We start from the raw sequence: 114,854 nt of genomic DNA, 5'->3' as shown, positions 1-114,854 counted from the left end.
TACTTTTCAGGCGTCGTGTCGCCATCGACCATTTCGTACCACATCGCATTGAGCACGGCGAAGGTCGCTGCCAGCGGCAAGCCCAGTATCCAGGCGAAATACCACATAAGTATTTCCTTTCTTTAATATTTATTTGAAAACAATTAGTAGGCGTGGCCCTTGCCCTCTTCGATCGCCTTGCCATCGACCTTGCCCCACAGCACTTTATACACCCAGCTCGTGTACGCCACGATCAGCGGGATAAAGATGGCCGTGACCACTACCATGATGAACAAGGTCATGTGGCTCGATGAGGAATCCCACACCGTCAGGCTGGCGCGCGGATCGATCGACGATGGCAAAATGAACGGGAACATGGCCGCACCCACGCTGAGGATGATGCCGGCGATGCTGGCCGCGCTGGCCAGCAGGGCTGGCACTTCACGGCGTGCACGCAAAAAGGCAAACGCCAGCAGCGGCGCCACCAGGCCCAGCGCAGGGGCGATCCAGGTCCACGGATGGGCCGCGAAGTTGACGAACCAGGCGCCGGCATGCAGCTCGGCCGTTTTCAGCATGGGGTTCGACGGACCATCGACCACCACCGTGCTGGTGAAACGGTAGCCATCGATCCACAGCCACAGGGCCACGCCAGCCAGCGCATACAGCACCACGGTGGCAAGCGCCGCCACGCTGCCGTAGCGGCGCGCACGCTCGGCCACCACGCCATCGGCCTTCAGTTGCAGCCAGGTGGCGCCATGCATCACCAGCATGGCCACCGAGACCAGGCCGCACAGCAGGGCAAACGGATTGAGCAGGGCAAAGAAGCTGCCGTCATAGAAGATGTGCATGTCGGGCGAGAAGCGGAACGGCACGCCTTGCAGCACATTGCCGATCGCCACGCCGCAAATCAGGCTGGGCACGAAGCCGCCGACGAACAGGGCCGCGTCCCAGCGGGCGCGCCAGCGTGGATCTTCGCGCTTGCTGCGAAATTTGAAGGCCACCGGACGCAGGATCAGCGCCACCAGGATCACGAACATGGCCAGGTAAAAGCCCGAGAACGAGACGGCGTACAGCTGCGGCCAGGCGGCGAAGATGGCGCCGCCACCGAGGATCAGCCAGACCTGGTTGCCTTCCCACACGGGGCCGATACTGTTGATGATGACGCGGCGTTCCAGGTCCGTCTTGCCGGCGAACGGCAGCAGGATGCCGGTGCCCAGGTCGAAGCCGTCCGTGACGGCGAATCCGACCAGCAGCACGCCGATCAGCAGCCACCAGATCAGGCGCAGGGTTTCGTAAGAAATTAATTCATGCAGGATCATGATGGTGCTCCTTTAAGCGAGTTGAGTGCGGGTGACGGAAGGCGCGACGGCAGGCGCCGTTTCGGCCGGCCCCTTGCGGATGGCCTTCAGCATCAGCTTCATCTCGATAATCAGCAGCACGGTATAGATCGCGGCAAAGCCGGCAATCGTGATCAGCAGGGTCGTGATGCCCAGGTTCGATACCGCCACGGCCGTCGGCAAGACGCCCTCGATCACCCACGGCTGGCGGCCCACTTCGGCCACGATCCAGCCCGCTTCGGCGGCGATCCACGGCAGCGGGATGGCGAACACGGCCACTTTCAGCAGCCAGCGGTGCGCGTCCAGGGTGCGGCGCACGGACAAAATAAAGAAGGTGGCGGTCAGTGCGATGAAGAACATGCCCAGGCCCACCATTACGCGGAAGGACCAGAACAGCGGCGCCACGGCGGGCACGGTGTCTTGCGCGGCCTTGCTGATCTGCTCGGGCGTGGCCAGGCGCGGATCGTCGACATAGCGCTTCAGCAACAGCGCATAACCGAGTGAATTGCCTTTCGATTCAAAGATATCCTTGGCTTCTTGCGGTATGGCGCCGCCCGGCGGCACGCTGCGGATGGTTTGCAGCGCATCGTAGGCTTTCACGCCATCCTTGATCAGATACTCGCCACGCTCGACCAGTTCATTGATGCCAGGAATCTCGGTCGACAGTGAACGCGTGCCGATCAGGCCCATCACCATCGGCACGTGGATCGCGTAATGCGTTTCGCGCGCTTTCTGGTCAGGGAAACCGAAGGCCGTGAAGGCGGCAGGCGCCGGCTCCGTGTGCCACATGGCTTCGATCGCGGCCAGCTTCATCTTTTGATGTTCCGACGACAGATAGCCGCTTTCGTCCCCCAGCACCACCACCGACAGCGAAGCGGCCAGGCCGAACGAGGCAGCCACCGTCATCGAGCGCTTGGCCAGCTGCACGTGGCGCCCCTTGAGCAGATACCAGGCCGAAACGCCCAGCACGAAGATGGCGGCCACCGTGTAGCCGGCCGACACCGTGTGCACGAACTTGGCCTGCGCTACCGGGTTGGTCAGCACGGCGCCGAAGTCGGTCACTTCCATGCGCATGGTTTGCGGATTGAAGGCGGCGCCGACGGGATTTTGCATCCAGCCATTGGCAATCAGGATCCACAGGGCCGAGAAGTTCGAACCGATGGCCACCAGCCAGGTCGTGGCCAGATGGCCGCGCGCCGACAATTTATCCCAGCCAAAGAAGAAGATGCCGACAAAGGTCGCTTCCAGGAAGAAGGCCATCAAGCCCTCGATCGCCAGCGGCGCGCCGAAAATATCGCCCACATAGTGGCTGTAATAACTCCAGTTCATGCCGAACTGGAATTCCATGACGATGCCGGTGGCAACGCCCATGGCAAAGTTAATCCCGAACAAGACGCCCCAGAACTTGGTCATGTCGCGCCAGATGGTGCGCCCCGTCATCACGTAGACCGTTTCCATGATGGCAAGCATCACGGACAGGCCGATGGTCAGCGGAACGAATATGAAGTGGTACAGGGCGGTCAGCCCAAATTGCAGTCTTGATAATGCAACAATATCGAGGTCCATTTGCTTTCCTTGGTGTTTCTATTTCTTAAGTGTAAACTTTTTATTAAGACAAGGCCGTACGTTTATTTCTTCAGTGCACCATCTTTATTGCACCATTTCACTCAGTCGGCCCGCAAAGTCTGCAAGGCCGCTTCAAACTCCACCGTACCGCGCCGCACATCGCCATTGACGCGGCCATGGCGGATGCTGATCAGGCGGTCCGCCAGCGCTGCTTCGCGCCGCAAGTGGGTTGCGATCAGCAAGGTACGCCCCTCGCAACGGCTGGCGAGCCGGGCCAGCACGTCATGCGCCGTAGCCGCATTGAGCGCCTCGGTGGCTTCATCCAGCAGCCACAGCGGCGACTCGTGCAGGAACAGCCGCGCCAGCGCCAGGCGGCGCGACTGCCCGCCCGACAAGCCCAGCCCACCCTCGCCCAGGCGCGTATCCAGGCCGCCCGTCATGGCCTGCACTTCCGCCTCCAGTCCCGCCGCCCGCAGCGCGTCCCACAGCCGGCCGTCGCCGGCCTGCGGGTCTGCCAGGCGCAGGTTGTCACGCACGCTGTCCTGGAACAGCTCGGTACGCTGCGTGAACAAACAGGCGCGCGGCCCGCTGTAGCTGCCGGACAGCACAGCGATTTCACGCGCCGCCACTGCCAGCAAGGTCGATTTGCCGGCGCCGCTGGGGCCGATCAAGGCCACCCGTTCACCGGCCGCCACCGTCAGCGATACGCCATGCACGATGGCAATATCACTGCCGGCGTGGGCGGCGCACACTTGCTCGAAACGCACATCGGACGCCACGCCAGCGCCAGCCGCATCCGGGCTAGCTGGCGCCACGCGCGGCCCCAACCTGCGGATCGCCAGCAACATGCGTCCCGCTTCCAGCGCGCCACGTCGCAAGCCGGCAAACGGCTCGACGGCAGTGAGCGCAATCAACACGCCCAGTGCCGCCACCGGCACCGTGATGGCGGCGCTGTCCACCAGCACAGCCACGGCCAGCAGCACGCCGGCCAGCGTGATCGCACCGGCCACGCCGTAGGCGGCGCCAAAGCCCGTTTCCAGGCGGTTCAGCGCCAGGTCGGCCCGGGCCAGCGCAGCATCAATGCCGGCCAGTACATCGCATTGCGCAGTAATGCGGCCCGCCATCACCAGGTCAGTCTGGCCGGCCACCAGGTCGATGGTGGCGGAACGCAATTGCTCGGTAGAACGTGAACGCACGATGGCGTGGCGCTGGGCGCGGCGCATCAGCAGCACGCTGATACCGCCGCCGCTGACCAGCAGCCAGGCGGCAAAGATAATGCCCATGCCGGAATGCATGAAACCAAGCGCGACGCCGGCCAGCAAGGCCGCGCACAGGGCCGTGAAAGCAGGCACGATCAGGCGCAAATACAGCGATTCGAGCGCATCGATATCGGCCGTCAGGCGAAACAGCAGTTTGGCCGGCTGGCGCAGCAAGCGCTTGCCCGCTTCCGGCAGCGACCAGCCACGGAACAGGTCCACGCGAATGTTCGCCAGCGCGGCAAAAGTGGCGTCGTGCGTGACCAGACGCTCGGCGTAGCGCGAACCGGTGCGGCCGATCGCCAGCAAACGGATGCCGGCCGACGGACCGAACACGTCGAACATCAGCGCCGTCGATGCGTGCAAGCCGGCAATCGAAGTGGCCGTGATAAACCAGCCGGACAAGCCCAGCAAGGCCATGCCGGCGACTACCGTCAGGGCCGCCAGCACGGCGCCGGCGACCAGCTTGCCTGGCTGCGCCAGCAGCAACTGGCGCAGCACGGGATTCATGGGGAAGAACAAGGATTTCATGCGCGCCGTGCCTCCATCATTTCCAGCTCTGGGCCGATGGCGATGCTGCGATGCAAGCGGCTGGCCAGCACGGGATCATGCGTGGCAACGAGCATGGTCTTGCCCTTGGCCAGGGCCAGCAAGGCGTCGGTGACGCGGCTGGCCGTTTCACTGTCGAGGTGAGCGGTCGGTTCATCGACCAGCAGCAAGTCGGCATGCGCTGTCTGCACGGCAACAGTAACGCGGGCCAAGGCCAGGCGCACCGCTTCGCCGCCGGACAAGCCGTGGCCGCCATCGCTGAGCATCACACTTGGCCGCGCCTGGGCCACGGCAGACAAGTCGGCCAGGTGCAGCGCGGCAGTAACATTCGCCACGTCAGCATCGGCGCGGCCCAGGGTCACGTTCTGGCTGACGGAGGCGGCAAACACGTGCGGCCGCTGGCCCATCCAGGCCATGCGCTGGCGCAAGGCGGCCACGCTGGTATCGCTCATCAGCACTCCGCCGATGCGGATTTCGCCGCCATCGGCTGGCAGCAAGCCTGCCAGCAAGGACAGCAAGGTCGTCTTGCCGGCGCCGCTGGCGCCCAGCAGGGCCACGTGTTCGCCGCCACGCACCTGCAGGTCAAACTGGCTAAACAGCGGCGCTTCGCCCAACTGGGCAAACTGCAGCTGGCGGATCTCGATGGAAGGTGGCGCTGAGGGAGCAGCCAGCGCAACAGCCACAGCGGTAGCGCCAGGCAAGGCCAGACCTTCGGCAGCCAGGTCATGCAAGCCGGCCAGGGCCGCCTCGCCTGCCGCCTTGTCATGCCAGACGGCGGCCAGTTCGCGCAGCGGCTCGAAGAAAGCCGGCGCCAGCAAGAGGATGAACATGCCCTGCCCCAGGGTCAACACATGGCCCCAGCTGCCGAAGTGGAATGTGCCCAGCAGTGAAAAACCGATATAGGCCGCCACCATGGCCACGCCCAGCGCAGAAAACAGTTCCAGCACGGCGGAGGACAGAAAGGCGATGCGCAGCACCACCATCGTGCGCCGGCGCAAGGATTGCGCCGTTTCATCCAGACGGCTGGCCGTGGCGTCGACGGCGTCGAGCGCGCGCAAGGTGGCCAGGCCGCGCAGGCGGTCGAGCAGAAAGGCATTCATGCTGCCCATTTCCACCATCTGCGCGCGGCTGGCCGCTTGCGCGCCCAGGCCGACCAGGGCCATGAAAAGCGGGATCAGCGGCGCGGCGATCAGCAGGATCAGCGCGGCCACCCAGGAAAATGGCAGCACTACCGCCAGTATCACCAGCGGCACCAGCATCACTTTCCAGCGCGTGGGTTTGTAGCGCACCAGATACGGCACGATGGCTTCGGCCTGTTCGGCCATCACGCTGGCCGCCTGGCCCGACTGCGCCCGCTGGCGGTCCATCGGCGAACGCTGCGCCAGGGACAGCGCCACTTGCGCGCGCAAAGCCGATAAATGACCACGGGCCGCCGCATACATCACGCGCGCGCCCCACGCTTCCGCCCCCGCACGCAGCAGGCCCAGCAGCAATACGCCCGCGGCCGGCGCCAGCGCGGCTTGCCCGGCAGCGCCCCTCACCATGCTGTCGATGGCCCAGGCCAGCAGGGCCGCCTGCGGCAACCACAGCAAGGCGGCTGCGCCCTGCACCAGGCTGGCAAAACGGGGAAGGTCAAACTGCGGCAAGGAAAGTGGCGTGTTAGACATTAGATACTTCTTGAGTTTTCAGAAATCTCTGTAAATTCGATATTTTGTATAATACTGCGAAACGTGCCATATATCAATTGACCCAGCCTCCACTGCGTGCAAAAATTTCAGTTAATTATGAAAACTCACCATATCAACATGACTCCGCTGATCCTGACCTTCGTCAGCCACTTCGGCGAGATGGGCAGCCGCTGGGGTTTCAACCGGACGGTTGGGCAAGTGTACGCGTTATTGTTTGTTTCTGAGCAACCTTTGCATGCAGACGAAATCGCCGAACACCTGAGTTTTTCGCGCTCCAACGTGAGCATCGGCCTGAAGGAGTTGCAGGGCTGGGGCTTGATACGCCTGACGCGCATTCCTGGCGACCGGCGCGAGTATTTTTCCTCGCTGGGAGATGTGTGGCAAATCTTCCGCGTGGTGGCTGCCGAACGCCGCCGCCGCGAAGTGGCGCCCACCCTCACGGTGCTGCGCGAATCGCTGATGACGCCGGCCACGGAACCCGTGGACCAGTATGCGCAGGAGCGCATGCGTGAAATGTATGAACTGGTCGACCTGGCCAACACCTGGTTCGACGACTTGCAGCGCTTGTCGCCCGAATCGATGGCGCAGCTGATGAAGATGGGCGCCAAGGTGCAAAAGCTGCTGAGCGCCAAGGATCGCCTGTTTGGCAAAAATACCGAAGAAAGTTAGACCCTCACTTCACCCACCCTTCCCGGCCCCCATCGCGCGGGGCGTTTTTATTGGCTCTGTCCTCATTAAATAGGGGAACGCCCGGGAAACGGGCATCAGCCATCAAGCCGCCAACTTGCATGCCGGCATCCGCGTGCACGGCGCGGTCCACGCATAGAACGTCAACGCATATCACAGCCGCCTGCGCGGATGGCTGAGCATTTTTCATGGCGTGGCGACACGTTATCTGCCCAACTACCTGGGCTGGCGCTGGATACTCGATGCCAGGCGCATCCTGTCCGCTGAAACATTATTGAAGGCAACCTTGGGAGAGTTCCCACACCTGACGGTGACATAGCCTTTTTATTCCCATCCGCATGCCGCAGCACCCATGTTGACGCCCTATGCATAGGTGCAGGCAATATTATCAACAAAACCAATAGCATTATTTAAATTGCATTAATTTATATCAAGCCTAAGCTTGCATATACGCACTCCTTATGCGCATGTCGTATGTGCATTCTTTAGCGCAAGGAAGCCGGCGGCAGGTGCATTCCAGCCCAGGCGGGGGCGCACCCTGGAAGAGCGAAGCAACGGTACGATAAAAAAGGGGACTTTCATGAAAAACATACACAGCATTATCCTACGGGCATCCATGCTAGCCGCCGCAAGCCTGCTGGCAGGTGCGGCACAGGCCGCCGTCTGGGTCGACGTGGGACCTGCCAGCGGCTTCAGCATCGACGGCAGCGTCGTTACTTATTCGCCATCGCCAGCGCTGACGGTGAAATACTATAGCGACAACCTGGTGCCGCAGTCGCCGGATGCCATCCAGGGCTATCTCAGCGCCGCCTTCGGCACCATGCTGAGCAGCCCGGCGTCCTTTTGCGACAATCCCACCTCCAGCTGCACTGCCGGCACTTCGGCAGGCTTGAGCGGTGGGGTCAATTCCTTCACCAGCGCGGCAGCCTACGATTATCTGGCCATTCATTTCGGCAAGGGCGAACTGGCATTTCACTGGGCCACGCCGGTCGCTGCCGGTACCACGTTTACGATCGCCGGCTTGCCCAAGGACTTGAGCAACTACCGCGCCTTCGTTTCCGCCGTGCCTGAACCGGAAACCTATGCCATGCTGCTGGCCGGCCTGGGTATGCTGGGCTGGGTGGCGCGCCGGCGCCAGAACAAATAGGCCACGGCCAAACGGGCTGGCGGCGAACGGTCCCGTTGACGGGATGGTCGCACGCACGCCTGCGGCAACAATGCCGGAAACAAGGATCGTGGGGAGAATCGGCAGCAGCCGACGCGGCAAAACCGCAAAGTGTATGCTGGAACTGGTCCGCCCAGAGGGAATCGAACCCCCATTCACGGTTTAGAAGACCGTTGTCCTATCCGTTGAACGATAGGCGGAAAGATGTCTCGTCCATGCAGGCCATCAGCCAAACAGGGACAGAATGAAAAACGGGCTGTCATTTCTGACAGCCCGCTTATATTTTGGTCGGAGTACAAGGATTCGAACCTTGGACCCCCTGGTCCCAAACCAGGTGCGCTACCGGGCTGCGCCACACTCCGAAGACAAGATAATAGCGCTTCCCCACAATTTCGTCAATTGCCATAGACGAATTAGGTGGAAATAACGATAGCGTTCCTGCCTCATCCAACAACGGACTTAACAACGCCGGACAGAAGCGTCGCGAGCGGAAGGTAGAGGTGGCTAAGAAGCGCAACCGTACTGAAGTACGGTGAGCATCGCAGGCTACCTATACCGACGTGCAGCAGCTTATGTCAGGTGTCCTCAAACAGGCACGTGCGCGGCGATCCGTTTCGCCATGCTTTCCGCCTTGTCCTTGTCCTTCGCTTCCACCATCACGCGGACCAGCGGTTCGGTGCCGGAGGCGCGGATCAGCACGCGGCCCGTATCGCCCAGCTCTTGTTCCACCCGGGCTTTTTCCGCCACCATCGCGGCATTTTGTTGCCAGTCAAAACCGGGCGCCACGCGCAGGTTGATCAGGGTTTGCGGGAACAGCACCAGGTCGGCCAGGCATTCCTGCAGGCTCAGGCCGCTGCGCTTGAGCGCCGACAGCACTTGCAGCGACGAGACGATGCCGTCGCCGGTCGTATGCTTGTCCAGGCACAGCAAGTGGCCCGAGCCTTCGCCGCCCAGCAGCCAGCCGCGCTCCTGCATGATTTCCAGCACGTAGCGGTCGCCCACCTTGGCGCGCGCGAAGCCGATGCCTTTTTCCTTGAGCAGCACTTCCAGCGCCATATTCGTCATCAGGGTGCCGACGGCGCCCTCCACCGGACCGCTCGCCAGGCGATCCTTGACCATCAGGTACAGCAACTCGTCGCCGTTATACAAACGGCCGGTGGCGTCGCACATGATCAGGCGGTCCGCATCGCCATCGAGCGCAATGCCCAGGTCGGCGCCATGCTCGACCACGGCGGCCGCCATGGCCTTGGGCGCCGTGGCGCCCACGCCGGCATTGATGTTCAAGCCATCGGGCTTGTTGCCGATGGCGATCACTTCCGCGCCCAGTTCGTGGAACACGTGCGGCGCAATATGGTAAGCGGCGCCATGCGCGCAATCGACGACGATCTTCAAGCCATGCAAGTCCAGCTCGTTCGGGAAAGTACTCTTGCAAAATTCGATGTAACGGCCTTGCGCATCATCGAGGCGCTTGGCGCGGCCCAGCTTGTCGGATGCCACGCAAGCCATGACTTCGTCGAGCGCCAGTTCGATCTCGGTCTCCACGCTGTCGGGCAGCTTGGTGCCCTGGCCCGAGAAAAACTTGATGCCATTGTCGTGAAAAGGATTATGCGACGCGGAAATCACCACGCCCGCCGTCAGGCGCAGCGCGCGCGTCAGGTAGGCGATGGCCGGCGTCGGCATTGGGCCGGCCAGCATCACATCGACGCCGGCGGCCGAAAAGCCTGCCTCCAGCGCCGCTTCCAGCATATAGCCGGAAATGCGCGTGTCCTTGCCGATCAACACAGTCGGACGCACCTTGCCGCCATGCGACTTGGCCAGCACCTTGCCGGCTGCATAGCCGAGACGCATGACAAAATCGGGGGTGATCGGTGCTGTGCCTACCAGGCCACGGATGCCATCGGTACCAAAATATTTACGGCTCATAGATACTCTCTTCTTTTTATAAGTAACAGGACTTCAACATTTAAACTGGCCCGTGCGCCATGCGCCAGACCTTCAGTGCATCGACCGTCTCCGCAACATCATGCACACGTACAATTTCTGCGCCTTGCGCTACAGCAAAAAGCGCGCCGGCCAGGCTGCCCGCCAGGCGCTGCTCCACCGGGCGGTCCGTCACGGCGCCGATCATGGACTTGCGCGACAAGCCCGCCAGCACAGGCAGGCCCAGTTCGCTGCGCAAGTGGTCCGTCGCGCGCAGCAAGGCGTAATTCTGTTCCACCGTCTTGCCGAAACCGAAGCCGGGATCGACGCACAGGCGCTCATGGGCGATGCCTGCCGCCGTCATGGTCTCGACGCGTTCGCGCAGGAAATCGGTGACTTCACGCACCACGTCGTCATAGGCGGGCTGGTCCTGCATGGTGGCGGGCACGCTTTGCATATGCATGATACACAGCGCGCAGTCGCTGTCGCGCACGGCAGCTATGGCGCCGGGCGCGCGGAAACCATTGATATCATTGATCATGTCGGCGCCGGCCAGGATGGCTTCGCGCATGACTTGCGGTTTATACGTGTCGACGGAGAGGGGCTTGCCGCAATCGCGCAAGGCATACAGCACCGGCATCACCCTTTGCAGCTCATCGTGCAGCGGCAATGGCGGCGCGCCGGGCCGGCTCGATTCGCCGCCGATGTCGATGATGTCGACACCGTCGGCGATCATCTGTTCGGCGCGCGACAGGGCAAACTCCAGGCCATGGAACTGCCCGCCGTCGGAAAACGAGTCGGGCGTAATATTCAGGATGCCCATCACCAGCGCCTGCGCGCCCTTCCCGTGCAGCTGGAAGCCGAAGCGGCCAGCTTGAAAATAATGTCGCATATCTAATAGTTCAATAAAAATGTGTCCGGTCATCCGTACGCCAGGGTGCAGATTGTAGCGGTAAAGAAAAAGGGTAAGGATCACTCCTTACCCTTTGTTACTTTAGCTACAGACTACCAGGCTGGAATCAGGCTGGCGCCGTGGCGTTCGGCGAAATGCCGCCGGTGCCGCTGTCGCCCGCATTGCGGCGTGGCGGAATGACTTTGGGCGGGCGTGGCTCCTGGCCAGCCATGATATCGTTGATCTGGTCTGCATCGATGGTTTCCCATTCCAGCAAGGCGCGAGTCATCACTTCCACCTTGTCGCGGTTTTCTTCCAGCAGCTTGCGCGACAGCGCATATTGCGTGTCGAGAATGCTGCGGATTTCAGCGTCGACCTTTTGCTGGGTCGCTTCCGAAATCGTCTTGGTCGCGCCGCCGAAGAAGCCTTCGTTTTCGCTGTCTTCGTAGACCATCACGCCCATGCTGTCGGACATGCCGAAACGCGTGACCATCGAGCGGGCCAGCTTGGTGGCGCGCGAGAAGTCATTCGAAGCGCCGGTCGACATCTGGCCGACGAAAATTTCTTCAGCGATACGGCCACCGAACAGGATGGAAATTTCTTCCAGCATCTTGTCTTTATATGCAGACAAGTTGTCGTGTTCCGGCAACTGCCAGGTCAGGCCCAGGGCCCAGCCGCGCGGCATGATCGTCACTTTATGCACGGGATCGGCTTTCGGCAACAACTTCGCCACCACCGCGTGACCGGACTCATGGTAAGCCGTATTGCGACGTTCTTCCTCGCGGATGATCATCGATTTACGCTCAGGACCCATGTAGATCTTGTCTTTCGCATCTTCGAAGTCCGACATTTCCACCAGGCGCTTGCTGCGGCGCGCGGCGAACAGGGCCGCTTCGTTGACCAGGTTGGCCAGGTCGGCGCCCGAGAAACCAGGCGTGCCGCGGGCCAGGATATCGGCCTTGACATCGGTGCCGATAGGCACTTTGCGCATATGCACGTTCAAGATCTGTTCACGGCCGCGGATATCGGGCAAGCCGACGGAAACCTGGCGGTCGAAACGGCCCGGACGCAGCAGCGCTTTATCGAGCACGTCAGCGCGGTTGGTGGCGGCCACGACGATCACGCCGGAGTTCGCTTCAAAACCGTCCATCTCGACCAGCAACTGGTTCAGGGTTTGTTCGCGCTCATCATTACCACCGCCCGTACCGGCGCCGCGATGACGGCCGACCGCGTCGATCTCATCGATGAAGATGATGCAAGGCGAGTGTTTCTTGGCGTTTTCAAACATGTCGCGCACGCGGGAGGCGCCCACGCCGACGAACATTTCAACGAAGTCCGAACCGGAAATCGAGAAGAATGGCACTTTGGCTTCGCCGGCGATGGCGCGCGCCAGCAGGGTTTTACCCGTGCCTGGAGGACCAACCATCAGCACGCCGCGGGGAATGCGGCCGCCCAGTTTCTGGAATTTGCTCGGATCCTTGAGGAAGTCGACCACTTCGTTGACTTCTTCTTTCGCCTCGTCGCAACCGGCGACGTCGGCAAAGGTCACCGTATTGCTGGCTTCATCCATCATGCGGGCCTTCGACTTGCCGAACGAGAATGCCCCGCCCTTGCCGCCGCCCTGCATCTGACGCATGAAGAAAATCCAGACGCCGATCAACAGCAGCATCGGGAACCAGTTCATGAAAATTTGTTGCAGGAACGATACTTCCTCAGGCGGACGCACATCGAAGTGCACGCCATTGTCGCGCAGGTCGCCGATCAAACCCTTGTCGAGCATGGTCGCGGTGGTGCGGACCTTGGTATCGTCCATCATTTTGGCGGTAATCGCCGAACCCTCGATCACCACATCCTTGACACGCTTGGCTTTGACTTCATCCAGCAAATCGGAATAAGCGATGGACTTGCTGCCGCCCGAGCTGCCGTGGCTGTCGAACTGTTTGAACAGCATGAACAACAGCAGCAAGACGACTACCCAGATGGCAGATTTGGAAAACATGTTATTCACGAAGACTCCTTGGATGCAGTGCGCATCTTTTACTTATAGCAGAAATACGATTTTACTCGCAATAAGCGGGCCGTGCCAAAGCCCGCCGATCCGTGCGCGCAAAACGAAAAACAACGAAACACGCTCACGTCAACAAATGCAGTATAAACAATTTAGGTGCTTGCACCATCATTCACTACGGCACTTCTCGTTCCCATGTGCGGATTCTGCCTTAAATATCAAGAGTGGAATCATCTTCTTCAATGGTATTTTTTACAGGATTCTTGATCCCGCGCCCCATCAGGAAGATTTCCGACGATTTATCACGACTGGCCTTGGGCTTTTTCTGCACCACGACCTTGAATTCTGCGCGGAATTTTTCCACGATCTGACTGAAACCCATGTCTTTAAAGCATTTCACCAGCAACACGCCCGATGGTTTCAGATGCAGTTGCGAAAACTCAATGGCCAGGTCGATCAGGTGTTCCATGCGCGCGGCGTCCGCCGTGGCGATGCCCGACAAATTCGGCGCCATGTCCGACAGCACCAGGTCCACTTTACGTCCTTGCAACACCACTTCCAGCTGGCGCAGCACGCGCGCTTCGCGGAAATCGCCCTGGATGAAGTGGAAATCGGCAATCGGCTCCATTTCCAGCATGTCCAGGCCGATCAGGGTACCATTGACGCCGCCGCCGTCCTTGCCGGCCAGCTTGCGCCGCGTGTACTGGGCCCAGCTGCCAGGCGTGCAGCCGAGGTCGACAATCACCTGCCCTGGCTTGATCAGTTTCTCGTCTTCGTCGATTTCTTTGAGCTTGTAAGCGGCCCGGGCGCGGTAGCCCTCTTTCTGTGCCAACTTCACATAAGGATCATTTATGTGGTCGTGCAACCAGTTTTTGTTTAATTTCTTCTTTGCCATTCGCGTAGAATACTGCTTTTAAGGGAATTACTAAAAATTATTATGCTAAAACTTACACCCGTAGAGCGCAGCGCACTGCGCGCTGAAGCACACGCGCTGAAGCCTATCGTCATCATTGGCGAAGCGGGCTTGACACCTGCTGTCCTCAAAGAGATCGATCTGGGCCTCGATTCACACGGTCTGATTAAAGTCCGCGTGTTCGGCGATGACCGCGAAGCCCGCGTTGGAATGTACGATACGATTTGCGGCAATCTCGGCGCCGCCCCGGTACAACATATTGGCAAGCTGCTGGTACTTTACCGTCCGAAAAAAGAAGTGGTTAAGGAAAAGATCAGCTCCGGCAAAGGCATGCGCGAAGTCACGATCGTCAAAGCCAGCGCCAGCGGCACCAAGCGCCCCAGCGTGACCAAGGTCATGATCAAAGGCAATGAACGGGTCACCGAAGGCGGCTCCATCAAACGCGCAAAAACGCGTCAGAAGAGCGCCAAGAAAAGCGCACTGGGCAGCAAATAAGCTTGCACAGCGACAGCCGCCAGGCTGTTGAAACAAGAAGCGGAGCAAGGATTTATTCCTGCTCCGCTTTTTTTTGGGGTCAGACCCGCCGGGTCTGACCCCAGCATTTAATACTTTACCCCTGCTTCCAGATCAGCACACCAGCCAACAAGCTCTGCACGGCGAAAATCAGGGTCGAGATGCCATGCAGCATGCCAAACCGGCTGCGCATGGCCTCATCCATGACGCCGCCCGGCGCTTGCGCGCGCAGCTCGGCCATCAGGGGCGTGATGCCAACATAGCTGACCAGGGTACACACCAGCATCGACAGCACCAGCGCACCCAGCAGGCGGCGGCGCTCGGGCTCCAGGGCGCCGCCGCCCCATTGCAGCAGCGCCAGCAATATCAGCGCGCACGCGATCGACAGCCACGCTTCGACTCTGAACATGCTGCCAGCGATCGTGCCGGCCAGCATGCGGTCACTGAGGGTGGCAAACAGGGTCGGCGCGACAACAAAGCCGACCGTCCACAGACTGCCCGCCCACAGGGTGGCGACGAGGAAACGTACGCGGCTCAGCATCAGATGTACAGTACTTCCAGGATTTCGTATTCGCGCGGGCCGGACGGCGCCTGCACTTCCACCACGTCGCCGGCATATTTGCCGATCAGGGCGCGGGCGATCGGCGAGGTCACGGAAACCTTGTTCAGTTTCAAATCCGCTTCATCGAGGCCAACAATCTGGTACGTGACTTTCTGGCCCGACTCCAGGTCTTCCAGGTTCACGGTCGAGGCAAATACCACGCGACCTTCCGCGTCGAGCGCGGCCGGGTCGATGATTTGAGCAACGCTCAGCTTGCCTTCCAGTTCGGCGATACGGCCTTCCACGAACGCCTGGCGTTCCTTGGCGGCGTCATATTCGGCGTTTTCCGACAGGTCACCGTGCGAGCGCGCTTCGGCGATCGCATCGATGACGATGCGGCGTTCCTTGGTCTTCAGGTGATGCAACTCTTCTTTCAGAAGTTCGGCGCCGTATTTGGTCAGTGGGACTGTGGTCATGTTATCTCTACTATCTGCCTAAATGTGATCGGTGATCGCTACAACCGATCTAACAAGTGAAAACCACAGAGGCCGCGCGGTGCTTTGCGCGAAACTCTGTGGTTCGTGTGGCTACAGTGTACTGCATTATCTACAGCAACTGCAATCGGATCAACCTAAGGTGCGATGCAAACCTTGCAAATCATACACACGCAGCTCATCGAGGTGACGGATGCCTTCGACGGCCGCTTCCGCGCCGGCGATAGTCGTGTAGGTGGTCACGCGGGCAGCCAGGGCCGAGGTGCGGATGGCCCGCGAATCGACGATGGCGCTGCGCTTTTCTTCCACGGTGTTGATCACCAGCACGATCTCATGGTTTTTCACCATGTCGACCACGTGCGGACGGCCTTCGATCACCTTGTTCACTGGCGTCACCGGAATGCCGGCGGCAGCGATCACGGCAGCCGTACCCTTGGTGGCAACCACGGTGAAACCGGACTCGACCAGGTCGCGCGCCACTTGCACGGCACGCGGCTTGTCCGACGCTTTCACGCTGATGAAGACCTTGCCCGATTTCGGCAGGTTCACGCCGGCGCCCAGTTGCGATTTCACAAACGCTTCGCCGAAAGTCTGGCCCACGCCCATGACTTCACCGGTCGATTTCATTTCCGGTCCCAGGATGGTGTCCACGCCAGGGAACTTGACGAACGGGAACACGGCTTCCTTGACGCTGAAGTACGGCGGCACGACTTCTTTCGTGATGCCTTGCGAGGCCAGCGACTGGCCGACCATGCAACGGGCGGCAATCTTGGCCAGTTGCAAACCGGTGGCTTTCGAGACGAAAGGCACGGTACGCGAAGCGCGCGGGTTCACTTCCAGCACGTAGACGACATCCTTGCCATCCTGTTTCTGGATCGCGAACTGCACGTTCATCAGGCCAACCACGTTCAAGCCCTTGGCCATCAGCGCCGTCTGGCGTTTCAGCTCTTCAATCGTTTCAGCCGCCAGCGAGTACGGTGGCAAGGAGCAAGCAGAGTCGCCCGAGTGCACGCCTGCCTGTTCGATGTGCTCCATCACGCCGCCGATGAACGTCGTTTCGCCGTCGGAGATGCAATCGACGTCGCATTCGATCGCGTCGTTCAGGAAACGGTCCAGCAGCACCGGCGAATCGTGCGATACCTTGACCGCTTCGCGCATATAGCGTTCCAGGTCGCGTTGCTCGTGCACGATTTCCATCGCGCGGCCGCCCAGCACGTAGGAAGGACGCACCACCAGCGGGTAGCCGATTTCCTGCGCCAGCGCCAGCGCTTCCGCTTCGGTGCGCGCGGTGCGGTTAGGCGGCTGACGCAGTTCAAGCTTGTGCAGCATTTGCTGGAAACGCTCGCGGTCTTCGGCGGCGTCGATCATGTCGGGCGAGGTGCCGATGATGGGCACGCCGTTCGCTTCCAGGTCCAGCGCCAGCTTCAGCGGGGTCTGGCCGCCGTACTGCACGATCACGCCCACCGGTTTTTCGATGGCGACGATTTCCAGCACGTCTTCCAGCGTCAAGGATTCAAAGTACAGGCGGTCCGAGGTATCGTAGTCGGTCGACACGGTTTCCGGGTTGCAGTTGACCATGATGGTTTCGTAGCCGTCTTCGCGCATGGCGAGGGCCGCGTGCACGCAGCAATAGTCGAATTCGATACCCTGGCCGATACGGTTCGGGCCACCGCCCAATACCATGATCTTTTTCTTGTCGGTCGGATTCGATTCGCACTCTTCGTCATACGTGGAATACATGTAGGCCGTGTCGGTCGAGAATTCAGCCGCGCAAGTATCGACGCGCTTGTAGACAGGACGGATATTTAATTCATGCCGCTTGGCGCGGATGGCAGAGTCCGATGTCTGCAGCAGGAAACCCAGGCGGCGGTCCGAGAAACCTTTTTGCTTCAACTTGTACAAGGTGTTCTTGTCCAGGTTTTCCAGCTTTTGCGTATCGAGCCACAGCTCCAGATCGACGATTTCCTTGATCTGGATCAGGAACCATGGATCGATCTTGGTCAGCTGATGCACTTCTTCCAGGGTAAAGCCCTGGGCAAACGCATCGCCCACGTACCAGATGCGTTCAGGACCAGGCTCGCCCAGTTCTTCTTCGATCTTTTCGCGGTCCTTGGTTTTTTCGTTCATGCCATCCACGCCCACTTCCAGGCCGCGCAAGGCTTTCTGGAACGATTCCTGGAAGGTACGGCCGATCGCCATCACTTCACCGACCGACTTCATTTGCGTCGTCAGGTGATGGTCGGCGGTCGGGAATTTCTCGAACGTGAAACGGGGAATCTTGGTGACCACGTAATCGATCGATGGCTCGAACGATGCCGGCGTGGCGCCGCCCGTGATTTCATTGCGCAGCTCGTCCAGGGTAAAACCCACGGCCAGCTTGGCAGCGATTTTTGCAATCGGGAAGCCGGTGGCTTTCGACGCCAGCGCCGAGGAACGCGATACGCGCGGGTTCATCTCGATGACGATCATGCGGCCATCGACCGGATTGATCGAGAATTGCACGTTCGAACCACCGGTGTCGACGCCGATCTCGCGCAGCACTGCCAGCGAGGCATTGCGCATGATCTGGTATTCCTTGTCGGTCAGGGTTTGCGCTGGCGCAACCGTGATCGAGTCGCCCGTGTGCACGCCCATCGGGTCCAGGTTTTCAATCGAGCAAATGATGATGCAGTTGTCCGCCTTGTCGCGCACCACTTCCATCTCGTACTCTTTCCAGCCGAGCAAGGATTCTTCGATCAGCAATTCCTTGGTCGGCGAGGCTTCCAGGCCGCGTTTGCAGATCGTTTCGAATTCTTCTTCGTTGTAGGCAATACCGCCGCCGCTGCCGCCCATGGTGAACGAAGGACGGATGATGGTCGGGAAACCCACTTCGCGCTGCACCGCCCACGACTCTTCCATCGAGTGCGCCACGCCGGAACGGGCCGAACCGAGGCCGATCTTGGTCATCGCGTCCTTGAACTTGGAACGGTCTTCGGCCTTGTCGATGGCTTCCGGCGATGCGCCGATCAGCTCGACGTTGTATTTTGCCAGCACGCCATTGTTGAACAGGTCCAGCGCGCAGTTCAGCGCGGTCTGGCCGCCCATCGTCGGCAGGATCGCGTCCGGACGCTCCTTGGCGATGATGCGCTCGACCACCGACCAGGTGATCGGTTCGATGTAGGTGACGTCGGCCATTTCCGGGTCGGTCATGATGGTCGCAGGATTGCTGTTGACCAGGATGACTTTGTAGCCCTCTTCGCGCAGGGCCTTGCACGCTTGCGCGCCGGAATAATCGAATTCGCAGGCCTGGCCGATCACGATCGGGCCAGCGCCAATAATCAGAATACTTTTAATATCTAAACGTTTAGGCATTTTTCTTTTTCTCCTCCGCAGCCATCAGGTTGATGAAGCGGTCAAACAGGTAAGCAACATCCATCGGGCCCGGCGACGCTTCAGGGTGGCCCTGGAAGCAGAAGGCCGGCTTGTCCGTGCGGGCAAAGCCCTGCAGGGAACCGTCGAACAGCGATTCATGGGTAACGCGGCAGTTGGCAGGCAAGGTGGCTGCATCAACGGCGAAACCGTGGTTTTGCGAAGTAATCAAGACCTGTTTGGTTTCCAGGTCTTGCACCGGGTGGTTGGCGCCGTGGTGGCCGAACTTCATCTTCAGCGTTTTTGCGCCGGAAGCGATCGCCATGATCTGGTGACCGAGGCAGATACCGAAAGTCGGAATGCCTTTTTCGATCAGTTCCTTGGTGGCAGCAATCGCGTAATCGCAGGGTTCCGGATCGCCAGGACCATTCGACAGGAAGATGCCGTCCGGATTCAGGGCCAGTGCATCGGCCGCCGTCGCTTGCGCCGGCAGCACGGTGACTTTGCAGCCGCGCGCCGTCAGCATGCGCAAGATATTGCGCTTGACGCCATAGTCGAACGCCACCACGTGGTATTTCACGTTGGCGTCCGCCAGCTGGCCGTAGCCCTGGCCGAGGGTCCACTCGGTTTCGCGGTACTCATACGCATCCTTGACGGACACCACCTTGGCCAGGTCCATGCCGGACAGGCCAGGGAAGGAACGGGCCAGTTCCAGCGCTTGCGCGGTGGATGGCTCATTGCCTTGCGTACCCACCAGGATGGCGCCGCCCTGCGCACCTTTTTCACGCAGGATGCGCGTGAGCTTGCGCGTATCGATGCCGGCGATGGCCACGATATTTTCAGCTTTGAGGTAGTCGGACAGGGAAAGGGTGGAACGGAAATTCGATGCCAGCAATGGCAGATCGCGAATGATGAGGCCAGCGGCGTGTACTTTGGAAGATTCGACGTCTTCCGGATTGACACCCGTATTGCCGATATGCGGATAGGTCAGGGTGACCATCTGGCGGCTATAACTAGGGTCGGTAAGGATTTCCTGATACCCGGTCATGGAGGTGTTGAAAACAACCTCACCCGTGGTATGACCGGCGGCACCGATCGAAAAACCTTTGAAAATCGTTCCATCAGCAAGCGCTAATATGGCTGGAACGGCAGGGCCAGAAAAAAATGGCGGCAAGGGCAACTCCTGATAAAGTTACCGTAGCTGCGCCACGTCAGACCGACCGCCAGGAAACCCGAACGCGTGTGCTCATGGGCTTTTGACGATCATTTTGAATGAGGGGATGGGTAGTCGCTACGGTATATGTGTGATTGGCTAAACCTTTGAATTATAACCAAAAGGAAGCTTTTCCACAAGGAAGAAAATTCAAGGGTGCTGCGATTTTTTTGCAACGCAGCATCCGCTGCTGCTGCCATAAAAAAAGCCGCCCGGCTTTGCGCGGAGCGGCTTTCAAATCAATATCGGTTACTACTTACACCCGTACTTACACTACCGCTGCAATGCCTGCCTTGGCAATTTGCGCATCTTCGGTCGATTTCACGCCCGAGACGCCAACGGCGCCCACGCAATGGCCTTCGACGATGATGGGCACGCCGCCTTCCAGCATGCCTTCGATTTCCGGCGCGCTCAGGAACGATACGCGGCCGCCATTGATCAGTTCTTCATAGATGCGCGATTCGCGGCGGCCCAGGGCAGCCGTCTTGGCTTTTGCCGGCGCAATATGCGAGGAAATCGGCGCCACGCCATCCAGGCGCTGCAGCCACAGCAGGTGGCCGCCGTCATCGACGATGGCGATCGTGACCGCCCAGTTATGCTTGAGCGCTTCCGCTTCGGCGGCAGCAGCGATTTTCTTTACGTCTTCCAGGGTCAAGACCGGTTTCGATTGCATGAGGCATCCTTATTATGTTGAAGCAAAATTGTAGCTGAAACAGGGACGGTCTTTATAGCGTCCTTCAACTACCCACTATTTACGGTTCGCGCCTGGCCTTCAGCTTTTGCTTGATCTGCGCCATCACGGCAAACGTCGCTTGCTCGCCCGCCAGGATGGCCTGGTTGCGGCTATTGAAATCGTTGCCTTTCATCGTCCCCAGGCTGGGCTGTATCACCACGTCCGCATCCTTCAATTCGAACTGGTTGATGCGCTGGCCCATGATGGCAAACGTCTGCATGATCACTTCCATCGAGCTGATGGCCTTCTGCGCATCTGTTTGCGAGGAAATATTCACGGCAATAATAAAGTCGGCGCCCATGTCGCGCGCCGCTTTCACGGGCACCGGCGCCACCAGCCCGCCATCGACATAAGTGCGGCCCGCAATCACCACCGGCTGGAATACGCCAGGCACGGCCGAGGATGCGCGCACGGCCATGCCGGTATTGCCGCGCTGGAAGAGGATCGGCTGGCCATTTTTCAAATCGGTCGCCACCACGCCAAACGGAATTTTGAGTTTTTCCAGCGGCAAGCCGGCCACTGCCTTGTTGACATAGGCTTGCAGGGCTTCGCCTTTCAGCACGCCAGAGGATTTGCCGAACAGCGGCAAGGCCCAGTCGGAAATGGCTGCCTCATCCATGTCAAACGCCATTTTTTGCAAGGCAAAGCCGGAGTTGCCTGCCGCATACAAGGCGCCCACCACACTGCCCGCGCTGGTGCCCGTGACGATATCGGCATCGATACCCTGCGATTCGAGCGCCTTGATCACGCCGATATGCGCGAACCCGCGCGCCGCCCCACCACCCAGCGCCAGGCCGATCTTGATCTTGCGCGGCGCCACCACTACCGGTTCAGGCGGCGTCAATACGGGAGCAGGTTTCGGAGCGGAAGTTTCGCAGCCAGCCAGGGCAAAGGCGGCCAGGGCAAGCAGGGTCAGGCGTTTAGGATGCATAGTGGAAGGAAAGGCGCCGCAGGCGGCAGTGGCAACAAAGCGCCGATTGTAGCGCAAGCGTGGCGGCCTGGACTGAAGACAATCTTAAAAGTTTCCAAACAACAAATCGTGCGCATGGCCGGGCTGCTAGACTAGCGCCACCTCCCTCCTGTTTTCAGCCATGCCAGAACAATACCGCCATTTTGATAGCCGCGACCTCAGCGCGCCGTTTGCCGAACAACTCATCAACAATCCCGCCGATGGCGCCCTCGCCTGGCTGACAAATATACTGGCCACCCAGTCACCCGCCCTGCGCGCTTCGAATAGTATCTTGCTCGGCTACACAGGCAATCCCGCCGCCATCGACTGGATCGAGAGCAACGTCGGCTCACCGGTGTCCAGCCAGTGGGGCGTGGCGGCGGCCCTGCTGGGCACGCCCTGGCCGCGCATCGCCGGCTGGCTGCAACGCGGCGGCCCGCACCGCCTGATGGCGCTCGATACTTTGCTGGCTTACCGCAAGCCCGCCGTCAATATGTCGCCCCTGGAACAGGTCGCTGCGCCCGTATTGCCGCAAGCACCATCGCGCACCGACTTCGGTGCAGCCCTGAACGCCTGCCTGGCCGTCAACAGCACGCCACGCATCCAGTCCAGCATCGCCGCCCTCGCCCGCCTGGCCGATGACATCCTGCGCGACGAAGCACGCGGCGTGGCGGTGACCGACCTGCCACGCTTATACCTCGATCCCGCCCCATTCCGGGAAGCATCCGCCATCCTGGCGCGCCACAATGCGGTGGTCGACGGCATGCGGGAAAACCTGCAAAACCTGAGCCGCGAATTCAGCCCCAAATCTCCCCTTGGTTGAGACCCGGACGGCAAAGATAAATATCAACCTTTTCACGACAGCTTGATGTGAATCCAAGCCTGTATCTGATCAAGGATGAGAATGGCCCCACGGCAAGGAGAACCTGGACCACCTCTCATCGCACATCGACTGTCAACGCCAACCCAGCCTGGGCAGACAAAGCAAGATACCACCAGGAAACGCTTGACAGCCCGACACAAACTCCCGTACATTAAACACATGTCCTCCTTCAAACTTCCATCTCCTTCCCTGCTGTCGCTATCGCGACTACTACTAGCACGCGCTTAAGTTTGCCGCTTTGCTGCGCCTGGCCACACGCCGGCGTGTTTTAAAAACCCTGGAAGGTTTGATGATGTTTGCACCAATCCCCGCACCACACGCAATGTCCGACGCGAACGCCCCATCTGGCGCCGCTGCCCTGCTGTGCCTGCTAACACTACCGATCGCTTGCCTGGCCTAGTGTCTCGTGGCCGCCCGGCAAGCTTGCGCCACAACCATTGATTTCCCCTATTTTCAGGAGTACCCGATCATGATGTTGCAAAACCCAGCTTCCAAATACCGCGCCTTTCCGCCAGTTAAATTGACCGACCGTCAATGGCCTAACCAGATCATCAGCAAACCGCCTATCTGGATGAGCACCGACTTGCGCGACGGCAATCAGTCCCTGATCGAGCCGATGAGCGCGGAAAAGAAGCTGCGTTTCTTCGAGATGCTGATCGCCATCGGCCTGAAGGAAATCGAAGTGGGTTTCCCATCAGCATCGCAAACGGACTTCGATTTCGTGCGCAAGCTGGTCGATGAAAACCGCATCCCGGACGACGTCACCATCATCGTGCTGACGCAATCGCGTGAAGAGCTGATCCGCCGCACGGTGGAATCGGTGGTCGGCGCCAAGCGCGCCATCGTCCACCTGTACAACTCGGTGGCGCCCGTGTTCCGCAAGGTGGTGTTTGGCATGTCGCGCGAAGAAATCACGCAAATCGCCACCACCGGTACCACCCTGGTCAAACAACTGGTGGCGCAGCACCCGGAAACGGAATGGGGTTTTGAATACACGCCGGAATCGTTCTCGACCACCGAACTCGATTTCTCCAAGCATATCTGCGATGCCGTCAGCGCCATCTGGAAGCCGACTCCGGCCAACAAGATGATCATCAACCTGCCATCGACCGTGGAATGCAGCACGCCGAACGTGTATGCGGACCAGATCGAATGGATGTCGCGCAAGCTGGCGCGCCGCGATTCCATCATCATCAGCGTGCACCCGCATAACGACCGCGGCACGGCTGTTGCCTCGGCTGAACTGGCCGTGATGGCCGGCGCAGACCGCGTGGAAGGCTGTTTGTTCGGCAATGGCGAGCGCACCGGCAACGTCGACCTGGTCACCCTGGCAATGAACCTGTACACGCAAGGCGTGCATCCGGGCCTCGATTTCTCCGACATCGATACCGTGCGCAAGTGCGTGGAAGAATGCAACCAGTTGCCCGTCCATCCACGCCACCCGTATGCGGGCGACCTGGTGTTCACGGCGTTTTCCGGTTCGCACCAGGATGCGATCAAAAAAGGTTTTGCCAAGCAGCAACCGGACACCATCTGGGAAATTCCGTACCTGCCGATCGATCCGGCCGACCTGGGCCGCAGCTACGACGCCGTGATCCGCGTCAACAGCCAGTCCGGCAAGGGCGGCATGTCTTACTTGCTGGAACAGGAATATGGCCTGGTCTTGCCGCGCCGCCTGCAGATCGAGTTTTCGCGCGCCGTGCAAGCGGTGGCGGACGCTACGGGCCGTGAAATCGCCGCCCAGGATATCCATGACATCTTCCAGCGCGAATACCTGGAACAAACCACGCCCTACGCCTACGCGGCGCACCGCATGGTGGAAGACAGCAACAATGAAGAATCGGTACAAATCGATATCAGCCTGCACCATCGCCAGGCGCCGCTGGCCCTGCAAGGCGGCGGCAATGGCCCGATCGATGCTTTCGTCAACGCGCTGGGCCTCGACATCAAGCTGATGGATTACCATGAGCACTCGATCGGCTCCGGCGCCAATGCGCAGGCCGCCTGCTATGTGGAATTGCGCCTGGACAACGGCCCTACCCTGTTCGGCGCCGGCATCGACAGCAATATCGTCACCGCTTCGTTCAAGGCCGTGCTGTCGGCCGTGAACCGCCGCATCAAGCAGACGGAAGTGGAAACGGCTGGCAAGGCGGCTGTGACAGCCTGAAAATAACAGTACCGTCATCATCAAAGGGCAGCCACACGGCTGCCCTTTTTCTTTGTGGCTATATGGCAATGTCACCGCGCCTTCAGAACCCGTAGCGAGCAAGCCCAATATCGGGTTGAATAGCGGAGCCATACATTCGGTATGGCGAGCAACGGATACCCGAGAGTGGGCTGCGCAGTAGGTTTATGAAGGTGTGCTCAGCGAGCCAGTCTGATGCCTGCAAACTGCCAGCGCGCGCCGGCAGGGAAAAAGTTGCGGTAGCTGGCCCGTGCATGGCCGGCCGGCGTGGCGCAGGAAGAACCGCGCAGCACATACTGGTTCAGCATGAATTTGCCGTTGTATTCGCCGAGGGCGCCAGCTGCCGGGCGATAACCGGGATACGGCGCATAGCTGCTGCTGGTCCATTGCCAGCAATGGCCAAACATTTGCTGCAATCCATCAACCGATCCAGCCACGGCCGGGTGCAGCGATCCTGTTTGCACGGCCACATCGTGTGCAGCCAATTCCCACTCCGCTTCCGTCGGCAAACGGGCACCGGCCCAGTGGGCGTAGGCGTCCGCTTCGAACAGCGACAAATGGGTGGCCGGTTGCCGCAGATCAAGCGGCTGCAAGCCATGCAAGGTAAATTCAAGCCAGCGGCCATCTTCCCCCTGCTGCCAGTACAGCGGGCACGTCAGATGCTGGTTGCGCACCCAGTCCCAGCCTTCGGACAACCACAGGCTGGCCGTGCGGTAGCCGCCCGCTTCGATAAAGTCCAGGTAATCGCCATTCGTCACCAGGCAGGACGCGAGCTCGAACGGCGCCACATATTGCCGGTGGCGCGGCAATTCATTGTCGAAGCAAAAGCCGTCGCCTGTATGGCCGATGTCCGTCAGGCCGCCTTCGAAGGCAAGCCATTCGCTTGCCACGCTGCCAGGCTGCGCCACCGCAACAGTCTCAAGATATACAGGAAACAAGGGACTCTGCGCCAGCAGATGCTTGACGTCAGTCAACAGCAATTCCTGGTGCTGCTGCTCATGCTCCAGGCCCAGCACCAGCAGCATGCTCAAGCGTTCACGCTCGCTGCGCGGCAACTCGCTGGCCAGTAGGCGGACGATGCGGGCATCGACATCGTGGCGGTAAGCACGCACCTGCGCCAGGTCAGGGCGCGTCAGCAAGCCTCGCTGCGCGCGCGGATGCTTGTCGCCGACGCCGTTGTAATAGGAGTTGAACAGTACCCGAAAAGCGGGATGGAATGGCGTAAAGTCCGGTTCCAGCGCTTCCAGGATAAAGGTTTCGAAAAACCAGGTGGTATGCGCCAGATGCCATTTGACGGGACTGGCGTCCGGCATCGACTGGGCGCCGCAATCTTCCTCGGACAGCGGCTCGGCCAGCCGCAATGAATGCTGGCGGACTTGCTTGAAATGGTCGCTCAAGATCATTTTTATGTAAATTTTGACATTAATCCGGCATGGCGCGTGCGTGGATGACGGCAAACCACTGCTGCTCATCCATCCAGATACGCGCCGTGCGATAACCGGCTTGCTCCAGCAGGCCCACGAAGCCGGCCCGCGTATATTTATAACTGTCTTCCGTGTGGATGCGTTCCCCTTGTGCAAAGCGCCGCTGGCCGCCCTGCCAATGCACCACTTGCTCGCTGCGCGCTTCCAGGTGCATTTCCACTCGCCCCTCGTCGGCATTGAAAAAGCCGTGATGGCGCCACTGGCGCACATCAAAGTCCGCACCGAGCAACAGATTCAGGTGACGCAACAGGTTCAGATTGAAGGCGGCAGTGACGCCCAGCGCATCATCGTAGGCCGCGTCGAGCACGGCGCTATCCTTGATCAGGTCCACGCCGATCAGCAAGCCGCCATCGCTGTCGGAATTGGCGCGCAAGCGTCGCAGGAACGCGATGGCCTGCTCCGGCGCGAAATTGCCGATCGAGGAACCGGGATAAAAGAACAGGCGCTGTGCATCGCGCACGCTGGCCGGCAGGGCCAGGCTGCTGGAAAAATCCAGACCCAGGCCCGTCATCTCGATATGCGGGAAACGCTGGCGCAAGCTCGCCAACGATTCACTGAGGAAATCATAAGAAATATCGACGGCCACGTATTGCGCCGGATGCAGCAGCGGGAACAGGCTGGCAGCCTTGGCGCAATTGCCCGCGCCCAGGTCGATCAGGGTGCTGCCCGGCCCCACGGCATGGGCGATATCGGCGCCGTGGCGGGCAAAGATGGCTGCCTCCGTACGCGTCGGATAATACTCATCGAGGCCGCAGATGGCTTCGAACAGCTTGGAACCGAGTGCGTCGTACAGGTACTTGGGCGAGGTCCAGGCCTGCGGCGCCAGCAAGCCTTTTGCGACCTCGGCTATCGTGGAGGGAGTCGCACTGGCCTTGCCGCCAGTTGCCGGAATGTCACTGGAACGGATGCCGTGGCGAGGACTGGACGGCTGCTGATGCTGCTGAAGCTGCGTAGGTGGCATGGTCATGGACTCGCATCATGGTGAAGACTTGCATGGGCAAACGAAGGAAAAAACTCGTCGCTACGATTTTTCCATCATAGCGGAATCTGCAAAACCCAGCTGTACGGCAGTTCACTTAAAGGCGGTGACAATTGCGCGCCGGCTGGCCGCGCACGTTAAATTGGTATTGCCAAGCAAAAAGCATAAGCCTGTCGTATACTACACATTGCCGGCCAAACAATCCGCGCGCCATTGCACTCCAGGCCCCCCTCTCCCCCGCGTGCCTGCCCTTACACATAGATAAACACACCATGCTTGAATTGCGCCATCTGTCCAAGTCTTATGCCAACGCGCGTCCCGTGCTGGCCAATCTCTCGTGCCGCTTCGAGGCAGGCGAGTTTATTGCCATCATGGGCGATTCCGGCGTCGGCAAATCGACCCTGCTCAATTTGATTGCGGGCCTCGACACGCCCGACGCAGGCGAAGCGCAGCCTATCCTGGTCGACGGCATCGCCATGTCCAGCCTGGACGACGCGTCCGCCACCCGGTTGCGGCGCTCGCGCATGGGCTTTATCTTCCAGGCTTTCCATGTCTTGCCGCACCTGACCCTGCTGCAAAACGTGGCCTTGCCGCTGCTGCTCAATGGCTTGCCGCAGGAACGCGCCGTCAGCATGCTCGAAGCGGTCGGATTGAAAGGCCGCGGCGGTGATTTTCCACAGCAATTATCGGGCGGCGAAATGCAGCGCGTGGCAATTGCCCGCGCACTGGTGCACAAGCCCGCCCTGGTGCTGGCCGACGAACCCACCGGCAACCTGGACCCGGATACCGCGCACAGCATCCTGCAATTGCTGCGCGCTGAAATCAAGGCCAATGGCAGCTGCGCCATCATGGTGACGCATTCGCTGGCTGCCGCAGAAATGGCCGACCGGACCATGATCTTGACGAAAAGCGGCTTACAGAATGCAACAAATTTCAAGGAAACCATCGCGACATTCAGTTAATTTTAATAACCATGTGTCACACTATTTGTTATCGTAGTATTATGTAAATCACTTGCCTGGTTATCAATGTTGTACGCTGTACCGCCAATGTTGTACGACGTCATGCGCAGATAGCCGTCCTGCAGTGACGAACACTCGCCGGGACCAGCCATGGTCCTGACCCTTGCTAACCGAAAGGAGAAGTAAATGAACGTCCGGCAAAAAAAACTGGAATTGATCGAAGCGATGAACCGGGCCCGCGCGCTCGAGCCATCGAGTTTTGTGCCCAACAAGCTGCTCGATACCCTGATCGAAAAGCTGAACCTGAAAAATGACGCTGAACTGTGCCGCGTACTGGAAGTACAGCCGCCCATCATCAGCAAGATACGGCACGGCAAATTATCGGTCGGTGCGACGATTTTATTGCGCATGCATGAAAAGTCGGAAATCGCCATCCGTGACCTGAAGGAATTATCGGCCACCCCAGTCCATTAACACGTCTTACCGTAGTGTAGCCTTGCCCTGCCAGGCACCCAGGTCCCCGGCGCCATGAACTTTTGCCCTACCATTCGCGCAGTTCGTCCAGCATAAAACGCACGAACACCCTGCCGAAGAAGCCCAGCCCAAAACATGCTGTCCGTTTCTCGCGCACCCTTCCAGCGCTGCATTTTCTCCAGACAGCCAGACGCAGCCGCCAACAGCACGGCCGCAGCCCAGTCACTCAACTATCAGTCCGTCTTCACGCCATAATGGCGCGCATAGCGCTCGTCCAGATTCGCCAGCGGCATCATCATGAACATGTCCGCGCTTTCAAAATCAGGATCCCAGGCCGGTTCGCCGCAAATCCAGGCGCCCGAACGCAGATACCCCTTGATCAGCGGCGGCACTTGCGGCTTGTGCGCCGCTTCCACCTGGTGAATCGGAAATGGCAGGTGCGGCGTGACGCGGTACTCCGACGGCGCCAGGTGTTTTTCCGCCAGCGCCTGGTACACGGCGACCGCATTATGGCCGCCATCGGCCAGGCTGATGCTGGCGCAGCCCACCAGATAATCGCAGCGTTCGCGGCGCATGTATTCGGCCAGGCCGGACCACAGCAGCATGATCACGCTGCCGCCCCGGTACTTGGGATGGATGCAGGCACGTCCCGCTTCGACCATGCGGCCGCGCAGATTGTTGAGGCGGCTCAAGTCAAATTCATTTTCCGAGTACAAGCGGCCGATCTTGGCGGACTTGGCCGCGCTCAGCACGCGGTAAGTACCCACCACTTTCAAGGTGTCGGCGTCGCGCACGATCAGATGATCGCAATGGGCGTCGAACTCATCGCTGTCGAGACCATCGGCATTGGCCAGCGACGTCAGGCCCATGCTTTCAATAAACACCTTGTAACGCAGACGCTGCACTTCGCGCAATTCCTTTGCCGTACTGGCCACGCTCAGCACCAGTTGAACTGGCCGGGCCTTGGCTTCGTTTGACGCGATAATGTTTTGCATGGTTTCATCCTTTATGATCAAGACGGCTCCAGCGTACTTGTCTAATATGTCAGGAAAATGACAGCGCAATGTCATTTCCATGACCTATCTCAAAGCAGCGAGCTGATCAGGCATAATCACCACACTCCCTCCTTTTTGAGACAGGCAGGCACGCCAATGGATGAAAAAGACAGCCCCCACATCAAGCCCTATACCAGGCCTGCCGCCGGCTGGGGCGCCCTGAAACAGGTGGCCATCACCCTGCACCAGGAAAGGGTGGCGCCCGCCAAGCTGAAGGCGCTGCTGTCGCAAAACCAGCCCGACGGCTTCGATTGCCCCGGCTGCGCCTGGCCCGACAGCAACCATCAATCCACCTTTGCCTTTTGCGAAAACGGCGCCAAGGCGGTGGCCGCCGAAGCGACCAGCCGCCGCGCCGGCCCCGCGCTGTTCGCCAGCCAGACCGTGGCGCAACTGATGGCGCAATCGGACTATGCGCTCGAACAATACGGCCGCCTGACCGAGCCGATGGTCTACGACGCCGCCAGCGACCGCTATGTGCCAATAGCCTGGGAAGACGCCTACGCCATGGTGGGCCGCCATCTGCGCGCGCTGCCTGATCCCAACCAGGCGGCCTTTTACACCTCGGGCCGCGCCAGCAATGAAGCGGCCTTCCTGTACCAGCTGATGGCCCGCCTGTATGGCACCAACAATTTTCCCGACTGCTCGAACATGTGCCATGAAGCGACCAGCCGGGGCTTGCCGGCCACGGTCGGCATCGGCAAGGGCACGGTCACCCTGGACGATTTCGCGCTGGCCGACACCATCATCATCTTCGGCCAGAACCCGGCCACCAACCACACGCGCATGCTGGGAGAATTGCGTGAATGCGCACGCCGCGGCGGCACCATCGTTTCCGTCAATCCCCTGCGCGAACGGGGCTTGCAACGCTTCATGGACCCGCAAAGCGCGCTGGAAATGGCGACATTGGGCAGCACGCGCATCGCCGGCCTGTTCGTGCAGCCGACCCTGGGAGGCGACCTGGCCCTGATCAAGGCCGTCGCCAAGCGCGTAGTGGAACGTGACGACGACACCGGAGGCATCATCGACCACGCTTTCGTGCGAGAGCATTGCAGCGGCTTCGAGGCTTTTTGCGCCGACCTGCGCGCCGAAAGCTGGGACTTGCTGGTGGCCGAATCGGGCGTGGTCCGCGAGCAGATCGAAGCCCTGAGCACGATCTTCATCGCCGGCCAGCGCATCATCGCCACCTGGGGCATGGGTTTGACGCAGCACAAACAGAGCGTGGCCGCCATCCGCATGCTGTCGAACCTGATGATGTTGCGCGGCCAGATCGGCAAGCCCGGCGCCGGCCTGTGCCCCGTGCGCGGCCACTCTAATGTGCAGGGCGACCGCACCATGGGCATCGAAGAGCAGCCAACCGCCGCCTTCCTCGACCGCCTGGGCCAGGTGTATGGCTTTACCCCGCCGCGCGAACACGGCCACGACGTGGTGGCGACTATCGAGGCGATGCAGCGCGGCGAGGTCAAGGTATTTATCGCCCTGGGCGGCAACTTCGCCGCCGCCACGCCCGATACGCCGCTCACCTATGCGGCCCTGCGCAAGTGCGAGCTGACGGTGCAGATCGCCACCAAACTCAATCGCAGCCACCTGGTAATCGGCAAGCAAGCGCTGCTGCTGCCGACGCTGGGGCGCACGGAAATCGATCTGCAGCACGGCGTGCCGCAGGGCGTGACCGTGGAAGACTCCATGAGCATGGTGCATATCTCGTTCGGCCGCAATGCACCCGCCTCGCCGCATCTGCGGTCCGAGATCGCCATCGTGGCCGGCATGGCGGCAGCCACCGTGGGCTCAACCCTGGTCGACTGGGCGGCCTATGCGGCCGACTATGCCCGCATCCGCGACGACATCGAAAAAGTGTTTGACGATTTCTACGATTACAACGCCAGGGTATCCAGGCCGGGCGGCTTTCACTTGCGCGTCGCTTCGCGCGAGCGCGAGTGGAAAACCGCCAGCGGCAAAGCCAGCTTCATGGTCGCGCCGATCGCGCTCGACACGCCGCTGCACCGCGCCAGGAAACAGCATGGCCAACGCCTGATGGTGCTGATGTCGACCCGCTCGCACGACCAGTACAACACCACCATCTATGGCATGGACGACCGCTACCGGGGCGTGTACGGCACGCGCCGCGTGGTGTTCGCCAACCAGGCGGACATCGATATGCTGGGACTGGAGGATGGCGCGAAAGTGGACTTGATCGGCGCCTGGGATGATGGCGTGGCGCGCCGTGCTGACGATTTTTTACTGGTCGCCTACGACATCCCGCGCGGCTGCCTGGGCGCCTATTACCCGGAGACGAATGCGCTGGTGCCCTTGGCCAGCACGGCCGATGGCGCGGGCACGCCGACTTCGAAATCGGTGCCGGTACTATTGGAGAGAAGTGCAGCCTAGAGTGTGATATCGGGCGTGTAGTCGACAAAGGCGTCCTGGCGGCAAAAGCCCACCAGCTTCATGCCGGCTTGCTGGGCGATGCTGATCGCCAGCGAACTGGGGGCGGAAATCGTCGCCAAGAGGGGAATCTGCATGCGCGCAGCCTTGCGCGCCAGTTCATAACTGCCACGGCTGGACAGGAACACGAAACCGCGCCGCATGTCGATACCGTTCAATGCCAGGTGGCCGATCAGTTTATCGAGCCCGTTATGGCGGCCGATATCCTCGAAAGCGTACAGGATCGCGCCATCGGGCGCGCACCAGGCGGCTGCATGCACGCCGCCGGTGGCCTGCATCAGCGCCTGGTGTGCGCGCAAGCCGCTGGAGGCATGCGCCAGCGCGGCCGGCAGATCGACCTGGATCGGGGATGGCGGCATGGGCGTTGGCTGCAAGTCCAGCATTTCCAGGCTGTCGATGCCGCACACGCCGCAGCCGCTACGGCCCGTCAGCGCGCGGCGACGGTCTTTCAGGCGCACGAAATCCTCTTGCGCAATCGTCATCGCCACTTCGGCGGAGTCGGGACGCAACAACACTTCGCAGTCGAAAATGGCGGCGGCCGATGGCACGATGCCCTCCGTCAGCGCGAAACCATGGGCAAACGCTTCCAGGTCGCGCGGCGTGGCCATCATGACGGCGTGCGAGATACCGTTGAATACCAGGGCGACGGGGATTTCCTCGGCCACGTGGTCAATGGCGGGAATCGAGACAAGGGAGGCCGCGCCGCCGCGATGGCGGACGATGCTGCGCTCGACGAAGCCGGCGCGTTCGGTTTCTGCTTCTTCAGACATGGCAGGCACAATGGGAGCTATCACAAGCCCCATGGTAAACCAGAATCGGAAAAACGTGGCGGGAGGCGCGCAGCCTCCCTGCCCCGGACATCAATCCTTCTTCGGACGGCCCGTTTTCAGTTGCGGCAGACCGGCCAGCACGTTTTGCAGGGTCGCCAGGTCGATCTGACTGATCAGCGCCACGCCGATACGCAGCAATTCGCTTTTCTTGATCTCGAAGCCAGCCTTCAGGCAAGCCTTCTTGACCTGGCCCAGAACCTCATACTCGGCTTCCGGCATGGTGAAGCTGTCGCGCACCAGTTTCGGCTTGCGGGCTTTTTCCTTGGCGGCGGCGACCGGCTTGGCGACTGGTTTGGCAGCCGGCTTGGCTGCAACCTTGGCGACTGGCTTGGCTGCCGGCTTGACGGCGGCTTTCGCAGCAGGCTTGGCAGCGACTGCTTTTGCGGCCGGTTTTGCAACCACCTTGGCAGCTGGTTTTGCGGCTACTTTGGCGACCGCCTTGGCGGCAGGTTTGGCCGCAGGTTTGGCCACAGGTTTGGCCGCAGGTTTGGCCACAGGTTTGGCCGCGGCCTTGGCAACAGGTTTCACGGCAGCCTTGGCAACGGTGGCTTTGGCGGCCGGTTTGGCAGCAGCCGGCTTGGCCGCGTTGATCGACGCGCTGGTTGGGAAGATCGAGACGGGCGCCGACGCAGGAGCGGCCGTAGGGCTCGATGCAGGCTTGACGGCGGCTTTTTTCACTGGCACAGTTTTAGTCATGGTTTTTCCAATTTAAAGAATATAAACAATATATACTGTTTTTTGAAAATCTGCTTGCAAAACATGAATTGTTACACCATCCGCTAGGCCCTATGCGCTGGCGCGGATGGTGAAATCGACGCCCACTTCATCCCAAAACTCCTGCTCCTTCTCGATCCAGAATGACACCGTCGGGTGGTGCGCCACCCAGCTGCGCTTGATATCGAGCTCGATGCGGCTCTTCATGCGCAAGCGCAGTTCGCTGAAATCCGCCTCGATACGCGCATGCATCAGCAAAATCGACAGGCGCAGCGCCAGCACGGCCTTGGCAAAGTCAGGGTCGGCCAGCACCTCGCCGATCTTGCGCAGATTGCCCTTCTGCGCCAGGATCAAGCGGCTCATGGTTTTCTGCTCACGCGTGGTAAAACCGGGCAAGTCCGCATTCTCGACAATATACGCCGCATGCTTATGGTAACCCGTCTGCGATACGGCCAGCCCCACTTCATGCAGCAGGCTGCCCCAGCGCAGGCATTTGACCAGCGCATCCGAGGTCGGCTTGAGCTGCGCATACATGGCCAGCGCCTGCTCGGCCACCCTGCCCGCGCGGCGCTGGTCGATATGGAATTTCTCCATGCAGCCCTGCACCGACTGTTCGCGGCGGTCGCGCTTGGTCGACCGCAGGTACAGATCCCACATCACGCCCATGCGCAAGCCGGCCTCGATCGGCGTCATGACGGGGATCGCCAGTTCGCGGAACAGGCCGATCAAAATGGCCAGGCCGCCGACGATGGTGCTGGCGCGGTCCGGGCGCAAGCCGGGCATGTCGATCTTGCTGGTATGGCCGATTTCGATGAAGCGGCGCGCCAGCGCGTCGAGGCTGGGGCCGGTCAGCAAGCCATCCCCCAGCTTGTTGCGGGCGATGATGTCGGCAATCGTGCGCATGGTGCCCGACGATCCATACGCCGTCTTCCAGTGCTGCGGGCGATACGGCGGCGCGGCATCCTCGAAATGGCTGCGCGCCGACAGGATGGCCGCTTCGAACGATGGCGCGTCGATGCGTCCGCCGATGAAGAAGGACAGGCTTTGCTTGACCGTGCCCAGGCTGAACGACTCGACCCGCTCCGTATCCTGGCCACGGCCCAGTATCAATTCGGTCGAACCGCCGCCGATGTCCATCACCAGGCGCCGTTCGCCGGGAAGCGCCAGGGCGTTGGCCACGCCCATATAGATCAGGCGCGCCTCTTCCTCGCCGGAGATGATTTCGATCGGATAGCCGATGGCCTCTTCGGCCAAGGGTAAAAAAACCGCGCCATTGCGCGCCACGCGCATGGCCGAAGTGGCCACCACGCGCACGGCGTCGAGCTCATAATCGGCCAGCACGGCGCGAAAACGCCGCAAACACGCCAGCGCCCCCTGCATCGCCGCCTCGGTCAGGTCGCCTTCGGCGTCCAGGCCCGCGGCCAGGCGGATCGGATCGCGCACGCTTTTGAGCACGCGTATCGCCTCGCCATCATGCTTGCCTATGTGTAAACGAAAACTGTTGGACCCCAGGTCCACCGCTGCATACATTCTAGCCTCTTGTCTTGTCGGTGCATTGCCATTGCGATATGCATGCAAGTCAGTGACCGGCATGCAAACCATATAAATCATTTAAACGATTTAAAAATGCTACCACACTACCCCCATCGTATGACAGCAGCATGACAGGACGGTGACAAAACAAGGGCAAACAACAAAGCTTAAGGCACGATGGTCGTGAACAGGTACACGGCAAAAATCACCAGGTGGATGGTGCCCTGCATGACCGTGGTACGGCCCGTGCCCAGCGACAGGGTAGCCACCATCAGTGACAGCAGCAGCAATACGGTGGACTTGATGTCCAGGCCCAGCGTGATCGTCAGGCCAGTTGCCAATGACACCACTACCACCGCAGGGATTGTCAGGCCGATACTGGCCAGGGCCGAGCCCAGCGCCAGGTTCAGGCTTGTCTGCAGGCGGTTTGCGCGCGCCGCGCGCACGGCAGCCAGGCCTTCCGGCAGCAGCACGATGGCGGCGATCACGATGCCGACCAGGGTTTTTGGCGCCCCGATGGCGGCGATGGCCGTTTCCAGCGCAGGCGCCAGCGATTTGGCCAGCAACACCACGGCGCCCAGGCAGACCAGCAGTGCGCCGGCGCTGATCCAGGCGACGGCCGGCGTAGGCGGTTCGGCGTGCACTTCTTCGTCGCCCACGGCTTCCTTGGGCAGGAAGTAATCACGGTGGCGCACCGTTTGCACCAGCACGAAAGTACCGTACAAGACCAGCGAAATGACGGCGATGAAGATCAGCTGGCTGGAATTGTAGAACGGGCCAGCCGCGCTCGAGGTGTAATTGGGCAGCACCAGGGTCAGGATGGCGATCGCCGCCAGGGTCGCCAGCGAAGCGCTCACGCCCAGCAGGCCGAAACTCTGTTCCTTGTGGCGGCCGGCGCCCAGCAGCAGGCAGATGCCGACGATGCCGTTCAGGATGATCATGATGGCGGCAAACACGGTGTCGCGCGCCAGGCCCGTCGTCTCCGGCCCGCCGGCCAGCATCAGCGAGACGATCAGCGCCACCTCGATCAGGGTCACGGCCAGCGCCAGCACCAGGGTGCCATACGGCTCGCCGATACGGTGCGCCACCACTTCCGCGTGATACACGGCGGCCAGCACGCTGCCGATCAAGCCGATCACCAGCAATATCTGGTAGGCGCCGCCGAAGCCGAGACCGGCTCCCAGCAAAAACAGCCAGCCGGCGATCGGTGCGGCCAGGGGCCAGACAGGAAGGGATTTGATACTTTTCATGGGTAAGCCTGACAAGAGTGGACGGAGGAAGTGCGTACGAAAAACGTCTGCAGCCGATCTTAGCTTACTTAGCTTAAATGAAAGTTAGGAGATTCACATGTCCAGTGCGCCGGCCGGCTGCGCTTCCATCACGCGGTTGCGGCCAGCCAGCTTTGCCGCCTGCAGCGCTTCATCGGCGCGCTTGAACAGGCTGACCGTGCTGTCCTCGGCGCGCACGGTCGTCACGCCCAGGCTGGCCGTCAGGCTCAATACGGCGCGCTCCGTCTTCACTGGCAGCGCTGCCACGGCGGCACGGATACGCTCGGCCACCACCAGTGCGTCGGCCAGGTTGGTGCGCGGCAGCTGGACGGCGAATTCGGCGCCACCCAGGCGCCCCATCAGGTCGCTGTCGCGCAATTGCTGGCGGCAGATGTCGGCCACTGTCTTAAGCACGGCGTCGCCGACCGGATGGCCATAACTGTCATTGACGCGCTTGAAGTGATCGATCTTGAACACCACCAGCGCCGTCGGCAGGCCGGGCCGGCGCGCCAGCGCCATCCACGGCGCCAGCGCCTGGTAAAAGCCGCGCCGGTTCGGCACGCCGGTGGCCACGTCGAGCACCTCCAGCCGCGCCAGCTCCTGGCCCAGTTTTTCACGCGACAGCAGCAGATAGCCAAACGCGTTCGTCAGCATCATCAGATAAAGGGTGCTTAAATACAGCGCGCCGAAACCGGCCAGCTGCACCCATTCCCCGTCAAGGCCAGGCGCCAGTACCGACAGCAGGCCGCGCGCCGCGACCAGCAAAGACAGCAACCCCATGCTGACAACCAGGAAGCGGCGCAGCATGCTCGCCTCCCGCCACTTCAGGCACAGCGCGGCCACGCCGGCCAGAAAGAAGCCGGCCACGATCAGCGAAGCGCCCGCGCTGCGCAGCACAGGCGCCACATCGGACAGGCAGGCGGCCGCAAACAGCGCCACGGCCAGACCCAGCACCGGCAGCACGCTGCGGCGCCAGCCACTACGTCCGGCGGCCTGCCACAAGGCGCCCGCATCGAGCGCCATGCCGGCAAACAGCAAACTGTTCGCCAGTAAAATGGCCAGGAAATCGGGCAGCACTCCCCTGAAATACAGCAAACACCAGGCGACCGCCTGGCACTGCTTGGCTACCGCCCAGGTAGAAATGCTGAGCGCCTTCTTGCGTTCGTACTCGAAAAAGAACAGCGCCGCACACAGGCTCAGGTTGCCGAGCGCCAGGGCCAGTACCAGGGTCTGGATATCCATGGGGATTATGTTAGCGCCGTTCAGGCACGCACGCCATCAGATTTCGTGTTCGACATTGGTGCTGCCATCGCCTATCTTGCTGGCCCAGGCCTGCACGAAATACTGCTTTTCCAGCTCGCCGGGCGCTTCATGCCAGAACACGATCAAGGTGCCCTTGTGGTCGTGGATCTGCGCCACTTTTTCGATGAACAGCAGATTGCCCGCCTGATCGGCCAGCGCCGCCGCATAACCATACACGCGGGTCAGCCGCTCGATGCGGTCGGGTTCCGTAAAACTATTCGTGGCCGTAATGATGGGGTGATCCAAAAACATGTCGTCTCCATGGCGCCTGTTACGGCACTGCGTTGCAGCAGGTGGCCAGCCCGCCACCTCTCTGTGCGGAGGATGAAGCGGGTATCAACTGAGTATCAACTGCGCAGTATCAGGCGGGCACCAGGCGGGCACCAACTACGTATCAATTGACTATCAATCGGCTATGCTCACGGGAGCTTATCAGATTTCTCCTGATGCAACAAAACATCGCCCGGAACGCCGCGCAAGCCTGCCGCCGGGAGCTGCCTGCAGGCGGCAGCCCGCGATTCTTTATTGCATATTTGCATATACTTGGCGCAAAATCTGCATGGAGACCAAGGTTTATGACAAACTACCGCCTTCGCGCCCTCCGCAGGCGCCGCTGAACGATGTCCCCCCACGATATTGCCCCTGAAGTGAGATAGGAAAACCCATGTTGCGTGGCCGCCTGCCATTGTCCATTTCCACCGCGGCTGCGCTGACCCTGGCCTGCGGCCTGTGCGCGACAGGCGTGCTGTTTGCCGCCATCAGCCAGCTTGAATACGACAAGATGACCCTGAGCCTGCAACAGCGGGCCGGCGCACGCGTGGCCGTGATTGAACGCGGCATCGATGATGCGGTCGAAGTGCTGACCACCACCAACCAGCTGTTTGCCGCCATCGTGCCGGTCACGCGCGAACAATTCCACCACTTCACCGCGCCGCTGCTGCAGCGCCATCCCTACATCCAGGCCTTCAACTTTCACCGTTACGTGCCGCACGCGCAGCGGGCAGCGTTTGAAGCCGATTTGCGGCGCATCGTGCCCGGCTACGCCATGACGGAAATGCGCGACAACCAGGTGGTGCCAGCAACGACCCACGCCAGCTATCTGGTGGTCGACTACCTGGAACCGATGCAAGGCAATCTCGCCGCCTTCGGCCTGAATGTGCGTCCGGACGGCTTGCTGGCGGACACCCTGGAGCAATCGCTGCATAGCGGCCAGGCCACCGCCACCGGCCTGCTCGCCCTGGCCCAGGGACCGCAGCAGGGCTTCATCATCCTGCGCCCCGTATACCGGCCTGGCATGCCGCGCTACACGCTGGAACAGCGGCGCGCGGCGCTGCTCGGCGATACCGCCGCCGTCATCCGCGGCAAGGAACTGGTCTGGAAGATCCTCGCGCGCGCCGATCTGCTGAGCGACCCGCAACTGGAAGTGAGCGTCTATGCCAGCGCCAGCGCGGACCCGCAGGCATTGATCTTCCAGCATGGCCAGCTGGCAGGCGGCAGCGCAGAAAAAAGCTGGCTAACGCTGCCGCGCTGGCTGCGCTTTGCCTACCATAGCCATTACGACCGCGCCTTCGCGTCCGCCGGCCGGCCCTGGCACGTGCGCGTGGTGGCCCATCCGCGCCCGTTCCTGGAAGACCACCTGGGTTCCCTGCTGGCGCTCATCACGGGCTTGCTGTTCAGCGTGCTGACGGCCGCCTTCGTGCAATCGCTGACGCAGCGCTCGCGCCGCGTGCAAAAGCTGGTCGAGCAGCGCACGGCCGACCTCAAACGCAGCAATGAGCTGCTCAGCGCGGACGTGCGTGCGCGCCAGAACACGGAACGGGCGCTGCAGGAAAGCGAAAAACGCTTTCGCCGCCTGCTGGCCCTCTCATCGGACTGGTACTGGGAGCAGGACGTCAACCTCTGCTTCACGCACATCACCAGCGGTTTCAGCGACAAGTCCAACATGCCGCCGGAACGCTTCATCGGCATGACGCGCTGGCACCACAATGCCGAGATGCGCAATGCGCGCTGGGGCAAACAGCATATCGCCAACCTGGAAGCGCGCCTGCCGTTCTCGAACCTGGAATACTCGATGCACGACCGCGCAGGCCAGCTGCGCTGGTTCAGCATCAATGGCGAACCGCTGTTCAATGAGCTGGGCGAGTTTTGCGGCTACCGGGGCACGGGCTCGGATATCACGGAGCGCAAAATGGCGGAACAGCAGATCCAGCATATCGCCCACCACGATGTGCTGACCGGACTGCCCAACCGCGCCCTGCTGCGCGACCGCCTGACGCAGGCGATGGCGCTGTCGCGCCGCAAGGGGCGCGCGCTATGGGTGCTGCTGATCGACCTGGACCGCTTCAAGTTCGTCAACGACAGCCTGGGCCACAAGGCCGGCGACCTGCTGTTGAAAACCATCGCCGCGCGGCTGCAAACGAGCCTGCGCGACAGCGACACCGTGGCGCGCCTGTCCGGCGATGAATTCGTCGCCATCCTGTCCGAACAGGACGACGAGGCGCTCAGCGGCGCCATCGTGCAGCGCGTAATGGATGCGGTGGCGCAGCCGGTACTGCTCGATGGCAAGGAGTTCTTTGTCACCTGCAGCATCGGCGTGGCCGTCTACGACGGCTCGCAGCACGATGCCCCCGGCGACGTCACGCTCAACGGCGAAACGCAAAACCTGATCGAACAGGCCGACATCGCCATGTACTGCGCCAAGAAGCAGGGACGCAACAACATCAAGTTCTATACTTCCGCCATGAACCAGGCCACCCTGGAGCGGTTGCGCATCGAAACGGCGCTGCGCAATGCGCTGGAGCGGGGCCAGTTCGTGCTGCATTACCAGCCGCAGCTGGACCTGGCCAGCGGCCGCATCGTCGGCGTGGAAGCGCTGCTGCGCTGGCGCCATCCAGACCTGGGCATGGTGGCGCCGCACCGCTTCATCGCGCTGGCCGAAGATACGGGATTGATCGTGCCGATCGGTGCCTGGGTCATGCGCCAGGCGTGTGCGCAGGTGCAGCGCTGGCATGCGGCCGGCCTGGGGCCGCTGCGCCTGGCCGTCAACCTGTCGGCGCGCCAGTTCAATGAACCGAACCTGGTGGCGTCGATTGCCACGGTGCTGGACGAAACGCAGCTGCCGCCCGCCTGCCTGGAGCTGGAATTGACGGAAAGCCTGTTCATGCACGACGTGGCGCTGGCCGTCAGCCAGCTGCACGACATGAAGGCGCTGGGGGTGCAGCTGTCGATCGACGATTTCGGCACCGGCTATTCCAGCTTCGCCTACCTGCGCACCTTCCCTATCGACGTGCTGAAGATCGACCGCAGCTTCATCAACGATGTGGCGCGCGACGCCGACGATGCGGCCATCGTGGTCTCCATCATCGCCCTGGCGCACAACCTGAAACTGCGGGTGGTGGCCGAGGGCGTGGAAACGGCGGAACAGCTGGACTACCTGCGCCGCCACGGCTGCGACGAAGTCCAGGGCTTTTACTTCAGCCAGCCGCTGCCGGCGCAAGAAATGGAGCAGCTGCTGCAGACTGAAACAGCATAGCGCAGGGAAAAGGCAATCAATCCGGCTTGAACCCTGAGCTATCGCTCAACTTAAACTTGAATGGCACCATCATGGCACAGGGCTGGCCCGCGCAGCGGCCCGGCGTATATTTGATCTGCAGGAAGATCGCCGCAACTACCTTGCGAACCTCGTCAGAGGGACTTTTTATGACAGAAACGCTCTGCGCCACGCCTTGTTCATCGACGCTGACATTGGCGCTCACTTTACCGGTCTCGCGCATGTAAGTGATCAAGGTTCCCATGGCGCGGGCCACTTCAGCCTTGCCCTTTAGCGGATAGGGAGGCGCATCGTCGTCCTGCAATATCGTGTATATCTCCCTGACGATCCGTTGCTGCTCTGGCGTCAAATCGGCATACGGTTTTTGCGGTGGCACAATGAAATTGGAAGCGGCCACCTGGGTAATGTTCGAACCGGTTGGCGCATCTGTATGCTTGATACTATAGAACTGCGGCGTCGCCGGCTTTTGCGGCTGTTCCGTCAACTGAAAACTGCCCTTGAATGTCGCTTTGAGCACTTGCCCATTCGGATACAGTATCTCGCCTTCGCCTACTGGCTTGCCTCTCTGCCATTGCCCGCGATAAGCGCCGCCCAGTGCAAAGGTACGGGTGCCGTAGCCTTCCGGCCCATCCTGCCAGCCGCCCTCATAACGGTCGCCATCCACGTCCACAAACCTGGCATCGCCCACGGACGCGCCATGCTCGAACCTGCCCGTCAATTCACCCTTGTCGGCAAACACGATGGTGCCCGCGCCATGCAGCTTGCCGTCGTGATACGTGCCCTCGTACAGGCTGCCGTCCTCCCATTGCGCGATGCCCTCGCCTTCCGGCACGCCCTTGCTCAGATTGCCTTCATAACGTTCCGTTGCCTTGCCATCCTTGCTCCACTGTAAGGCACCGGAACCACTGGCATAACCATCCTTGCAGGCGCCATCCCAGTAGGCTTGCTGGCCGGCGACCCGGGCATGTTCGGCGACGCGGCAATCGGCCTTGCCGGCGTATTGGATGTCGGCGGCACCAGCGCTCGACGCGCACAGCATGGCTATCAGGGTAAAGCGTGTTCTCATGTAAATTTTATAATAATTAAAATTGCAACATGATAACAGGCATTATCCTGGGGAAAATACGTACATTCTCACGCCAGCCCCTGCTGCTTGCTTACAGCTTCTGCTGCAGGAACTCCAGGAAACAGCTGATGCGCTGCGACAGTTGCGTGTTGCGGTAATACACGGCATGAATCTGCTGGCGGTAGCCCGTGTAGAACGGCTGCAGTATGCGCACCAGGCGGCCGGCGGCGATATCGTCCCGGGTCATGAAGTCGGACAGGCAGACGATGCCCTGGTCGTTGAGCGCCAGCTGGCGCAAGGTTTCGCCGCTGGAGGCGGCCAGCGCGGGCACGATCTGCAGGCTGTTGCCCGTTGCGTGGCGCAGCGGCCAGTTATTGCCCAGTTCGTATTGCGCAAACCCCAGCAAGGCGTGGCCGGCCAGCTCTTCCGGCGTGCGCGGTTCGCCATGGCGCGCCAGGTAGGCCGGCGTGGCCAGCACGTGCAGCGGACTGGAGCTCAAGGCGCGTGCATGCAGGGTCGAATCGCTGAGCGCGCCGATGCGGATGGCGATATCGGTACGGTGCTCCAGCAAGTCGGCGATCTGGTCATTGCTGCTCAGTTCCAGGCGGATCTCCGGGTACATGGCGCGAAACTCCGCCACATGGGGCACCACGCAATGGAGCATGAAGGGAGACGCGGCATCGATGCACAGGCGGCCGGCCGGCTTCTGGTGGCGGATGCGGATCGATTCCTCCACCTCTTCCATCGCATCGAGGATGGTGCGCGCCCGCTCCAGGAACAACTGCCCTTCTTCCGTCAATTCCATGCGCCGCGTGGTACGCGTCAAGAGCGACGTGGCCAGCTTGTCTTCCAGCCGCGACAGGGCGCGGCTGACGCCGGAAGTAGTTTGTCCCAGATGCACGGCGGCTGCGCTCAAGGTGCCACTGTCGATGACGGTGACGAAGATTTTCAGGTCGTCCGAATTGATGTCCATTGTTGTCTCTATTTCACATATCGCGCCATTATAATGGAATCATGGCAATAGTGAGACCAGCAGGCAACGTCAGGCAACGTAGAACAAAATGGCGGCAAAATGGCAGCTGCTGCCTGCCAGCACGAACAGATGCCAGATGCCGTGACCATGGCGCAGCTTGTGATCGGTGGCATAAAAAACGATACCACCCGTGTAGCACAGGCCGCCGGCCACCAGCCACAGGAAACCGTTCCACTCCAGCGCCGCCAGCAGCGGCTTGATGCCGATCACCACCAGCCAGCCCATGGCCACATAAATCACCAGCGAGACGATGCGCGCGCCCCTGGCGTACAGGTATTCCTGGACGATGCCGAGCAGCGCCAGGCCCCACACCACGCCGAATAGCGACCAGCCCCACGGCCCGCGCAGGGTCACCAGCATGAAGGGCGTGTAAGTGCCAGCTATCAGCAGATAGATGGCGCAGTGGTCCAGGCGCTGCAGCACGGCCTTGGCCTTGCCGCGCACGCTGTGGTACAGGGTGGAAGTGAGATACAGGGTCAGCAGCATCGCCGCATAGACGCTGCAGCTGACGATTTTCCACGGGTCGCCCGTGCGGGCCGCGGCGACGATCAGGATGATGCCGCCGATAGCGGCCAGCGCCGCGCCGACCGTATGGGAAATGCTGTTGAACCGTTCGCCGTAGTACATCGTGGACCGCCCGCCGCATTGAAAACAGGCTTATCGTACACGGTTGGCGCCATCCAGGGCGGGACAGGCAAGTCGTACCTGTCCCGGCCCTGGCCAGCCAGCGCTATCAGGCGGCTTCAGCCTTCTTGCGCGCTGGACGGCGTGGCGCCGTCTTGCGTGGCGCCTTGGCAGGCTTGTCTTCGGCTACCGGCGCGACTTCCACCGGGGCCGCTTCGATCACGGGCGCGGGTGCGGCTTCGACGACGACTTCGGCTGCCTTCTTGGCCGGTTTCTTCGCTGCTGCTACCTTGCGGGCCGGCGTGCGCGGCTTGGCTTTAGGTTTTGCGACCTCCGCCGCCACTTCGACGACAGGCGCCGCTACTGGCTCGGGCGCGGGCGCCACGACTTCGGCGACCGTTTCAACCACAGCACGCGCCTCGCGGCCAACATCACGCTCACGGCTGGCATCACTATTCTTGCGGCCGCCACGGCCATTGCGGCGCGTACCGCGTTTGGCATTGCCTTCGTCTGCCACGGCAGGCGCTTGCGCCACCTCGGGCACGACGTCAGTCTGCGGCGCTTCCTGATATTGTTCCAGCGCGACGGCCGGCGTTTCCACCTCGGCTGCCGGCACGGCAGGCTGCGGCGCGGCCTCGTTGCGGCGGTGATCATTCTGCTTGCGTCCACCACGGCCATTGCGGCGCGATTCACGGCGGCCGCCTTCCCGCTGATGCTCTTCCGGCGCAGCGACGGCGTCCACTGCCACGGCTGGCTGCTCGGTCTCGGCATTGGCATTGGCATTGGCATCGGCCACCGGCGCTGCTGCAACTGCAGCTGCTACGCCGCTGCTGCGGTAAACATAGGCGCCCGACTTCTCATCGCGGCCGAATTCCAGCAAGCCGCGCGTCTGCGCTTCTTCCAGCAGGTTGCCGAAGGTGCGGAAACCGTAATACGATTCGCTGAAATCGGGTTTGCGGCGCTTGATCGCTTCCTTCAGCATCGAAGCCCAGATCTTGCCGCTGTCGCCGCGTTCGGACACCAGCGCATCGAAGGTGGCGACAGCCATCTCGATTGCCTCGGTCTTGCGCGACTCGTATTTTTCCTTGCGGCGCACTTCTTCGTCCGGCGAGCGCTTGACGGCCGGCGTTTCGCGCGCATCGCGCTTGGCGGCCGTGCGGCGGCTTTCGCGCACAAGGTCATCGTAGAAAATGAATTCGTCGCAGTTGACCACCAGCAGGTCGGAAGTCGACTGCTTGACGCCCACGCCGATCACCTGCTTGGCGTTTTCACGCAATTTGGAAACCAGCGGCGAAAAGTCGGAATCGCCACTGATGATGACGAAGGTGTTGACGTGGGCCTTGGTGTAGCACAGGTCGAGCGCATCGACCACCAGGCGGATGTCGGCCGAATTCTTGCCGGACTGGCGGACATGGGGAATTTCGATCAGTTCGAAGTTCGCTTCATGCATGGTCGACTTGAAGCTTTTATAGCGGTCCCAGTCGCAATACGCCTTCTTGACCACGATACTGCCCTTGAGCAGCAAGCGCTCGAGGATAGGCTTGATATCGAATTTTTCGTAGTTTGCATCGCGTACGCCGAGCGCGACGTTTTCGAAGTCGCAAAACACGGCCATGCTGAGGTTTTCTGGGGATGACGCCATAGGGGTGTATTCTCGCTTGAAATAAGGGCGGATGGGAGGCTGCCAGCCTCCCTTTTCCCCTAGTATATTCGCCCGCTCCCCATTTCGGCGACAACTATCGTGCGGACCCGCTTATTCGGCGCCACCGGCGGCGCTGGCATTGCCGGCATTGAGGCCGCCCGGCCAGACCACGCTGTCGTCGACCAGGTAGAGATGACAAGGCTTGCTGCTGCTTTGCTGGCACGAGGCCAGCGCGCGGTAATCGGGACTTTCGCCTTCCTCGGCCCAGCCCCAGGCGCCCGTTTCCGAGACGGCAAACGCGCGCGGCAGCTGCTTGCCCAGAAAAGCGCGATAAGCGGCGCGGCCCTGGTCGGCCAGGTAGGGCACGGCGCTCACATCATCGAGCAAGGCGAAATGCGTTTCGGGTGGTGGCGGCGGATCGATCACGCCATACACGGTTTGCACCGGCATGCCGATCGACTCCAGGAAGCGCTCGACCCGGGGCAGCCAGACGGCCACGCCATCGCGGCTGCCCAGGGTCAGGTGGGCGTCGCGCTTGAAGGCGCCATAGGCAAACAATTCGGCCTGGCCGCCCGAGCCCGTGTACGAACGATACCAGCGCTGCGCCAGTTGCGGGCCAAAATAAGAGTCGTTGGCGCCATACAGCCACAGGCTGGGCAAGTGGCTGCTCGCGCCGAAGGCGGCATAGGCCTTGGCCAGCGAAGACTGCCAATCGCACGCGGGCTGGTCGACGCGCAGGCCGCCGGCAAAATTGAGTACGCCGCGCACGCCGGGCAAGGGTGCAGCGGCCAGCGCCATCGCCGCCAGGCCGCCGTACGACTGGCCGGCCACCACGATGTGTTCCGGGTCGACCCAGCTCTGGCGCCGCGCATAGGCCAGCGCATCGAGCACATCGCGCGCCTGGGCGAGACCGTTGGCCGTCATGTCGCAGCCATAGTCGCGATAAACGCCCGTGGACAAGGCAAAGCCGCTGCGCATCGGCAGCATGACGGCATAACCGCGCCGCACGAACTCGGTCGCCATATAGATAAAACGCTCGCGCTTTTGCTGCCTTGCCGGCCCCTCCTGCTTGCCATGATTCATCAGCAGCAAGGGAAACGGACCGGGGCCGCTGGGACGAAAAATGGTTGTTTCCAGCATATCGCGCCCGCCGGGACCGGCAGGCACCATGACGATCTGCTCATTAAGCCGCGTGTCGAGCGGCAGCAGCACCGGCAAGCCCTGCGCCAGCGCTGGCGCGCAGAACAGGCACATGCACAGCAGCGCCAGCAAGGGAACATGAGGGCGGAAAATGGCGGACTCCCGGGGATGAACAGATCAATCCGCAGCAGTCTAGGCAACAAAACACCCTTTCTCAATGTCAAAAAGTTACAGCAAACAATTTTTTTGAGAAAGAGAGGAAGCGCCAGGCGATGATGGTATGTTGCCGTGCACCAACCACTTTGGCGGCAAAGCGGAGTACACTCAAGGTACTTTCGAGGAATCGCCATGTCCATTTCCGCTCTCACCACCGGTACTGCCGGGTTGACCGCCAACCAGCGCGCGCTGGATGTGTCCGCCAATAATATTGCCAATGTCAATACGCCCGGCTTCCAGCCGCAAAGCGCAGATTTCCAGGAAAACAGCCCGGCTGGCACCGGCGTGACGCTCTCTGCCGAGGGGCGCAAGCTGGCCGCCGATGAGCAGGCCGGCCGGACGGAAAACCGGCTGGCCGAGAACCGCCCCAGCGGCGTGGGCCTGGCGGCCGAACTGACCGATACCCTGGTCTACAAGTCCGGTTTTAATTTGTCGGCGAATGTCGTCAAGACGGCCGACCAGGCGCTGGGCAGCCTGATCAACGTCAAGACCTGACCCTGGGCGACTAGCAAGACCATAGCCTAGGCCAGCGCCAGATCGAGCGGCGCCATGGCCGGCGCTATCAGCGCCAGCAGGCGCGCAGCAGGAATGCCGTCGCGCGCCTGTACCGACAAGCCATGCAGCAGCGCCGCATAATAATCGCCGAGCGCCTGCACATCGGTCCCTTCCCGTAATTCTCCCGCGCCTTGCGCCTCGCGCAAGCGGTCGATCAGGCTTTGCGTGCGCGCGCGCCGGTGCTGCGCCAGCCAGTCGGCGATGCCGGCATTCTCTGCGCTGGTGTTGGTCGCGGCAGTCACCACCATGCAGCCTTGCGGCTGGCCGCTGCGCGTGTACAGCAGCACCGCGTCTGCCAGCATGCGGGCCACCGCGTCGCGCGCAGGCAGGCTGGCGGCCAGCGCATGCACTGCAAAAGCGCCCTCGCCGGCTTCATACGACGCCACCGCCTCGCGGAACAACTGTTCTTTCGAACCGAACGCCGCATAGATGCGCGCCGAAGCGATGCCCAGCGCCGCCACCAGGTCGGCCATCGACACCCCCTCATATCCACGCGTCCAGAACAAGTCACGTGCTTTTTCCAGCGCCTGGGCGCGGTCAAATTCCCTCGGTCTTCCTGCCATTGTCATCCTCTGCTAGCAAACTGGCGGCCAGTATAACGCCTGGCCACGTGACTGGTTCCAGCTTTTATTTTGCACCGTTGCCTTGACCGCACGGGAAATTTCACCTATTCTTTGTCGATCGACAAACAATAGGAGCCGATATGAAAACCATTCAGGGACCCAGCTTGCACCTGGCACAATTTGCCGCCGACACGGCGCCCTTCAACAGCTTGCCGGCAATCGCCGCATGGGCCGCCAGCCTGGGCTTCAAGGCCCTGCAGATTCCCGCCTGGGATGCGCGCCTGTTCGACGTGGCGCAGGCCGCGCACAGCCAGGCGTATTGCGACGAACTGGTGACCATGCTGGCCAGTCACGGCCTGGTCATCAGCGAATTGACCACGCATATCTTCGGCCAGCTGGTGGCGGTGCACCCGGCCTATGACGCGCTGTGCGACAGCTTTGCGCCACCCGCCCTGCAAGGCCAGCCAGCAGCCCGCACGGCCTGGGCCATCGAACAGATCAAGCTGGCGGCCATGGCTTCGAAGCGCCTGGGATTGACGGACATGGGCACTTTTTCAGGCTCCTTCGCCTGGCCGTATCTATTCCCGTTCCCGCAGCGCCCGCCCGGCCTGATCGAAACCGCGTTTGATGAACTGGCGCGCCGCTGGCTGCCCATCCTCGACGTGTGCGAAGAACAGGGCATCAATCTGTGCTACGAAATCCACCCCAGCGAAGACTTGCATGACGGTGTCAGTTTCGAGATGTTTTATGAGCGCACAGGGCGCCACCCGCGCTGCAAGATGCTGTTCGACCCCAGCCACTTCGTGCTGCAGCAGCTGAACTACCTCGATTTCATCGATATCTACAAAGACCATATCCGCATGTTCCATGTGAAGGATGCGGAGTTCAATCCGACTGGGCGGCAAGGCATTTATGGCGGCTACCAGTCCTGGGAAAACCGCGCCGGGCGTTTCCGTTCGCTCGGCGATGGCCAGGTCGACTTCAAGGCGATTTTCTCGAAGATGGCGCAGAACGACTACGCGGGCTGGGCCACGCTGGAATGGGAATGCTGCCTGAAAGACCAGCAGGTGGGCGCGCGCGAAGGCGTGGCCTTCATCAACGCCCACATCATCCCGGTGACAGACAAGATCTTCGACGATTTCGCCGGCGCCCCCGTCAGCGCGCAACAAATCAACACCCTGCTCGGCATTCAACACAATTCATTCAATAAGTAAGGAAGCAGCATGCATCAACATGAAAACCAGATCGTCCACGAATACGTCCGCATCGATGGCCAGCGCCTGCACTGCGCGGTCAGCGGCACGGGCAAACCCGTCTTGCTGATCCCCGGCTGGCCGCAAACCTGGTACGCATGGCGCCATGTGATGGCGGCGCTGGCCAGCAACGGTTATCAGGCGATCTCCATCGATCCGCCGGGCAGCGGCTATTCGGACCGGCCGGCCGGCGGCTACGATACGGGCGCCGTGGCGGCGACCCTGCATCGCGCCATGCTGGCCCTGGGCCACGCGCAATACGATGTGGTGGGCCACGATATCGGCATGTGGGTAGGCTATGCGCTGGCCAGCGATTTTCCGCAAGCCGTGACGAAACTGGCGCTGACGGAAGCCGTGATACCCGGCCTGGCGCCCGCGCCGCCCATCTTTGTCGCCCCCGCCGATAACATCTTTTTGTGGCACTTCATGTTCAACCAGGTGCTTGACCTGCCGGAAATGCTCACGGCCGGCAAGGAGCGCGAATACATCCGTTTCATCTTCGACCGCTGGTCTTACCGGCGCGACAAGGTGGCGGTGGAGGTGTATGCCGAAGCGTATGCCACGCCGGGCGCGCTGCGGGCGGGGTTCGCCTACTACCGCGCGATACCGGAAACCATACGGCAAAATCTGGAGCGGGCCAAACGCCGCCTGGCCATGCCGGTGCTGGCCATCGGCGCCGACCATGCGACCAATGACGCACCACTGCTGACCATGCAGGGCAAGGCCGGCAATCTGGCGGGCGCCATCGTAGCCGAATGCGGCCATTTCATCATGGAAGAGCAGCCGGAAGCGTTTATCGCCCACCTGCTGCCCTTCCTGGCGGGAGAGACGGCATGAGCCTCGATCCACGCATCGCCGCCTATCTGGCACGGACGCAGAATGCGCCGCAACCCGCCTCGCTGGCAGAGCTGCGGGCGGCCACGGACGCTGGCTTGCGCCAGTTGCATGGCCCCCTGGAAGCGGTGGCTTCGGTCAGGGATTACGCCGTGCCTGGCGAGCCTGCGCTGGCCGTGCGCGCCTATGTGCCCGCTGGTGCGGACGCTGCCAGCGCCCTGCCCGCCATGGTGTTCGCGCATGGCGGCGGATGGTGCCTGGGCTCGCTGGACGTGTATGACAATCCTTGCCGCGCGCTGGCCAACGCCACCGGTTATGTCATTTTTTCCGTCGACTACCGGCTGGCGCCCGAACACACCTTCCCCGTGCCCTTGAACGATGTGTACCGCGCGCTGTGCTGGGTGGCCGGCCATGCGGCAGACTTGGGTATCGATGCAAGGCGGCTTGCCGTGGGCGGCGACAGCGCTGGCGGCAATCTGGCGGCGGCAGCGGCACTGATGGCGCGCGACCGAAACGGCCCCGCGCTGGTGCACCAGTTGCTGCTGTATCCGGCGCTCGACTTTGCCTTCGACACGCCGTCATACCAGCGCTACGCCGACGGCTATTCGCTGACGCGCGAGGCCATGCGCTTTTGCTGGGCTAGCTACCTTGCCGATCCGGCCGATGGCAAGCAGCCGTATGCGGCGCCGCTGCGGGCGCCATCCTTGCGCGGCTTGCCGCCTGCAACGGTGCTGGTGTGCGAATACGATCCGCTGCACGACGAAGGCGTGGCTTATGCGCAGCGCCTGCAGCAGGCGGGCGTCGCGGTGCAATGCCTGCGCCTCGATGGCTTGATCCATGCGGCCATCCACATGCTGGGGCTCACGCCCGGCGCGCGCCAGTTGTTTGAGCACGCCGGGACAGCCTTGAGCAGCGCAGTCTAATCGGCCAGCTTGCGCACTGCGATACGGTTCAGCCACTTCACATGGCGCGGCCCCGTGCGGATATCCCTGGCCGAGATCAGCGCGATCTCGCCATCGCTCTCATCGAGCGGCTTGCCGTTTTTTTCAAAGTAGACGACCACGCTGTCGCCTGCGGGCGAGTTGTACAGCTCGCCCCATGAAAATACCACGGTGTAGCCATCGGTGGCACTGGCGACGATGGCCAGCTTTTTTGCGTCATTGTGGCCGGGCGCGTCCAGCACCGCCCGGTCGAGGATATCGCGCAGGCGCACGCCCTTGTAGCTGGTGATGATTTCAGCCTGGTCGCCGTTCTGGCGCGTGACAGCCAGCTCGCCGTCGCTGGCGGGCGCCATCTTGCGCAGATCGGCCACCGTCAGGGTCAACCTCGTCTTTACCACGCCCGCCACCTCAAGCTGGTGGCTCATGCTGTCGCGCGAGGGCGCGGGCGGCCCTGCCTGCACGCTGATGGGTAGCACGCAGGCCATCAGGGCCAACCATCGAATAGTTTTCAACACGCTGCATCCTTTCATTTGCTGCACGGCCCACATGCAAAGTTCGTAATATACGCAGGTAGATAACGATCTTCAAGCAGGCTTTTTGGCGCTCACTATCGTGCGCCGCAGCATTTCGCTCTGCGAACGAATGTTCCACAAAACGATTGACATGCTGTGCCCGCCTAGGCAAACTGGTTTGCAAGGGGGACGCAAATGAACGCCAAAACAAGCCATCACCAGCCAGCAGCAGATCCGGATTTGCTTGTCTTTAGTGACGACGACGAAGCCAAGGACCGGCAATTCGTCAACGCGCTGGCGCGTGGCCTGGAAGTGCTGCGCTGCTTCCGTCCCGGCGAAGTCTTCCTGTCGAATGCAGAGATGGCCAAGCGCACGGCCATCCCCAAGCCCACCATCTCGCGCCTCAGCTACACCCTCACCAAGCTGGGCTACCTGAGCTACTCCGAACACCAGGGCAAATACCAGCTGGGCGCCGGCGTGCTGGCCCTCGGCTACCGCATGCTGTCCAACCTCGATGTGCGCAAGATGGCGCGCCCGCTGATGGAAGAACTGGCCGAACATGCGCAGGCTTCCGTGGCGCTGGGCACGCGCGACCGCCTCAGCATGGTGTACGTGGAAACCTGCCGCAGCAGCGCCAACGTCACCTTGCGCCTCGATGTCGGTTCGCGCATTCCCCTGATGACGACCGCCATGGGCAAGGCCCTGCTGTGCATCCTGCCGCAAGCGGAGCGCGACTACCTGATGGACCATGCGCGCCTGCACGATACGCAGCGCTGGCCACGCATCAAGGCCGGCATCGAACAGGGCTTCAAGGATTACCAGGACCGGGGCTTTTGCATCTCGGCCGGCGAATGGCAAAACGATGTCCACGCGGTGGGCGTGCCCATGCTGGGCTTTGACGGCGAACAGGTGATGGCCTTCAATTGCGGCGGCCCGGCCTTCCTGCTCTCGCGCGACAAGCTGGAAAACGATCTGGGGCCACGCCTGGTGGCCCTCGTCAAAACAGTTGAAACCAATCTGGGACGCGGTTAGACTGCGCGCCCCTCTCCCCTATCTCCAATGAAGGCTTTGAGGACCCGATGATACGCGACGAAGAAACCCTGAATATCCTGCTCGACAGCATAAGCCGCTTCGTGCGCGAAGTACTGGTGCCGAACGAGGCGCTGGTGGCCGAAACCGACACCATCCCGCCGGCCATCGTGGCGCAGATGCGCGAACTGGGCCTGTTCGGCCTGTCCATACCTGAAGAATACGGCGGGCTGGAACTGAGCATGGAGGAAGAAGTGCGCGTGGCGTTTGAAATCGCCCGCACCTCGCCCGCCTTCCGTTCCCTGATCGGCACCAATAACGGCATCGGTTCGCAAGGCATCGTGATCGACGGCACGCCGGAACAAAAACAGTATTACCTGCCCAAACTGGCAGCCGGCGACATCATCGGCTCGTTCGCCCTGACGGAAGCGGGCTCGGGATCGGACGCTGCTTCGCTGCGCACCACCGCCGTGCGCGATGGCGACTTTTATATCCTGAACGGCAGCAAGCGCTACATCACGAATGCGCCCGAAGCCAGCATTTTTACCGTCATGGCGCGCACCGACCCGGCCAAGCGGGGCGCCTCGGCCATTTCCGCCTTCATCGTGGAAAAAGACACGCCTGGCCTTTCACTGGGCAAGATCGATAAAAAGATGGGCCAGCAAGGCGCGCATACCTGCGACGTGATCTTTGAAAACTGCCGCGTACCGGCCGCCAACCTGATCGGCGGCAAGGAAGGCGTGGGGTTTAAAACGGCCATGAAAGTGCTCGACAAGGGCCGCCTGCATATCGCCGCCGTGTGCGTGGGTGCGGCCGAACGCATGCTGTCCGATGCGCTGGCCTACGCGATGGAGCGCCAGCAATTTGGCCAGCCGATCGCCGAATTCCAGCTGATCCAGGCCATGCTGGCCGACAGCAAGGCCGAGATTTATGCGGCGCGCAGCATGGTGCTCGACGCCGCCCGCCGCCGCGACAACAAGGAAGACATTTCGACGGAAGCGTCGTGCTGCAAGCTGTTTGCCTCCGAGATGTGCGGCAGGGTGGCCGACCGCTCGGTGCAAATCCACGGCGGCGCCGGCTATATCAGCGAGTACGCAGCCGAACGCTTCTACCGCGACGTGCGCCTGTTCCGCATCTACGAGGGCACGACGCAGATCCAGCAAATCGTCATTGCCCGCAACATGATCAAGGCAGCGCAAAAGTAATGGAGACCGCGATGGATATCCCTGCCCTGCTGGCCGGCCTGCCGGCGCGCCTGTCGGCCATTCCGGCCCACTGGGCGGCGCGCACGCCCGAGGCGCCAGCCCTGCACGAAGACGGCCGCCACTGGACTTACGCCCAGCTGCAGCACAGCGTGGACAGCGCCGCGCAATTGCTGCACAGCCTGGAGGTGCGGGCCGGCGACCGCCTGATGGTGGTCGGCGAGAACTGCGCGCAGCAGGTGGCGCTGATCTTCGCTGCCGCCAGCATCGATGCGTGGATCGTCAACGTCAATGCGCGGCTGTCGCCACGCGAAATCGACACCATCGCAGAACATGCCAGCGTGCGGCGCGTGCTGTTTTTAAGCGCCAACTCGCCGGAAGCGGCAGCCCATGCAGAGCGGCGCGGGGCAACGCCAACCGGCATCGATGGCATGGGCGCCTTGCTGGCCGGGGAACTGAATACGGCTGCCCTGCCGGAAGCGACCGTCGCCGGCAATGATCAGATTGCCGCACTGATCTACACCACCGGCACCACGGGCCAGTCGAAAGGCGTGATGCTCACGCACCGCAACCTGCTGTTCATCGCCGCCGTCTCCAGCAGCTTGCGCGGCCTGACCCGCAGCGACCGCGCGTATGGCGTGCTGCCCATCTCGCACGTGTACGGCCTCGCCTCCGTCACCCTGGGCACCTTGTATGCGGGCGCCAGCCTGTATCTGGTGCCCCGTTTCACCACCGCCGGCCTGCTGGCGGCGTTAAAAGACGACGGCTTGACCATCGTGCAGGGCGTGCCCGCCATGTATGCCAAGCTGCTGCAGACCCTGGGCGGCGCCGATACGCCGCTGCCGACCCGGCTGCGCTTCGCCTACGCGGGCGGCTCGCCGCTGGCGCCATCGCTCAAGCGCGAGGTGGAAAAGCTGCTGGGCACCGCGCTGCACAATGGCTATGGCATGACGGAGAGCGCACCCACCATCAGCCAGACGCGCCTGGAAGCGCCACGCCACGACGATTCCGTCGGCACGCCGATACCGGGCGTGGCAGTGCGCGTGGTCGATATCGCCGGCAACGACGTGGCGCCAGGCGAGCCAGGCGAACTGTGGATACACGGGCCGAACATCATGGCCGGCTATTACCGCGAACCGGCCATGACGGCGGCCACCATGCGCGAAGGCGGCTGGTTGAATACGGGCGACATGGCGCGCCAGGGTGCGGATGGCGCGCTGTTCATCGTCGGACGCACCAAGGAGCTGATCATCCGTTCCGGCTTCAATGTCTATCCGCTGGAAGTGGAAACGGCGCTGAACGCCCATCCGTCCGTGGTGCAGTCGGCAGTAGTGGGCCGCAGCGTGGCCGATGGCAACGAGGAGGTGATCGCCTATGTGGAGCTGGACCCGCGCCAGCCAGCGACAGTGGGCGCCTTGCACGACTACCTGGCGCAGACGCTGTCGCCGTACAAATGCCCGTCGACCATCATCGTCATGGAGGCGCTGCCGGCGGCGGCCACCGGCAAGATTTTGAAAGGACAGCTGCGGCAGATGGCGCAGTTGCCCTTGCAGCAAGAGACCCGACAATAAAAATATAGCGGGTTGCTTTGCCGGCGCCCATCCTGGCGCCGGCGCATATCACGGGAGGAGACAAGATGAAGCACACACTGACACGCATCACCCTGGCCGCAGTCATTGCCAGCGCATGGCTACCCCAGGCCAGCGCCGAGGAATTCCTGGTCGGCGCCGAAATTCCCCTGACCGGCAACCTGGCGCGCGTCGGCGCCGGCATGCAGGAAGGGATCATGGTCGCTGCCGACGTGTTCAACAAGACTAACGGCAAGCACAAGATCAGGATCGTCACCGTCGACGACGAATCGGCGCCGGCCAAGGCGATTGCAGCCGTGGAAAAGCTGGCCAGCCAGGGCGTAGTCGCCATCACGGGCGGCTACGGCTCGAACAACATCTCGCCCGCCTCCGACACGGCCAACAAACTGGGCCTGGTCTACATCACCTCGGGCGGCGTGGACGACAGCCTGGTGGCCAGCGGGCGCAAGAATTTTTTCCGCATTAATAATACGGCCGGCTACGAAAAAGCCATGCTGGGATTGCTGCAGGATGTGGGCGCCAAATCCGTCTCCATCGTCTATTCCACCAAGGACGCCACCACCGGCCTGGCCAGGGATGTGGAAAAGGCCCTGGCCGCTAGGGGCGTGAAAGTGACCACCCACTCGTTCGACCCGGCCATCACGGACTTCAAGCCCATCATCAACAAGATCAAGCTGCAGGATAAATCCGAAGTGGTCGCCATGGTCGGCTATGAAAACGATTATGTGGGCATCATCCGCGCCGCGCGCGTGCTGAAACCGAAGGTCAAGGCGATGGTCGGCGTCTGGTCGCTGGCCACGCCGAAGATGGCGGCCGACTTCCCCGAGCTGATGCCGAATGTCTTCGGCACGGCGCTGCTGCCCTTCCCTACCGAATTCAAGACGGCCGACGGCAAGGCTTTCAGCGACACCTACCGCCAGTTGTACAAGAAGGAGCCCGACTACCTGGGCCAGTTCGGTTATGTGCAATCGATGCTGCTGTTTGAAGCGATCGCGCGCGCGGCCGACAAGGGCACGATTAAAAAGGGCGGCGTGGCCGAGGAAATGCGCAAGACGGACCGCGAAACCCTGATCGGCCGGGTGCAGTTCGCCGCCAATGGCGACAACCAGAACTTCGTGCACCGCATGGCGCAGCACCAGGACAAGAAAGTGGTGATCGTCTGGCCGAAGGAAAACGCCACCGGCAAACTGATCTATCCGGCCGTGCCCTGGTAAGCCCAAGAACACCTGTCAAAACCTACTGCGCGTCGGTATTTGCGGCCTGCGATGCTCACTGTACCTTCGTACAGTTGCGCTTCTTAGCCACAACTCCCTTCCGCTCGCTACGGTTTTGTCAGGCGTTGTAAGTACACGTGTACGCCCACCTTGGGCGCATTTCGATCAACGGTGGCCCCAGGCTTGGCAAATGCTGTGCCGGGCTGCCTGACGGGATAACGACATGACAGAATTAATCCTGCAAGCCCTGTATTCGGGCCTGCTGCAGGGCGGTTCCTACGCCCTGATCGCGCTTGGCCTGGCGCTGGTGTTCGGCACCATGAAAGTGATCAACCTGGCGCACGGCGAACTGGTGCTGCTGGCCGCCTACATCGCCTACAGCGTGGAGTCCGGCCTGGGCCTGGGGCCGATGTTCGCCATTCCCATCGCGCTGGTGATCGTCAGCCTGGCATCGGTCGGCGTGTACGCCATCGTCAGCCGCATCAAGCAAGACCGCGAAATCAATTCGCTGATCCTCACCTACGGCATCGGCGTCATCCTTACCAACGCCATCCTGCTGATATGGAAGGCCGACATCCGCTCGACGTCGTCGAGCTGGCTGCAGGAAGGCATCGAGATCGGCCCCTTCTTCAGCATGCGCAGCGAAGTCATTTTCTTCGGCGTCAGCCTGGTGCTGATGGCGGCCCTGTGGCGCTGGCTGTCGACCAGCTGGTATGGCCGCGCCGTGCGGGCCGTCTCCAGCAACCGCGACGCGGCCAAGCTGATGGGCATCGATCCGGGCCGCACGGAACTGGTGTCGTTCCTGGTGGCCGGCATCCTGGCCGCGTTTGCGGGCGTGGCCCTGTTCAGCTATGGCGTGATCCAGCCAGCCTATGGCGGCGCGCTGACGGTCAAGGCTTTCATCATCACCGTATTGGCCGGCATCGGCTCGATACCGGGCGTGCTGCTGGCCGCCGTGCTGCTGGGCGTGGCCGAGGCGCTGACCGTCACGCTGGCCAGTTCGGCGCTACAGGAATTGTCGGGCATGGTGCTGTTCCTGCTGGTCCTGTTCATCATGCCGAACGGCTTGTTCGGCGCACAGCGGAGGCGCGGATGAAGCGTTCAACGATCCTTTCCATTATCCTGCTGCTGGCCGCCTACCTCGCCGTGCCGCTGGCCCTGGGCGGCAACCAGTACGTGATGAGCATGGTGGTGGCGGCCCTGATCATCGGCGGCGTGGCGCTGTCGTGGGCCCTGCTGGGCAACCTGGGCGGCATGGTCAGCTTCGGCCATGCGGCGTTCTTTGGCGTGGGCGCTTACGTGTCAGCCTTGCTAAGCGTGAAACTGGGCCTGCCCGTGTTTGCCGCGATGCTGCTGGGCGGCGTGGGCGCCGCGGTGGCCGCCATCATCATGCTGCCCGTGCTGCGCCTGCGCGGACCGTATTTTGCGCTGGCCATTTTGGCTTACGCCCATATCTTCCGCATCCTGGCCACCGAATGGAGCGCCGTCACGGGCGGCGCCGGTGGCGTGAACAATATCCCTGCCCTGCCCACCGTCTTCGGCTTCGACCTGGCCAGCAAGACGGGCGCCTACCTGGTGGTGCTGACATTGGTCGTGGCGTGCGCGTTTGCCTACAGCCGCATACGCTCCAGCCATTACGGCATCGCCCTGCGCGCCATGCACGACAGCGAAGACGCGACCCGCGTGGTGGGCGTCAACAGTACCTTATTAAAGGGCATGATGCTGCTGGTGTCGGCTTTCATGGCGGGCCTGTTCGGCGCCTTCAACGCCCACTACATCAACTTCCTGGAGCCCGATTACGCCTTCAGCAGCCTGTGGGTGACCTTGCCCATCGTGGCGGCCATCTTTGGCGGCTACCGCACCATTCTCGGCCCGGTGCTGGGCGCGGTGGTGGTGTACCTGGTCGATCAATTGATCTTCAAGTCGCTGATTCCCACCGGCCACCAGCTGGTGCTGGGAGTATTGCTGGTGGCGATGATCGTGTTCAGTCCGAACGGCTTGCTGCCGCTGCTGCGCAAACTGTTGAAGCGCACAGGGAAGGAGAAAACACATGCTTGAACTCGATAATGTCTCGGTGCGCTTCGGCGGCCTGACGGCGGTGGACCGCGTCACCCTGAACGTGGGCAGCCACGACGTGATCGGCCTGGTGGGCGCCAATGGCGCCGGCAAGACCACCCTGTTCAACGCGATTTCCGGCCTGGTGCGCCCCACCGGCGGCGCCATCCGCTTCGAGGGGCGCAACATCATGGCCACGCCCATGTACCAGCGCGCGCGCCTGGGGCTAGGCCGCACCTTCCAGATCCCGCAGCCGATGCATGAATTGACGGTGCGCGAAAACCTGGTCGTGGCGCAGCGTTTCGGCACGGGCAAGGTCGACATGCGCAAGATCGATGAAATACTGGACTTCACCAGCCTGGCCGGCAAGGCCGGACGCGATGCGGCCAGCGAACTGGCGCTGACAGAGTTAAAAGCGCTGGAAGTGGCGAAGGCGCTGGCCACGAATCCAAAACTGCTGCTGCTCGATGAAGTGCTGGCCGGCCTGGAAACGAATGGCAAGCGCCGCTTCATGGGCATGCTGAAAGACTTGCATGCGCAGTTCGGCGTGGGCATCGTGATGATCGAGCATGACATCGACACCATCAGCAATCTGTGCCAGCGCGTGGCGGTGCTCAATTTTGGCCAGTTGATCGCCGATGGCGCGCCGGACACCGTCTTCCGCGATCCGGCCGTCATCCAGAGCTATACGGGAGCAGCCCATGCTTAAAATAGAGAATCTGCGCGCCGGCTACGGCGCCATCAACGTGCTGTGGGATCTCTCGCTGAACATCGAAAAGGGCAAGCTCACTACCATCATCGGCCCGAATGGCGCCGGCAAGACGACCCTGCTGCGCGCCATCATGGGCTTGCTGCCAGCTGGCGCGGGGCGGATCGTCCTCGATGGCCAGGTTCTCAATGGCACGCCCACCTGGAAGATGGGCGACACGGGCGTGACCATGATCCCCGAGGGGCGCATGGTTTTCCGCGACATGAGCGTGGAAGAAAACCTGATCATGGGCGCTTTCCCGAAGGAGCACCGCAGGCACATGCCGCGCCGCCTGGAAGAAGCCTGGGCCATGTTCCCCCGCCTGCACGAGCGGCGGCGCCAGCTGGCCGGCTCGCTGTCGGGCGGCGAAGCGCAGATGCTGGCCATGGCGCGCGGCTTGATGTCCGATCCATCGCTGTTGATCATCGACGAGCCGTCGCTGGGCCTGGCGCCGCTGGTGGTCAACGAGCTGTTCGAGATCCTCGCACGGCTGAAGGATGGCGCGCGCACCATCATCCTGGTCGAACAGAATACGGCGCGCGCCGTGGGCGTGGCCGACCATGTCTACCTGATGCAAAGTGGTAAGGTGGCGCTCTCGCAGCCAGCGTCCGAGGTGGACCTGGAACATCTGCATGCGCTGTATTTTGCCAGGTAATCCATGTACAACACCTTAGCCCGCCATGTCGCCAGCCAGGCTTATCACTTTTTTTGAACTGGACTGAAGCACAGCCCAGGGCTTAAGACTGCACTATTCTTCGCGGTGGCAGCAGACGCACAGCTTGTTGCCATCACTATCGCGGAAATAGGCGCCATAATAATTGGCGTGGTAATGCGGCCGCAGTCCTGGCGGGCCTTCACAGACCGCGCCCTGCGCCAGCACGGCGGCGTAGCAGCGGTCCACTTGCGCGCGGCTGCCGGCCAGGAAGGCAACCATCTGTCCATTGCCGGGCGCTGCCGGCAGACCGTCGTAGGGGGCGCTCAATACGAACAACGGTTGCGGCGCGTCCTTCGCCATCCAGCCCGCGATCGGCTTGGCCGGATGGTGGAATTTCTCGGTCAACTCCAGTTCGTGCATCAGCGCCGTATAAAGAAGGTAAGCGCGTGGAAAATCGTTGGTGCCGATAAAAATATGAGACAGCATATGCTTCCTTCATGAGGGGTGTCGGTGCGCGGAAAAATGCGCCGCCTGATTATAATGGCGCAACTCATTTTAACGCGCCCCCATGCCAGACTTCAGCCACATCCAGCTGTACCCGCTCGCCAGCGCCGACATCCATGCATTGCTGGCTTTCGAGCTTGAGAACCGTGCTTATTTTGAAACCTGGGTCGCCGCCCGCACGCCCTCGTATTACAGCCTGGACGCCATCGCCGCCATCATCGAGCAGGCCCAGCGCGAACGCCAGCAAGATATCTCGCACCAATACCTGGCGAAACTGGACGGGCAGATCGTCGGGCGCGTCAACCTGACGGCCGTCACGCGCCCCTACTTCAACAAGGCCCAGCTGGGCTACCGCGTCGGCGAGAAATTTGGCGGGCGCGGCTTCGCCACGCGCATCGTGGCGCTGTTGCTGGAAGAAGCGTTTGGCAAGCTGGACCTGTGGCGGCTGGAAACGACGATACAACCACAAAACCTGGGTTCCATCGCCGTCATGCAGCGCAATGGATTCAATCAATATGGCCGGGCAGAAAAAGCCATGCTTTTCCAGCAAGAATGGTCGGACTTGCTGTACTTCGAACGACGCAATGAAAAACGCGATATCTGATTAAAACCGAGGGTTTTCCTGGCATAAACGCTCTTTTTCATTCAGGGCGCGCGACTTTATGCCAGCGCAAGGCAGCAGACGATTGGACTGATACCGTCAAGCTTAGTGCGTATTCAAATTTTTTGAATCTTTTACAGCTTGCAGAGTCCAATATTAAACTGCGCAACCGCCTGTTTGAACATGTGCTGCTGATGCTTGCACTGGCCATCGTGATTTTTGCCGCCGCCATCGTGCTAGCATGGATGACGCAATGGGTGGAAGCGCACGACTTACCTGTTTACCTGGCACAGGGCATGCATCTGATCGGCATGGTGCTGTTTTTTCTCGACGGCTGCTTCGTCATCGCTGCCAGCAGCATCCTTGCCGCCCGGCTGTACCGTATGTTGTCCAAGGAGGACTTATGAACGAAGATATACATGTACTTCGGCAACTTTTCACCCTCAGGCATCCACGGCGCTTCTGGTGGGGTTTGCTCGCCGTCGCCATCTTCTCGGCGATACTGCTGGGGCCTTGGCTAGCGGGTACGCCGTGGCTGGTCGCCCTTCCCTTGGTCGCGGGCGGCTTGCTGGTAGCACTGGGCGAGCTGTGGGAAGAACTGGGCGGTAGGCAATTATCCAGGCGAGTCAACAAGAAAGACGACACGCAATCACCGTGCCGGCGCCGCTAAAAAAACATGTTGACGCTGGCATGCAACACATGCCAGTGCTTCCGTATTCCGGTGCCGCTTTTACGTCGACTGTTTAAGACAGGCTTCAGTCTCACGCTGCATTGTTGCTATTGCGCGAATAAGCAGTCATACGACGCGCATTCCCAACGATCACGGGCACAGGCCCAGAGCGAGACACGATGAAACCATGGATGCGGGCCAACAAGGGCTTTTTAATGTTTTTACTGCTGTTCGGCGTATTCCGCACGGCCGTGGCGGACTGGAACCCCATCCCTTCCGGCTCCATGCGGCCGAACTTGCTGGAAGGCGACGTGGTGTTCGTCAACCGCCTCGCGTTCAACTTGAAAGTACCGCTGACCAATATCGTGCTGCAACGCCTCGGTGAACCGGAACGGGGCGACATCGTCACCTTCTTTTCGCCCAAGGATGGCACGCGGCTGATCAAGCGCGTCATTGCCCTGCCTGGCGATACCCTGGAAATGCGCGATGAACGCTTGACCATCAATGGCCAGCCCGCCCAGTACACCACGCTCGATAGCGTGCCGGAAACCGTCGACCACGTCGGTCAGTTGACGGCGCAGCACATCAGTGAAAGCAGTACTGGCAACAGCGGCAACGATGGCCATGCGCATCGCATCCAGGTCCTGGCGCAACTGCCGGCCCTGCGCAGCTTTGGCCCCGTCACCGTGCCGGCCGATCATTACCTGATGCTGGGCGATAACCGCGACAATAGCGCCGATTCGCGCTACTTCGGCTTCGTTCCACGCGAACTACTGATCGGCAAGGCCGAACGCATCCTCGTCTCGGCCAATATCCAGGACCATTGGCAACCACGCTTGCAACGCTTCGGCATGAAGCTGGAATAGCCTTCCGGGCAAGACCAGCAGACACCGGCGCCATGCTTCGGTTAGTATGGCGCATCATGCAAACTTCTTCCCTTTTCAGCCAACAGCCCGCTAGGGAGCAACAGGCGGCCGAACAGGTGGCACGATTCCTGTTGCGCCACCCGGACGTGCTGCTGCTGACGGGGGCCGGCATCAGCACGGCGTCCGGCATTCCCGATTACCGCGACGCCGATGGCGTGCGGCGCGGCAATGCTCCCGTGCAGGGGCCCGAGTTTCGCCGCCAGGAAGCCGTGCGCCGCCGCTACTGGGCGCGCAGCATGGTGGGTTGGCCACTATTGTCGCGGGCGCTGCCCAATGCGGGCCACCTGGCCCTGGCCCAGCTGGCGCAGCAAGGCCACGTCGGTAGCCTGATTACACAAAACGTGGATGGCTTGCACCAGCAGGCGGGCAGCGAAGGCGTGACCGAATTGCACGGCAGCATACATGGCGTGGTCTGCCTGGCTTGCCATGCCAGTTATACGCGCCGCTTGATCCAGGATATGCTGGAACAAGGCAACCCGCACATGGCGGGCGCGATCGCCACGCCGGCGCCCGATGGCGACGCCCTGCTGGAACCGTCGCAACTGGCCGCGTTCCAGGTTCCGCACTGCCCGCAATGCGGCGGCGTGCTGAAACCGGACGTGGTGTTTTTCGGCGATGGCGTGCCGCAGGCATGTGCGGCCGAAGCCCAGCGCAAGATGGAGCAAGCCAGCGCACTGCTGGTGATCGGCTCGTCCGTGATGGTGTATTCGAGCTTTCGCCTGTGCCGGCTGGCGGCCGAAACGGGCAAGCCCGTGGCCGCCATCAACCTGGGCAAGACACGCGCCGATCATTTGCTGGCCTTTAAAACTGAAGCGCCGGCGCAAGCCATCCTGCCTGCCGTCGCGGCCTTGCTGAACGCATGACAACGCTGCCGCGCAGGCAAGTCCCCGCCATCACGGCGATCATGCTGGTGCATGGATTGGTGCTGTGGCAATTGGCCAGCCAGCGCAGCGTGCCACCGCCATTCGCCCCGCAAGCTGTGACGACCTTGCGTTTTTACCCGACATCGGTGGCGGCAAAGACCCAGGCTACCCCAGCCGTGTTGAGCATCGAAACCAGACTTCAGCGTCCGGCACGGCCTGTGCCGCAAGCCATTTCGCCACCAGCAGCTATCGCCGATACCCCGCCAGATGCGGCACCAGCCCCTGCCGCCGGCGCACTCGATCTCGATGCACTGAAACGCCAGGCCAGGGATGCCGCGCGCGACAGCAAGCCTGTCAGCCTGGACGCGCCGCAACTGACGAGCAATGACAAGGCGGCTTTCGCCATCGCCCGCGCCGCCCGCCCCAAATGCGATAACGATTACAAGCCGCAGATCGGCAACGTCAGGTTCGAGGGCCTGGCGAAAATCCCGTTCCTGCTCAAGGGCGCCGCCGGCGACAGCGGCTGCAAGTGGTAAAAAGTGCTAGGCGACAGGCACGAATGGCGCCCGCAGCAAGGCCCCCTGCCCGCCCGTGATATTGCGCGCGCTATTGGCGGTCGCCTCGAATGGCGCACCGAGGGCGATGGCGCTGGCGGTGTCCAGCCGCTGCAGCTGTTCTGGCGTCAGGTTCAATTGCACAGCACCCAGGGTGGCGTCGAGCTGGACCCGCGTACGCGAACCGAGGATCGGCACCAGCGCCGTCGACGAGCGCGCCGCCCTGGCCAATAGCCAGGCGATGGCGATTTCACCGGGCGCAACGCCCAGTTCGGCAGCGATGGCCAGCACGGCATCGAGGATGGCCGTTTCACGCGCGCTTTTTTCGGTATGCACCAGCACCCCGCCCAGGCCCGTCAGGCGGCCCTCCTTGCTGTCGCGATATTTGCCGGTCAACAGTCCGCCACCCAGTGGCGACCACAGGGCCGCGCCCAGGCCCAGCGCCTCGGCCATCGGCAGCAGTTCCCGGTCGGCGCTGCGCTCGACCAGGCTGTATTCGGTCTGGAGGGCGATCAATGGAGCCCAGCCGCGCAACTCGGCCAGCAGCTCGGCGCGGGCGATGCGCCAGGCGGGAAAGTTCGACAGGCCCGCGTACAGGATTTTTCCGGAACGCACCAGGTCGTCAAACGCGCGCATGATTTCATCGATGGGCGTCACGCCATCGCTGAAATGCGCCCAGTACAGGTCGATGCGGTCCGTCTTCAAGCGTTTCAGGCTCGCTTCGACGGACTGGATCATGTTCTTGCGGCTATTGCCGGTGCGGGACAGGCCGCCATTGGGCGCGCCACCCAGCGTGTATTTACTGGCCAGCACAAAATGATCGCGCTCGGCGGCAATGAACTCGCCCACCAGCTGTTCCGACTGGCCCACCTGATAGGTGTCGGCCGTGTCGATGAAATTACCGCCCGCCGCCACATAGCCGTCAAACACGGCCTTGGCCTCTGCGCGCTCCGAGCCATAGCCCCAGCCCGTGCCGAAATTGCCCGTGCCCAAAGCCAGTTGCGAAACGCGCAGGCCCGTGCGGCGGCCGAATGTACTGTATTGCATGATTGATCTCCGGTGGTTAGATGATACACAATAGATGACAGTCATCATGTTTGTAGCATACAGGATTTTTACAATAAATGTCGATCATAATTTATGATGCCGGCATGCTGCGCGATGCCACTCTGGCTATACTGTGGGATTAACAAGGAGAATTCATGCTGGAACTGTTGAGTGAGCACGCCTGCTTTGGCGGCGTACAACGTTTTTACCGCCACGACGCGCAAGCGATCGGCTTGCCGATGCGTTTTTCCGTGTTTATTCCGGCTGGCGCACATGCTGCCGATGCCGCTCAGAAACACCCTGCCCTGTTTTACCTGGCCGGCCTGACCTGCACCGAAGAAACCTTCATGATCAAGGGCGGCGCCCAGCGCGTGGCGGCCGAAGAAGGCCTGATCCTGATCGCGCCCGACACCAGCCCCCGTGGCGCCAATATCGCCGGTGACAGCGATGCCTGGGATTTTGGCGTGGGCGCCGGCTTTTATGTCGATGCCACCGAAGCGCCATGGAGCAGCCACTACCGCATGTATAGCTATATCCTGGAATTGCGCAACTTGCTGGTGCAGGAACTGGGCATCGATCCGCAGCGCACCGGCATTTTTGGCCACTCGATGGGCGGCCATGGCGCGCTGGTACTGGCCTTGCGCAATCCGCAACTGTTCCGTTCCGTGTCGGCCTTCGCGCCGATCGCCGCGCCATCGCAGTGTCCATGGGGCAAGAAGGCATTCACGGGCTATCTGGGCGCCGACGAAAGCAGCTGGCAGCACTACGACGCCAGCGCGCTGGTGCGCAGCCAGCAAGGCAAGCCAGCGTTGTTTCCCCAGGGCATATTGATCGACCAGGGCCTGGCCGACAAATTCCTGCCCGAGCAGCTATTGCCCGAAGTATTCGAAGCAGCCTGCCACGATGCCGGCCAGCCCTTGCAACTGCGCCGCCATGCCGGCTACGACCATGGCTATTACTTTATCGCCAGTTTCATGAAAGAGCACCTGCGCTTCCATGCCCGCAATCTGCGCTGACCCTGGTCACACTACTGCACCGTACTGGCATGCCCATTGAAATGATGGGTGTACCAGTCGGTGGCCAGCAAGGCGGCCTGGTGGCGGGCGTCCAGGCCCCCCGGTGCGGCGATCTGTTCCAGTTGCTTGTCGCAGTGCAAGGTGGCAAACGCCATGCGGTTCAAGCCCAGCACATCGGGGTCGTGGCCGCCCACCATCAGCAGCGAGGGCACGCGCACATTTTCCAGCGTGGTCTTGCCTGCCATGCCCATCTGCCCATCGCAGACGGCCAGCGCGGCGACCTGGCTGCCGCTCCATGCCGCCAGCTGCATCACCACGGCGGCACTGACGCCGTCGCCGTACAAGCCGCACGGTAAATGTCGCGTGGAAACGTCCACCTGTAGCCAGCGCAAGGCTTTTTCCAGCTGGCGCGCCAGCAACACGATGTCGCTATGGACAAAGTAGGCATGGCCGTTGCTGCCGCCTGCTGGCGCCACATCGCCCTGGTCGAAGCGCAGGGTCGCGATGCCTGCGCGCAAGAAATCCTGCGAAGTGGCCTGGGTGCTGGCGTTCAGGTAATCGCCGCCGCTACCGGCGCTGGCGCCATGGGCAAACAGCACGATGCCGACCGCCCGTTCAGGTATGACGAGGACGCCATCGAGTTGCAGTTCATCCGCCGTGATGCTGACAAATTGTTCTTGCATGTCTGCCTCCACAATCGAGCTGGTTAGGCCGAACCGGGCACAGTATCAAACTACGCCATGCGATGCCAGGCGGCAGCCTTGAGTGTACCAGCCTGCGCCCGCTCGCGCATGGCATGCCGCCAACAGTGTGATCAAGCTGATCACACGGCGCCATGCCGGTCCAGCGCCTTCAAGACCGCTTCGGGCCGTATCGGCAAATGCCGCACGCGCGCCGCCACGGCGGCAAAGATCGCATTGCCGATGGCGGGCGCGACCACCGTGACGGGTGGCTCGCCCAGGCCCGTCGGCGGGTAGCAGCTGCTGACAAATTCGATGTCCAGTTCCGGCACGTCGGCCATGCGCAAGGGCAAGTAGGAATTCAGGTTGCCATCCTTCACTGCGCCGTTGACGAAGGCCGTGCCTTCATGCAGCGCCATGCTCAGGCCCAGCAAGGCGCCGCCTTCCGCCTGCGCCAGCGCGCCATCGGGATCGATAATCAAGCCCGCATCGATCACCAGGGTCAGCTTTTCGACTTGCACCATGCACGTCTTGCGGTCCACCCTGAGCCTGGCCACGCACGCCGTCCAGGTCGGCATATCGCGTTCCTGGCCAGCCGTGGCGGCGATGCCCAGGCCCGTGTCCGCAGGCATGGCCGCGCCCCAGCCGGCTTTTTCCGCCGCGCGCCGCAACACGTGGGCCAGGCGCTCGGCGCCACCGGCATTACGCCCCGTGCCCTGCAATAGCGACAAACGAAAATCGAGCGGATCAGCCTTGGCCGCCTGCGCCGCCTCGTCCATGAAGCTTTCCACCGCCCAGCTGGTCCAGCCCGGCCCTGTGGCACGCAGCCAGCCGGGCCGGAAACTGCTATTGGCCAGGTCGTTGGAAATGGTCCGCACGCGCTGCGCCCCCACCGTGTACCAGTGGTCGGCGCCGGCAATGGCGGATGGGTCATAGGGGTGGCCCTGCTGGTCCTTGACCAGCCAGGCGGGACACATTCCCTGCGCGGGCCAGCCGGCGCTGGCTTCATGCTGCATGGCAATCACCTTGCCCGCGCCATCGAAAGCCAGACGCAGATGCTGCAAGGATGGCGAACGGGGCGAGTCAACCTGGCTATCGTCGGCGCGCGTGCAGATCATCTTGACGGGGCGGCCCAGCGCCTGCGCCGCCAGTGCGGCCGGCACACAATAATCGCCATTCAGGCGGCGCCCCAGGTTACCACCCAGCAAATAAGCGTGCAAAACAATCCGGTTTTCCGGCACCTTCAATGCCTGCGCCAGCACGGGCAGGATCAGCGATGGCGCCTGGTTTCCCGCATGCACATGCCATACCCCCTCGATTTGCTGCACCAGCGCATTGACCGGTTCCAGCTCAAAATGCAGCACGGTGCTGGTGGTGTAATGGCGCTCCAGGGTCGACGCCGCGCTTTTGAATGCCTGCTCCACACCCTCGTCATCGACCACCCGCGCGCCCAGGCTGGCATCGTGGAGTTGCTTGGTGGCATAGGCGATAATGTCTTGCTCCGACACATGCGCCGCCGCGCCAGCGCGCCATTTCACCTGCACCAGCTCGGCCGCGCGGCTGGCCGCCGCATAGGAGTCGGCGTACACCATGACCCAGCCAGGCACCGTGTTGCTGGGATCATTCAGGGCGGCAGCGCCGATATAGCCCTTGATTTTACGGGCCGCCGTGTCGTCGATGGACACCACCCGGGCGCCGTGGCGCGTGGGCGGTATCTTCGGCCGTGCATACACCAAACCCTCGACCTGGGCATCGATGCCGTAGATGGCCGAGCCATCCGTTTTCGCGGGAATGTCGAGCGCCGGCACGCCCTGCCCGACCAGGCTGCGCTGCGCCGGCGTTTTCAAAGTGATGGCCTGCAGTTGCGCCGGCGTGTAGTGGCGGGCCAGCTTGCCACGGCGCACGATCTCGCCATACGACACGGCGCGCCCATGCCCATGCACCATGCCCCGTTTGGCCGTGCACGCGGCAACAGGGACACGCAGCAGCCTGGCGCCCTCCTCGATCAGCGCGATGCGGCCGGCCGCGCCGGCACGGCTGAGCGGCTCGAAATCTTGCCACACAGAACGGCTGCCCGCCGTCACCATCGGGCCCCACTGCGGATCGCTATCGACGTAATGCAGGCGCACCTGGTCCCAATCGGCTTCCAGCTCTTCGGCAACGATGCGCGCCAGCGCCGTGCCGATATGCTGGCCCACTTCCGCCCTGGCGATATTCACGGTGACGACGCCGTCGTGATCGAGATGGAACCAGATGCCGGGATCGAACGGCGGTGCAGCATCTTGCTTTGACATGGCCGGCGCCAGCCTGCTATCTGCCAGGGAACTGTCGGCACGCAAGAAGGCCAGCGTAAAACCAGCGCTGCTAGCCGCGATCAGGAAACCGCGCCGGCCCGGCGAAACAGGCTTGGCATCATGCATGGGGCGGCGCCTCCTGCATGCTGGCGGCGGCCAGCTTGATCGCCTTGCGGATGCGCACATACGCCATGCAACGGCACAGGTTGCCGCTCATCACGGCATCGATATTGGCATCGGTGGGCTGCGGATAGTCGCGCAGCAAGGTAGCCGCCTGCATGATCTGGCCCGACTGGCAATAACCGCACTGGGGCGCCTGCGTGGCAATCCACGCTTGCTGCAAGGGATGTTTGCCATCGGGCGACAAGCCTTCGATGGTAGTGATGGCGCACGCTTCGACGGACGAAATCGGCGTGATGCACGCGCGCACGGCGCGCCCATCCACGTGCACGGTGCAGGCGCCGCACAGGCCGATGCCGCAGCCAAACTTGGTGCCAGTCAATTTGACGATATCGCGCAATACCCACAGCAAGGGCGTTTGCGGATCGGTATCGATGCTATGGGACTGGCCATTGACGGTCATCTGATGCATGTTGGTGTTTCCCATTCAATGACTGCTGGCGCGCAGGCGCGCCACGGCCGCTTCCAGTTCCGGCCACGCGGGCTGGTGGCTGCGGCTGCGGCGCAGATAAGCGGCCAGCTGGGCGATGTCGGCGTCCGACAGCGCCTGTGCAAAACCGGGCATCAATCCTGCCTGATGTGATCCGTGCAAGATCACCTGGATCAGATTGGCGGGGTCGGGTGCGCTGACGGCGCTGTTCAGGCTCAGTTCGGGGCGCAGCGCCACGGGGCGGCCATCGCTGTTCGAGTGGCATGCGGCACAGGCCGCCACATACAGGCTGGCGCCACGGTCATTGTCGACCAGGCTGACTTTTTGCGAGTGTGCAATTCCCTCTTTCACGACGCTCTCCACGTCCACCTTGCTGCGGGCCGCACCGGACACGTCGGCAAAGTACACGGCCAATGCGCGGATATCGCTATCGGGGGCCCCTTGCAAACCCTGCACCACCTGGGCCATGGGCCCGGCCGCCACGCCGTGCAAGGCAGTGGCGCCCGTGCGCAAGAAGGCGTACAGCTCGTCCGCCGTCCACGGTAGCGGCGCCGTATTGGCGCTGGTCAAGGCGGGGGCATACCAGTGTGCTACAGGGCGCCCCAGGTAAGCGGAGCTGGCGATCTCGGCGCCCAGCGCATTGCGCGGCGTGTGGCAGCTGGCGCAATGGGCCAGCCCTTCGGCCAGGTAGCGGCCCCGGTTCCAGTCCAACCCCTGCGCAGGATTCGTCTGAAAAGGGGCAGGCTTGAAGTACAGCAACTTCCAGCCTGCCTGCAAGGCCCGCAAATTCAGCGGAAATGCCAGGCTATTGGCTTGTGGCGCTGCATACACGGGCGGGCGTGTCATGAAATAAGCATACAGGGCCGTCAAGTCGGCCTCGTTGACGAGCGAAAAGTGTGCGTACGGAAATACCGGATACAAGTGTTCGCCATCGCGGCGCACGCCTTCGCGCATGGCCCGCTGGAACGCCGCCAGCGACCAGCGGCCGATGCCGGTCTGCGTATCGGGCGTCAGATTGCCGGCGTAAATCGTGCCGAACGGCGTTGTGATGCCGCGCCCGCCCGCATAATCGGCGCCGCCCTTGGCCGTGTGGCAGGCGGCGCAATTGCCGATGCCGGCCAGGATCCGCCCCTGTTCGACCACCTGTCCTGAAAAAGCATCGGCTGACGGCGGGTTGACGGGCGCCAGGGCGGGACGCCAGTACCAGGCGGCCACGAGACCCGCCGCAACAAGCAACAAGGCCAGCATCAGCAGCAGGCCGGTGACAATCTTCTTTATCAAACGACAATTCCATTCAAAAACTGGCTGGCCGCGCGAGGCGATGCCCGCGATGCGGCCTGACGGTGGCATGCCGCCATCTTAACCGATTGCGACTTGTTGCATGTCCGCAAAGACAAGCCTGCCGATGGCCTCTCCACGGCAGGCTTCCACGGCTGGCGGGCCCGGCGCTTTATAATCGTCTTTTTAGCAAGCCTGGTCCTCTCTTTCACATGCATACCGTTACCGTTATTCTCGTCCTGGTCCTGACCGTCGTCCTGTGCGGCTTCGTCGCCCGCACGCGCTGGGTCAGGCTGCCGCTGCCGCTGGTGCAAATCGCCGGCGGCACCGGACTGGCCCTGTTCGGCATGCAATTGCCGCTCGATCCCGAAATTTTCTTTTTGCTGTTCATTCCGCCGCTGCTGTTCCTCGATGGCTGGCGCATCCCCAAGGGGGCGTTTTTCAGCGATGCGCGCTCGATCCTGATGCTGGCCATCGGCCTGGTGCTGTTTACCGTGCTGGGCATGGGTTTTTTCATCGACTGGCTGATTCCCAGCGTGCCGCTGGCCGTGGCCTTCGCGCTGGGCGCCATCCTGTCGCCGACCGACCCGGTGGCCGTCTCGGCGATTGCCGCCGGCAATCCGATCCCGCCGCGCCTGATGCATATCCTGGAAGGCGAATCCCTGCTCAATGACGCGTCCGGCCTGGTCTGCTTTACCTTTGCCGTGGCCGCCATGATGACGGGCGGCTTTTCCATCGGCGCCGCCTCGCTGAGCTTTGTCCGCGAAGCGGGCGGCGGCATCCTGATCGGCCTGGCCATTTCCTGGGGCGTGGGCCTGGCCAACAAATGGCTGGTCAGCAAGGTCGGCGAAGAACCGGGCCTGCAAATCCTGATCAGCATTTTGATTCCGTTCGCCGCCTACCTGGGCGCCGAACAAATCCATGGTTCGGGCATCCTGGCGGCCGCCACGGCCGGTGTTTCCATGCATTACGCCGACCTGATCGGCCGGCCACTGGCCGCCACGCGCACCCAGCGCAAGGCGGTCTGGGATACGGTACAACTGGTCTTGAATGGCGTCATCTTCGTCATGCTGGGGGCACAGTTGCCAGCCAGCATAGGCAGCCTGCAGGCGGCTTCGATCGAAGTGGGCGCCGGCAGCGCCTGGAAACTGCCCTTGTACGTGGTGGCGATCACCGTGGGCCTGACCTTCATGCGCTTCCTGTGGGTCTTCATTTCCATGAAACTGACCTTGTTCAAGCAAAACAAGAAAGACAGACTGGCCGGCAAGCAACAAGGCAAGGACGACAAGCAACTGGTGCGTCCCGGCCTGCGCCTGCTGCTGGTGGCCTCGTTTGCGGGCGTGCGCGGCGCGCTGACACTGGCCGGCATTTTGACCTTGCCCCTGTTCTTGCCCGATGGCACGCGCTTCCCCGCGCGCGACCTGGTCATTTTCCTGGCGATGGGCGTGATCCTGCTCTCGCTGGTGCTGGCCAGCATCACCCTGCCCCTGCTGACCAAGGGCCTGGTATTCGCACCGCCGGCCCGGCGTTCCAGCGAAGAGCGCAATGCGCGCTCGGCCGCCGCTGAAGCAGCCATCGCGCGGCTGGAAAAAGTCTGTGCGGGTATCAAGACGGAAGGCAAGCAGCAAGTCGTCACGGAAGCGGCGAATCGCCTGATCGAAGCCTACCGGCGGCGCCTCGCGTATGGTGAAAGCAGCAATGACGAAGCGGCCCGCATGCAGGAACTGGCCAGGACAGAGCGGGCGCTGCGCCTGGAAGCGCTGACGGCCGAACGCGACGAACTGTTCCGCCGCCGCATCTCGGGGGAGCTGGACGACGCCATCCATTTGCGCCTGCTGCGTGAAATCGATTTGCTGGAAGCAACACTGGAAGAGTAAGTCGCCATGCAAGCCACAAGGTTAATGTTTATAATGATGCAAGCATCACGACAAAATTAATTCATTTCCATCCCACGTTGCTTGCCGCCCGAGCTACTTACCCAGACACATCGCCGTGCCTTTCCTCTTCCGTTCCTGGCGCCGCTTGCCGCTATTGCTCGGCTGCCTGTTGCTGGCCTGTGCCACCGCCGGCACCGATGCCGCATGGGCACAAGGCGCAGCGCAAGGTGCCATGCCAGGAACTCCCGCCAGCGCCGAAGCGAGGCGCCCGGCCGATGTTGCCCAGATATTGTTCGGCATTATCAGCTATGTGCGCTGGCCGCTGGCACGGCCGGAAGTGCGCGTCTGCATGGTAGGCGCCGTGCGCCAGGAGAATGCCATTATCGATACACCTGCGTCCGCCATGGGGCAGCGCGTCCGGCTCAAGATCCAGACCGCCGTCGGCGCCGCCACCGAATGCGATGTGGTTTATATGGGCAGCTTGCCCGACGTTGAACGTGAGCAATTGCTGGCACAAATCATCGGCAAACCCATCCTGTCGGTCAGCGAACCGGGGACGGCCTGCCTGGTCGGCACCATGTTTTGCCTGCGCCTGGTGGAAACGCAGCTGGGCTTTGACGTCAACCTCGACGCCATCGCCCGCAGCGGCTTGCGCGTGCATCCGAACGCGCTGCAAATCGCCCGCCGCAAGGGCCCCTCGCCATGACCATCACCAACAACAAGAAACCCCGGCCCACGCTCGACAGCGTGCTGCGGCGCGCCCATCTGAGCATCTCGCTGATCGCCGTGCTGGCCGCCGGCCTGACCCTGACGGCCGTGGCGCTGCTGGCCCTGCGCGTGTACTCGGACCAGAACTTGCGCCTGGTGGCGCGCTCGATGAGCTATACGGTGGAAGCGGCCGTGGTGTTTGGCGACCCCATCGCGGCCAAGGAAGCGCTGGCCCTGATCGGCGTCAATGAAGACATTGACCAGGCCTGGGTCAAGGATAAGGAAGGCAAGATCCTGGCCCGCTGGGAACGCGGTGAACATGGCACGCGCTACTACATCGAACGGGCCCTGACGGGCTGGATGCTGCCCGTGTCGCTGGCGTTTCCCATCACCCATGACGAACAGGCGATCGGCAGCATCGAACTGGTGCCGCACAGCCGCAGCCTGCTGCCCTTCCTGCTCACCGGCCTGTCCTGCCTGCTGGGCTGCCTGGTACTGAGCCTGGCCGTGGCGGTGCGTATGTCGCGCCGCATGGAAATCGACATCACGGCGCCGCTGCGCAACCTGGCCGAGACGGCCCATCGCGTGCGGCGCGAGCGCTCGTTCGAATTGCGCGTGCCCAGCGCCAATATTGCCGAACTCAACCAGATCAATGACGACTTTAACGCGCTGCTCGACGAGCTGGAAGCATGGCAAAGCCATCTGCAAAAAGAAAACGCCTCGCTGTCGCACCGCGCCAACCACGACAGCCTGACAGGCTTGTCGAACCGCTCCTTCATGGAAGCCGAGCTCGAGCGCGCCATCAGCGAAGCGCGCGTCAGCAATGGCAAAGTGGCCGTGCTGTTTCTCGACAGCGACCGCTTCAAGTACATCAATGACACCTATGGCCATGCTGCAGGCGACCGGGTGCTGGTAACCATCGCCGCGCGCATCAAGCAGCAGTTGCGTGAAGGCGACCTGGTGGCGCGGCTGGGCGGCGATGAATTCGCCATCCTGCTCAAGCCTTTGCGCCACAGCAGCGACGCCATGCACATTGCCGACAACATCATCGCCGGCATGGCGCAAGCCATCGACCTGCCGACGGGCAACAGTATCGTCACGTCGCTGACCATCGGCGTCGCCGTCTTCCCCGATCACGCCATCGACTCTGCCTCGCTGGTGGGCGCGGCCGACGAAGCAATGTACCGGGCCAAGCAGGCACAGCGCGGCACGCGCGAAGTGGCCCGCCTTCCCTACAACGAAATTTAACCGTGACCAAAGGAGTTTCACCATGCAATTGATCGTCAAGCGCCTGCGCCTTGGATTCCTGGGCCTGCTCATGCTGGGCCTGCTGGCGGCCTGCCAAAGCACGCCAGCCGTAAAATCGCCGTTCAATGCTGCGCAGATCGCCACCTTGAAGGAGCAAGGCTTTTATCAGACGGACGAAGGCTGGGAGCTGAGCTTTACCGACAAGCTGCTGTTCGACTTCGCCGCCTCCAGCCTGACCAGCGCCAGCCGCAGCGGCATCCAGAAAATCAGCGCTGCCTTGCTCAAGGTCAACATCACGCACTTGCGCGTGGAAGGCCACACGGATAGCGAAGGAGCTGAAGCGCTCAATAACAAGCTGTCGCTGGCGCGTGCCAACGTGGTGGCCGACGCGATGATCTCGGCAGGCATTCCACGCAATAACATGGTCGTGCGCGGCCTGGGCATGAGCAAACCGGTGGCATCGAACGCCAGCAAGGCGGGCCAGGCGGAAAACCGCCGCGTTACCGTCATCGTCACCTCGCCATGAGCGCAACAGAGCCTCGCTGGGTAGTGATGGGCGTATCCGGCTGCGGCAAGAGCTTCATCGGCAGCCTGCTGGCCAGCCGGCTGAAAGTAGACTATGTGGAAGGCGACGAACTGCATCCGCCGGAAAACGTGGCCAAAATGGCGGCCGGCGTGCCGCTGACCGATGCCGACCGGGCCGGCTGGCTGGCCGCCTTGCGCGACCGCATCGCGCGTGCTCGCGCGCAAGGCATAGGCCTGGTCGTCTCGTGCTCCGCCCTGAAACGCGCCTACCGCGACCTCTTGCGCGAGGGTGACCCTGGCCTGCGCTTCGCCCATCTCGACGGTCCGCGCGAGATACTGCTGCAGCGCATGCAGGAGCGGCAGCATTTCATGCCGGCCAGCCTGCTGGACAGCCAGTTGCAGACTTTGCAGCCGCTGCAGGCGGACGAGGCCGGCCTCGTGCTCGATTTCCGCCAGGCGCCTGATGAGCTCGTGAAACAACTGCTGCGAACGGCGTGAGGCCCGTCCTGGCGGCTGGACAGCCCGTGGTCCGCTGTGTAGACTGGCATGCAATTTCATGAGGAGTCGTATGAGCACACCAAGAACGGGCCCCGAATTCTGGGAACGGGCCGACCAGATCATCGCCGTGGCCAATCAGCAATGCGAGCACAACACGGGGAATGAAGTAGCCACCTCGCTGCTGTATGCCGCCGCCCGCTTCAACGCGTTCCTGATCGCCAGCAAGACCAATGACCCGGTCAAGATGCAGCAGGAAAAAGACGATGCCGTCGCCTTTTTCACCGAGCAATACAAGCGCATGCTAAACGATAACTTCAACGACTATATCGCCAACTTCGCCAAATATACCGATCCGGCAGCCGCTCCCAAGGGTTAATCCCCCGCCCAAGGACACCGGCGCCTGCCGTCAGGCGTCGTCCTTGCCCGCCAGGTAATTATTCTTGACGCGCACATAGTGCTCGGCCGAATAACGCAGGTAGGCGATCTCGGCTTCCGTCAGGGCGCGTACTTTCACGGCCGGCCGGCCCACGTATAAATGGCCGCTTTCCAGCACCTTGCCCGGCGAGACCAGGCTGCCGGCGCCCAGCATCACGTTTTTCTCCACCACCACATCATCCATCACGATGCTGCCCATGCCGATCAGGCATTCGTCGCCGATGGTGCAGCCGTGCAAGATCACGGAATGGCCGATGGTCACGTATTTGCCGATCGTCAAGGGCGAACCCTCGGGCTTGGACGCGCTCTTGTGCGACACGTGGCCCATGGAAAAGTCTTGCACATTGCTGCCCTCGCCGATGACGATGCGGTTGACGTCGCCGCGCAGCACGCTGTTGCACCAGATCGAGCAATCGTCGGCGATCTGTACATCGCCGATCACTTGCGCCGTACCGTGCAGGTAGACGCGCTCGCCCACCACGGGACGGGTATTCAGGTAAGAACTCAGAGGCATGGTTTTCTCGCTTCAGACTAAAATAAAACCCACAGTATTACACCCAGCCGGCCGCCAGCGCAAAGATCGCCAGGCCATGCGCCAGCGCCGCACCCAGCAAGCCGGCACGACGATATACCAGTCCCGCCACCACGCCTTCGATCACGGTAAACACCAGGATGGGCGCGCCCACCTGCGTGACGGTAGTGGCCAGGAAAGCGTGGCACAGGCCGAACAGCAGGCCCGACACCAGCGCCGCGCGCACGGCCGGCATGTGTTCCTGTAACTGCTGCTGCAGCAAACCGCGAAACAGCAGTTCTTCATAACAGTTGGCGGCCAATGAAAACACCAGCAACAGCGGCAACAAAGAGGTGCCGACGGGTGGCAAGGATGGCACGCCGGCCAGCGCTTTCAACATCATGGCCAACACCGCCACCAGCGCTGCGCCGGCCAGGCCCCAGGCGGCAGAGCTGGCGCAGCCCTTCCCTGCCCAACGGATGCCGGCACGCATCTCTTTTTCCAGGCTGCAAATTCCAGCCATCAGCCCCAGCGACAGGGCGCCCAAGGCCAGCAAGATCATGGGCGGCGCCGTAAAGCGCAAGCCGCCGGCCGCCACCTGCCAGTAACCATGGACTGTCATCGCATCGCGCGCCAGCACAAAGAAGAGGATGTGCACCAGCACCCGCAACAGCGGCAACTGGCGCGGCACGGCCAGCAGCAAGGCAGCGCAGACGAGAAACGCGGGCGTAATGGCCAGCAGATATTGCATCAGGGACTGCAGTTCAGGCATCATCAAAAGGGAAATGCATGTAAAAGTGCCAATGGACACGACGGCAGCAATTGTATGCGGAGGTAAAACAAATAGGCGAAAAAAATCCGGCTGCGTGAGCCGGATTCCATCACAGCGAGAATTGCTTAGAAGCGGTAACCCACGCCCACGCCGATCAGCCATGGATCCACCTTGACTTCGCTGGCCTTGGCGCCCGAGATAAATACATCGCTGCGGATCTGCACTTTCTTGACGTCGAAGTTCAGCGACCAGTTCTTGTCGAACTTGTAGTCAGCGCCCGCTTGCAAGGAAAGGCCCCAGCTGTCGTGCTCCAGGCGGCCGGCGCCGTCCAGCAGATTGACGCCCGACATGGTGGTGTAGTTCACGCCCGCCCCCACGTAAGGGCTGAACTGTTTTTCCGGCGTGAAATGGTATTGCAGGGACAAGGTAGGCGGCAAGTGTTTGAAGGTGCCGATCTTGTTGCCGTCGAGCGTGACGTCATGTTTTTGCGGATAGGTCAGGATCAGCTCGGCAGCGATATTAGGGGTAAAGAAATACGAGATATCGATTTCAGGAATCGTCTTGCTGCTGACATGCAAGCGGTCGGATGCGCCCACGCCGCCGATCGGAGCAGACTTGTCGGCCGGATCGATATGCACGGCGCGGACGCGGACCAGCCACGGGCTTTCCTCGGCCATTGCATTGCCGGCGTAAGCGCCGAGGACGGCCAGGACGAGTGCTGCTGCAGTTGCGGACTTGTTCATTTCATTCTCTCTGTCGTTAAGTAACGCTGTGCAGTCTAAAAGTGCAGTGCAGCAAAAACTTTGATCCACATCAAATAGCGCCCGATGACGATCACAGAGGGATTTTTTCCTTTACCTAAGTCAAAAAGCGGCTCAATGCACACCGGCAAACAGGCTGGCCAGCCAATCGGCAAACACGCGCACCCGGGACGACAGTTGCCGGTGATGCGGGTACATCACGGAAACGGGAATGGGATCGGGACGCAAGGCAGGCAAGACCTCGCACAGTTCGCCAATAGCAATCGATTTCTCCAGGTGATAACGGGGCGCCTGTATCAGTCCCATGCCCGCGCGGCAGCAGGCGTGATATGCATCGGCATTATTGACCGAGACGGTGCCCGGCAATTCCAGGCTATGCAGCTGGCCATCAGCCTTGAATTCGAAGGGCCACAGCTTGCCGGTGTGGGCGGAAAAGAAATTGACGGCGCGGTGGCCCTGCAAGTCGTCCAGCGTCTGCGGCATGCCGTGCGCAGCCAGGTAGGCGGGACTGGCGCAGGTCACTTGCTCCAGCAGCGCCACCCGGCGCGCCACCATGGACGAGTCCGTCAACACCCCCACCCGCAAGACACAATCGACGCCTTCGCGCACCAGATCGACCAGGCGGTCGCCCATGCCGATTTCCAGCTCGATCAGCGGATAGCGGGCGCAAAACTGGTCCAGCACGGGCATCACGAAATGCATGCCCAGGGTGCTATGCATATCGATGCGCAACTTCCCGGCCGGCTGCTGCACGGCCGCCGAAAACACATTTTCCGTCTCTTCCAGGTCCGCCAGCAGGCGCACGCAGCGCTGGTAATACGCTTCGCCATCGAGCGTGGCCGTCACCTGGCGCGTGGTCCGGTGCAGCAGCCGCACGCGCAGCCGCGCTTCCAGTTGCTTGATCGCATGCGTCACCGTCGCCTTGGGAAAACCCAGATCATGGGCCGCCTGCGTAAAACTGTTCAGTTCCACAATGCGCGTAAATATCCGCATCGCATCAAATCGGTCCATATCTATCCCATTGTTTGTCGTTACTGCACAGTGTAGCGATATCACTTATGCCTTTCCAGTTATGGCAACAAATTTACGCCACACAGAACAAATGAGAATGGTAATGATTATCATTTGCGATATAATATATTGCCAAGCATAGGCGATCATAAAAGGAACTGGAGATATGGATATATTGAGGGAACTGCGGGATTCAGGCTTGAAAGTCACCATCCCCCGCTTGCGGATCTTGCAGCTGTTTCAGGAAGGGTCGATCAAGCATCTGAGTGCGGACGATGTCTATAAGCTCTTGCTGGCCGAAAAAATCGACGTGGGCCTGGCCACCATCTACCGCGTGCTGATGCAGTTTGCCGAAGCGGGCATTTTGTTCCGCCGCCACTTTGAATCGGGCCACGCCGTGTTTGAACTCAATGAAGGCCAGCACCACGACCATCTGGTGTGCACGGGCTGTGGCAAGGTCGATGAATTCGTCGATGAAAGCATCGAGCTGCGCCAAAATGAAATCGCCGCCGAGCGCGGTTTCGTGCTGCACGAACATGCGTTGTCGCTGTACGGCACCTGCGCCGACTGCACGGCAAAGAAAATTCCTCCACGCAAGGTCTGACCACGTTTGAAGAACAGACAGATGCACAATCCGGCAAGCCCAGTCTTGCCAAGCATCCATCTTTCATGCGTTTTTGACACACTCTACAGCGGCTGGTAATCAAGCTGTCACATTCAGCGGCTACCATGGTGATATTGCCTTTTTGCCAGTCGCATTGCAGTAGCGGCAACAGGGCACCGACCGTCATGTAAAGGTAGCCGCCTGTGGAGTTCAACGCCTCTCGTCTGCATCTTCCCCGTTATCGCTCTTCCGTGGCGGCCGACCTGTGCATCGCCACCGAGTCGGTGCAGGCCGACGCCAGCAATTTCGACGTGCTGGAACTGTTCACGGAACGGCGCGACATGATGAGCTTGCCCGTGACGGAACAGCAGCGGCCGATCGGCTTGATCAGCCGCAATATCTTCATGTCGCAGATGTCCAAGCCCTTCTATCACGAGGTGTATGGCAAGAAGAGCTGCATCGCCTTCATGGACAAGGAACCGCTGATCGTCGACGCCGCCATGAGCATCGAAGACCTCACCTTCCGTGCCGTGGAAGCGGGCGAAAAGGCGCTGGCCGATGGCTTCATCATCACCGAAGACGGCGCGCTGGCCGGCGTGGGTTTTGGTTTGCAGCTGATGAACGTGGTGGCCACCATGCAGGCCGAGAAAAACCGCCAGATCATGCACAGCATCGATTACGCCAGCGTAATCCAGCGCGCCCTGCTGCGCACATCAAGCGCTGAGCTGTCCGCCACCCTGCCCGACGCCCACCTGGAATGGCAGCCGCGCGACGTGGTCGGCGGCGATTTCTATTTTTTCGAGCGCCATGCAGGCGGCTGGTTTGCCGCCATCGCCGACTGCACCGGGCATGGCGTGCCGGGCGCCTTCATGACCCTGATCGCTTCCTCTGCGCTGAACCAGGCCCTGCGCGAACTGGGGCCGCATGACCCGGCCGCCCTGATCGGCGCCGTCAGCCGCGCCATCAAGACCCTGCTGGGGCAGGATGGCAGCGCCACCGGGTCGAACGACGGCATGGATTGCGCCTTTTTATGCTATGACACGGCCAGCGCCAGCCTGCGTTTCGCGGGGGCGAAACTGACGCTGTACCAGGTCATGCCTGGCGACGGAGCTGACGATGCGGTGCGCGCCATCGACGGCGCGCGCATGGGCGTCGGTTATGTCGACACGCCGGCCGGCTATTGCTGGCACAACGAGACGCTCGACACGCCGCAGGGCAGCCTGCTGTTCATCACCACCGATGGCTTGCTCGACCAGATCGGCGGCAGCCGCGACATCGCCTATGGCAAGCGGCGCATGCGCGAGCAACTGCTGGCCCGCCGCGCTGCCCCTGCCAGCGAGGTGGCGGCGGCGCTGCTGCACGACATCGCCGCCTGGCAAGGCGCGCAGCCGCGCCGCGACGACCTGACCTTTTTCTGTTTTCGCCTATAGGCCGCCTGTAGCCCGTCTTCAGGCCTTTCATCCACATCACGCCGGTTACCGGCCAGCCAGGAGCACTGACGTGCTGTACGAAGAATTCAACGAGTTTTGGGATGTGGCGCGCAAGCGCAATATCATCTTTTTTTACGTGGGCTACTTTTCGCAGCACGTGGTCAGCGCGATTTCCGAAACCATCAAGGCCCGGCTCGATACGGCCGGTGCGGCCGGTCCCACGCGGCGGCGGATTTTTTCTTCCTTTATCGAGATGTCGCAAAACATCATGCACTACTCGTCGGACAGCCTGACGCCCGATGCGCAGCTGGACCAGCAGATGCGGCGCGGTTCGTTTTGCATCGGCACCAGCGGCGACAGTTTTTTCCTGTTGTGCGCCAATCCCGTCTCGACCGACAACGTGGCAAAAATCCGCACGCGCCTCGAACCGCTGCACACCATGACCATGGAAGATATCCGCCTGGCCTACAAGCGCGCCCTGCGCGAAGATACCCCAACCGACAGCAAGGGCGCCGGCCTGGGTTTCCTGACCATGGCGCGCGACGCCAGCGAACCGCTGGAATTCGAATTCGCCCAGGACGCGCAGGAACCGGGCAGCACCATCTTCTGCATCAAAGCCATCATTTGAAAGAGCCGACTCAGGAAAGCATATGCAATTACCGTCACCACTGTTCATCACCGCGACCCCGAGTTCGCCCGAAATCGATTTCCGCTTCGAGCAGCACACCCTGTCGATCAAGGGCGAGTCCTATCCGGAAAACGCCGCCGCCTTCTATGGCCCGCTGATCGCCGCCGTGCGCAGCTACCTGGAAAGCTGCCGCGAGGCGGAAATCAGCGTCAATGTCTCGCTGGCCTATTTCAACAGCTCCAGCACCAAGATGCTGTTCACCCTATTCGATATCCTGAACCAGGCGGCCATCGACGGCAACCACGTGCGCCTGAACTGGTACCACGACGAAGACGACGACACCATCCTGGAATTCGGCCAGGAATTGCAGCTCGACTTCACGGCGCTCGATTTCTGCGACCATCCCGTGCGCAGCAGCTAAGGCATGGGAACACCGATGTCCGAGGCCAGCCTGGAACCCGACCTGTTCACCGTGGAAGCGGCGGCGCTGGCGGCCGCCCGCAGCATGCATGCCGATGTGAGCGCGCCCGGCGCGGAACAGCGGCGCGTGCTCGGCGAGCTGATACTCCACTATGAGCGCCTGATGCGTGAAACGCGCCGGCTGATACGCCGCAGCGACCGCGCCGAGCGCGACATGAATCAGCTGAACCGGCAATTGCAGGAGCTGGCCGGCCAGCTGGAATACCGCGCCACGCACGATCCGCTGACGGGCGCCCTGAACCGCGGTGCCGTGATCGAACATGCGCAAAGCCGATTGGCCCTGGGCGACATGGCCCTGATCGTGCTCGACATCGACCTGTTCAAGCAAGTCAACGACGATTTCGGCCATCCGGCCGGCGATGGCGTGATCCAGGCCGTGGTCGATTGCCTGAAACATTTGCTGGGCGAGCAAACGGCCATCGGCCGGGTCGGCGGAGAAGAATTTTCCGTGGTCTGGCCGACCACTTCGCGCGACGACGCCGTGAAGGTGGCGCAACAGATATGCGACACCATCGCCCGCCACCGCCATGCAGCGCCCATCTCGCGCGCCATCACGGCCAGCGTGGGACTGAGCTGGAACCGTGCCGGCACCGCGTTCGAGACGGCCTACAGCCACGCCGACCAGGCGCTGTATCAGGCCAAGCGCGAAGGACGCAACTGCGTGCGCCTGTGGCTGGGAAACTGATCGTCAGTATGCGCTATCATGGCGCGCCATGCTGCCATCGCGGCGCATGGCTTGCACGGCGCGTTGCATGGCGGCCAGCTGCGCCTCGGGCACGCGCTTGTTACAGGCCAGATAAGTCTGCACCCGGTTGAACGTCAGCAGCGGCACTACCCGCGCCTCCCAATCCTTGCCGGCGAACGGCTTGCTGCCGACCGCCTTGCCGACCGCCCACAGGTCGATGCGTCCCAGCAGCAGCTTTTGCGGATTGAGCCAGTCCTGCGTCACGGGCGCCACCTCGAAGCCGCGCTGGCGCAAGTAGTCTTCGCGCGCATCGCCCAGCACCGTGCCTATCGTCAAGCCGCGCGCATCATCGAGCGTGCGCAGCACCAGGCGCCGGCCTGCCAGTCCGTATAAAACCCATTCGGCTTCGTTGAGGGGGCCGATCCAGTGGAACAGCGCTTCGCGCTCCTGCGTACGGGTGGTGGAAAACACGCAGGTATCGGCGTCGCGCAGCGCCTGCGCATACGCGCGCTTCCATGGCAGCAGCGTCATGCTGTAAGTAATGCTGGCGCGCGCCATGATATCGCGCACCTTGGCCGTTTCGCGGCCCACGATCTGGTCGCCGTCCATCATGCTCGATGGCGCCAGATGCTGTTCGCCGACGATGCGCAGCCCGGCCGCCGCAGCCGCATTCGCCATCAGCAGCAGCGCCGCCACCAGCCATGCCCTTCGTCCCTGCTTCATGCTCGCCTTCTCGTGCCTGTCGCGTCACCGTGCCAGACCGCCAGACACCGCGCCCAGCCTGCTTCTGCCACCTGCCAGATGGTAGCATCCGATTCAGTTTTGCCGTTAAGAAATGTTGCTTCTAAGGTCATTATTTGATCGCAGCGTGGCGGCGGGCCAACGTTGCCAGCGATCGAAGAGCGGCGTGAAGAAATGATTGGCGGAAAACAGTAGGAGTCGAACCTACGGGAGAACGTCTGACGCCCTCCACCGGGTTTGAAGCCCGGCCACATCACCGGATGAGTGTGCTTTCCGCGGTGCCTGAGCTAGATATTGATGGGGCTGCTGCCATACGACCACTGCGCATGCGGCCGCAATAAATGCCCATTGCCAACACGGCGAGTATAACCGACCCGGTCAAAAAACTCCAAAACCTGAATCGCCCGCTTGCGGCCCAGGCCGCTGGCGTCGCGGAACACGGCTGCGCCCACGGCGCCGGAGCCGGATTCCAGCCTCTCGTCCAGTGCTGCTTTTTCGGCCAGCTCACGCGCCAGTTGCGCCAGTTCCGCCAGCGCCGCCGGATGATAAAACAGGTCGTGCACCACCTGGCTGATCTGGCCTGCCTTGGCAAGCTTGCGCAAGAGCCGGCGCGTTTCGTCTTCGGTCTGGCCGAATTCGCGCGCCAGGTCGCGCGTCCATGGCGGGTCGAAACGTCCCTGCTCCAGCGCCGCCAGCATGGGTTCCGCCACTTGCACTTCCTGCGGCGTCAAGGCCACACTGTGGCCGGGCAGGTGCAGGCTGGCGCCGCGCGACAGCACCTCGCCACCAGCCAGCAGCGCATCGACCAGGCCAGTCCACAGCGCGTCTTCCATCTCGCTGTCGACGATGCGCTTCAGGCGCCACAGTTCCGGCCCCGCCTCGTCGGGCGCACGCGCATGGAAGTTTTCCAGCGCCAGCAGCACGCGCTGGCGCAGCGCATCCCAGGCGTCAGGCGCCAGCAGCACGGCGTCGCCGCCGCGCAAGGCGATGCGCCGCGTATCATCCGGCAGCGCGATGGCGGACGCCGGCAGCAGCGACAGGCGCACCAGCAGCGACTCGCGCAACCCCAGCGGGCTTTGCGCCAGCAAGGCCGCGTAATCGCCCTGCGCAATAAAGGCCGCCAGCGCATCGAGCCAGGCCAGGCGCGCTGGGCTGCGCCGCTTGCGCGCGGGGCCGAACGGATCGAGCACAACGCCGCCGCCCACCGTTTGCGTCGCTTGCGCATTGCGCACCACGAAACGGTCGCCGGGCACCGCATGCATGGGCGCGTCGAACACCAGCTGCACCCTGCCCGTTTCCCCCGGCGACAGGCTGTCGCCAGTGAGCGGCACGGCGCGTGCCAGCTGGTGCGCCGCGCCCAGGTGCACATGCAGCGGCGACCAGGCTTTCAGTTGCAGGCCCGCATCGGGCAGCAGGGTCAGTTCCACGTCGATGCGTTCCGAACACAAGGCCAGCTCGGGCGCGACGATCCAGTTGCCCCGTTCGATGCGTTCGCGGGCGATGCCGGCCAGGTTCAAGGCCAGGCGCTGGCCCGCCACGCCGGCATCGGCGGCACGGTTTTGCGCATGGATGCTGCGCACCCGCGCCTGCGCGCCACCCGGCGCCAGCTGCAGGGTATCGCCAACTTTCGCCATGCCGGCCAGCGCCGTGCCCGTGATGATGGTGCCCTGCCCCGACAGGGTAAACACCCGGTCCACGCCCAGGCGGAACAAGCGCCGTTCATCGCGCTGCGGCAGGCTGCGCGACACTTGCGTCAAATGCACCAGCAAGGCGGCCACGCCGGGGTCGCCCTCCATGCTGGCGGCGGTCGGGAAAATCGGGCTGCCGGCCAGCGGCGTGCCGTCGAGCAGCGCTTCGATATCGGCTTCCACCTGCGCCACGCGGGCGCCGTCGGCGCGGTCGATCTTGGTCAGCGCCACCGCGCCCCGCGTCACGCCCAGCAGCTGCAGAATGGCCAGGTGTTCCAGCGTCTGCGGCATGATGCCGTCATCGGCCGCCACCACCAGCAGGGCGAAGTCGATGCCGGTCACGCCGGAGGCCATGGTGCGGATGAATTTTTCGTGGCCGGGCACGTCGATCACGCCCAGCACCGTGCCGTCTGGCAGCGGCAGATAGGCGTAACCGAGTTCGATGGAAATGCCGCGCGCCTGTTCTTCCTTCAGGCGGTCCGTATGCACGCCCGTCAGTGCGCGCGTGAGCGTGGTCTTGCCATGGTCGATATGGCCTGCGGTGCCGACGATCATGGATGCAGCTGCCCGAGCTGCTGCACGAAGGCAGGCATGTGCGCCGCTTCCAGGCAGCGCAAATCGAGCCATAACGTATCCTGGCTGATGCGCCCGATGACCGGTTGCGGCAAGGAGCGCAAGCGCTGTTCCAGCACGCCCAATGGATTGCTCAGGCGCGAGCCGGGCGCGCTGCGTATCGCCAGGCCGCAGCTGGGCAGCTGATCGACGGGCAAGGCGCCGCTGCCGATCTGGCTCAGCATGGATTCCACGCTGACGACATAATTTGTACCCAAAGCCTGCTGCAGCAGCGGCGCGATTTCCTGCGCCTGGCTGCGCATGGCGGCGGCGGGACGCGTCAGCAAGCGCAGAGTCGTCAGGCGTTCGGTCAGCAAGTCCGGTGCACGGTACAGCTGCAGCACCGGTTCCAGGGCGGCCAGGGTCAGCTTGCCGACCCTTAATGCGCGTTTTAATGGATTGCGCTTGATCTTCGCGATCAGGTCGGCACGGCCGACGATCACGCCGCACTGCGGGCCGCCCAGCAGCTTGTCGCCGCTGAAGGTCACCAGGTCGGCGCCGGCGGCGATGGTTTCACGCACCGTGGTTTCATGCGGCAAGCCGAACTGCGCCAGGTCGACCAGGGTGCCGCTGCCCAGGTCCACGGCGGTAGGAATCGCATGCTGCGCCCCCAGCGGCACCAGGGCATCGAGTTCCACGCTCTTGGTAAAGCCGGTAATCGCGTAATTGCTGCAATGGACCTTCATCAGCAAGGCCGTCTGCTCGCTGATGCCGTTGGCGTAATCGGCCAGGTGGGTGCGGTTGGTGCTGCCCACTTCGCGCAAGGTGGCGCCGGCGCGCGTCATCACGTCGGGAATGCGGAAGGCGCCGCCGATTTCCACCAGCTCGCCGCGCGAGACGATCACCTCTTTACCCTGCGCCAGGGTGTTGAGCATCAGCAGCACGGCGGCCGCATTGTTGTTGACCACGGTGGCCGCTTCGGCGCCCGTCAATTCGCGCAGCAGTTCCTCGACCAGGTCGTCGCGGTCGCCGCGCTTGCCCGTTTCCAGGTCGAATTCCAGATTCATCGGCCATTGCAGCGCCTGCACCACCGCCTGCACGGCGCTATCCGGCAGCAAGGCGCGGCCCAGGTTGGTATGCAGCACCGTGCCCGTCAGGTTGAACACGGGCTTCAAATGCGAGCGAGACTGTGCTTGCAGCCGTGCGCCTGCCTCGGCCACGATGGACGCCAAAGTGGCAGCCTCTTCCATCGCCGCGCCTGCCAGCATGGCTGCACGCAGTTCGGCCAGCAGCGCCCGTGCACACGCCAGGGTTTGCACGCGGCCATAGTCGGCGATCAGGGCCTGGCACGCCGCATGACCGAGGATGCGGTCGACCGACGGCAGGCGCACGGTTTGTTCGCTCATTACTGCGCGCCTCCCTTGCCCAGCCACAGCAGCGGATTGCCGCTGGCGCGCTGGTAGCCCGCTTCGCCCACCAGCAGGTCCAGCATCAGGCTGGCCAGGTCGTCGGCCAGCGGTTCGACCTGGTAATCATGTTCCTGGTTGAAGACTTTGCGATAAGTATGGCAATCGTCGCAGGTTTCCGCGCGCGCCACTTTTTTCGGATCGTTGGCCTTGTTCGGCAATTTATCGTCCTTGGCCGTCACCGGGTCGAACGGCGCCGCATCGGCCGCATCCAGTCCCTGGTAGGCGATCTTGCCATTCTGTTCGCAGGTCGAACACTTGACGCGCACCATATGCCATTCGCTTTCGCAGATGCCGCAATGCAGGTAGCGGTAGCCTTGCGCCTGGCCGCCGATGCGGATCACGCTGGCGACCGGGTGCGAACCGCAGACGGGGCACAAGGACCCTGTTTCCAGGTCGGGCACGCGGGTGGCGCGCAACTGGCTGGCCGACACCGACCACAGAATCTGCAGGGCGGCGGCGACGAATGGCGCATGCATGGGATTGAGGTTGTCGCCATTTTCATCGAGCACGGCGTCGGCGCAGGCTTCCAGCGCATCGCCGTCCAGCGCGCGCAGCTGCGCCAGCACTTGCGTCAAGCCGCCAGCCAGGGCTGGCTGGCGCGCGGCCGTCGCGGCCAGTTCGTCCAGCAGGCTGTTAAAAATCGTGCGCCACACGGGCGGACGGGCGCCGCTGACAGGCAGCACCGGCATGCGGTGCTGTATCGCGCGGCCCAGCACTTCGGCGTCTGCCACGGGCACGGCGTCCGGCGCCAGGCCCGCCACCACGGCGGCCTGGGCATCGGCCAGCGCCGCCATCAGCAGCAGATAACCCTGCATGCCCGCATCGACGGGGATGCCCTTGATATTGCCCTGCGCCAATTCACGCAAGCGCACGGCGCGCGCCGTAAACAGGCTGTTCGGCTGCGGCAGCAGCAGGCGCGGAATCGCGTTGTGGTCCAGGCCTTCGATTTCGCCTGGCTGGAGTATGCGTTGTACCACGGAATTTTCCCATCCAAAAAGCCGGAACCGTCCGGCAAGCCCATCCAGCGGATGCGGCTGTGTTTCATCAAAAAGTATTCTAAACGATAAAGAGAAAGGGGCCAGTCCCTGCTGGACCGGCCCCACTCTTAAAGCTGGTCAATCAAAGTATCAGTCCTTTGAATGCCTCACCACATCTTCAAACCACCGTGGATGGTGCTTGCGCGCCCAGCCGTAGGTGACGGTGCCGCGCACCATGGCGCCGATCGAGCCCTTGACCCACAGGGCCGCGTAGATGTGCACGATGATGGCGCAGATGATGCCGAACGCGCACACGGCGTGCAGCACGGCGGCCGCGCGCACGATGTCGATCGGGAAATAGAACGCAAAATACGCGCGCCAGATCACGATGCCCGAGACCAGCAAACCCAGCATGCACAACAGCAGTGTGTAGAACAGCAGCTTCTGGCCGGCATTGTACTTGCCGATCTTGGGCAGCTTTTCTTCACGGTTGTTGAGCACGTCGTCCATCTGTTTCAGCCATTGCGTGTCGCCCTCTTCGAACTTGTTGTGGTGCCAGAAGCGCACCACCAGGATCGCGAACGAGACAAACATCACCAGGCCGGCAAACGGATGCAGGATGCGCGTCCATTGGCCGCCGCCGAACAGGTTGGCCAGCCACGCCATCGACGGATGGAACATGGACAGGCCGGACAAGGCCAGCATGACGAAAGAAATGGCGGTCACCCAGTGATTCGAACGCTCATTGGGGTTGTAGCGCTGGATCAAAGGATGGCCATCCTTGTCGCGCAGCTTGCTATCGTGCGTTTCATTATGGCTCATGATGCTCCTCCTCCCGGATACGCTGGGCCTCTTCCAAGGCTTCGTGTTCTTCATCCTTGCTCACTTCGTTCGGACCGACACGCGTGTAATGGAACAGGCCAGCCAGGGCCGTGACGGCCATGCCGGCCACCGCGAGCGGCTTGGACCAGCCCTTCCAGAAGCCCACCATCGGACTGATGCGCGGGCGTTCCGGCAGGTTCGAGTACAGCTTCGGCTTGTCGGCATGGTGCAGCACGTACATCACGTGCGTGCCGCCCACGCCCAGCGGATCGTACAGACCCGCGTTCTCGAAGCCGCGCGACTTCAGGTCTTCGATGCGCTCTTCCGCATGCACCTTCATGTCTTCCTTGGTGCCGAAGACGATGGCGCCGGTCGGGCAGGTTTTTACGCAGGCCGGTTCCTGGCCCACGGCCACACGGTCCGAACAGAGCGTGCACTTGTAGGCGCGGTCGTCCTTTTTCGAAATGCGGGGCACGTCGAAAGGACAGCCGGCCACGCAGTAGCCGCAACCGATGCAGTTTTCCTGGTGGAAATCCACGATGCCATTCGTGTATTGCACGATGGCGCCCGGCGACGGACAGGCCTTCAGGCAGCCCGGATCGTCGCAGTGCATGCAGCCATCCTTGCGGATCAGCCACTCGAGATTGCCCTGTTCGTTTTCGTGTTCGGCAAAACGCATCACCGTCCACGATTGCGGCGTCAGGTCGGTCGGGTTGTTGTAGGTGCCGTGGTTTTCACCCACCTCATCGCGCAGGTCGTTCCACTCCATGCACGCCGTCTGGCATGCCTTGCAGCCGATGCATTTCGACACATCGATCAGCTTGGCAACGGTGCCGGTCACGGGGCTGCGCGCCTGCGGCGGCGTGACCGTGGTGGCGGACAAGCGCCGGATATCTAAGGATTGCAAAGACATTATCGATCTCCCATCATGCTTTTTCCACCTTCACGAGGAAGGACTTGAATTCCGGCGTTTGCGAATTCGCATCCCCCACGCCCGGCGTCAGGGTATTAATCAGATACCCCGGCTTGGCCACGCCCGTAAAGCCCCAGTGCAGCGGCAGGCCCACGGTATGCACCGGCTTGCCCTCGATCATCAAGGCCTTGATGCGCTTGGTGACCACCGCCTTGGCGATGATATGGCCGCGCTTGGAACTGACGCGCACTTCGCCGCCCGCCACCACGCCGATGCTCTTGGCCAGCTCTTCGCCGATTTCAACGAATTGCTGCGGCTGGATGATGGAGTTCAGCCTGGCATGCTTGGTCCAGAAGTGGAAATGCTCGGTCAGGCGATAGCTGGTCGCCACATGCGGGTACTCCTCATGCGTGCCGAACATCTTGCGGTCATCGTCGAACACGCGGGCGCCCGGATTGCTGGTCGCGCGCGGGTTTTTCGGATGCATGGGGTTGTAGCCCAGGGGGTTTTCGAACGGCTCGTAATGCTCGGGGAACGGCCCTTCGGCCATCGCGCCGCGCGCAAAGAAGCGCGCCACGCCTTCACCCAGCATGATGAACGGACCCATGCCATTTTCCGGCGGTTCGTCGACCTTGAAGTCGGGCACGTCGGCGCCGGTCCAGTTCGTGCCATTCCAGGCGATGAGTTTACGGGTCGGATCGAACGGCTTGCCTTTCACATCGCAGGAAGCACGGTTGTACAGCACGCGGCGGTTGGCCGGCCATGCCCAGGCCCAGCCCAGGGTCTGGCCGATGCCGGTCGGGTCGCTATTGTCGCGGCGTCCCATCTGGTTGCCCGCCTGCGTCCAGCAGCCGGCGAAAATCCAGCAACCGCTGGTGGTGGTGCCATCGTCGCGCAATTGCGCAAACGACGCCAGCTGTTCACCTTTTTTCACCAGCAGCTTGGTGGCGTCCTTCGGATCGTACAGGTCGACCAGCGCCTTGCCGTTGAATTCCCGTGCAATCTCTTCCGGCTGCGGGCTATGCGGCTGCGCATAGTTCCACGTCAGGTTGACGATCGGATCGGGGAACTTGCCGCCCTCTTTCTGGTACAGGGTGCGCATGCGCAGGAACAGGCCCGACATGATTTCCAGGTCGCTGCGCGCCTGACCCGGCGGTTCCGACGCTTGCCAGTGCCATTGCAAGACGCGCGAGGAACTCACCAGCGAACCGCGCTCTTCGGCGAAGCAGCTGGTCGGCAGGCGGAACACTTCCGTCATGATCTTGCTCGGATCGACTTCGTGGTATTGCCCGTGCGGCTTCCAGAATTCGCCTGTTTCCACCGCCAGCGGATCCATCACCACCAGGAATTTCAGCTTGGACAGCGCTTCCGTGACCTTCTGCTTGTTCGGCGCGGACGCGATGACGTTGAAGCCCTGGCAGATATAGCCGGTCATCTTGCCTTGGTGCATCAGCTCGATGGCTTGCATCAAGTCATACGGCTTGTCGAGCTTGGGCAGGTAGTCGTAGGCGAAATTATTGTCCCCCGTGGCGAAATCGCCCCACCACGTCTTCATGAAGCTGACGTGGAACTTGCGGTAATTACTCCAGTAGCTGAGCTGGTTCGGACGCAGCGGCTTGGTGGCGCGCGCGGCGATAAAGGCGTCGAAATCCTGTTCGCCCTCGTTCGGCAGGGTCATATAACCCGGCAACAGGTTCGACATCAGGCCCAGGTCGGTCAGGCCCTGGATATTCGAGTGCCCGCGCAAGGCGTTCATGCCGCCGCCGGCGATCCCCATATTGCCCAGCAACAGTTGCACCATGGCGCCCGTGCGGATGGTCTGTGCGCCTGTCGAGTGGTGCGTCCAGCCCAGTGCGTACAGGATGGTGCCGGCGCGTCCCGGCACGGCGGTCGAAGCCAGCGCCTCTGCCACCTTGTGGAACTTGTCGGCCGACACGCCGCACGTGCGCTCGACCATCTCGGTCGTGTAGCGCGAGTAGTGCTTCTTCATCATCTGGTAGACGCAGCGCGGGTGCTCCAGGGTCGGGTCGACCTTGGCGTAACCATCGGCGCCGATTTCGTAATCCCAGGTGGCCTTGTCGGTGTACTTGCCTTTTTCCTTGTCGAAACCAGAGAACAGGCCGTCTTCGAACGCATAGTCTTCGCGCACGATGAATGGCATGTCCGTGTAGTTACGCACGTATTCATGCTGGATCTTGTCGTTCGTCAGCAGATAATTGATGATCGCGCCGAGGAAAACGATGTCCGTCCCGGTACGCGTGGCGCAGTAGTAGTCTGCCACGGATGCGGTACGGGTAAAACGCGGATCGACAACGATCAGCTTGGCCTTGTTATGCGCCTTCGCTTCCGTTACCCATTTGAATCCGCAAGGATGTGCTTCTGCTGCATTGCCGCCCATGACCAAAATCACATCGGCATTCTTGATATCGACCCAATGATTCGTCATCGCGCCACGGCCAAACGTCGGGGCAAGACCTGCCACCGTCGGTCCGTGTCATACACGCGCCTGATTATCAAAGGTCAGCATCCCCATGCTGCGCACTGTCTTGTGGGTCAGGTAACCGACCTCGTTGCTGCCGGCGGACGCGGCCAGCATGCCGGTGGAGAGCCAGCGGTTGACGGTCTTGCCGTCGGCATTCTTTTCGATCAGGTTGGCGTCCCGGTCATCCTTCATCAGGCGCGCGATCTTGTCGAGCGCCACGTCCCAGGAAATCGGTTGCCATTCCGTGCCGCCCGGTGCGCGGTATTCCGGCACTTTGAGACGGTTCGGGCTGTGGATGAAGTCGATCAGGCTGGCGCCTTTCGGGCACAGGGTGCCGCGATTGACGGGGTGGTCGGCATCGCCTTCCACGTGGATGATGCTGGAAACGGCGTTTTTCGCGCCATCGCCCAGTCCATACAGCAGGACGCCGCATCCTACCGAACAGTAAGGACAGGTATTGCGAGTCTCGGTGGTGCGAGACAGCTTGTATTGCCGAACTTCCGCCAGCGCCTGGCCCGGTGCAAAACCGAGCATGGCGAGGCTGGAACCAGCAATGGTTGCGCCAGTGACCCTGAGGAACTGGCGCCTGGACATCTGAACCATATCAGGCCTCCATGATGTAAGAATAAATAAAAGTCATACGGCGCCAGGCAAGCGTTATCACCAAAAGCAATAACGGTTACTGCGCCATATCACAGTATTTTACTCCTCAACCACACTCAAGGCTGAATTCACCTGATGTTATTGCAATTAGTCAATGTTTATTTTTCATTATGGCGCACTGGCGTATCCCGCCGCGGCGGCCAGCAAGCGCGTCAATTGCGCGGCCGGCATCGCCTGGGCCAGGCGCGCCGCCTGGCCAGACCAGAGCAGGCTGAAGTCGCCGCTGCCTTGCGCCTCGGCCTTTTGCTTGAGCAACAATGACGCGCCACCGGCCAGCGGGAACGCGGGCGCCAGCGGCGACATGGGCCCCACTTCGCGCAGCAGGCGGTTGGCGATGCCGCGCGCGGGCCGGCCCGTAAACACATTGCTCAAACGCGTCTGTCCATCGCTGGTCACTTCCAGCGCGGCGCGGTAGGCCGGTGAAATACGCGATTCCGGACACAGCAGATAGGCCGTACCCACTTGCACGGCCTCGGCGCCCAGCGCCAGCGCAGCCCGCACGCCGCGCCCGTCGGCGATGCCGCCGCTGGCAATCACGGGCAAGGTGACGGCATCGACGATTTGCGGCACCAGCGCCATGGTACCGACTTGTCCATCGATATCCTCCGTCAAAAACATGCCGCGATGGCCGCCCGCCTCCCAGCCCTGGGCGATGATGGCGTCGCAGCCATGCTGCTCCAGCCAGACGGCTTCCGCCACCGTGGTGGCCGACGACAGCACCACGGCGCCCGTCGCCTTGACCCGCGCCAGTAATTCAGGCGATGGCAGGCCAAAGTGAAAGCTGACCACGCCGGGCCGGGATTCTTCCACCACGCGGCACATTTCATCGCCAAACGGATGGCGTACTGATGACGGAATCGGCAAGGCCGGATCGATGCCCAGCTCGTCATAATACGGTTGCAGACGGGCGCGCCAGGCCATTTCGCGGGCCATGTCCACGGCGGGCTGCCGATGGCAGAAAAAATTCAGGTTGACGGGGCGATCGGTCAGGCTGCGGATCAGCGCCATTTCCGCACGGATCTGCTGCGCGTCGAGCGCAGGACAGGCCAGCGAGCCGAGTCCGCCCGCCTGCGCCACGGCGGCCACCATGTCGCCCAGCGCGGCAGCAACCATCGGCGCCTGGATGACGGGAAGCTCAATGCCAAGCAATTCGGTGATACGGTTCGCCATGGCGACAGTCTTTCATGAAATGGTAGACCGCCATTAAACACCATCCACGGCATTTTGTTATTAAAAAGGCCCGGCTCCTTGCGGATGCCGGGCCCTGCTGTTGCCCCCAGACGCCGGGGCAATGATTACATGCTGTAGCGCACCGTCAGCGCCACGCTGCGCGGCGCGCCTGGCAAGCTCAGGTTCGGGCTGCTGCCGTGGCCGGAAACGATGTAGCGCGTGTCGGTGATGTTGTTCACGTTCAGCTGCACTTCATATTTGGCGGTGCGGTAAGCGGCCATCACGTCGGCCGTCATATAGCCAGGCAGGATCACCGTGTTGCCCGGATTGGCAAAGCGGCTGCCGACGGCATTGGCGCCGCCGCCCACCGTAAAGCCGGCGCCCAGGTCCTTGGTCAGCCACAGGTTGCCGCTGTTGCGGGCCGTCAAGGTGGCGCGCTTGCCCTTGAATGGCACCGAACTGGCAGTGGTCGTGCCAGGCAGGTTGACGCTCTTGTCGACGGCGATCGAATCGGTGATCACGGCATCCAGGTAGGCATAGCCGGCCGTCATCTTCCAGCCGCCGCTCAAGTCGGCATTGAAGGTCAGCTCCAGGCCATCGGTGCGCTGCTTGCCGACCGGCACGATCAAGTTGGTCAGCGGATCGGTGGTCTTGATATTGTCGCGTTCCAGGCGGAACAACGACACGGTAGCGCTGGCGCGGCCGCCCCACAAGTCATACTTGGCGCCCACTTCCGTGTTGCGCGTGGTTTCCGGCGCCAGGTCGGCATTGTTGGCCGCCAGCGCCAGGGTTTCGCCGCTAGGCTGGAACGAGCGGCTCCACGACGCGTAATATGACTGGGTAGCGCCCGGCTGCCAGACCAGGCCGGCGCGCGGGCTGACGGCGGAATCGGTGCGCGACAGGTCGGCGGTGGTCACGCCAGCCGCATTGGCCAGGCGCGACTGCTGCTTGAAGCTGTCGTAGCGCAAGCCGGCCAGCGCTTTCCACTCGGCATTAAGGGTCAGCGCATCCTGCACGTAGCCGGCGGCCGTGTCGTAGGTGCCGAAGGTATCGCTGCGCGGGCCCAGGGCCGTGCGGTCGACTGTCGGCAAGACGGGATTGAAGATCGATACATTGGTCGCCACGGTGGTAGCGGCCCAGCTGTTGGCGTTCTTGTTCTGCTTGCCGAATTCCACGCCGTACAGCACTTCGTGGGCGATGTCGCCCGTGACCAGCTTTTGCGTCAGTTCGGTCTGGTTGAACCAGCCGTGCTCGTCGCGATTGAGCTTGGCGTGGCCCAGGTTCATCAAGCCTTTGACTTCGTTGACGTTGCCCGAGATATTCGTGTTGTTGCGGTCCAGGTGGTAGTCGTAATAGCGGAAGGCATTGCGCAAGGACAAGGTATCGCTGAAGCGGTGCGTCAGGGTGGCGGCGGTGGAGACCACGCGCGACTGGCTGAAGTCCGCATCGCGCGCATTGGCCGCGCCGTAATAGGTGCCCGGATCGACGTCGACCGGACGGCCCTGGTAGGACGGAATGCCGAAGTCCGTCAGGCGGCGGTCTTCCAGGTAATCGGCTTGCAGCAACAGTTTGGTGTCGCTGGAGAAACGCACCAGGGCCGATGGCGCCAGCGCCGTGCGGTTCAGCAACTGCTGGTTGCGGTAGCTGTCGGACAATTCGCGCGCGCCCGTCAAGCGCCAGTCCACGCTTTCGCCCGTGCGGCCCACGTCGATTTCACCGCGGCGCCCTGCCGTATTGGTCAGGCTCACGGCCACGTCGGTGATATCGACGCCAGGCTTCTTGGTGATGCGGTTGACCAGGCCGCCCGAGGAACCGCGGCCGTACAGCACGGCGGCCGGGCCCTTGATCACTTCCAGGCGCTCCACGTTCGACAGGTCGCGGAAATACAGGGCGTCGTCGCGGAAGCCGTCGACAAACTGGTCGCCGATGGCCGTGAAGCCACGGATGAAGACCTGGTCGCGCTGGCCATCGCCGGTGGACAGGCCCACGCCCGGGATATTCTTCATCACATCCTGGATCGACAAGGCGTGCTGGTCGCGGATGATGGCGGCCGGCACCACGTTGATCGTTTGCGGCACGTCGCGCATGGCCATCTCCGTCTTGGTGCCGCTGCTGGAGGTGGGCGCCACGTAGCCATCCTTGTCCTTGGTGGCCGTGACGGTCACGGCAGGCAAGCTGTCTTGCGCAGAGGCGATACCCGGCAAGACCGCAGAAAAAGACAGGGCGCCCAGTACGGCGAGGGAAATGAGGGAGAGTGCAGGCTGCTGACGCGACGACATACCGTTCCTTGATAGTGAAATAATAATGCGAATGATTCTCATTAGATTTTACCAGCAAGGTTTCCACTGTACTAAGCGCTAGTTACTATCACCATGCAACTTGATGTAAAAATACAACACAGGGAAAATGGTACTAAAAAATCATTTTTTATTTCCCTCAGATACTATTTCCTTAAGTAAATGTTATACTGATAGCCATCGGGAGCGTACCGATAGCGGCACGCCTCCCCTGCACCAAACCCATCGCCACAGCTTGCCGGCCCGGCAGCTTGTAGCCCCGATCTTGCGCACTTCACCGTGCCTGCCCGTCCCGCGACGCGGCGATCTTGATTATTAAACTGTTAGGAAATTCATGAAGAACCTGAAAATCGGCAGCCGCCTTGGTGTCGGCTTTGGCGCTGTCTTGCTATTGCTGGCGGCCCTGACCGCCACCGCCTTGATACGCATGCAAGAATCCAGTGACCTGGTCGACCGCCTCGTCAACGTCAGCCTGAAAAACCAGCGCATGGTGGCCGAGTGGACCAAGATTATCGAAGTCAATATCGTGCGCGGTTCGGCCGCCTTCCATATGAGCGATCCGGTCGAGGAAAAACTGCTCGATGAGCAGTTAAAGGCAGCGGCGGCCAACGCCAGCCAGTTGCAGGAAAAGATAGGCGCTTCCGTGCGCAATCCGGAAGTACTGGCACAATTCGAGGTGGTGCGCAAGGCGCGCGCGGCCTACCTCGCATCGCGCGCACAGGCGCAGCAAGCCAAGGCCGATGGCAACCTGGAGTCGGCCAAGCATATTTTCGATACTGAAACCATGCCGTTCAGCGTGACCTATCTGCAGCAGGTCAACTTGTTCTCCGCGGCCCAGATCAAGGCGGCCGACGGCGTCGCCGGCAGCGTGCTCGACGCCTACAGCAGCACGCGCACCCTGCTGCTGGAACTGGGCGTGCTGGCCCTGGCGCTCGGCGTCGGCTTTGCCTGGAGCATCACCCGCTCGATCACCGGCCCCATCCGCACCGCCGTGACAGTGGCGGAAACGGTGGCCGCAGGCGACCTCAGCAGCAATATCACGGTCGACCGCAGCGACGAAACGGGCCAGCTGATGCATGCCCTGAAGACCATGAATGACAGCCTGGTGTCCATCGTGGGCGAAGTGCGCAGCGGCACGGACACCATCGCCACCGCGTCGGCGGAAATCGCCGCCGGCAACCAGGATTTATCGTCGCGTACCGAGCAGCAAGCCAGCTCGCTGGAAGAAACCGCGTCGTCGATGGAAGAACTGACCTCGACCGTCAAGCAGAATACCGACCATGCGCGCCAGGCCAACCGCCTGGCCAGCGAAGCGGCCGACATCGCCAGCCGCGGCGGCGCCGTGGTGGCCGACGTGGTCGCTACCATGGGCGACATCAATACGTCGTCGAAAAAGATCGTCGACATCATCGCCGTGATCGACGGCATTGCCTTCCAGACCAATATCCTGGCCTTGAACGCAGCCGTGGAAGCGGCCCGTGCCGGTGAGCAGGGACGCGGCTTTGCCGTGGTCGCCACCGAAGTGCGCAACCTGGCGCAGCGTTCGGCAGCGGCAGCAAAAGAGATCAAGGGCTTGATCGATGATTCCGTGCAAAAAGTCGACGCCGGCACGCACCTGGTCGACAAGGCAGGCAAGACGATGGAAGAAATCGTGCAAAGCATCGGTTTCGTCACCTCCATCATGAGCGAGATCAGCAATGCCAGCGAAGAACAAAGCGCAGGCATCGAGCAAGTCAACCAGGCCATCACCGAAATGGACCAGGTTACCCAGCAGAACGCCGCCCTGGTGGAAGAAGCCTCGGCCGCTGCCGAAGCGATGCAGGACCAGGCCAGCGAACTGGCGCGCGTTGTCAGCGTGTTCCGCCTGAGCGAGGCGGCAGGCAGCGCCAGCCGCCTCCAGCACACGCCGGCCGTGCGGCAGGCGGCACCGGCAACGGTTGCCGCCCCGGCGCGTAAGACCCCGGCGCCGGCGCCGCTGTTATCGCCACAAACGCCCAGCGCCAAAGTGTTGAACAAGGTAAGCAACAGCGCCGATGGCGAGTGGGAAGAGTTTTAAGCTGCTTGCATCAAGACCCTGACGCATGCTGCAACATCCCCGCCACCAGGGCGTCGAACGCCACCTTGCAGCGGGGACTGTTGCGCAAGTCTTCATGCATGGTGATCCAGGTATCAAGCTGCATGGAAAACTGCTCAGGCAAGATGCGCAGCAAGGCTGGCGCGCGCTGCGCCAGCGGCGCCTGGCAGATGCCGATACCGGCGCCACTGCGTATCAGGGCCAGCTGCGCCAGGTCGCTGTCGGCCCGCAATGAAAATAATTCCCGCTTGAACCACGACACGGTCTTGGACGCGCTGCGGACATACGCCGTCACCTGGTCGTAGCCGATCACCGCATGCCGGGCCAGCGCCGCCATGCTGTCCGGCACACCATGCTGCGCCACATACCGCTCGCTGGCAAACAAGCCCAGTTCGATGCGGCCCACATGGCGCGCAATCAGCTGCTCCTGCTGCGGCGCCGTCATGCGCACGGCAATGTCCGCTTCCCGCTGCAACAGGTCCTGCACTTTGTTGCTGAGTGTCAGTTCCACCTTCAGGTCAGGATGACGTTCGCGCAAGGCGGCGATGATGTCCGGCAGCACTTCCACCCCCACCACCTCGCTGGCCGTGATGCGCACCACGCCGCGCACGCCATCGCCCTGGCTGGCCGCCGAGCGCTCGAGCGCCGCCGCCGTGCTGGCCATGGCCTCGGCATGCCCGCGCAAGGCCAGCGCCGCCTCGGTCGGCAGCAAGCCCGCCTGCGAGCGCGTAAATAACACCAGCTTGAGGGATTTTTCCAGCGCCGTGACATGCCGGCCTACGGTGGGCTGCGTGATGCCCAGGGCCCGCGCCGCGCCCGACAGCGAACCCTCGGTCAGCACGCCAAGAAAAGTATGGTACAGCTCCCAGGGAATAGTCGAGTTCATACAATAATGTATAGCTCCCCTGCCCTGCCAGTCAAATACAGATTGCTTGCCATAGCGAAAACAATGCTCTGGTTCGATTTTTGCTTAGGTTCAAGGTATATATCACCAGCAAGCAAGTAAACCATGCCGTCCAGACCACCCCTGTCCAAGCCCCTGCACAAGCTGCGCATCGTGGTGGTCAATACCATCAGCGCTGCCGGCCATGAGATGGATGCCGCCTTGCAAGCCCAGGCGCAGCGCGGCGCAGCCTTGCGCATCGGCTTGCTGGAAGCGGGCTACGACATCGTTGCTTCCTTGCCAGCCGATATCTACCTGCCGGAACGCATCGCGCAGCTGCAGCCCGACATGATCATCATCGACGCCGAATCGGATGCGCGCGATGTGCTGGAACACATCGTCATCGCCACCCGCGACGAGCGCCGCCCCATCGTGCTGTTTACCGAAGACGCGACCACCTCCAGCATGGATGCGGCGATGGCGGCCGGGGTGTCTGCCTACATCGTGGCCGGCCTGCAGAGCGAGCGCATCCAGCCGGTGCTGAACGTGGCGCTGGCGCGCTTCAGGCAAGAGCAAAAGCTGCTGGCGGAATTGTCGGATACCAAACACAAGCTGGCCGAACGCAAGGTGATCGAACGGGCCAAGGGTTTGCTGATGAGTCACCACCAGCTATCGGAAGAGCAGGCGTACCAAAAGCTGCGCAGCATGGCGATGAACAAGAAATTGAAGCTGGCGGAAATTGCCCAGCGAATACTGGACGTGGAAGATTTGCTCGGCAATTAAGCATCCAGACAGTGCAATGCACCGAAATGGTGCGCAATTAAATCAGGAGTGGTATGGCGGACAATATGAGCGCCTGGGTAGCAGGATCGGCCAGGCCGGAAAAACAAGTGCTCAGGATAGGCTTCCTGCCGCTCAGCGATTGCGGCTCGCTGGTGATGGCGTCGCTGCTGGGTTTTGATGAACAGTTTGGCATCAAGATCGAACTGAGCAAGGAAGCATCCTGGGCCAGCGTGCGCGACAAGCTGGGCACTGGCGAGCTTGACGCCGCGCACGTGCTGTACGGCCTTGTGTATGGCGTGCAGACGGGCATCGGCGGCCAGGCCCGCGAGATGGCGGTGCTGATGAATCTCAACCACAATGGCCAGGCGGTTACCCTGTCGAGCGCCCTGGCACAGCAGGGCGCCGTCGACGGGACCTCGCTGGCCCGCTTGATCCGCAGTGCGCCGCGCCCCTACACTTTTGCCCATACTTTTCCGACCGGCACGCACGCCATGTATCTGCATTACTGGCTGGCCGCGCACGGCATCGATCCGCTGCGCGAGGTGCGCATGGTCACCGTGCCGCCGCCGCAAATGGCCGACAACCTGCGCGCCGGGCGAATGGACGGTTATTGCGTGGGCGAACCGTGGGGCATGCAGGCCGTCCAGGACAAGATCGGCGTCACGGCGGCCGCCACGCAAGCAATCTGGCCCGACCATCCGGGCAAGGTGCTGGGCACGACGGCCGATTTTGCCGACAAGTATCCAAACACTTGCCGCGCCCTCATCGCCGCCGTGCTGGAAGCGGGCCGCTGGCTGGACGCTTCTGTTGAAAATAAACAAACCATGCTGGACACCATCAGCCAGCCGCACTATGTAAGAACCAGCCAGGTGTGGCAAGACCAGCATGGCTTGCAGTTCTATAACAGCGGCGCCGTCAACTTTCCCTATTTGTCGGATGGCATGTGGTTCATGACCCAGCACCGGCGCTGGGGCTTGCTGAAGGACGATCCCGACTACCTGGCCGTGGCCAGCAAGGTCAACCGCATAGCCCTGTACCGCCAGGCGGCGGACATGACGGCCACGCCGCTGCCGCCCGGCGTGCTGCGCAGCTCCACCCTGATCGATGGGGTGGTATGGGATGGCAGCGAACCCGAGCGCTACGCCGCCTCGTTCGCCATCCACAAATAAAGGAATCCATCATGCAACAAGGAAACGTGACACTGGTGGGCGCCGGTCCGGGCGATCCGGAATTGCTGACACTCAAAGCCGTCAAGGCGCTGCAGCAGGCGGACGTGGTCTTGATCGACGACCTGGTCAACCCGGCCATCCTGGCCCACGCGCCAGCCAGCGCCCGCGTGATCGAAGTAGGCAAGCGCGGCGGCTGCAAATCGACGCCGCAGGATTTCATCGAACGCCTGATGGTGGCCGAAGCCCAGGCCGGCCAGCGCGTCGTGCGCCTCAAGGGAGGCGACCCGTATCTGTTCGGCCGCGGCGGCGAAGAACGCGCCCACCTGATGGCGCAAGGCGTAGCGGTCGACGTCATCCCCGGCATCAGCAGCGGCCTGGCAGCACCCGCCAGCATCGGCGTGCCACTCACCCACCGCCGCTGGAGCCAGGGCGCCATCTTCGTCACGGGCCACGGCAAGGATGCCGCCTCCGAACCAAACTGGGCCGCCCTGGCGCAAAGCCGGCTGACCCTGGTCATCTACATGGGCGTAGCCCGCTGCGCACAGATCCAGGCTGGCTTACTGGCCGGCGGCATGGCGCCTGGCACCCCGGTCGCCGTGGTGCAATCAGCCAGCCGCAGCGACCAGCGCCAGCTGCTGACCACCGTGGGCGAACTGCCAGCGGCCCTGCTGGCCAGCGGGCTGGGCAGCCCCAGCATTATCGTGATTGGCGATGTGGTGCGGTGTGCGGATCAGTGGGAGGCTGAGGACTCCGACTCACTTATGCGCTACGGTCTGTGAACTTGTACTCACTATCGATGTCAAAACAAAGTAGCTTTCCTTGAAAGTACTGTTTCGCGAGTAATCTGACAGACAAATGCCGTAAGAAAAAATGAAATGTCACCCACAGGAGACATTTTGCTGCCTGATCTCATCAATGTTTCAGTCAGTTTTAGCGGGCAGATTACTCTTCACGCTGCTGGAGATATCTTACCCATCATATTGAATGGTCATGATATAACGGCCAGATTATGGCAACTGGCAGGAGCTTTTGATGGTTCAAAATTATCGGTAAAGATAAGCTCAAGCAGTACTATTTGGGGGGAAACAGAAGCGGTTGTACTGAGCGTTGAACACCCATACCTGAAGCGGCCGATGATACGGGAAATTTTGCTGATACCACAAGGTGGCTTGCTTTTATCCGTGATGCATAACGTTGAGTTTTATCTGAAGCAACCTTTTCGTGGTCAGGGAATCGGTGCTTTTTCCCTTGCAACGGAGGCAATTGCGGCATGGCAATTGGGGTTCACGAAAATCATGGCAAACGCGGCCAACCATCCAGATGTTGGCTGGATAGTGTGGCCAAAACTAGGGTACGATGCAATTATTGAGCCCGATATTTTGACAAGAATGAAAGCTGATCTTGATATCCGGGGTATCGACTATCACGCCGTGCAGCTACGTATTTCGGACTTGTGGGACAGTGGCCACTATGATTTATGGGAAAAGCATGGGTGCGGGTGTATTATGGAATTTGACGTATCCAGTGTGGACAGTTGGTCTATGCAGCGTATCGCCGAAGCCATAGAACATAAGGAATTGTGATGGCAACGATAAAGTATGGCAAAGGTAAGAACTTGAAGCCAACAACGCCGAAAGCGTTACTGGCAACACTCGTTGCGAACGCCGACACTGGTCGAGTTGAAATGCCTGACATCGCTGGTAGCCATAAAGATTCCAAGCTGCCTACATCTGCAACAATCGGTTTTGCTCAAACTAGCAGAAAAACAGCCTTGCTACCACTCAAAGAAGTCGCTCCTTTGAGCAAAATTGATGTAGTGCACGAGGCAAACGTGATCACCCGAGAAACAAGGCAAGTCCAAGTTACGATCAAGGCTCCCGACGTGCTCCGCTTCTTCTCAAACAGGACAAAGAAGCTTGTTTCTTATTAAGATTCATGTTCGACCGGTTTGCCTTGCAAACAAAAAAACTTCTATAGACGGCTGTGTGAGTTTATTCAAAACAGCTGCGCAGTCTTGATTCCCCCTTACTAACAGTCCGAAAAGCTCAATAGATAGATACAACACATGCGGCCCTGCTGCTGGCCGCACCACAATCGCGCATCCCCGCACCATCATCTGGCCTTTTTTCACGTCAATACCCTGCTCCACCGCACGCAGCCCCTGGCAGGCCGCGCAACCAGGCTGGCACGGCATTTGCTAGGAAGTAGATACGGATCAATGGCGATCCCCTGAACACAATGAGTGTCGGTCCAACGGCGGACTGGCAAGGACAACGGCGTCCGCCCGGCCTGGTTTTTTAACCTTGCCTGGCGGACGCTTTTTTGTTTTTAACGGGATACGAAAAATGGCCAGCAAAGCAAACAGCATCAATCTTTTTTCCCTGGGCACGCCGCAAATGCGGGCCTTCCACCTGACGTGGATGGCGTTCTTTGTCTGTTTCTTCGCGTGGTTCGCCTGCGCGCCGCTGATGCCGGTGATCAAGGGCGAGTTCCATCTGTCGATGGGGCAGATCGCCAATATCAATATCGCCGCCGTCGCCATCACGATCCTGGTGCGGCTACTGGTGGGGCCGCTGTGCGACCGCTACGGTCCGCGCAAGACTTATACGGGGCTGTTGCTGCTCGGTGCGATCCCCGTGCTGGGCGTGGCCCTGTCGCAAAGTTATGAAAGCTTTTTGATCTTCCGCCTCGGCATCGGTGCGGTGGGCGCCAGCTTTGTGATCACGCAATATCACACGTCCGTCATGTTCGCGCCGAATGTGGTGGGCACGGCCAACGCCACCTCGGCCGGCTGGGGCAATGCGGGCGCCGGTGCGGCGCAGGCGCTGATGCCCTTGCTGCTCGGTGCACTGGTGATGCTGGGCGTGACGGAAGCCATGGGCTGGCGCGTGGCCTTGCTGGTGCCGGGCCTGCTGATGCTGGTGATGGCGGCTTTGTACTGGCGCTATACGCAAGATACGCCGGATGGCAATTACGATCAGTTGCGCGCCGATGGCGTAGCGATTGACGGCGGCAAGAAAGGCGGCTGGGCCAGCTTCAAGGCGGCCAGCATGAATTACCGCGTCTGGCTGCTGTTCGTGACCTATGGCGCCTGTTTCGGCATTGAACTGTTTATCCATGGCGTGGCCGCCGTGTATTACGTCGACCACTTTGGCCTGTCGCTCAAGTCCGCCGGTTTTGCGGCCGGCAGCTTCGGCTTGCTGGCCCTGTTTGCCCGCGCCCTGGGTGGCTGGCTGTCGGACAAGCTGGCCTTGCGCGGCAACCTGAACAGCCGCGTCACCTTGCTGTTCATGCTGATGATAGGCGAAGGCCTGGGCTTGCTGTGGTTTGCCCACGCGGGCGCCGTGACGTTTGCCGTGATCGCCATGCTGGGCTTTGGCCTGTTCACCCATATGGCGTGCGGCGCGACCTATGCGCTGGTGCCGTTTATCGACCGCAAGGCTTTGGGCGGCGTGACGGGCATTATCGGCGCCGGCGGCAATGTGGGCGCGGTGCTGGCCGGCTTTTTGATGAAAGGCACCGGTGACGTGCAGCAAACCTTGAGCATCCTCGGTGCGCTGGTGCTGGTGTCGGCTGTCTGTGCGATTGCCGTGCGTTTCAGCAATGCTGCCGACCAGGCCGCCATGGCTGCCGCCTGAAAGGTATCGCCATGAAAATCATCGTCATCGGCCATGGCATGGTCGGCCATAAATTCCTCGAGCAGCTGGCCGGCAGTGGCACGCCGCAGGAAGTGACCGTGCTGTGCGAAGAGCCGCGCCCCGCCTACGACCGCGTGCATCTGTCGGAGTTTTTCTCCGGCAAGTCGGCAGAAGATCTGTCGCTGGTGCCCCCCGGCTTTTTCGAGCGCGGCAATGTATTACTGAAACTCAATGCCCGCGCCAGCGCCATCGATCTGGCAAGCAAGACGGTGACGGTCAGCAGCGGTGAAGTGCTGCCTTATGACAAGCTGGTGATCGCCACCGGCTCCACGCCCTTCGTGCCGCCCCTGCCGGGCAAGGACCGCCACGATTGTTTTGTCTACCGCACCATCGAAGACCTGGAAGCGATGCTGGAATGCGGTCAGCGTTCAAAGACGGGCGTGGTGATCGGCGGCGGTTTGCTGGGACTGGAATGCGCGAAGGCCTTGCGCGACATGCAGCTGGCCACGCACGTGGTGGAATTTGCGCCACGACTGATGGCCGTGCAAGTCGATGAAGGCGGCGCGCGCGTGCTGCGCCGCAAGATCGAAGACCTGGGCGTGACCGTGCATACGCAAAAAAACACCCTGGCGATCACCGATGGCGAGCAAGGCACGCACCGGATGGAGTTCGCCGATGGCACGCATCTCGATGCCGACATGATCGTGTTTTCCGCCGGCATCCGCCCCCGTGACGAACTGGCGCGGACCTGCGGCCTGGAAGTGGGCCCGCGCGGCGGCATCGCCATCGATGACAGTTGCCTGACGTCTGATCCGGACGTGTATGCGATCGGCGAATGCGCCTTGTGGGGCGGCCAGACTTTTGGCCTGGTGGCGCCCGGTTATGACATGGCGCGCATTGCCGCCCGCCATCTGCTGGGCGAGCAAGGAAGCTTCACGGGCGCCGACATGAGCACGAAATTAAAGCTGATGGGCGTGGACGTGGCCAGCCTCGGTGATCCGCACGGGGCCACCGCCGGCAGCCGCTCGTATCAATTTACCGATGAGCGCAAGCAGATCTACAAAAAAATCGTCGTCTCCGACTGCGGCAAATATTTGCTGGGCGGCGTGATGGTGGGCGACGCCAGCGAATACGGCAGCCTGCTGCAAATGATGCTCAACAAGATAGAGTTGCCCGAGTCGCCGGAATTCCTGATCCTGCCCCAGTCCGATGGCCAGGCCAAGCCCGGCCTGGGCGTGGACGCCCTGCCCGATACGGCGCAAATCTGCTCGTGCAACGATGTCTCGAAAGGCACCTTGTGCGCGGCGGTGGCCGATGGCAACACGTCCATCGGCGCCCTGAAAAGCTGCACCAAGGCAGGCACGGCTTGCGGCGGCTGCGTGCCGCTGGTGACGCAGATCATGAAGGCGGAAATGAAAAAGCTGGGCATGGATGTCAACAACCATGTCTGCGAACACTTCGCCTATTCCCGCCAGGAATTGTTTCATCTGGTACGCGTCGGCAAGATCCGCAGCTTCGAAGACTTGCTGGCGCAACATGGCAAGGGTCTCGGTTGCGACGTGTGCAAACCGATGGCGGCCAATATCCTCGCCTCGTGCTGGAACGATTTTGTGCTCAAGAAAGAGCATGCCAGCTTGCAGGACACCAACGACTATTTCCTGGGCAATATCCAGAAAGACGGCACGTATTCCGTGGTGCCCCGCATGCCGGGCGGCGAAGTGACGGCCGATGGCTTGATTGCCGTGGGCCAGGTGGCCAAGAAATACGGCCTGTACACCAAGATCACGGGCGGCCAGCGGGTCGACCTGTTTGGCGCAAGAGTCGAGCAATTGCCGCTGATCTGGGAAGAACTGATCGCCGCCGGCTTTGAATCCGGCCATGCCTACGGTAAATCCTTGCGCACCGTCAAATCATGCGTCGGTTCCACCTGGTGCCGCTATGGCGTGGCCGACAGCGTCGGCTTTGCGATCGAATTGGAAAACCGCTACAAGGGCTTGCGCACGCCGCACAAGATCAAGTTTGGCGTTTCGGGCTGCACGCGCGAATGCGCGGAGGCGCAAGGCAAGGATATCGGCCTGATCGCCACCGAAAAAGGCTGGAACCTGTATGTCTGCGGCAATGGCGGCATGAAGCCGCGCCACGCGGAATTGCTGGCGGCCGACCTCGACAACGCCACCCTGGTGCGCTATGTCGACCGTTTCCTGATGTTTTATATCCGCACCGCCGACCGTTTGCAACGCACCAGCGTGTGGCGCGACAACCTTGAAGGCGGCCTCGATTACCTGAAAGCGGTGGTGATCGACGACAAGCTGGGTATTGCGCAAGAGCTGGAAGCGGACATGCAGCAGGTGGTCGACACCTATGCCTGCGAGTGGCAAGCCGCCGTCAGCGACCCGGCCACGCGCCAGCGCTTCCGCCATTTCGTCAATAGCGATGCACCGGACAACAACGTGGTCTTCATGGAAGAGCGGGGCCAGATCCGCCCTGCCACGCTGGAAGAACGCAAGCATATTCCCATCATCGCCAGGTCGGCATAAGGAACCATCATGCACAGGGATTTAATCGACCGTAACTGGACTGCCATCTGCCAGCTGGACGCCATCGTGCCCAACACAGGCGTGTGCGCCCTGGTCCATGGCGAGCAGGTAGCCGTGTTTCGCCTCGGTGACGAACGTGTGTATGCGATCGACAATTACGATGGCAATGCAGGCGCCTCGGTGCTGTCGCGCGGCTTGCTCGGCAGCATGGGCGAGCGCATCGTGGTCGCTTCACCGATCTATAAACAGCATTTCGACCTGGCAACGGGCGAGTGCCTGGAAGCGCCCGAGCATTCGGTGGCCACCTGGCCGGTCAAGGTGGAAAATGGACTGGTCTGGATAAGCGCATGACAGACGCTAAGGCAAAGCCATCGCTGGTGGTGATCGGCAACGGCATGGCCGGCATGCGCACGGTGGAAGAATTGCTGAAGCTGGCGCCGGACCTGTACGACATCACGGTGTTTGGCGCCGAGCCGCATGGCAATTACAACCGCATCCTGCTCTCTCCCGTGCTGGCCGGCGAAAAGAAGATGGATGACATCATGCTCAACACCCGCGAGTGGTATGGGCAACACGGCATCACCCTGCAGGCGGGCGACCCGGTGGTGCATATCGACCGCATGCGGCGTGTGGTGCACGCCGCCTCCGGCCTGGCCGTGCATTACGACCGGCTGCTGCTGGCCACCGGTTCCAAGCCTTTCATGCTGCCCGTGCCGGGCCATACCTTGCCGGGCGTAATCGGTTTTCGCGATATTCAGGATGTAGCAACGATGCTGCAGGCAGCAAGAAACCACCGTCACGCGGTGGTGATCGGAGGCGGCTTGCTGGGACTGGAAGCGGCGAATGGCTTGTTGCGCCAGGGCATGGATGTGACCGTGGTGCACGTCAGCGATACCTTGATGAACCAGCAGCTCGACAAGCCCGCCTCGGCCCTGTTGAAGCAGGCGCTGGAAGTAAAGGGATTGCGCTTTCTGCTCAATGCCCACACGACGGAAATCCTTGGCACGGATCGCGTCACGGCCGTGCGCTTCAAGGACGGTTCTGAAATTCCGGCCGACCTGGTGGTGATGGCGGCCGGCGTGCGGCCCAATATTGCGCTGGCGCAGGAATCGGGCTTGTTTTGCGAGCGCGCCATCGTGGTCGACGATACCTTGCAAAGCTACGATCCGCGCGTGTATGCAGTCGGTGAATGCGTGCAGCACCGCAACGCCACCTTTGGCCTGGTGGCGCCCATCTGGGAACAGGCGAAAGTGTGCGCCGCCCACCTGGCGGGCACAGGACACCGCCGCTACGTGCAGCAAGCCAGCCCCACCAAGCTGAAGGTGACGGGGATCAACCTGTATTCGGTCGGCAACTTTATCGGCGGCCCCGACAGCGAAGACCTGGTCTTGCGCGATCCGCGCCGCGGCATCTACAAGCGCCTGGTAGTGGAAAATAACCGCCTGGCCGGCGCCGTGCTATATGGTGACGTGGCCGACGGTCCCTGGTATTTCGACCTGATACAGCAGCGCAGCGATATTTCCACCATGCGCCAGCGCTTGCTGTTCGGCAAAGCCGCGTCCATCTAGGTCCAGGAAACCATCGTGCATCTTTCCCCTCCCCCCTTTTCCGTGCGCACCACTTGCCCATATTGCGGCGTGGGTTGCGGCGTGTCCGCCACGCCCCTGCCCGATGGCGCCATCCAGATCGCGGGCGACAGTAGCCACCCGGCCAACTTCGGCAAGCTGTGCGTCAAGGGTTCGGCCCTCGGTGACACTGTCTCGCTCGATGGCCGCTTGCTGTACCCGCAAGTGCGCGGCCCGGAAGGTTTACAGCAAGTCAGCTGGGATGATGCGCTGCAGAAAGTAGCCGATGGCTGGTCCCGCACGATTGCCGAACATGGCCCGGACTCGGTCGCCTTGTATGTTTCCGGGCAACTGCTGACGGAAGACTATTACATCGCCAACAAGCTGATGAAGGGCTATGTGGGCAGCGCCAACATCGACACCAATTCGCGCCTGTGCATGTCGTCGGCCGTAGCGGGCCACAAACGGGCCTTTGGCGAAGACCTGGTGCCAGGCTGCTACGAAGACCTGGACCTGGCCGACATGGTGGTGCTGGTCGGCTCCAACACGGCCTGGTGCCACCCGATCCTGTTCCAGCGCATCGCCAAGGCAAAGGAAGCGCGGCCGGAGCTGAAACTGGTGGTGATCGACCCGCGCCGCACCGCCACCTGCGAACTGGCCGATGTGCATTTGCCCGTCAAACCGGGCACCGACGTGTGGCTGTTCAATGGCTTGCTGTGCTACCTGGCCTTGCATGGTTTTGTGGATGAGACATTTGTTGCTGAACATACCAATGGCCTGGTTGACGCTTTGACGGCGGCCAGGGTCGATTGCGCCGACCCGGCTGCAGTGGCCAGAATCTGCCGCATCGATGAGCGCGACTTGCTGGCTTTTTACCAGTCCTTTGCCGCCACCGGCAAGGTCGTGACGGCTTTTTCGCAAGGCGTGAACCAGTCGTCGGCCGGCACCGACAAGGTCAATAGCATCATCAATTGCCATTTGCTCTGCGGGCGCATCGGCCAGCCTGGCATGGGACCGTTTTCGCTGACAGGCCAGCCGAACGCCATGGGCGGGCGCGAAGTGGGCGGCCTGGCCAATATGCTGGCAGCGCACATGGAGCTCGACAATCCGGCCCACCAGGACACGGTGCAAACTTTCTGGAATTCACCGAACATTGCCAGCAAGCCTGGACTAAAAGCGGTGGACCTGTTCCGCGCCATCGAAGACGGCAAGATCAAGGCCGTGTGGATTATCGCCACCAACCCCATGGTCAGCATGCCGGACGCTGGCCAGGTGCAGCGGGCGCTGGAGCAATGCCCGCTGGTGGTGGTGTCCGATATCAGCCAGCATACCGACACCAATGCCTTTGCTCATATTCTGCTGCCAGCGCTGGGCTGGGGTGAAAAAGATGGCACGGTGACCAATTCGGAGCGCCGCATTTCGCGCCAGCGCGCCTTTTTGCCGGCGCCGGGCCAGGCGCGGGCCGACTGGCAAGTGCTGTGCCAGGTGGCGCAGCGTTTGGGCTATGACGGTTTTGATTTCGATAGCCCGCAGAAGATTTTCGACGAACATGCGCGCCTGAGCGCTTACCGCAACGACGGTGCGACGGCGCGCTGCTTTACCCTGACGGGCCTGGAAGGCTTAAGCGCGCAGCAATACGACCAGCTCGATCCCGTGCAATGGCCGCTGGGTCAGGCGCGGCTGTTTGGTGATGGCCGCTTTGCCCATGCCGATGGGCGCGCGCGGTTTATTGCCACCGTGCCACGCGCGCCCGTCAACGCCGTCAGCGAGGATTATCCGCTGGTCTTGAATACGGGCCGGGTGCGCGACCAGTGGCATACAATGACGCGCACGGGCAAGTCGGCGCGGCTGGCCGATCACGTGCCCGAATCGTTTGTCGATATCCACCCGCAAGACGCCTTGCTGTACAGCGTGCGCGAGGGCGACCTGGCGCGGGTGTCCACGCCCTGGGGCGCGATGGTGGCGCGGGTGCAGCATGGCGGCGGCATCGCGCGCGGCACGATTTTCGTGCCCATCCACTGGAATGGCCAGACGGCGTCCGATGCACGGGTGGGGCCGCTGGTCAACCCGGTTGTCGATCCTGTTTCGGGCGAGCCGGAATTCAAGCATACGCCGGCGCGGGTCGAGCAATTCCGCGTCAACTGGCATGGTTTTGTCTTGAGCCGGCGCGAGCTGGAGCTGGAAAAAGTGGCCCACTGGACGCGTATCCAGGGCAAGGATTTTGCCCGTTATGAACTGGCTGGCAGGAATACCATCACCGACTATACGCACTGGGCGCGGCGCTTGCTGCAAGTCGATGACGAACAGGCGGACTGGCTGGAATACGAAGACCGCAGCGCCGGCCTGTACCGCGCCGTGCACCTGGTCGACGACCGTATCGATCAATGCGTATTTTTATCGCCGCGCCCCGACCTGCCGTCGCGCGCCTGGCTGGCCAGCCTGTTTGCCCACGAACAGCTGCCACCGGCAGACCGGGTGGGCTTGCTGCTGGGCCAGCCGATCGACAAAGGCGCCGATACGGGTCCCACCGTATGCTCGTGCTTTGGCGTGGGCCGCAACACGATTTGCGAGACCATCCGCAGCCAGCAGCTCGATAGCGTGGCCCAAGTGACGGCTTGCCTGAAGGCGGGCGGCAATTGCGGCTCCTGCGTGCCGGAAATCAAAAAACTGCTGGTGGAAACGCGGGCAGAACAAACCGCTTGATCAGGCCAGCTGTGCTTGCGTTTGCTCAATCAATTGCGCCAGTTCACGCGGCACGGGGCCGGACAAAAACGCCAGCGCCGAGGCGTCGGGATCAATCGCCGCCTCGGCCGGCAAGCCATGCTCGAAACCGCCCACCATGTAGCGGCAGAAATGCGGCGACTCGGGGCGCGTTTCCAGATACCAGCAGCCGGCATATTGCTGCACGAAATACTCGCCGATAAAATAGCCGAGCATGGTTTTCACCCATTGCCAGCTTTCATCGCGGATCACGATGGTGCGCATGGCGGCATCGATATACGGCAGGTATTCGGCCGCATTGGTCAGCACTTCATGCGCGGGCTGGATGCCCAGGCGTTCGACGAAGTTGACCAGCGCCGAGCCCAGTTCGTCGTAATAAGCGTCAAACTCCGCCTGGCTAACCTGTATGCGCTGTTCCTGTTCCTTGCTGAGCATTCAACTCTCCCTGTTTGTCTGAAAATAAAGCCTGGACGGCAGCAGCAGCGACACCGGCGCGCTGCAGCAGCTGTTGATTGCGCGCCGACAGGTTTTTCACCTGCAACTGCTTGCCCGCCTTGCCGTAACGCTCGTACAAGCTTTCCAGCGCGGCAATCGCCGAGTGATCGGCCATGTGCAAGTGGCGGCAATCGATAATCACGCACTGCGGGTCATCAGCATGGTTAAACAGTTCCTGGAATTGTACGGTCGAGGCAAAAAACAGGGTGCCATGCGGTACATACACGCGTTGGCCCGGTGTGCTGTCATCGGTCTCGGTGCGCATCTCGCGCGCATGTTGCCATGCAAAATTCAAGGCGGCAATCACGATACCGCACAGCACCGCCGTTGCCAGGTCCGTCAGCACGGTGATCACCGTGACGGCAACGATCACCAGTGCATCGTGCAGCGGCACCTTGCCCAGCACGCGCAAGGAACCCCAGGCAAAGGTTTGCTGCGCGACAACGAACATCACGCCGACCAAAGCAGCCAGCGGGATGCGTTCGATCAAGGGCGACAAAAACAGGATGAACAGCAGGATCATGACGCCTGCGGTCAGGCCCGACAAACGCGTACGACCGCCAGAGGTCAGGTTGATCATGGTTTGCCCGATCATGGCGCAACCCCCCATGCCGCCCAGCAAGCCCGACGCCACGTTGGCGGCGCCCAGCGCCAGGCATTCGCGGTTGGCCTGCCCCCGCGTTTCCGTGATCTCGTCGGTCAGATTAAAAGTGAGCAAGGTTTCCAGCAAGCCCACCATGGCCATCAAGGCTGCATACGGCAAGATGATGTGCAAGGTGTCGCTGCTGAATGGCACGCTGGGGAAATGCAGGCTGGGCAAGCCACCCGCGATATGCGCCAGGTCGCCCAGGGTGCGCGTGGGCAAATGCAGCAGATAACTCAACAAGCCCACGCCGAGGATGGCGGCCAGCGCCGGCGGCACGGCGCGCGTGATGCGTGGCAAGCCATACACGATGGCCATGGTCAAGGCGACCAGTGCGCCCATCACGAACAGCGCATTGCCCTGCAGCCAATGCTCGCCTTGCCGAAAATGTTCCAGCTGGGCCATGGCAATCACGATCGCCAGGCCATTCACAAACCCCAGCATCACCGGATGCGGCACCATGCGGATCAGCTTACCCAGGCGCAATAGCCCAAACAGCGCCATCAGGATGCCGCTCAGCACCACGGTCGCCAGCAGGTATTGCACGCCGTGCCGGGCCACCAGCGCCACGATGACGACCGCCATGGAACCGGCAGCACCGGAAATCATGCCGGGGCGCCCGCCAAAAACGGCCGTCAGCGCGCAAATGATGCAGGCGCCATACAGCCCCATCAAGGGGTTGAGCTGAGCTACCAGCGCAAACGCGATGCATTCGGGCACCAGCGCAAACGAGGTGGTCAGGCCGGCCAGGAAGTTGCTGCGCAGATTCGCAAACCACTGCGCTTGAAAGCTGCTATGGATCATGGTGGAGTATTCGTTCATGCAGGCTGGGTGGCGTAACAACATAAAAAAATAGCCCACGCGAAGTGGGCTATTTTTTTCATCTGGAGGCGAGGACGGGAATCGAACCCGTCTAAACGGCTTTGCAGGCCGCTGCATAACCTCTTTGCTACCTCGCCAGAGGACTTGCTTGGATGTACTGTCATGCACATCTTGAAACTGGAGCGGGAGAAGAGTCTCGAACTCTCGACCTCAACCTTGGCAAGGTTGCGCTCTACCAACTGAGCTACTCC

At 61.9% G+C, this 114,854-nt stretch carries 103 protein-coding genes, 4 tRNA genes and 1 pseudogene (1 of these 108 running past the window's edge); 51 read left to right on the top strand and 57 right to left on the bottom strand.

Annotation, left to right across the window (positions count from 1 at the left end):
• The 5 genes from cydX to cydD all read right to left on the bottom strand — a co-directional run.
• Nucleotides 1-107, bottom strand: the 5' portion of a protein-coding gene (cydX, locus tag ACL9RI_RS24115; protein ID WP_183738812.1) for a cytochrome bd-I oxidase subunit CydX. It extends 13 nt beyond the left edge of the window; the window shows 107 of its 120 coding nt (coding positions 1-107); the start codon lies at nt 105-107; its stop codon lies beyond the left edge, outside the window.
• A 36-nt stretch (nt 108-143) separates the two neighbouring features.
• The gene (cydB, locus tag ACL9RI_RS24110) at nt 144-1,298 is read right to left on the bottom strand and encodes a cytochrome d ubiquinol oxidase subunit II (protein ID WP_422729010.1); all 1,155 of its coding nucleotides are present in this window, start codon (nt 1,296-1,298) and stop codon (nt 144-146) included.
• Between the two features lie 12 nt (nt 1,299-1,310).
• Complete coding sequence (locus ACL9RI_RS24105) at nt 1,311-2,882, bottom strand: cytochrome ubiquinol oxidase subunit I (RefSeq protein ID WP_422729009.1); 1,572 nt, start codon at nt 2,880-2,882, stop codon at nt 1,311-1,313.
• Between the two features lie 101 nt (nt 2,883-2,983).
• Nucleotides 2,984-4,669 (bottom strand): amino acid ABC transporter ATP-binding/permease protein, encoded by a 1,686-nt coding sequence (locus ACL9RI_RS24100; RefSeq protein WP_422729008.1) that lies wholly within the window; start codon nt 4,667-4,669, stop codon nt 2,984-2,986.
• Nucleotides 4,666-6,354, bottom strand: a complete 1,689-nt coding sequence (gene cydD, locus ACL9RI_RS24095; RefSeq protein WP_422729007.1) for a thiol reductant ABC exporter subunit CydD — start codon at nt 6,352-6,354, stop codon at nt 4,666-4,668. Before cydD ends, ACL9RI_RS24100 begins: the two co-directional genes overlap by 4 nt.
• Before the next feature lie 138 nt (nt 6,355-6,492).
• On the opposite strand from cydD, the gene ACL9RI_RS24090 reads away from it, so the two are divergent.
• The 3 genes and pseudogenes from ACL9RI_RS24090 (at nt 6,493) to ACL9RI_RS24080 (ending at nt 8,209) form a co-directional block, all read left to right on the top strand.
• Nucleotides 6,493-7,044 (top strand): GbsR/MarR family transcriptional regulator, encoded by a 552-nt coding sequence (locus ACL9RI_RS24090; RefSeq protein WP_422729006.1) that lies wholly within the window; start codon nt 6,493-6,495, stop codon nt 7,042-7,044.
• A gap of 79 nt (nt 7,045-7,123) precedes the next feature.
• Nucleotides 7,124-7,381, top strand: a pseudogene (locus ACL9RI_RS24085) (IS1595 family transposase); the annotation flags it as partial.
• 297 nt (nt 7,382-7,678) lie between these two features.
• The gene (locus ACL9RI_RS24080) at nt 7,679-8,209 is read left to right on the top strand and encodes a PEP-CTERM sorting domain-containing protein (protein ID WP_422729005.1); all 531 of its coding nucleotides are present in this window, start codon (nt 7,679-7,681) and stop codon (nt 8,207-8,209) included.
• 143 nt (nt 8,210-8,352) lie between these two features.
• Here the strand turns inward: ACL9RI_RS24080 and ACL9RI_RS24075 are convergent.
• The 6 genes from ACL9RI_RS24075 to ACL9RI_RS24050 form a co-directional block, all read right to left on the bottom strand.
• Nucleotides 8,353-8,427 (bottom strand) — tRNA-Arg (locus tag ACL9RI_RS24075).
• Nucleotides 8,428-8,512: 85 nt separating this feature from the next.
• A tRNA-Pro gene (locus ACL9RI_RS24070) sits at nt 8,513-8,589 on the bottom strand.
• A gap of 223 nt (nt 8,590-8,812) precedes the next feature.
• Nucleotides 8,813-10,150, bottom strand: coding sequence for a phosphoglucosamine mutase (gene glmM / locus ACL9RI_RS24065; RefSeq protein WP_422729004.1), 1,338 nt, complete (start codon nt 10,148-10,150; stop codon nt 8,813-8,815).
• 40 nt (nt 10,151-10,190) lie between these two features.
• On the bottom strand, nt 10,191-11,039 hold the full coding sequence (gene folP / locus ACL9RI_RS24060) for a dihydropteroate synthase (protein WP_422729003.1): 849 nt from the start codon (nt 11,037-11,039) through the stop codon (nt 10,191-10,193).
• Nucleotides 11,040-11,166: 127 nt separating this feature from the next.
• On the bottom strand, nt 11,167-13,047 hold the full coding sequence (ftsH, locus tag ACL9RI_RS24055) for an ATP-dependent zinc metalloprotease FtsH (protein WP_422729002.1): 1,881 nt from the start codon (nt 13,045-13,047) through the stop codon (nt 11,167-11,169).
• A 211-nt stretch (nt 13,048-13,258) separates the two neighbouring features.
• On the bottom strand, nt 13,259-13,942 hold the full coding sequence (locus ACL9RI_RS24050) for an RlmE family RNA methyltransferase (RefSeq protein WP_422729001.1): 684 nt from the start codon (nt 13,940-13,942) through the stop codon (nt 13,259-13,261).
• Nucleotides 13,943-13,984: 42 nt separating this feature from the next.
• Here ACL9RI_RS24050 and ACL9RI_RS24045 point away from each other — a divergent pair, with 42 nt between their 5' ends.
• A complete protein-coding gene (locus ACL9RI_RS24045; protein ID WP_422729000.1) occupies nt 13,985-14,455 on the top strand; it encodes a YhbY family RNA-binding protein in 471 nt (156 codons plus the stop codon).
• Between the two features lie 115 nt (nt 14,456-14,570).
• Here ACL9RI_RS24045 and ACL9RI_RS24040 read toward each other — a convergent pair whose 3' ends face one another.
• From ACL9RI_RS24040 to ACL9RI_RS24015, 6 genes are all read right to left on the bottom strand, one after another.
• Nucleotides 14,571-15,014 carry a DUF4149 domain-containing protein gene (locus ACL9RI_RS24040; RefSeq protein ID WP_422728999.1) on the bottom strand — a complete coding sequence of 148 codons (444 nt, stop codon included), beginning with the start codon at nt 15,012-15,014 and terminating at the stop codon, nt 14,571-14,573.
• On the bottom strand, nt 15,014-15,490 hold the full coding sequence (gene greA / locus ACL9RI_RS24035; protein ID WP_183676310.1) for a transcription elongation factor GreA: 477 nt from the start codon (nt 15,488-15,490) through the stop codon (nt 15,014-15,016). Before greA ends, ACL9RI_RS24040 begins: the two co-directional genes overlap by 1 nt.
• Nucleotides 15,491-15,640: 150 nt before the next feature.
• Complete coding sequence (gene carB, locus ACL9RI_RS24030; RefSeq protein WP_422728998.1) at nt 15,641-18,859, bottom strand: carbamoyl-phosphate synthase large subunit; 3,219 nt, start codon at nt 18,857-18,859, stop codon at nt 15,641-15,643.
• Nucleotides 18,852-20,030 carry a glutamine-hydrolyzing carbamoyl-phosphate synthase small subunit gene (carA, locus tag ACL9RI_RS24025; RefSeq protein ID WP_422728997.1) on the bottom strand — a complete coding sequence of 393 codons (1,179 nt, stop codon included), beginning with the start codon at nt 20,028-20,030 and terminating at the stop codon, nt 18,852-18,854. Before carA ends, carB begins: the two co-directional genes overlap by 8 nt.
• A 307-nt stretch (nt 20,031-20,337) precedes the next feature.
• Nucleotides 20,338-20,742 carry a GlcG/HbpS family heme-binding protein gene (locus ACL9RI_RS24020; protein ID WP_422728996.1) on the bottom strand — a complete coding sequence of 135 codons (405 nt, stop codon included), beginning with the start codon at nt 20,740-20,742 and terminating at the stop codon, nt 20,338-20,340.
• Nucleotides 20,743-20,821: 79 nt separating this feature from the next.
• Nucleotides 20,822-21,733 carry a patatin-like phospholipase family protein gene (locus ACL9RI_RS24015; protein ID WP_422728995.1) on the bottom strand — a complete coding sequence of 304 codons (912 nt, stop codon included), beginning with the start codon at nt 21,731-21,733 and terminating at the stop codon, nt 20,822-20,824.
• A gap of 160 nt (nt 21,734-21,893) precedes the next feature.
• Between ACL9RI_RS24015 and ACL9RI_RS24010 the strand changes: the two genes are divergently transcribed.
• Both ACL9RI_RS24010 and leuA read left to right on the top strand, forming a co-directional pair.
• Nucleotides 21,894-22,574: a hypothetical protein gene (locus tag ACL9RI_RS24010; protein WP_422728994.1), complete on the top strand. Its 681-nt coding sequence runs from the start codon at nt 21,894-21,896 to the stop codon at nt 22,572-22,574.
• 529 nt (nt 22,575-23,103) lie between these two features.
• On the top strand, nt 23,104-24,801 hold the full coding sequence (leuA, locus tag ACL9RI_RS24005) for a 2-isopropylmalate synthase (protein ID WP_422728993.1): 1,698 nt from the start codon (nt 23,104-23,106) through the stop codon (nt 24,799-24,801).
• Between the two features lie 197 nt (nt 24,802-24,998).
• Here the strand turns inward: leuA and egtB are convergent, their stop codons facing one another.
• Together egtB and egtD are read right to left on the bottom strand one after the other, a co-directional pair.
• Entirely contained in the window at nt 24,999-26,222 is a 1,224-nt protein-coding gene (gene egtB / locus ACL9RI_RS24000; protein ID WP_422728992.1) for an ergothioneine biosynthesis protein EgtB, read from the bottom strand.
• Nucleotides 26,223-26,241: 19 nt separating this feature from the next.
• Entirely contained in the window at nt 26,242-27,270 is a 1,029-nt protein-coding gene (egtD, locus tag ACL9RI_RS23995) for an L-histidine N(alpha)-methyltransferase (protein WP_422728991.1), read from the bottom strand.
• A gap of 284 nt (nt 27,271-27,554) precedes the next feature.
• On the opposite strand from egtD, the gene ACL9RI_RS23990 reads away from it, so the two are divergent.
• Together ACL9RI_RS23990 and ACL9RI_RS23985 are read left to right on the top strand one after the other, a co-directional pair.
• Complete coding sequence (locus ACL9RI_RS23990) at nt 27,555-28,244, top strand: ABC transporter ATP-binding protein (protein WP_422728990.1); 690 nt, start codon at nt 27,555-27,557, stop codon at nt 28,242-28,244.
• Nucleotides 28,245-28,430: 186 nt separating this feature from the next.
• A complete protein-coding gene (locus tag ACL9RI_RS23985) occupies nt 28,431-28,718 on the top strand; it encodes a hypothetical protein (protein WP_183676301.1) in 288 nt (95 codons plus the stop codon).
• A 233-nt stretch (nt 28,719-28,951) separates the two neighbouring features.
• Here the strand turns inward: ACL9RI_RS23985 and ACL9RI_RS23980 are convergent, their stop codons facing one another.
• Nucleotides 28,952-29,713, bottom strand: coding sequence for a GNAT family N-acetyltransferase (locus ACL9RI_RS23980; protein ID WP_422728989.1), 762 nt, complete (start codon nt 29,711-29,713; stop codon nt 28,952-28,954).
• A gap of 156 nt (nt 29,714-29,869) precedes the next feature.
• Between ACL9RI_RS23980 and ACL9RI_RS23975 the strand changes: the two genes are divergently transcribed.
• Nucleotides 29,870-32,158: an FdhF/YdeP family oxidoreductase gene (locus ACL9RI_RS23975; RefSeq protein ID WP_422728988.1), complete on the top strand. Its 2,289-nt coding sequence runs from the start codon at nt 29,870-29,872 to the stop codon at nt 32,156-32,158.
• Here the strand turns inward: ACL9RI_RS23975 and fdhD are convergent.
• From fdhD to ACL9RI_RS23945, 6 genes are all read right to left on the bottom strand, one after another.
• Nucleotides 32,155-32,985, bottom strand: a complete 831-nt coding sequence (gene fdhD / locus ACL9RI_RS23970) for a formate dehydrogenase accessory sulfurtransferase FdhD (RefSeq protein ID WP_422728987.1) — start codon at nt 32,983-32,985, stop codon at nt 32,155-32,157. The genes ACL9RI_RS23975 and fdhD overlap by 4 nt on opposite strands.
• 90 nt (nt 32,986-33,075) lie before the next feature.
• Nucleotides 33,076-33,741: a hypothetical protein gene (locus ACL9RI_RS23965; RefSeq protein WP_422728986.1), complete on the bottom strand. Its 666-nt coding sequence runs from the start codon at nt 33,739-33,741 to the stop codon at nt 33,076-33,078.
• 90 nt (nt 33,742-33,831) lie between these two features.
• Nucleotides 33,832-35,289, bottom strand: coding sequence for a Ppx/GppA family phosphatase (locus ACL9RI_RS23960; protein WP_422728985.1), 1,458 nt, complete (start codon nt 35,287-35,289; stop codon nt 33,832-33,834).
• Nucleotides 35,290-35,459: 170 nt separating this feature from the next.
• Nucleotides 35,460-36,542: a calcium:proton antiporter gene (locus ACL9RI_RS23955; protein ID WP_422728984.1), complete on the bottom strand. Its 1,083-nt coding sequence runs from the start codon at nt 36,540-36,542 to the stop codon at nt 35,460-35,462.
• Nucleotides 36,543-36,635: 93 nt separating this feature from the next.
• Nucleotides 36,636-37,802: a GGDEF domain-containing protein gene (locus tag ACL9RI_RS23950; protein WP_422728983.1), complete on the bottom strand. Its 1,167-nt coding sequence runs from the start codon at nt 37,800-37,802 to the stop codon at nt 36,636-36,638.
• A gap of 36 nt (nt 37,803-37,838) precedes the next feature.
• Complete coding sequence (locus ACL9RI_RS23945) at nt 37,839-38,114, bottom strand: hypothetical protein (protein WP_422728982.1); 276 nt, start codon at nt 38,112-38,114, stop codon at nt 37,839-37,841.
• A 412-nt stretch (nt 38,115-38,526) separates the two neighbouring features.
• Between ACL9RI_RS23945 and ACL9RI_RS23940 the strand changes: the two genes are divergently transcribed.
• On the top strand, nt 38,527-41,394 hold the full coding sequence (locus ACL9RI_RS23940) for a bifunctional diguanylate cyclase/phosphodiesterase (RefSeq protein ID WP_422728981.1): 2,868 nt from the start codon (nt 38,527-38,529) through the stop codon (nt 41,392-41,394).
• Nucleotides 41,395-41,410: 16 nt separating this feature from the next.
• Here the strand turns inward: ACL9RI_RS23940 and ACL9RI_RS23935 are convergent, their stop codons facing one another.
• The 5 genes from ACL9RI_RS23935 to ACL9RI_RS23915 form a co-directional block, all read right to left on the bottom strand.
• On the bottom strand, nt 41,411-42,478 hold the full coding sequence (locus tag ACL9RI_RS23935; protein ID WP_422728980.1) for an energy transducer TonB: 1,068 nt from the start codon (nt 42,476-42,478) through the stop codon (nt 41,411-41,413).
• Nucleotides 42,479-42,569: 91 nt separating this feature from the next.
• A complete protein-coding gene (locus ACL9RI_RS23930; protein ID WP_422728979.1) occupies nt 42,570-43,451 on the bottom strand; it encodes a LysR substrate-binding domain-containing protein in 882 nt (293 codons plus the stop codon).
• A gap of 69 nt (nt 43,452-43,520) precedes the next feature.
• On the bottom strand, nt 43,521-44,138 hold the full coding sequence (trhA, locus tag ACL9RI_RS23925) for a PAQR family membrane homeostasis protein TrhA (protein WP_422728978.1): 618 nt from the start codon (nt 44,136-44,138) through the stop codon (nt 43,521-43,523).
• 106 nt (nt 44,139-44,244) lie between these two features.
• A complete protein-coding gene (locus ACL9RI_RS23920) occupies nt 44,245-45,777 on the bottom strand; it encodes an NYN domain-containing protein (protein ID WP_422728977.1) in 1,533 nt (510 codons plus the stop codon).
• 111 nt (nt 45,778-45,888) lie between these two features.
• On the bottom strand, nt 45,889-47,031 hold the full coding sequence (locus ACL9RI_RS23915) for an alpha/beta hydrolase family protein (RefSeq protein WP_422728976.1): 1,143 nt from the start codon (nt 47,029-47,031) through the stop codon (nt 45,889-45,891).
• A gap of 234 nt (nt 47,032-47,265) precedes the next feature.
• On the opposite strand from ACL9RI_RS23915, the gene ACL9RI_RS23910 reads away from it, so the two are divergent.
• Nucleotides 47,266-47,628: a flagellar basal body protein gene (locus tag ACL9RI_RS23910; RefSeq protein ID WP_422728975.1), complete on the top strand. Its 363-nt coding sequence runs from the start codon at nt 47,266-47,268 to the stop codon at nt 47,626-47,628.
• Nucleotides 47,629-47,654: 26 nt separating this feature from the next.
• Here the strand turns inward: ACL9RI_RS23910 and ACL9RI_RS23905 are convergent, their stop codons facing one another.
• Complete coding sequence (locus ACL9RI_RS23905) at nt 47,655-48,251, bottom strand: TetR/AcrR family transcriptional regulator (RefSeq protein WP_422728974.1); 597 nt, start codon at nt 48,249-48,251, stop codon at nt 47,655-47,657.
• Nucleotides 48,252-48,391: 140 nt separating this feature from the next.
• Between ACL9RI_RS23905 and ACL9RI_RS23900 the strand changes: the two genes are divergently transcribed.
• Genes ACL9RI_RS23900 through ACL9RI_RS23890 form a run of 3 tightly spaced genes read left to right on the top strand, consistent with a single transcriptional unit; the run spans nt 48,392 to nt 51,261 of the window.
• On the top strand, nt 48,392-49,465 hold the full coding sequence (locus ACL9RI_RS23900; RefSeq protein ID WP_422728973.1) for a sugar phosphate isomerase/epimerase family protein: 1,074 nt from the start codon (nt 48,392-48,394) through the stop codon (nt 49,463-49,465).
• Between the two features lie 9 nt (nt 49,466-49,474).
• Nucleotides 49,475-50,341, top strand: coding sequence for an alpha/beta fold hydrolase (locus tag ACL9RI_RS23895; protein WP_422728972.1), 867 nt, complete (start codon nt 49,475-49,477; stop codon nt 50,339-50,341).
• Nucleotides 50,338-51,261: an alpha/beta hydrolase gene (locus tag ACL9RI_RS23890; protein ID WP_422728971.1), complete on the top strand. Its 924-nt coding sequence runs from the start codon at nt 50,338-50,340 to the stop codon at nt 51,259-51,261. The genes ACL9RI_RS23895 and ACL9RI_RS23890 overlap by 4 nt, the downstream gene beginning before the upstream one ends.
• On the opposite strand, the gene ACL9RI_RS23885 is transcribed toward ACL9RI_RS23890, so the two are convergent.
• A complete protein-coding gene (locus ACL9RI_RS23885; RefSeq protein ID WP_422728970.1) occupies nt 51,258-51,791 on the bottom strand; it encodes a molybdopterin-dependent oxidoreductase in 534 nt (177 codons plus the stop codon). The genes ACL9RI_RS23890 and ACL9RI_RS23885 overlap by 4 nt on opposite strands.
• Before the next feature lie 195 nt (nt 51,792-51,986).
• Here ACL9RI_RS23885 and ACL9RI_RS23880 point away from each other — a divergent pair, with 195 nt between their 5' ends.
• The 8 genes from ACL9RI_RS23880 to ACL9RI_RS23845 all read left to right on the top strand — a co-directional run bounded on the left by ACL9RI_RS23880 (nt 51,987) and on the right by ACL9RI_RS23845 (nt 60,283).
• Nucleotides 51,987-52,823: an IclR family transcriptional regulator gene (locus ACL9RI_RS23880; RefSeq protein ID WP_422728969.1), complete on the top strand. Its 837-nt coding sequence runs from the start codon at nt 51,987-51,989 to the stop codon at nt 52,821-52,823.
• Between the two features lie 47 nt (nt 52,824-52,870).
• A complete protein-coding gene (locus tag ACL9RI_RS23875) occupies nt 52,871-54,025 on the top strand; it encodes an acyl-CoA dehydrogenase family protein (protein WP_422728968.1) in 1,155 nt (384 codons plus the stop codon).
• A gap of 11 nt (nt 54,026-54,036) precedes the next feature.
• Nucleotides 54,037-55,593, top strand: coding sequence for a class I adenylate-forming enzyme family protein (locus ACL9RI_RS23870; protein WP_422728967.1), 1,557 nt, complete (start codon nt 54,037-54,039; stop codon nt 55,591-55,593).
• A 65-nt stretch (nt 55,594-55,658) separates the two neighbouring features.
• The gene (locus tag ACL9RI_RS23865; protein WP_422728966.1) at nt 55,659-56,825 is read left to right on the top strand and encodes an ABC transporter substrate-binding protein; all 1,167 of its coding nucleotides are present in this window, start codon (nt 55,659-55,661) and stop codon (nt 56,823-56,825) included.
• A gap of 223 nt (nt 56,826-57,048) precedes the next feature.
• A complete protein-coding gene (locus ACL9RI_RS23860; RefSeq protein ID WP_422728965.1) occupies nt 57,049-57,921 on the top strand; it encodes a branched-chain amino acid ABC transporter permease in 873 nt (290 codons plus the stop codon).
• Complete coding sequence (locus ACL9RI_RS23855) at nt 57,918-58,883, top strand: branched-chain amino acid ABC transporter permease (protein ID WP_422728964.1); 966 nt, start codon at nt 57,918-57,920, stop codon at nt 58,881-58,883. Before ACL9RI_RS23860 ends, ACL9RI_RS23855 begins: the two co-directional genes overlap by 4 nt.
• On the top strand, nt 58,876-59,589 hold the full coding sequence (locus tag ACL9RI_RS23850) for an ABC transporter ATP-binding protein (protein WP_422728963.1): 714 nt from the start codon (nt 58,876-58,878) through the stop codon (nt 59,587-59,589). Before ACL9RI_RS23855 ends, ACL9RI_RS23850 begins: the two co-directional genes overlap by 8 nt.
• Nucleotides 59,582-60,283 (top strand): ABC transporter ATP-binding protein, encoded by a 702-nt coding sequence (locus ACL9RI_RS23845; protein ID WP_422728962.1) that lies wholly within the window; start codon nt 59,582-59,584, stop codon nt 60,281-60,283. Before ACL9RI_RS23850 ends, ACL9RI_RS23845 begins: the two co-directional genes overlap by 8 nt.
• A 93-nt stretch (nt 60,284-60,376) precedes the next feature.
• Here the strand turns inward: ACL9RI_RS23845 and ACL9RI_RS23840 are convergent, their stop codons facing one another.
• On the bottom strand, nt 60,377-60,769 hold the full coding sequence (locus ACL9RI_RS23840; RefSeq protein ID WP_422728961.1) for a VOC family protein: 393 nt from the start codon (nt 60,767-60,769) through the stop codon (nt 60,377-60,379).
• 82 nt (nt 60,770-60,851) lie between these two features.
• Between ACL9RI_RS23840 and ACL9RI_RS23835 the strand changes: the two genes are divergently transcribed.
• The 6 genes from ACL9RI_RS23835 to ACL9RI_RS23810 all read left to right on the top strand — a co-directional run bounded on the left by ACL9RI_RS23835 (nt 60,852) and on the right by ACL9RI_RS23810 (nt 64,383).
• Entirely contained in the window at nt 60,852-61,391 is a 540-nt protein-coding gene (locus tag ACL9RI_RS23835) for a GNAT family N-acetyltransferase (RefSeq protein WP_422728960.1), read from the top strand.
• A 191-nt stretch (nt 61,392-61,582) separates the two neighbouring features.
• Nucleotides 61,583-61,795, top strand: a complete 213-nt coding sequence (locus ACL9RI_RS23830; RefSeq protein WP_422728959.1) for a hypothetical protein — start codon at nt 61,583-61,585, stop codon at nt 61,793-61,795.
• Complete coding sequence (locus ACL9RI_RS23825; protein WP_422728958.1) at nt 61,792-62,058, top strand: hypothetical protein; 267 nt, start codon at nt 61,792-61,794, stop codon at nt 62,056-62,058. Before ACL9RI_RS23830 ends, ACL9RI_RS23825 begins: the two co-directional genes overlap by 4 nt.
• A gap of 179 nt (nt 62,059-62,237) precedes the next feature.
• On the top strand, nt 62,238-62,924 hold the full coding sequence (lepB, locus tag ACL9RI_RS23820) for a signal peptidase I (protein WP_422728957.1): 687 nt from the start codon (nt 62,238-62,240) through the stop codon (nt 62,922-62,924).
• A gap of 56 nt (nt 62,925-62,980) precedes the next feature.
• Nucleotides 62,981-63,847 carry an NAD-dependent protein deacetylase gene (locus ACL9RI_RS23815; RefSeq protein ID WP_422728956.1) on the top strand — a complete coding sequence of 289 codons (867 nt, stop codon included), beginning with the start codon at nt 62,981-62,983 and terminating at the stop codon, nt 63,845-63,847.
• Nucleotides 63,844-64,383, top strand: a complete 540-nt coding sequence (locus tag ACL9RI_RS23810) for a hypothetical protein (RefSeq protein ID WP_422728955.1) — start codon at nt 63,844-63,846, stop codon at nt 64,381-64,383. Before ACL9RI_RS23815 ends, ACL9RI_RS23810 begins: the two co-directional genes overlap by 4 nt.
• Nucleotides 64,384-64,389: 6 nt before the next feature.
• Here ACL9RI_RS23810 and ACL9RI_RS23805 read toward each other — a convergent pair whose 3' ends face one another.
• Nucleotides 64,390-65,448, bottom strand: a complete 1,059-nt coding sequence (locus ACL9RI_RS23805) for an aldo/keto reductase (protein ID WP_422728954.1) — start codon at nt 65,446-65,448, stop codon at nt 64,390-64,392.
• Nucleotides 65,449-65,603: 155 nt separating this feature from the next.
• Here ACL9RI_RS23805 and fghA point away from each other — a divergent pair, with 155 nt between their 5' ends.
• A complete protein-coding gene (gene fghA / locus ACL9RI_RS23800; protein WP_422728953.1) occupies nt 65,604-66,464 on the top strand; it encodes an S-formylglutathione hydrolase in 861 nt (286 codons plus the stop codon).
• 11 nt (nt 66,465-66,475) lie between these two features.
• Here the strand turns inward: fghA and ACL9RI_RS23795 are convergent, their stop codons facing one another.
• The 4 genes from ACL9RI_RS23795 to ACL9RI_RS23780 form a co-directional block, all read right to left on the bottom strand.
• Complete coding sequence (locus ACL9RI_RS23795; RefSeq protein WP_422728952.1) at nt 66,476-67,147, bottom strand: alpha/beta hydrolase; 672 nt, start codon at nt 67,145-67,147, stop codon at nt 66,476-66,478.
• A 140-nt stretch (nt 67,148-67,287) separates the two neighbouring features.
• On the bottom strand, nt 67,288-69,564 hold the full coding sequence (locus ACL9RI_RS23790) for a molybdopterin cofactor-binding domain-containing protein (RefSeq protein ID WP_422728951.1): 2,277 nt from the start codon (nt 69,562-69,564) through the stop codon (nt 67,288-67,290).
• Nucleotides 69,557-70,030, bottom strand: a complete 474-nt coding sequence (locus ACL9RI_RS23785) for a (2Fe-2S)-binding protein (RefSeq protein ID WP_422728950.1) — start codon at nt 70,028-70,030, stop codon at nt 69,557-69,559. The genes ACL9RI_RS23790 and ACL9RI_RS23785 overlap by 8 nt, the downstream gene beginning before the upstream one ends.
• Nucleotides 70,031-70,045: 15 nt before the next feature.
• Complete coding sequence (locus tag ACL9RI_RS23780; RefSeq protein ID WP_422728949.1) at nt 70,046-71,329, bottom strand: c-type cytochrome; 1,284 nt, start codon at nt 71,327-71,329, stop codon at nt 70,046-70,048.
• A 209-nt stretch (nt 71,330-71,538) separates the two neighbouring features.
• On the opposite strand from ACL9RI_RS23780, the gene ACL9RI_RS23775 reads away from it, so the two are divergent.
• The 6 genes from ACL9RI_RS23775 to ACL9RI_RS23750 all read left to right on the top strand — a co-directional run bounded on the left by ACL9RI_RS23775 (nt 71,539) and on the right by ACL9RI_RS23750 (nt 76,558).
• Nucleotides 71,539-73,203: a Na+/H+ antiporter gene (locus ACL9RI_RS23775; protein ID WP_422728948.1), complete on the top strand. Its 1,665-nt coding sequence runs from the start codon at nt 71,539-71,541 to the stop codon at nt 73,201-73,203.
• Between the two features lie 115 nt (nt 73,204-73,318).
• Nucleotides 73,319-73,909 (top strand): YfiR family protein, encoded by a 591-nt coding sequence (locus ACL9RI_RS23770; protein ID WP_422728947.1) that lies wholly within the window; start codon nt 73,319-73,321, stop codon nt 73,907-73,909.
• Complete coding sequence (locus ACL9RI_RS23765; protein ID WP_422728946.1) at nt 73,906-75,159, top strand: diguanylate cyclase domain-containing protein; 1,254 nt, start codon at nt 73,906-73,908, stop codon at nt 75,157-75,159. Before ACL9RI_RS23770 ends, ACL9RI_RS23765 begins: the two co-directional genes overlap by 4 nt.
• A gap of 22 nt (nt 75,160-75,181) precedes the next feature.
• The gene (locus ACL9RI_RS23760; RefSeq protein WP_422728945.1) at nt 75,182-75,685 is read left to right on the top strand and encodes an OmpA family protein; all 504 of its coding nucleotides are present in this window, start codon (nt 75,182-75,184) and stop codon (nt 75,683-75,685) included.
• Nucleotides 75,682-76,182 carry a gluconokinase gene (locus ACL9RI_RS23755; RefSeq protein ID WP_422728944.1) on the top strand — a complete coding sequence of 167 codons (501 nt, stop codon included), beginning with the start codon at nt 75,682-75,684 and terminating at the stop codon, nt 76,180-76,182. Before ACL9RI_RS23760 ends, ACL9RI_RS23755 begins: the two co-directional genes overlap by 4 nt.
• 70 nt (nt 76,183-76,252) lie before the next feature.
• The gene (locus ACL9RI_RS23750; protein WP_422728943.1) at nt 76,253-76,558 is read left to right on the top strand and encodes a DUF3144 domain-containing protein; all 306 of its coding nucleotides are present in this window, start codon (nt 76,253-76,255) and stop codon (nt 76,556-76,558) included.
• Between the two features lie 30 nt (nt 76,559-76,588).
• Here ACL9RI_RS23750 and ACL9RI_RS23745 read toward each other — a convergent pair whose 3' ends face one another.
• From ACL9RI_RS23745 to ACL9RI_RS23730, 4 genes are all read right to left on the bottom strand, one after another.
• Complete coding sequence (locus ACL9RI_RS23745) at nt 76,589-77,131, bottom strand: gamma carbonic anhydrase family protein (protein ID WP_422728942.1); 543 nt, start codon at nt 77,129-77,131, stop codon at nt 76,589-76,591.
• 37 nt (nt 77,132-77,168) lie between these two features.
• A complete protein-coding gene (locus ACL9RI_RS23740; protein ID WP_422728941.1) occupies nt 77,169-77,879 on the bottom strand; it encodes a lysostaphin resistance A-like protein in 711 nt (236 codons plus the stop codon).
• 146 nt (nt 77,880-78,025) lie between these two features.
• Entirely contained in the window at nt 78,026-78,643 is a 618-nt protein-coding gene (locus tag ACL9RI_RS23735) for an OmpW/AlkL family protein (RefSeq protein ID WP_422728940.1), read from the bottom strand.
• Between the two features lie 132 nt (nt 78,644-78,775).
• Nucleotides 78,776-79,672: a LysR family transcriptional regulator gene (locus tag ACL9RI_RS23730; protein WP_422728939.1), complete on the bottom strand. Its 897-nt coding sequence runs from the start codon at nt 79,670-79,672 to the stop codon at nt 78,776-78,778.
• 166 nt (nt 79,673-79,838) lie between these two features.
• Between ACL9RI_RS23730 and fur the strand changes: the two genes are divergently transcribed.
• The 5 genes from fur (at nt 79,839) to ACL9RI_RS23705 (ending at nt 83,499) form a co-directional block, all read left to right on the top strand.
• Complete coding sequence (fur, locus tag ACL9RI_RS23725) at nt 79,839-80,276, top strand: ferric iron uptake transcriptional regulator (protein ID WP_183676256.1); 438 nt, start codon at nt 79,839-79,841, stop codon at nt 80,274-80,276.
• A gap of 203 nt (nt 80,277-80,479) precedes the next feature.
• Complete coding sequence (locus ACL9RI_RS23720; protein ID WP_422728938.1) at nt 80,480-81,706, top strand: SpoIIE family protein phosphatase; 1,227 nt, start codon at nt 80,480-80,482, stop codon at nt 81,704-81,706.
• 70 nt (nt 81,707-81,776) lie between these two features.
• Entirely contained in the window at nt 81,777-82,334 is a 558-nt protein-coding gene (locus ACL9RI_RS23715; protein ID WP_422728937.1) for a SiaB family protein kinase, read from the top strand.
• A 22-nt stretch (nt 82,335-82,356) separates the two neighbouring features.
• Complete coding sequence (locus tag ACL9RI_RS23710) at nt 82,357-82,755, top strand: DUF1987 domain-containing protein (protein WP_422728936.1); 399 nt, start codon at nt 82,357-82,359, stop codon at nt 82,753-82,755.
• A gap of 3 nt (nt 82,756-82,758) precedes the next feature.
• Nucleotides 82,759-83,499: a GGDEF domain-containing protein gene (locus tag ACL9RI_RS23705; RefSeq protein WP_422728935.1), complete on the top strand. Its 741-nt coding sequence runs from the start codon at nt 82,759-82,761 to the stop codon at nt 83,497-83,499.
• A gap of 3 nt (nt 83,500-83,502) precedes the next feature.
• Here ACL9RI_RS23705 and ACL9RI_RS23700 read toward each other — a convergent pair whose 3' ends face one another.
• From ACL9RI_RS23700 to ACL9RI_RS23655, 10 genes are all read right to left on the bottom strand, one after another.
• Nucleotides 83,503-84,222 carry a substrate-binding periplasmic protein gene (locus ACL9RI_RS23700; protein ID WP_422728934.1) on the bottom strand — a complete coding sequence of 240 codons (720 nt, stop codon included), beginning with the start codon at nt 84,220-84,222 and terminating at the stop codon, nt 83,503-83,505.
• A gap of 197 nt (nt 84,223-84,419) precedes the next feature.
• Nucleotides 84,420-84,515 (bottom strand) — tRNA-Sec (locus ACL9RI_RS23695).
• A gap of 12 nt (nt 84,516-84,527) precedes the next feature.
• Nucleotides 84,528-86,483 carry a selenocysteine-specific translation elongation factor gene (gene selB / locus ACL9RI_RS23690; protein ID WP_422728933.1) on the bottom strand — a complete coding sequence of 652 codons (1,956 nt, stop codon included), beginning with the start codon at nt 86,481-86,483 and terminating at the stop codon, nt 84,528-84,530.
• The gene (gene selA, locus ACL9RI_RS23685; protein WP_422728932.1) at nt 86,480-87,886 is read right to left on the bottom strand and encodes an L-seryl-tRNA(Sec) selenium transferase; all 1,407 of its coding nucleotides are present in this window, start codon (nt 87,884-87,886) and stop codon (nt 86,480-86,482) included. Before selA ends, selB begins: the two co-directional genes overlap by 4 nt.
• Entirely contained in the window at nt 87,886-88,926 is a 1,041-nt protein-coding gene (gene fdhE, locus ACL9RI_RS23680; protein WP_422728931.1) for a formate dehydrogenase accessory protein FdhE, read from the bottom strand. Before fdhE ends, selA begins: the two co-directional genes overlap by 1 nt.
• A gap of 150 nt (nt 88,927-89,076) precedes the next feature.
• A complete protein-coding gene (locus ACL9RI_RS23675; RefSeq protein ID WP_422728930.1) occupies nt 89,077-89,748 on the bottom strand; it encodes a formate dehydrogenase subunit gamma in 672 nt (223 codons plus the stop codon).
• Nucleotides 89,738-90,661 (bottom strand): formate dehydrogenase subunit beta, encoded by a 924-nt coding sequence (gene fdxH, locus ACL9RI_RS23670; protein WP_422728929.1) that lies wholly within the window; start codon nt 90,659-90,661, stop codon nt 89,738-89,740. Before fdxH ends, ACL9RI_RS23675 begins: the two co-directional genes overlap by 11 nt.
• A gap of 13 nt (nt 90,662-90,674) precedes the next feature.
• Nucleotides 90,675-93,746, bottom strand: a complete 3,072-nt coding sequence (gene fdnG / locus ACL9RI_RS23665; RefSeq protein ID WP_422728928.1) for a formate dehydrogenase-N subunit alpha — start codon at nt 93,744-93,746, stop codon at nt 90,675-90,677.
• Between the two features lie 168 nt (nt 93,747-93,914).
• Nucleotides 93,915-94,976, bottom strand: a complete 1,062-nt coding sequence (locus tag ACL9RI_RS23660; RefSeq protein ID WP_422728927.1) for an NAD(P)H-dependent flavin oxidoreductase — start codon at nt 94,974-94,976, stop codon at nt 93,915-93,917.
• A gap of 125 nt (nt 94,977-95,101) precedes the next feature.
• Nucleotides 95,102-97,255, bottom strand: a complete 2,154-nt coding sequence (locus tag ACL9RI_RS23655; RefSeq protein ID WP_422728926.1) for a TonB-dependent receptor — start codon at nt 97,253-97,255, stop codon at nt 95,102-95,104.
• 352 nt (nt 97,256-97,607) lie between these two features.
• On the opposite strand from ACL9RI_RS23655, the gene ACL9RI_RS23650 reads away from it, so the two are divergent.
• On the top strand, nt 97,608-99,329 hold the full coding sequence (locus ACL9RI_RS23650) for a methyl-accepting chemotaxis protein (protein ID WP_422728925.1): 1,722 nt from the start codon (nt 97,608-97,610) through the stop codon (nt 99,327-99,329).
• 10 nt (nt 99,330-99,339) lie between these two features.
• On the opposite strand, the gene ACL9RI_RS23645 is transcribed toward ACL9RI_RS23650, so the two are convergent.
• On the bottom strand, nt 99,340-100,233 hold the full coding sequence (locus ACL9RI_RS23645; protein WP_422728924.1) for a LysR family transcriptional regulator: 894 nt from the start codon (nt 100,231-100,233) through the stop codon (nt 99,340-99,342).
• A gap of 123 nt (nt 100,234-100,356) precedes the next feature.
• Between ACL9RI_RS23645 and ACL9RI_RS23640 the strand changes: the two genes are divergently transcribed.
• The 10 genes from ACL9RI_RS23640 to ACL9RI_RS23595 all read left to right on the top strand — a co-directional run bounded on the left by ACL9RI_RS23640 (nt 100,357) and on the right by ACL9RI_RS23595 (nt 112,625).
• Nucleotides 100,357-101,013, top strand: a complete 657-nt coding sequence (locus ACL9RI_RS23640; RefSeq protein ID WP_422728923.1) for an ANTAR domain-containing response regulator — start codon at nt 100,357-100,359, stop codon at nt 101,011-101,013.
• Nucleotides 101,014-101,066: 53 nt separating this feature from the next.
• Nucleotides 101,067-102,182, top strand: a complete 1,116-nt coding sequence (locus ACL9RI_RS23635) for a CmpA/NrtA family ABC transporter substrate-binding protein (protein ID WP_422728922.1) — start codon at nt 101,067-101,069, stop codon at nt 102,180-102,182.
• A gap of 11 nt (nt 102,183-102,193) precedes the next feature.
• Nucleotides 102,194-102,961 carry a uroporphyrinogen-III C-methyltransferase gene (cobA, locus tag ACL9RI_RS23630; protein WP_422728921.1) on the top strand — a complete coding sequence of 256 codons (768 nt, stop codon included), beginning with the start codon at nt 102,194-102,196 and terminating at the stop codon, nt 102,959-102,961.
• Nucleotides 102,962-103,078: 117 nt separating this feature from the next.
• Nucleotides 103,079-103,765, top strand: coding sequence for a hypothetical protein (locus ACL9RI_RS23625; RefSeq protein WP_422728920.1), 687 nt, complete (start codon nt 103,079-103,081; stop codon nt 103,763-103,765).
• Nucleotides 103,765-104,112 carry a hypothetical protein gene (locus tag ACL9RI_RS23620; protein ID WP_422728919.1) on the top strand — a complete coding sequence of 116 codons (348 nt, stop codon included), beginning with the start codon at nt 103,765-103,767 and terminating at the stop codon, nt 104,110-104,112. Before ACL9RI_RS23625 ends, ACL9RI_RS23620 begins: the two co-directional genes overlap by 1 nt.
• Before the next feature lie 415 nt (nt 104,113-104,527).
• Nucleotides 104,528-105,820: an MFS transporter gene (locus ACL9RI_RS23615; protein WP_422728918.1), complete on the top strand. Its 1,293-nt coding sequence runs from the start codon at nt 104,528-104,530 to the stop codon at nt 105,818-105,820.
• An 11-nt stretch (nt 105,821-105,831) separates the two neighbouring features.
• Nucleotides 105,832-108,357 (top strand): nitrite reductase large subunit NirB, encoded by a 2,526-nt coding sequence (nirB, locus tag ACL9RI_RS23610; protein WP_422728917.1) that lies wholly within the window; start codon nt 105,832-105,834, stop codon nt 108,355-108,357.
• A 9-nt stretch (nt 108,358-108,366) separates the two neighbouring features.
• Nucleotides 108,367-108,708 carry a nitrite reductase small subunit NirD gene (nirD, locus tag ACL9RI_RS23605; protein ID WP_422728916.1) on the top strand — a complete coding sequence of 114 codons (342 nt, stop codon included), beginning with the start codon at nt 108,367-108,369 and terminating at the stop codon, nt 108,706-108,708.
• Complete coding sequence (locus tag ACL9RI_RS23600; protein ID WP_422728915.1) at nt 108,705-109,925, top strand: NAD(P)/FAD-dependent oxidoreductase; 1,221 nt, start codon at nt 108,705-108,707, stop codon at nt 109,923-109,925. Before nirD ends, ACL9RI_RS23600 begins: the two co-directional genes overlap by 4 nt.
• Before the next feature lie 15 nt (nt 109,926-109,940).
• Nucleotides 109,941-112,625, top strand: coding sequence for a molybdopterin-dependent oxidoreductase (locus ACL9RI_RS23595; RefSeq protein ID WP_422728914.1), 2,685 nt, complete (start codon nt 109,941-109,943; stop codon nt 112,623-112,625).
• Here the strand turns inward: ACL9RI_RS23595 and ACL9RI_RS23590 are convergent, their stop codons facing one another.
• The 3 genes from ACL9RI_RS23590 to ACL9RI_RS23580 all read right to left on the bottom strand — a co-directional run bounded on the left by ACL9RI_RS23590 (nt 112,626) and on the right by ACL9RI_RS23580 (nt 114,740).
• Nucleotides 112,626-113,078 (bottom strand): hypothetical protein, encoded by a 453-nt coding sequence (locus ACL9RI_RS23590; protein WP_422728913.1) that lies wholly within the window; start codon nt 113,076-113,078, stop codon nt 112,626-112,628.
• Nucleotides 113,041-114,585 carry a SulP family inorganic anion transporter gene (locus ACL9RI_RS23585; protein WP_422729060.1) on the bottom strand — a complete coding sequence of 515 codons (1,545 nt, stop codon included), beginning with the start codon at nt 114,583-114,585 and terminating at the stop codon, nt 113,041-113,043. The genes ACL9RI_RS23590 and ACL9RI_RS23585 overlap by 38 nt, the downstream gene beginning before the upstream one ends.
• A gap of 81 nt (nt 114,586-114,666) precedes the next feature.
• A tRNA-Cys gene (locus tag ACL9RI_RS23580) sits at nt 114,667-114,740 on the bottom strand.
• Nucleotides 114,741-114,854 lie beyond the last annotated feature (114 nt).

This window comes from Janthinobacterium sp. Mn2066, assembly GCF_049319705.1.
Lineage (GTDB): Bacteria > Pseudomonadota > Gammaproteobacteria > Burkholderiales > Burkholderiaceae_D > Janthinobacterium.
The sequence above is the reverse complement of the archived record's forward strand: the minus strand, read 5'-3'. Positions and strand labels throughout refer to the sequence as shown.

Coding starts and splice junctions, on each gene's coding strand:
- cydB (WP_422729010.1), bottom strand. CDS start 1,298: ATGATCCTGCATGAATTAATTTCTTACGAAACCCTGCGCCTGATCTGG.
- ACL9RI_RS24105 (WP_422729009.1), bottom strand. CDS start 2,882: ATGGACCTCGATATTGTTGCATTATCAAGACTGCAATTTGGGCTGACC.
- ACL9RI_RS24100 (WP_422729008.1), bottom strand. CDS start 4,669: ATGAAATCCTTGTTCTTCCCCATGAATCCCGTGCTGCGCCAGTTGCTG.
- cydD (WP_422729007.1), bottom strand. CDS start 6,354: ATGTCTAACACGCCACTTTCCTTGCCGCAGTTTGACCTTCCCCGTTTT.
- ACL9RI_RS24090 (WP_422729006.1), top strand. CDS start 6,493: ATGACTCCGCTGATCCTGACCTTCGTCAGCCACTTCGGCGAGATGGGC.
- ACL9RI_RS24080 (WP_422729005.1), top strand. CDS start 7,679: ATGCTAGCCGCCGCAAGCCTGCTGGCAGGTGCGGCACAGGCCGCCGTC.
- glmM (WP_422729004.1), bottom strand. CDS start 10,150: ATGAGCCGTAAATATTTTGGTACCGATGGCATCCGTGGCCTGGTAGGC.
- folP (WP_422729003.1), bottom strand. CDS start 11,039: ATGCGACATTATTTTCAAGCTGGCCGCTTCGGCTTCCAGCTGCACGGG.
- ACL9RI_RS24050 (WP_422729001.1), bottom strand. CDS start 13,942: ATGGCAAAGAAGAAATTAAACAAAAACTGGTTGCACGACCACATAAAT.
- ACL9RI_RS24045 (WP_422729000.1), top strand. CDS start 13,985: ATGCTAAAACTTACACCCGTAGAGCGCAGCGCACTGCGCGCTGAAGCA.
- ACL9RI_RS24040 (WP_422728999.1), bottom strand. CDS start 15,014: ATGCTGAGCCGCGTACGTTTCCTCGTCGCCACCCTGTGGGCGGGCAGT.
- greA (WP_183676310.1), bottom strand. CDS start 15,490: ATGACCACAGTCCCACTGACCAAATACGGCGCCGAACTTCTGAAAGAA.
- carB (WP_422728998.1), bottom strand. CDS start 18,859: ATGCCTAAACGTTTAGATATTAAAAGTATTCTGATTATTGGCGCTGGC.
- ACL9RI_RS24020 (WP_422728996.1), bottom strand. CDS start 20,742: ATGCAATCGAAACCGGTCTTGACCCTGGAAGACGTAAAGAAAATCGCT.
- ACL9RI_RS24015 (WP_422728995.1), bottom strand. CDS start 21,733: ATGCATCCTAAACGCCTGACCCTGCTTGCCCTGGCCGCCTTTGCCCTG.
- ACL9RI_RS24010 (WP_422728994.1), top strand. CDS start 21,894: ATGCCAGAACAATACCGCCATTTTGATAGCCGCGACCTCAGCGCGCCG.
- leuA (WP_422728993.1), top strand. CDS start 23,104: ATGATGTTGCAAAACCCAGCTTCCAAATACCGCGCCTTTCCGCCAGTT.
- egtB (WP_422728992.1), bottom strand. CDS start 26,222: ATGATCTTGAGCGACCATTTCAAGCAAGTCCGCCAGCATTCATTGCGG.
- egtD (WP_422728991.1), bottom strand. CDS start 27,270: ATGACCATGCCACCTACGCAGCTTCAGCAGCATCAGCAGCCGTCCAGT.
- ACL9RI_RS23990 (WP_422728990.1), top strand. CDS start 27,555: ATGCTTGAATTGCGCCATCTGTCCAAGTCTTATGCCAACGCGCGTCCC.
- ACL9RI_RS23985 (WP_183676301.1), top strand. CDS start 28,431: ATGAACGTCCGGCAAAAAAAACTGGAATTGATCGAAGCGATGAACCGG.
- ACL9RI_RS23980 (WP_422728989.1), bottom strand. CDS start 29,713: ATGCAAAACATTATCGCGTCAAACGAAGCCAAGGCCCGGCCAGTTCAA.
- ACL9RI_RS23975 (WP_422728988.1), top strand. CDS start 29,870: ATGGATGAAAAAGACAGCCCCCACATCAAGCCCTATACCAGGCCTGCC.
- fdhD (WP_422728987.1), bottom strand. CDS start 32,985: ATGTCTGAAGAAGCAGAAACCGAACGCGCCGGCTTCGTCGAGCGCAGC.
- ACL9RI_RS23965 (WP_422728986.1), bottom strand. CDS start 33,741: ATGACTAAAACTGTGCCAGTGAAAAAAGCCGCCGTCAAGCCTGCATCG.
- ACL9RI_RS23960 (WP_422728985.1), bottom strand. CDS start 35,289: ATGTATGCAGCGGTGGACCTGGGGTCCAACAGTTTTCGTTTACACATA.
- ACL9RI_RS23955 (WP_422728984.1), bottom strand. CDS start 36,542: ATGAAAAGTATCAAATCCCTTCCTGTCTGGCCCCTGGCCGCACCGATC.
- ACL9RI_RS23950 (WP_422728983.1), bottom strand. CDS start 37,802: ATGGATATCCAGACCCTGGTACTGGCCCTGGCGCTCGGCAACCTGAGC.
- ACL9RI_RS23945 (WP_422728982.1), bottom strand. CDS start 38,114: ATGTTTTTGGATCACCCCATCATTACGGCCACGAATAGTTTTACGGAA.
- ACL9RI_RS23940 (WP_422728981.1), top strand. CDS start 38,527: ATGTTGCGTGGCCGCCTGCCATTGTCCATTTCCACCGCGGCTGCGCTG.
- ACL9RI_RS23935 (WP_422728980.1), bottom strand. CDS start 42,478: ATGAGAACACGCTTTACCCTGATAGCCATGCTGTGCGCGTCGAGCGCT.
- ACL9RI_RS23930 (WP_422728979.1), bottom strand. CDS start 43,451: ATGGACATCAATTCGGACGACCTGAAAATCTTCGTCACCGTCATCGAC.
- trhA (WP_422728978.1), bottom strand. CDS start 44,138: ATGTACTACGGCGAACGGTTCAACAGCATTTCCCATACGGTCGGCGCG.
- ACL9RI_RS23920 (WP_422728977.1), bottom strand. CDS start 45,777: ATGGCGTCATCCCCAGAAAACCTCAGCATGGCCGTGTTTTGCGACTTC.
- ACL9RI_RS23915 (WP_422728976.1), bottom strand. CDS start 47,031: ATGTGCCTGTTCTGCGCGCCAGCGCTGGCGCAGGGCTTGCCGGTGCTG.
- ACL9RI_RS23910 (WP_422728975.1), top strand. CDS start 47,266: ATGTCCATTTCCGCTCTCACCACCGGTACTGCCGGGTTGACCGCCAAC.
- ACL9RI_RS23905 (WP_422728974.1), bottom strand. CDS start 48,251: ATGGCAGGAAGACCGAGGGAATTTGACCGCGCCCAGGCGCTGGAAAAA.
- ACL9RI_RS23900 (WP_422728973.1), top strand. CDS start 48,392: ATGAAAACCATTCAGGGACCCAGCTTGCACCTGGCACAATTTGCCGCC.
- ACL9RI_RS23895 (WP_422728972.1), top strand. CDS start 49,475: ATGCATCAACATGAAAACCAGATCGTCCACGAATACGTCCGCATCGAT.
- ACL9RI_RS23890 (WP_422728971.1), top strand. CDS start 50,338: ATGAGCCTCGATCCACGCATCGCCGCCTATCTGGCACGGACGCAGAAT.
- ACL9RI_RS23880 (WP_422728969.1), top strand. CDS start 51,987: ATGAACGCCAAAACAAGCCATCACCAGCCAGCAGCAGATCCGGATTTG.
- ACL9RI_RS23875 (WP_422728968.1), top strand. CDS start 52,871: ATGATACGCGACGAAGAAACCCTGAATATCCTGCTCGACAGCATAAGC.
- ACL9RI_RS23870 (WP_422728967.1), top strand. CDS start 54,037: ATGGATATCCCTGCCCTGCTGGCCGGCCTGCCGGCGCGCCTGTCGGCC.
- ACL9RI_RS23865 (WP_422728966.1), top strand. CDS start 55,659: ATGAAGCACACACTGACACGCATCACCCTGGCCGCAGTCATTGCCAGC.
- ACL9RI_RS23860 (WP_422728965.1), top strand. CDS start 57,049: ATGACAGAATTAATCCTGCAAGCCCTGTATTCGGGCCTGCTGCAGGGC.
- ACL9RI_RS23855 (WP_422728964.1), top strand. CDS start 57,918: ATGAAGCGTTCAACGATCCTTTCCATTATCCTGCTGCTGGCCGCCTAC.
- ACL9RI_RS23850 (WP_422728963.1), top strand. CDS start 58,876: ATGCTTGAACTCGATAATGTCTCGGTGCGCTTCGGCGGCCTGACGGCG.
- ACL9RI_RS23845 (WP_422728962.1), top strand. CDS start 59,582: ATGCTTAAAATAGAGAATCTGCGCGCCGGCTACGGCGCCATCAACGTG.
- ACL9RI_RS23840 (WP_422728961.1), bottom strand. CDS start 60,769: ATGCTGTCTCATATTTTTATCGGCACCAACGATTTTCCACGCGCTTAC.
- ACL9RI_RS23835 (WP_422728960.1), top strand. CDS start 60,852: ATGCCAGACTTCAGCCACATCCAGCTGTACCCGCTCGCCAGCGCCGAC.
- ACL9RI_RS23830 (WP_422728959.1), top strand. CDS start 61,583: ATGCTTGCACTGGCCATCGTGATTTTTGCCGCCGCCATCGTGCTAGCA.
- ACL9RI_RS23825 (WP_422728958.1), top strand. CDS start 61,792: ATGAACGAAGATATACATGTACTTCGGCAACTTTTCACCCTCAGGCAT.
- lepB (WP_422728957.1), top strand. CDS start 62,238: ATGAAACCATGGATGCGGGCCAACAAGGGCTTTTTAATGTTTTTACTG.
- ACL9RI_RS23815 (WP_422728956.1), top strand. CDS start 62,981: ATGCAAACTTCTTCCCTTTTCAGCCAACAGCCCGCTAGGGAGCAACAG.
- ACL9RI_RS23810 (WP_422728955.1), top strand. CDS start 63,844: ATGACAACGCTGCCGCGCAGGCAAGTCCCCGCCATCACGGCGATCATG.
- ACL9RI_RS23805 (WP_422728954.1), bottom strand. CDS start 65,448: ATGCAATACAGTACATTCGGCCGCCGCACGGGCCTGCGCGTTTCGCAA.
- fghA (WP_422728953.1), top strand. CDS start 65,604: ATGCTGGAACTGTTGAGTGAGCACGCCTGCTTTGGCGGCGTACAACGT.
- ACL9RI_RS23795 (WP_422728952.1), bottom strand. CDS start 67,147: ATGCAAGAACAATTTGTCAGCATCACGGCGGATGAACTGCAACTCGAT.
- ACL9RI_RS23790 (WP_422728951.1), bottom strand. CDS start 69,564: ATGCATGATGCCAAGCCTGTTTCGCCGGGCCGGCGCGGTTTCCTGATC.
- ACL9RI_RS23785 (WP_422728950.1), bottom strand. CDS start 70,030: ATGCATCAGATGACCGTCAATGGCCAGTCCCATAGCATCGATACCGAT.
- ACL9RI_RS23775 (WP_422728948.1), top strand. CDS start 71,539: ATGCATACCGTTACCGTTATTCTCGTCCTGGTCCTGACCGTCGTCCTG.
- ACL9RI_RS23765 (WP_422728946.1), top strand. CDS start 73,906: ATGACCATCACCAACAACAAGAAACCCCGGCCCACGCTCGACAGCGTG.
- ACL9RI_RS23760 (WP_422728945.1), top strand. CDS start 75,182: ATGCAATTGATCGTCAAGCGCCTGCGCCTTGGATTCCTGGGCCTGCTC.
- ACL9RI_RS23755 (WP_422728944.1), top strand. CDS start 75,682: ATGAGCGCAACAGAGCCTCGCTGGGTAGTGATGGGCGTATCCGGCTGC.
- ACL9RI_RS23750 (WP_422728943.1), top strand. CDS start 76,253: ATGAGCACACCAAGAACGGGCCCCGAATTCTGGGAACGGGCCGACCAG.
- ACL9RI_RS23745 (WP_422728942.1), bottom strand. CDS start 77,131: ATGCCTCTGAGTTCTTACCTGAATACCCGTCCCGTGGTGGGCGAGCGC.
- ACL9RI_RS23740 (WP_422728941.1), bottom strand. CDS start 77,879: ATGCAATATCTGCTGGCCATTACGCCCGCGTTTCTCGTCTGCGCTGCC.
- ACL9RI_RS23735 (WP_422728940.1), bottom strand. CDS start 78,643: ATGAACAAGTCCGCAACTGCAGCAGCACTCGTCCTGGCCGTCCTCGGC.
- ACL9RI_RS23730 (WP_422728939.1), bottom strand. CDS start 79,672: ATGGACCGATTTGATGCGATGCGGATATTTACGCGCATTGTGGAACTG.
- fur (WP_183676256.1), top strand. CDS start 79,839: ATGGATATATTGAGGGAACTGCGGGATTCAGGCTTGAAAGTCACCATC.
- ACL9RI_RS23710 (WP_422728936.1), top strand. CDS start 82,357: ATGCAATTACCGTCACCACTGTTCATCACCGCGACCCCGAGTTCGCCC.
- ACL9RI_RS23705 (WP_422728935.1), top strand. CDS start 82,759: ATGGGAACACCGATGTCCGAGGCCAGCCTGGAACCCGACCTGTTCACC.
- ACL9RI_RS23700 (WP_422728934.1), bottom strand. CDS start 84,222: ATGAAGCAGGGACGAAGGGCATGGCTGGTGGCGGCGCTGCTGCTGATG.
- selB (WP_422728933.1), bottom strand. CDS start 86,483: ATGATCGTCGGCACCGCAGGCCATATCGACCATGGCAAGACCACGCTC.
- selA (WP_422728932.1), bottom strand. CDS start 87,886: ATGAGCGAACAAACCGTGCGCCTGCCGTCGGTCGACCGCATCCTCGGT.
- ACL9RI_RS23675 (WP_422728930.1), bottom strand. CDS start 89,748: ATGAGCCATAATGAAACGCACGATAGCAAGCTGCGCGACAAGGATGGC.
- fdxH (WP_422728929.1), bottom strand. CDS start 90,661: ATGTCTTTGCAATCCTTAGATATCCGGCGCTTGTCCGCCACCACGGTC.
- ACL9RI_RS23660 (WP_422728927.1), bottom strand. CDS start 94,976: ATGGCGAACCGTATCACCGAATTGCTTGGCATTGAGCTTCCCGTCATC.
- ACL9RI_RS23655 (WP_422728926.1), bottom strand. CDS start 97,255: ATGTCGTCGCGTCAGCAGCCTGCACTCTCCCTCATTTCCCTCGCCGTA.
- ACL9RI_RS23650 (WP_422728925.1), top strand. CDS start 97,608: ATGAAGAACCTGAAAATCGGCAGCCGCCTTGGTGTCGGCTTTGGCGCT.
- ACL9RI_RS23645 (WP_422728924.1), bottom strand. CDS start 100,233: ATGAACTCGACTATTCCCTGGGAGCTGTACCATACTTTTCTTGGCGTG.
- ACL9RI_RS23640 (WP_422728923.1), top strand. CDS start 100,357: ATGCCGTCCAGACCACCCCTGTCCAAGCCCCTGCACAAGCTGCGCATC.
- ACL9RI_RS23635 (WP_422728922.1), top strand. CDS start 101,067: ATGGCGGACAATATGAGCGCCTGGGTAGCAGGATCGGCCAGGCCGGAA.
- cobA (WP_422728921.1), top strand. CDS start 102,194: ATGCAACAAGGAAACGTGACACTGGTGGGCGCCGGTCCGGGCGATCCG.
- ACL9RI_RS23620 (WP_422728919.1), top strand. CDS start 103,765: ATGGCAACGATAAAGTATGGCAAAGGTAAGAACTTGAAGCCAACAACG.
- ACL9RI_RS23615 (WP_422728918.1), top strand. CDS start 104,528: ATGGCCAGCAAAGCAAACAGCATCAATCTTTTTTCCCTGGGCACGCCG.
- nirB (WP_422728917.1), top strand. CDS start 105,832: ATGAAAATCATCGTCATCGGCCATGGCATGGTCGGCCATAAATTCCTC.
- nirD (WP_422728916.1), top strand. CDS start 108,367: ATGCACAGGGATTTAATCGACCGTAACTGGACTGCCATCTGCCAGCTG.
- ACL9RI_RS23600 (WP_422728915.1), top strand. CDS start 108,705: ATGACAGACGCTAAGGCAAAGCCATCGCTGGTGGTGATCGGCAACGGC.
- ACL9RI_RS23590 (WP_422728913.1), bottom strand. CDS start 113,078: ATGCTCAGCAAGGAACAGGAACAGCGCATACAGGTTAGCCAGGCGGAG.
- ACL9RI_RS23585 (WP_422729060.1), bottom strand. CDS start 114,585: ATGATCCATAGCAGCTTTCAAGCGCAGTGGTTTGCGAATCTGCGCAGC.